Annotated in this window: 107 protein-coding genes and 2 pseudogenes (2 of these 109 cut by a window edge); 31 read left to right on the top strand and 78 right to left on the bottom strand. The window is 66.3% G+C overall.

Features of this window, described 5'->3' with window-relative positions; all coding sequences use genetic code 11:
* The 12 genes from ACSQ89_RS38340 to ACSQ89_RS38395 all read right to left on the bottom strand — a co-directional run.
* Positions 1 to 1400, bottom strand: partial view of a gamma-glutamyltransferase family protein gene (locus ACSQ89_RS38340; protein WP_436297844.1) — the 5' portion only. Its footprint begins 157 nt before the window's first position; the window shows 1400 of its 1557 coding nt (coding positions 1-1400); it begins with the start codon at positions 1398 to 1400; its stop codon lies beyond the left edge, outside the window.
* 84 nt (positions 1401 to 1484) lie between these two features.
* Positions 1485 to 2234: a 2-amino-5-chloromuconate deaminase CnbZ gene (gene cnbZ, locus ACSQ89_RS38345; RefSeq protein ID WP_436297380.1), complete on the bottom strand. Its 750-nt coding sequence runs from the start codon at positions 2232 to 2234 to the stop codon at positions 1485 to 1487.
* 197 nt (positions 2235 to 2431) lie between these two features.
* Entirely contained in the window at positions 2432 to 3427 is a 996-nt protein-coding gene (locus tag ACSQ89_RS38350) for a tripartite tricarboxylate transporter substrate-binding protein (protein WP_436297381.1), read from the bottom strand.
* 11 nt (positions 3428 to 3438) lie between these two features.
* Entirely contained in the window at positions 3439 to 4431 is a 993-nt protein-coding gene (locus ACSQ89_RS38355; protein WP_436297382.1) for a ketopantoate reductase family protein, read from the bottom strand.
* Positions 4432 to 4533: 102 nt separating this feature from the next.
* Positions 4534 to 5493, bottom strand: coding sequence for an alpha/beta hydrolase (locus tag ACSQ89_RS38360; RefSeq protein ID WP_436297383.1), 960 nt, complete (start codon positions 5491 to 5493; stop codon positions 4534 to 4536).
* Positions 5490 to 6104, bottom strand: coding sequence for an SRPBCC family protein (locus ACSQ89_RS38365; protein ID WP_436297384.1), 615 nt, complete (start codon positions 6102 to 6104; stop codon positions 5490 to 5492). The genes ACSQ89_RS38360 and ACSQ89_RS38365 overlap by 4 nt, the downstream gene beginning before the upstream one ends.
* Before the next feature lie 12 nt (positions 6105 to 6116).
* Positions 6117 to 7103, bottom strand: a complete 987-nt coding sequence (locus ACSQ89_RS38370; RefSeq protein WP_436297385.1) for a 2,5-dihydroxypyridine 5,6-dioxygenase — start codon at positions 7101 to 7103, stop codon at positions 6117 to 6119.
* A gap of 24 nt (positions 7104 to 7127) precedes the next feature.
* Positions 7128 to 8486: a cytosine deaminase gene (locus ACSQ89_RS38375; RefSeq protein WP_436297386.1), complete on the bottom strand. Its 1359-nt coding sequence runs from the start codon at positions 8484 to 8486 to the stop codon at positions 7128 to 7130.
* 6 nt (positions 8487 to 8492) lie between these two features.
* Positions 8493 to 10859, bottom strand: a complete 2367-nt coding sequence (locus ACSQ89_RS38380) for a xanthine dehydrogenase family protein molybdopterin-binding subunit (RefSeq protein ID WP_436297387.1) — start codon at positions 10857 to 10859, stop codon at positions 8493 to 8495.
* Positions 10856 to 11329, bottom strand: a complete 474-nt coding sequence (locus tag ACSQ89_RS38385) for a (2Fe-2S)-binding protein (protein WP_436297388.1) — start codon at positions 11327 to 11329, stop codon at positions 10856 to 10858. Before ACSQ89_RS38385 ends, ACSQ89_RS38380 begins: the two co-directional genes overlap by 4 nt.
* A complete protein-coding gene (locus ACSQ89_RS38390; protein WP_436297389.1) occupies positions 11329 to 12198 on the bottom strand; it encodes an FAD binding domain-containing protein in 870 nt (289 codons plus the stop codon). Before ACSQ89_RS38390 ends, ACSQ89_RS38385 begins: the two co-directional genes overlap by 1 nt.
* 40 nt (positions 12199 to 12238) lie before the next feature.
* Entirely contained in the window at positions 12239 to 13366 is a 1128-nt protein-coding gene (locus ACSQ89_RS38395; protein ID WP_436297390.1) for an FAD-dependent oxidoreductase, read from the bottom strand.
* Positions 13367 to 13904: 538 nt separating this feature from the next.
* On the opposite strand from ACSQ89_RS38395, the gene ACSQ89_RS38400 reads away from it, so the two are divergent.
* The 8 genes and pseudogenes from ACSQ89_RS38400 (at position 13905) to ACSQ89_RS38435 (ending at position 19561) form a co-directional block, all read left to right on the top strand.
* On the top strand, positions 13905 to 14954 hold the full coding sequence (locus tag ACSQ89_RS38400) for an ABC transporter substrate-binding protein (protein WP_436297391.1): 1050 nt from the start codon (positions 13905 to 13907) through the stop codon (positions 14952 to 14954).
* A gap of 4 nt (positions 14955 to 14958) precedes the next feature.
* Complete coding sequence (locus ACSQ89_RS38405; RefSeq protein WP_436297392.1) at positions 14959 to 15831, top strand: ABC transporter permease; 873 nt, start codon at positions 14959 to 14961, stop codon at positions 15829 to 15831.
* 14 nt (positions 15832 to 15845) lie between these two features.
* Entirely contained in the window at positions 15846 to 16652 is an 807-nt protein-coding gene (locus tag ACSQ89_RS38410) for an ABC transporter permease (RefSeq protein WP_436297393.1), read from the top strand.
* On the top strand, positions 16639 to 17718 hold the full coding sequence (locus tag ACSQ89_RS38415; RefSeq protein WP_436297394.1) for an ABC transporter ATP-binding protein: 1080 nt from the start codon (positions 16639 to 16641) through the stop codon (positions 17716 to 17718). The genes ACSQ89_RS38410 and ACSQ89_RS38415 overlap by 14 nt, the downstream gene beginning before the upstream one ends.
* Before the next feature lie 70 nt (positions 17719 to 17788).
* Positions 17789 to 17902, top strand: a pseudogene (locus ACSQ89_RS38420) (ketopantoate reductase family protein); the annotation flags it as partial.
* Between the two features lie 28 nt (positions 17903 to 17930).
* The gene (locus ACSQ89_RS38425) at positions 17931 to 18551 is read left to right on the top strand and encodes a ketopantoate reductase family protein (protein ID WP_436297395.1); all 621 of its coding nucleotides are present in this window, start codon (positions 17931 to 17933) and stop codon (positions 18549 to 18551) included.
* Entirely contained in the window at positions 18460 to 18705 is a 246-nt protein-coding gene (locus ACSQ89_RS38430; RefSeq protein ID WP_436297396.1) for a ketopantoate reductase family protein, read from the top strand. Before ACSQ89_RS38425 ends, ACSQ89_RS38430 begins: the two co-directional genes overlap by 92 nt.
* A gap of 181 nt (positions 18706 to 18886) precedes the next feature.
* Positions 18887 to 19561 (top strand): GntR family transcriptional regulator, encoded by a 675-nt coding sequence (locus ACSQ89_RS38435; RefSeq protein ID WP_436297397.1) that lies wholly within the window; start codon positions 18887 to 18889, stop codon positions 19559 to 19561.
* On the opposite strand, the pseudogene ACSQ89_RS38440 reads toward ACSQ89_RS38435, so the two are convergent.
* From ACSQ89_RS38440 to ACSQ89_RS38480, 9 genes and pseudogenes are all read right to left on the bottom strand, one after another.
* Positions 19545 to 21092: pseudogene (locus ACSQ89_RS38440) on the bottom strand (PHA/PHB synthase family protein); the annotation flags it as partial. The gene ACSQ89_RS38435 and the pseudogene ACSQ89_RS38440 sit on opposite strands and share 17 nt — an antisense overlap.
* Before the next feature lie 551 nt (positions 21093 to 21643).
* The gene (locus ACSQ89_RS38445) at positions 21644 to 24352 is read right to left on the bottom strand and encodes a diguanylate cyclase domain-containing protein (protein WP_436297398.1); all 2709 of its coding nucleotides are present in this window, start codon (positions 24350 to 24352) and stop codon (positions 21644 to 21646) included.
* A gap of 297 nt (positions 24353 to 24649) precedes the next feature.
* Entirely contained in the window at positions 24650 to 27769 is a 3120-nt protein-coding gene (locus tag ACSQ89_RS38450) for a bifunctional diguanylate cyclase/phosphodiesterase (RefSeq protein ID WP_436297399.1), read from the bottom strand.
* Positions 27682 to 28791: a TRAP transporter substrate-binding protein gene (locus ACSQ89_RS38455; RefSeq protein ID WP_436297400.1), complete on the bottom strand. Its 1110-nt coding sequence runs from the start codon at positions 28789 to 28791 to the stop codon at positions 27682 to 27684. The genes ACSQ89_RS38450 and ACSQ89_RS38455 overlap by 88 nt, the downstream gene beginning before the upstream one ends.
* 1106 nt (positions 28792 to 29897) lie before the next feature.
* Positions 29898 to 30557 carry a hypothetical protein gene (locus ACSQ89_RS38460; protein ID WP_436297401.1) on the bottom strand — a complete coding sequence of 220 codons (660 nt, stop codon included), beginning with the start codon at positions 30555 to 30557 and terminating at the stop codon, positions 29898 to 29900.
* 37 nt (positions 30558 to 30594) lie between these two features.
* Complete coding sequence (locus ACSQ89_RS38465) at positions 30595 to 31569, bottom strand: Bug family tripartite tricarboxylate transporter substrate binding protein (RefSeq protein ID WP_436297402.1); 975 nt, start codon at positions 31567 to 31569, stop codon at positions 30595 to 30597.
* 19 nt (positions 31570 to 31588) lie between these two features.
* The gene (locus ACSQ89_RS38470) at positions 31589 to 32545 is read right to left on the bottom strand and encodes a Bug family tripartite tricarboxylate transporter substrate binding protein (RefSeq protein WP_436297403.1); all 957 of its coding nucleotides are present in this window, start codon (positions 32543 to 32545) and stop codon (positions 31589 to 31591) included.
* Entirely contained in the window at positions 32538 to 33920 is a 1383-nt protein-coding gene (locus ACSQ89_RS38475) for an amidase (protein ID WP_436297404.1), read from the bottom strand. The genes ACSQ89_RS38470 and ACSQ89_RS38475 overlap by 8 nt, the downstream gene beginning before the upstream one ends.
* On the bottom strand, positions 33917 to 34585 hold the full coding sequence (locus tag ACSQ89_RS38480; protein WP_436297405.1) for an RraA family protein: 669 nt from the start codon (positions 34583 to 34585) through the stop codon (positions 33917 to 33919). The genes ACSQ89_RS38475 and ACSQ89_RS38480 overlap by 4 nt, the downstream gene beginning before the upstream one ends.
* Positions 34586 to 34659: 74 nt before the next feature.
* Between ACSQ89_RS38480 and ACSQ89_RS38485 the strand changes: the two genes are divergently transcribed.
* Positions 34660 to 35613: a LysR family transcriptional regulator gene (locus tag ACSQ89_RS38485; protein ID WP_436297406.1), complete on the top strand. Its 954-nt coding sequence runs from the start codon at positions 34660 to 34662 to the stop codon at positions 35611 to 35613.
* A 62-nt stretch (positions 35614 to 35675) separates the two neighbouring features.
* Here the strand turns inward: ACSQ89_RS38485 and ACSQ89_RS38490 are convergent, their stop codons facing one another.
* The 12 genes from ACSQ89_RS38490 to ACSQ89_RS38545 form a co-directional block, all read right to left on the bottom strand.
* On the bottom strand, positions 35676 to 37100 hold the full coding sequence (locus tag ACSQ89_RS38490) for an NAD(P)(+) transhydrogenase (Re/Si-specific) subunit beta (protein WP_436297407.1): 1425 nt from the start codon (positions 37098 to 37100) through the stop codon (positions 35676 to 35678).
* Positions 37097 to 37423 carry an NAD(P) transhydrogenase subunit alpha gene (locus ACSQ89_RS38495; RefSeq protein WP_286664638.1) on the bottom strand — a complete coding sequence of 109 codons (327 nt, stop codon included), beginning with the start codon at positions 37421 to 37423 and terminating at the stop codon, positions 37097 to 37099. Before ACSQ89_RS38495 ends, ACSQ89_RS38490 begins: the two co-directional genes overlap by 4 nt.
* Before the next feature lie 72 nt (positions 37424 to 37495).
* Positions 37496 to 38626: a Re/Si-specific NAD(P)(+) transhydrogenase subunit alpha gene (locus tag ACSQ89_RS38500; RefSeq protein WP_436297408.1), complete on the bottom strand. Its 1131-nt coding sequence runs from the start codon at positions 38624 to 38626 to the stop codon at positions 37496 to 37498.
* A gap of 108 nt (positions 38627 to 38734) precedes the next feature.
* A complete protein-coding gene (locus ACSQ89_RS38505) occupies positions 38735 to 39724 on the bottom strand; it encodes an isochorismatase family protein (protein WP_436297409.1) in 990 nt (329 codons plus the stop codon).
* Positions 39724 to 39918, bottom strand: coding sequence for a 2-hydroxymuconate tautomerase (locus ACSQ89_RS38510; protein ID WP_309974565.1), 195 nt, complete (start codon positions 39916 to 39918; stop codon positions 39724 to 39726). Before ACSQ89_RS38510 ends, ACSQ89_RS38505 begins: the two co-directional genes overlap by 1 nt.
* A 1-nt stretch (position 39919) precedes the next feature.
* A complete protein-coding gene (locus tag ACSQ89_RS38515) occupies positions 39920 to 40600 on the bottom strand; it encodes a hypothetical protein (RefSeq protein WP_436297410.1) in 681 nt (226 codons plus the stop codon).
* A gap of 15 nt (positions 40601 to 40615) precedes the next feature.
* The gene (locus ACSQ89_RS38520) at positions 40616 to 41965 is read right to left on the bottom strand and encodes a dihydroorotase (protein WP_436297411.1); all 1350 of its coding nucleotides are present in this window, start codon (positions 41963 to 41965) and stop codon (positions 40616 to 40618) included.
* Positions 41962 to 42852, bottom strand: coding sequence for a dipicolinate synthase subunit DpsA (locus ACSQ89_RS38525; RefSeq protein ID WP_436297412.1), 891 nt, complete (start codon positions 42850 to 42852; stop codon positions 41962 to 41964). The genes ACSQ89_RS38520 and ACSQ89_RS38525 overlap by 4 nt, the downstream gene beginning before the upstream one ends.
* A complete protein-coding gene (locus ACSQ89_RS38530) occupies positions 42849 to 43937 on the bottom strand; it encodes an NAD/NADP octopine/nopaline dehydrogenase family protein (RefSeq protein WP_436297413.1) in 1089 nt (362 codons plus the stop codon). Before ACSQ89_RS38530 ends, ACSQ89_RS38525 begins: the two co-directional genes overlap by 4 nt.
* A gap of 8 nt (positions 43938 to 43945) precedes the next feature.
* The gene (locus ACSQ89_RS38535) at positions 43946 to 44734 is read right to left on the bottom strand and encodes an ABC transporter ATP-binding protein (RefSeq protein WP_436297414.1); all 789 of its coding nucleotides are present in this window, start codon (positions 44732 to 44734) and stop codon (positions 43946 to 43948) included.
* Positions 44735 to 44794: 60 nt separating this feature from the next.
* Positions 44795 to 45619 (bottom strand): ABC transporter permease, encoded by an 825-nt coding sequence (locus ACSQ89_RS38540; protein ID WP_436297415.1) that lies wholly within the window; start codon positions 45617 to 45619, stop codon positions 44795 to 44797.
* 19 nt (positions 45620 to 45638) lie between these two features.
* Positions 45639 to 46586 (bottom strand): ABC transporter substrate-binding protein, encoded by a 948-nt coding sequence (locus tag ACSQ89_RS38545; RefSeq protein ID WP_436297416.1) that lies wholly within the window; start codon positions 46584 to 46586, stop codon positions 45639 to 45641.
* Between the two features lie 227 nt (positions 46587 to 46813).
* Between ACSQ89_RS38545 and ACSQ89_RS38550 the strand changes: the two genes are divergently transcribed.
* From ACSQ89_RS38550 to ACSQ89_RS38560, 3 genes are read left to right on the top strand one after another with little or no spacing between them, the layout of a single operon-like run.
* Positions 46814 to 47560, top strand: coding sequence for a GntR family transcriptional regulator (locus ACSQ89_RS38550; RefSeq protein ID WP_436297417.1), 747 nt, complete (start codon positions 46814 to 46816; stop codon positions 47558 to 47560).
* Between the two features lie 26 nt (positions 47561 to 47586).
* Complete coding sequence (locus tag ACSQ89_RS38555) at positions 47587 to 48057, top strand: RidA family protein (protein ID WP_436297419.1); 471 nt, start codon at positions 47587 to 47589, stop codon at positions 48055 to 48057.
* Positions 48058 to 48059: 2 nt separating this feature from the next.
* Positions 48060 to 49097: a CobW family GTP-binding protein gene (locus tag ACSQ89_RS38560; RefSeq protein WP_436297420.1), complete on the top strand. Its 1038-nt coding sequence runs from the start codon at positions 48060 to 48062 to the stop codon at positions 49095 to 49097.
* Here the strand turns inward: ACSQ89_RS38560 and ACSQ89_RS38565 are convergent.
* The 4 genes from ACSQ89_RS38565 to ACSQ89_RS38580 are packed head-to-tail and all read right to left on the bottom strand — an operon-like array spanning position 49062 to position 54068.
* Positions 49062 to 50258 (bottom strand): amidohydrolase family protein, encoded by a 1197-nt coding sequence (locus ACSQ89_RS38565; protein ID WP_436297421.1) that lies wholly within the window; start codon positions 50256 to 50258, stop codon positions 49062 to 49064. The two genes, ACSQ89_RS38560 and ACSQ89_RS38565, sit on opposite strands and share 36 nt — an antisense overlap.
* On the bottom strand, positions 50258 to 51697 hold the full coding sequence (locus ACSQ89_RS38570; protein WP_436297422.1) for an amidohydrolase family protein: 1440 nt from the start codon (positions 51695 to 51697) through the stop codon (positions 50258 to 50260). Before ACSQ89_RS38570 ends, ACSQ89_RS38565 begins: the two co-directional genes overlap by 1 nt.
* A gap of 35 nt (positions 51698 to 51732) precedes the next feature.
* Entirely contained in the window at positions 51733 to 52872 is a 1140-nt protein-coding gene (locus ACSQ89_RS38575) for a M24 family metallopeptidase (RefSeq protein ID WP_436297423.1), read from the bottom strand.
* A gap of 35 nt (positions 52873 to 52907) precedes the next feature.
* Positions 52908 to 54068: a mandelate racemase/muconate lactonizing enzyme family protein gene (locus ACSQ89_RS38580; protein ID WP_436297424.1), complete on the bottom strand. Its 1161-nt coding sequence runs from the start codon at positions 54066 to 54068 to the stop codon at positions 52908 to 52910.
* 162 nt (positions 54069 to 54230) lie between these two features.
* Here ACSQ89_RS38580 and ACSQ89_RS38585 point away from each other — a divergent pair, with 162 nt between their 5' ends.
* Positions 54231 to 54527: a hypothetical protein gene (locus tag ACSQ89_RS38585; protein WP_436297425.1), complete on the top strand. Its 297-nt coding sequence runs from the start codon at positions 54231 to 54233 to the stop codon at positions 54525 to 54527.
* A gap of 546 nt (positions 54528 to 55073) precedes the next feature.
* Here ACSQ89_RS38585 and ACSQ89_RS38590 read toward each other — a convergent pair.
* The 10 genes from ACSQ89_RS38590 to ACSQ89_RS38635 all read right to left on the bottom strand — a co-directional run bounded on the left by ACSQ89_RS38590 (position 55074) and on the right by ACSQ89_RS38635 (position 63861).
* Positions 55074 to 55325 carry a hypothetical protein gene (locus ACSQ89_RS38590; protein WP_436297426.1) on the bottom strand — a complete coding sequence of 84 codons (252 nt, stop codon included), beginning with the start codon at positions 55323 to 55325 and terminating at the stop codon, positions 55074 to 55076.
* Positions 55326 to 55435: 110 nt separating this feature from the next.
* Positions 55436 to 56044, bottom strand: coding sequence for an alkylhydroperoxidase domain protein (locus tag ACSQ89_RS38595; RefSeq protein ID WP_436297427.1), 609 nt, complete (start codon positions 56042 to 56044; stop codon positions 55436 to 55438).
* Positions 56041 to 56667 (bottom strand): CMD domain protein, encoded by a 627-nt coding sequence (locus tag ACSQ89_RS38600; RefSeq protein WP_436297428.1) that lies wholly within the window; start codon positions 56665 to 56667, stop codon positions 56041 to 56043. Before ACSQ89_RS38600 ends, ACSQ89_RS38595 begins: the two co-directional genes overlap by 4 nt.
* A complete protein-coding gene (locus tag ACSQ89_RS38605) occupies positions 56664 to 57704 on the bottom strand; it encodes a putative FMN-dependent luciferase-like monooxygenase (protein WP_436297429.1) in 1041 nt (346 codons plus the stop codon). The genes ACSQ89_RS38600 and ACSQ89_RS38605 overlap by 4 nt, the downstream gene beginning before the upstream one ends.
* Complete coding sequence (locus ACSQ89_RS38610) at positions 57704 to 58558, bottom strand: VOC family protein (RefSeq protein ID WP_436297430.1); 855 nt, start codon at positions 58556 to 58558, stop codon at positions 57704 to 57706. The genes ACSQ89_RS38605 and ACSQ89_RS38610 overlap by 1 nt, the downstream gene beginning before the upstream one ends.
* A gap of 20 nt (positions 58559 to 58578) precedes the next feature.
* Entirely contained in the window at positions 58579 to 59424 is an 846-nt protein-coding gene (locus ACSQ89_RS38615) for an ABC transporter ATP-binding protein (RefSeq protein ID WP_436297431.1), read from the bottom strand.
* Positions 59421 to 60263 carry an ABC transporter ATP-binding protein gene (locus ACSQ89_RS38620; protein ID WP_436297432.1) on the bottom strand — a complete coding sequence of 281 codons (843 nt, stop codon included), beginning with the start codon at positions 60261 to 60263 and terminating at the stop codon, positions 59421 to 59423. Before ACSQ89_RS38620 ends, ACSQ89_RS38615 begins: the two co-directional genes overlap by 4 nt.
* A complete protein-coding gene (locus tag ACSQ89_RS38625; RefSeq protein WP_436297433.1) occupies positions 60247 to 60813 on the bottom strand; it encodes an OsmC family protein in 567 nt (188 codons plus the stop codon). The genes ACSQ89_RS38620 and ACSQ89_RS38625 overlap by 17 nt, the downstream gene beginning before the upstream one ends.
* 23 nt (positions 60814 to 60836) lie before the next feature.
* Entirely contained in the window at positions 60837 to 62672 is a 1836-nt protein-coding gene (locus ACSQ89_RS38630) for an ABC transporter permease (RefSeq protein WP_436297434.1), read from the bottom strand.
* A 22-nt stretch (positions 62673 to 62694) separates the two neighbouring features.
* On the bottom strand, positions 62695 to 63861 hold the full coding sequence (locus tag ACSQ89_RS38635; RefSeq protein WP_436297435.1) for an ABC transporter substrate-binding protein: 1167 nt from the start codon (positions 63859 to 63861) through the stop codon (positions 62695 to 62697).
* A 227-nt stretch (positions 63862 to 64088) separates the two neighbouring features.
* Here ACSQ89_RS38635 and panE point away from each other — a divergent pair, with 227 nt between their 5' ends.
* Positions 64089 to 65048 (top strand): 2-dehydropantoate 2-reductase, encoded by a 960-nt coding sequence (gene panE / locus ACSQ89_RS38640; protein ID WP_436297436.1) that lies wholly within the window; start codon positions 64089 to 64091, stop codon positions 65046 to 65048.
* Positions 65049 to 65067: 19 nt separating this feature from the next.
* Here panE and ACSQ89_RS38645 read toward each other — a convergent pair whose 3' ends face one another.
* From ACSQ89_RS38645 to ACSQ89_RS38655, 3 genes are all read right to left on the bottom strand, one after another.
* Positions 65068 to 66363: an O-acetylhomoserine aminocarboxypropyltransferase/cysteine synthase family protein gene (locus ACSQ89_RS38645; RefSeq protein ID WP_436297437.1), complete on the bottom strand. Its 1296-nt coding sequence runs from the start codon at positions 66361 to 66363 to the stop codon at positions 65068 to 65070.
* Positions 66364 to 66386: 23 nt separating this feature from the next.
* Entirely contained in the window at positions 66387 to 66596 is a 210-nt protein-coding gene (locus tag ACSQ89_RS38650) for a hypothetical protein (protein WP_436297438.1), read from the bottom strand.
* A 114-nt stretch (positions 66597 to 66710) separates the two neighbouring features.
* Positions 66711 to 67145 (bottom strand): DoxX family protein, encoded by a 435-nt coding sequence (locus ACSQ89_RS38655; RefSeq protein WP_436297439.1) that lies wholly within the window; start codon positions 67143 to 67145, stop codon positions 66711 to 66713.
* A 228-nt stretch (positions 67146 to 67373) separates the two neighbouring features.
* On the opposite strand from ACSQ89_RS38655, the gene ACSQ89_RS38660 reads away from it, so the two are divergent.
* The 7 genes from ACSQ89_RS38660 (at position 67374) to ACSQ89_RS38690 (ending at position 75199) form a co-directional block, all read left to right on the top strand.
* Complete coding sequence (locus ACSQ89_RS38660; RefSeq protein WP_436297440.1) at positions 67374 to 68705, top strand: LLM class flavin-dependent oxidoreductase; 1332 nt, start codon at positions 67374 to 67376, stop codon at positions 68703 to 68705.
* Between the two features lie 167 nt (positions 68706 to 68872).
* Positions 68873 to 69889 carry a CysB family HTH-type transcriptional regulator gene (locus ACSQ89_RS38665; RefSeq protein WP_436297441.1) on the top strand — a complete coding sequence of 339 codons (1017 nt, stop codon included), beginning with the start codon at positions 68873 to 68875 and terminating at the stop codon, positions 69887 to 69889.
* Between the two features lie 67 nt (positions 69890 to 69956).
* Entirely contained in the window at positions 69957 to 70913 is a 957-nt protein-coding gene (locus ACSQ89_RS38670; protein WP_436297442.1) for a TauD/TfdA dioxygenase family protein, read from the top strand.
* 13 nt (positions 70914 to 70926) lie between these two features.
* Entirely contained in the window at positions 70927 to 72282 is a 1356-nt protein-coding gene (locus tag ACSQ89_RS38675) for an ABC transporter substrate-binding protein (RefSeq protein ID WP_436297443.1), read from the top strand.
* Positions 72283 to 72292: 10 nt separating this feature from the next.
* Positions 72293 to 73213 carry a carbohydrate ABC transporter permease gene (locus ACSQ89_RS38680; protein ID WP_436297444.1) on the top strand — a complete coding sequence of 307 codons (921 nt, stop codon included), beginning with the start codon at positions 72293 to 72295 and terminating at the stop codon, positions 73211 to 73213.
* Complete coding sequence (locus ACSQ89_RS38685) at positions 73200 to 74105, top strand: carbohydrate ABC transporter permease (protein ID WP_436297445.1); 906 nt, start codon at positions 73200 to 73202, stop codon at positions 74103 to 74105. Before ACSQ89_RS38680 ends, ACSQ89_RS38685 begins: the two co-directional genes overlap by 14 nt.
* A 26-nt stretch (positions 74106 to 74131) precedes the next feature.
* The gene (locus ACSQ89_RS38690) at positions 74132 to 75199 is read left to right on the top strand and encodes an ABC transporter ATP-binding protein (protein WP_436297446.1); all 1068 of its coding nucleotides are present in this window, start codon (positions 74132 to 74134) and stop codon (positions 75197 to 75199) included.
* Between the two features lie 42 nt (positions 75200 to 75241).
* Here ACSQ89_RS38690 and ACSQ89_RS38695 read toward each other — a convergent pair whose 3' ends face one another.
* The 11 genes from ACSQ89_RS38695 to ACSQ89_RS38745 form a co-directional block, all read right to left on the bottom strand.
* Positions 75242 to 76597 (bottom strand): LLM class flavin-dependent oxidoreductase, encoded by a 1356-nt coding sequence (locus ACSQ89_RS38695; protein ID WP_436297447.1) that lies wholly within the window; start codon positions 76595 to 76597, stop codon positions 75242 to 75244.
* A gap of 9 nt (positions 76598 to 76606) precedes the next feature.
* A complete protein-coding gene (locus ACSQ89_RS38700) occupies positions 76607 to 77470 on the bottom strand; it encodes a MetQ/NlpA family ABC transporter substrate-binding protein (RefSeq protein ID WP_436297448.1) in 864 nt (287 codons plus the stop codon).
* A gap of 31 nt (positions 77471 to 77501) precedes the next feature.
* Positions 77502 to 78737, bottom strand: a complete 1236-nt coding sequence (locus tag ACSQ89_RS38705; protein WP_436297449.1) for an SfnB family sulfur acquisition oxidoreductase — start codon at positions 78735 to 78737, stop codon at positions 77502 to 77504.
* A gap of 3 nt (positions 78738 to 78740) precedes the next feature.
* Entirely contained in the window at positions 78741 to 79985 is a 1245-nt protein-coding gene (locus tag ACSQ89_RS38710) for an SfnB family sulfur acquisition oxidoreductase (RefSeq protein WP_436297450.1), read from the bottom strand.
* A gap of 32 nt (positions 79986 to 80017) precedes the next feature.
* Complete coding sequence (locus ACSQ89_RS38715; RefSeq protein ID WP_436297451.1) at positions 80018 to 80860, bottom strand: ABC transporter permease; 843 nt, start codon at positions 80858 to 80860, stop codon at positions 80018 to 80020.
* Positions 80857 to 81846, bottom strand: a complete 990-nt coding sequence (locus ACSQ89_RS38720; protein WP_436297452.1) for an ABC transporter permease — start codon at positions 81844 to 81846, stop codon at positions 80857 to 80859. The genes ACSQ89_RS38715 and ACSQ89_RS38720 overlap by 4 nt, the downstream gene beginning before the upstream one ends.
* Before the next feature lie 7 nt (positions 81847 to 81853).
* Positions 81854 to 83527: an ABC transporter substrate-binding protein gene (locus ACSQ89_RS38725; protein ID WP_436297453.1), complete on the bottom strand. Its 1674-nt coding sequence runs from the start codon at positions 83525 to 83527 to the stop codon at positions 81854 to 81856.
* Between the two features lie 40 nt (positions 83528 to 83567).
* Complete coding sequence (locus tag ACSQ89_RS38730) at positions 83568 to 85307, bottom strand: ABC transporter ATP-binding protein (RefSeq protein WP_436297454.1); 1740 nt, start codon at positions 85305 to 85307, stop codon at positions 83568 to 83570.
* Between the two features lie 7 nt (positions 85308 to 85314).
* Complete coding sequence (gene msuE / locus ACSQ89_RS38735; RefSeq protein WP_436297455.1) at positions 85315 to 85893, bottom strand: FMN reductase; 579 nt, start codon at positions 85891 to 85893, stop codon at positions 85315 to 85317.
* A gap of 43 nt (positions 85894 to 85936) precedes the next feature.
* The gene (ssuD, locus tag ACSQ89_RS38740; protein WP_436297456.1) at positions 85937 to 87079 is read right to left on the bottom strand and encodes an FMNH2-dependent alkanesulfonate monooxygenase; all 1143 of its coding nucleotides are present in this window, start codon (positions 87077 to 87079) and stop codon (positions 85937 to 85939) included.
* 199 nt (positions 87080 to 87278) lie between these two features.
* Positions 87279 to 88082 (bottom strand): MetQ/NlpA family ABC transporter substrate-binding protein, encoded by an 804-nt coding sequence (locus ACSQ89_RS38745; RefSeq protein WP_436297457.1) that lies wholly within the window; start codon positions 88080 to 88082, stop codon positions 87279 to 87281.
* Between the two features lie 178 nt (positions 88083 to 88260).
* On the opposite strand from ACSQ89_RS38745, the gene ACSQ89_RS38750 reads away from it, so the two are divergent.
* From ACSQ89_RS38750 to ACSQ89_RS38780, 7 genes are all read left to right on the top strand, one after another.
* Positions 88261 to 89124 (top strand): methionine ABC transporter ATP-binding protein, encoded by an 864-nt coding sequence (locus tag ACSQ89_RS38750; protein WP_436297458.1) that lies wholly within the window; start codon positions 88261 to 88263, stop codon positions 89122 to 89124.
* Positions 89117 to 89779 carry a methionine ABC transporter permease gene (locus tag ACSQ89_RS38755; RefSeq protein WP_436297459.1) on the top strand — a complete coding sequence of 221 codons (663 nt, stop codon included), beginning with the start codon at positions 89117 to 89119 and terminating at the stop codon, positions 89777 to 89779. Before ACSQ89_RS38750 ends, ACSQ89_RS38755 begins: the two co-directional genes overlap by 8 nt.
* A gap of 32 nt (positions 89780 to 89811) precedes the next feature.
* A complete protein-coding gene (locus ACSQ89_RS38760) occupies positions 89812 to 90627 on the top strand; it encodes a MetQ/NlpA family ABC transporter substrate-binding protein (RefSeq protein ID WP_436291175.1) in 816 nt (271 codons plus the stop codon).
* Between the two features lie 168 nt (positions 90628 to 90795).
* Positions 90796 to 91683 (top strand): TauD/TfdA dioxygenase family protein, encoded by an 888-nt coding sequence (locus tag ACSQ89_RS38765; protein ID WP_436297460.1) that lies wholly within the window; start codon positions 90796 to 90798, stop codon positions 91681 to 91683.
* Positions 91684 to 91695: 12 nt separating this feature from the next.
* Complete coding sequence (locus tag ACSQ89_RS38770) at positions 91696 to 92706, top strand: ABC transporter substrate-binding protein (protein WP_436297461.1); 1011 nt, start codon at positions 91696 to 91698, stop codon at positions 92704 to 92706.
* 4 nt (positions 92707 to 92710) lie between these two features.
* Positions 92711 to 93583, top strand: coding sequence for an ABC transporter ATP-binding protein (locus tag ACSQ89_RS38775; protein WP_436297462.1), 873 nt, complete (start codon positions 92711 to 92713; stop codon positions 93581 to 93583).
* Positions 93580 to 94449, top strand: coding sequence for an ABC transporter permease (locus tag ACSQ89_RS38780; RefSeq protein WP_436297463.1), 870 nt, complete (start codon positions 93580 to 93582; stop codon positions 94447 to 94449). The genes ACSQ89_RS38775 and ACSQ89_RS38780 overlap by 4 nt, the downstream gene beginning before the upstream one ends.
* Positions 94450 to 94779: 330 nt before the next feature.
* On the opposite strand, the gene ACSQ89_RS38785 is transcribed toward ACSQ89_RS38780, so the two are convergent.
* Entirely contained in the window at positions 94780 to 95655 is an 876-nt protein-coding gene (locus tag ACSQ89_RS38785; protein WP_436297464.1) for an IS110 family transposase, read from the bottom strand.
* Positions 95656 to 95740: 85 nt separating this feature from the next.
* On the opposite strand from ACSQ89_RS38785, the gene ACSQ89_RS38790 reads away from it, so the two are divergent.
* Entirely contained in the window at positions 95741 to 96877 is a 1137-nt protein-coding gene (locus tag ACSQ89_RS38790) for an IS110 family transposase (RefSeq protein WP_436297465.1), read from the top strand.
* Between the two features lie 336 nt (positions 96878 to 97213).
* Here ACSQ89_RS38790 and ACSQ89_RS38795 read toward each other — a convergent pair whose 3' ends face one another.
* Complete coding sequence (locus tag ACSQ89_RS38795; protein ID WP_436297466.1) at positions 97214 to 97501, bottom strand: hypothetical protein; 288 nt, start codon at positions 97499 to 97501, stop codon at positions 97214 to 97216.
* A gap of 163 nt (positions 97502 to 97664) precedes the next feature.
* Positions 97665 to 97901 (bottom strand): hypothetical protein, encoded by a 237-nt coding sequence (locus ACSQ89_RS38800; protein WP_436297467.1) that lies wholly within the window; start codon positions 97899 to 97901, stop codon positions 97665 to 97667.
* A gap of 206 nt (positions 97902 to 98107) precedes the next feature.
* Between ACSQ89_RS38800 and ACSQ89_RS38805 the strand changes: the two genes are divergently transcribed.
* A complete protein-coding gene (locus tag ACSQ89_RS38805) occupies positions 98108 to 98974 on the top strand; it encodes a CmcJ/NvfI family oxidoreductase (protein ID WP_436291180.1) in 867 nt (288 codons plus the stop codon).
* 38 nt (positions 98975 to 99012) lie between these two features.
* On the opposite strand, the gene ACSQ89_RS38810 is transcribed toward ACSQ89_RS38805, so the two are convergent.
* Together ACSQ89_RS38810 and ACSQ89_RS38815 are read right to left on the bottom strand one after the other, a co-directional pair.
* Entirely contained in the window at positions 99013 to 100587 is a 1575-nt protein-coding gene (locus tag ACSQ89_RS38810; protein ID WP_436297468.1) for a rhodanese-like domain-containing protein, read from the bottom strand.
* Positions 100584 to 101561, bottom strand: a complete 978-nt coding sequence (locus ACSQ89_RS38815) for a Bug family tripartite tricarboxylate transporter substrate binding protein (RefSeq protein WP_436297469.1) — start codon at positions 101559 to 101561, stop codon at positions 100584 to 100586. Before ACSQ89_RS38815 ends, ACSQ89_RS38810 begins: the two co-directional genes overlap by 4 nt.
* A 142-nt stretch (positions 101562 to 101703) precedes the next feature.
* On the opposite strand from ACSQ89_RS38815, the gene ACSQ89_RS38820 reads away from it, so the two are divergent.
* Complete coding sequence (locus ACSQ89_RS38820) at positions 101704 to 102636, top strand: fatty acid desaturase (RefSeq protein ID WP_436291183.1); 933 nt, start codon at positions 101704 to 101706, stop codon at positions 102634 to 102636.
* A gap of 61 nt (positions 102637 to 102697) precedes the next feature.
* Here the strand turns inward: ACSQ89_RS38820 and ACSQ89_RS38825 are convergent, their stop codons facing one another.
* The 12 genes from ACSQ89_RS38825 to ACSQ89_RS38880 all read right to left on the bottom strand — a co-directional run.
* A complete protein-coding gene (locus ACSQ89_RS38825) occupies positions 102698 to 104584 on the bottom strand; it encodes a family 2A encapsulin nanocompartment cargo protein cysteine desulfurase (protein ID WP_436291555.1) in 1887 nt (628 codons plus the stop codon).
* A gap of 65 nt (positions 104585 to 104649) precedes the next feature.
* On the bottom strand, positions 104650 to 105582 hold the full coding sequence (locus ACSQ89_RS38830) for a family 2A encapsulin nanocompartment shell protein (RefSeq protein WP_436297470.1): 933 nt from the start codon (positions 105580 to 105582) through the stop codon (positions 104650 to 104652).
* 68 nt (positions 105583 to 105650) lie between these two features.
* Positions 105651 to 105920 (bottom strand): helix-turn-helix domain-containing protein, encoded by a 270-nt coding sequence (locus tag ACSQ89_RS38835; protein ID WP_436297471.1) that lies wholly within the window; start codon positions 105918 to 105920, stop codon positions 105651 to 105653.
* Positions 105917 to 106828: a serine O-acetyltransferase EpsC gene (gene epsC / locus ACSQ89_RS38840; protein ID WP_436297472.1), complete on the bottom strand. Its 912-nt coding sequence runs from the start codon at positions 106826 to 106828 to the stop codon at positions 105917 to 105919. Before epsC ends, ACSQ89_RS38835 begins: the two co-directional genes overlap by 4 nt.
* Positions 106829 to 106875: 47 nt before the next feature.
* Positions 106876 to 107355 carry a rhodanese-like domain-containing protein gene (locus ACSQ89_RS38845; protein ID WP_436297473.1) on the bottom strand — a complete coding sequence of 160 codons (480 nt, stop codon included), beginning with the start codon at positions 107353 to 107355 and terminating at the stop codon, positions 106876 to 106878.
* Between the two features lie 257 nt (positions 107356 to 107612).
* Positions 107613 to 107756 carry a hypothetical protein gene (locus ACSQ89_RS38850; RefSeq protein WP_436297474.1) on the bottom strand — a complete coding sequence of 48 codons (144 nt, stop codon included), beginning with the start codon at positions 107754 to 107756 and terminating at the stop codon, positions 107613 to 107615.
* Entirely contained in the window at positions 107750 to 107881 is a 132-nt protein-coding gene (locus ACSQ89_RS38855; protein WP_436297856.1) for a hypothetical protein, read from the bottom strand. Before ACSQ89_RS38855 ends, ACSQ89_RS38850 begins: the two co-directional genes overlap by 7 nt.
* 132 nt (positions 107882 to 108013) lie before the next feature.
* Positions 108014 to 109147, bottom strand: a complete 1134-nt coding sequence (locus tag ACSQ89_RS38860; RefSeq protein WP_436297475.1) for a sigma-54 interaction domain-containing protein — start codon at positions 109145 to 109147, stop codon at positions 108014 to 108016.
* Positions 109148 to 109250: 103 nt separating this feature from the next.
* The gene (locus tag ACSQ89_RS38865) at positions 109251 to 110291 is read right to left on the bottom strand and encodes a branched-chain amino acid ABC transporter permease (RefSeq protein WP_436297476.1); all 1041 of its coding nucleotides are present in this window, start codon (positions 110289 to 110291) and stop codon (positions 109251 to 109253) included.
* Positions 110292 to 110300: 9 nt separating this feature from the next.
* Positions 110301 to 111176: a branched-chain amino acid ABC transporter permease gene (locus ACSQ89_RS38870; RefSeq protein ID WP_436297477.1), complete on the bottom strand. Its 876-nt coding sequence runs from the start codon at positions 111174 to 111176 to the stop codon at positions 110301 to 110303.
* Entirely contained in the window at positions 111173 to 111883 is a 711-nt protein-coding gene (locus ACSQ89_RS38875) for an ABC transporter ATP-binding protein (protein ID WP_436297478.1), read from the bottom strand. Before ACSQ89_RS38875 ends, ACSQ89_RS38870 begins: the two co-directional genes overlap by 4 nt.
* Positions 111876 to 111963, bottom strand: partial view of an ABC transporter ATP-binding protein gene (locus ACSQ89_RS38880; RefSeq protein ID WP_436297479.1) — the final stretch only. Its footprint extends 641 nt past the window's final position; the window shows 88 of its 729 coding nt (coding positions 642-729); the start codon falls outside the window, past its right edge; the stop codon is at positions 111876 to 111878. Before ACSQ89_RS38880 ends, ACSQ89_RS38875 begins: the two co-directional genes overlap by 8 nt.

The following is a 111963-nucleotide window of genomic DNA, read 5'->3' on the forward strand; positions in this document are numbered from 1 at the left end:
ACCGGCTCGCCAGCATCACTCTCCAGCTTCAGCGAATCGCGGCTGTCGGAGAAGGTCTTGCCGAGCAGGAAGCGTGGTCGCGACAGCGCGGTCAGCGGATCCATGCGGTAGTCGATCAGCCGCGTCAGGATCGTGGCCAGCGTTTGCGGCTGGCCGTCGGCACCCTGCGTGCCGTAGAGGATGTGCGGCTGGTCGCCGTTCCTCAGGTACATGCCAGGGTTGAGCGTATGGAACGGCCGCTTGCCGGGCTGCAGCCGGTTCGGATGCCCCGCCTGCAGGGTGAACGCCGCGCCGCGGTTGTGCCACAGGATGCCGGTATCCCCGACGATCACGCCGCTGCCCCAGTCGAAGTACAACGTTTGCAGCATGGCCACCGAATTGCGTTCGGCATCCGTGGCGGCAATGAAGACCGTGTCCCCGGTCTTGAAGGTGTCCGGCCAGGCCAAGGCCTTTTGCATCTGGATCCGCCCGGCGAGCATGTCGAGGTTGGCCTTTGACAGCAGCCTCACAGTCGGCACGTCAGCGAATTCCGGATCGGCGACGTAGCGGTTGCGGTCGATGAACGCTTGCTTCACGGCTTCCGCCAGCAAATGGTAATGGTCGGCACTGCCCTCGGCGATCTTGCTGAGGTCGAAGCGGTCCAGCACGCCCATGATTTGCAGCGTGGTGATGCCCTGCGTCGGCGGCTGGTGCGAGAGCAAGACGCCGTCGCGATAGGCGACACGCAGCGGCGCCTCCTCGCGCGCGTGGGTCTTCGCAAGGTCGGCCGCGGTCAGCGGCGAGCCGGCGTCTTTCAGGCCTTTTGCGATGCGAGCCGCCAGGCCCCCTTCATAGAAGTCGCGATGGCCCTTCACCGCCAACGTCTCCATCGTGTCGGCCAGTTGCAGCTGCCGGAACGACTGCCCCACTTCCGGCGCTTTCCCCGCCACCATGAAATGGCCCGCAATGGCAGGCAGACTCGCCAACTCCTGTTGGCGAAAATCCATCCAGAAGCGTTCCGACGGCGTCACCGGAAAGCCCTCGCGGGCCAATGTGATGGCGGGCGTCAAGAGCTCGGACCAGCTCTTCTTGCCGCCCAATTCGCTGCGGCTGATTTCAAACGCCTTGCCCAGCGTATCGACGTTGCCGGCACTGGTGAGCATCGAGGGCGCACCGCGCACCGGGATCGCGCCGACGTACTGCGGCAGTTCCATCGGCGCCTGGCCGATGCCGGACAAGGTTCGCACCTTGCCGTTGCGGTCACGGATGATCATGAATGCATCGCCGCCAAAGCCGGAGAAATGCGGGTAGGTCACATTGATACTGGCGCCGATGGCAATGGCGGCTTCGACCGCGTTGCCGCCGGACTTCAAGACATCAAGGCCGGCTTGCGTGGCCAGTTCATGCGGGCTGGTGACCATGCCGCGCATTGATCGCGCGAGGACATTTTCTGACCTGATTGCCGCGTCGCTACTTTTGGAAAGATCAATCAACACGGAGTGCCGTTAGAGAACGAGTTCTCGGCTAACAGCGCGTACATCCACTTCGAACTCCATACCCAAGACGGGTGGATAGCTCGGAAACAGCGTGAGGCCTACATTTGTTAGTCCGCTGCCTGCAAACACGGATGAAATCACAGCTTCAAGCGGATGCACGGTATAGATTTGCGCACCGTTCACAGATGACCACTCCGCGCCCAGACTAGTAACCCGCTGGCGCAGTGCCTGCATGATGAAAGCGGCCTTTCCTATAAGGCCTTCGGCAGAAACATCGGTGCCACCAAAGACACCACCTGGCGGTTCTTCAATAATTTCCGGTTTGCCAGAAATGACGAAATCAACGGGCTTTGCAATACTTTCTTGTTGGATTGGTGTCGTGAACGAGAAAGCAAACAGCGCACACTCCGTTGGGGGATTAAAAAGCGGGGCAAGATTGCTGCGCCCAATTGGGTATGGGATCTGACCAGAAAAACCGAGTGAGGTTAGAAGATCTACATAGTAATTGTTAAATTTATTGAAATCTGCGCGCGTCAAAGCGGCAGGTGAGCGCAATTCGCAGGCCGCCAGCGCAGTTAACGGTCGACCCTGCTTCTGCAGGTAGTCTGCGATGACGCGAAAGCCAGCGCCCAGAGCTTGCGGTTGCCGAAATCGTACGCGGTGCAGTTCATATCCTGGGAGTGCAGCCACACCCAGAGAGAACAAGCCACCAGGGATGAATTGGAAGCTACCAGCTTCATGAATGGTGACGTTTGACATTGGAAACACTCCCAAAAAAATTAGTCTTGCTGTGTAGAGACCAATACGGCAATGGCAGCACAAGGGCTTATTTGACACGGACTACTCACTGCCCTTCAGCAGGTAGGTGATTTCGTCTCGGTATTGCAGCACCCGAGCCGTCATCCGCGATAGCTTCGATTCGATAGGCTCTTTCGCTCATGAAGTCGCCGCTCCAGTCAGGATTCGGCCGTGAAGCCGACGCGGCGCACAAACGGGCCCCACAGGTCGGCGTCTGCCTTGAGGGTACGGCCGAAGTCCTCTGGACTGGGCGAGCCGATGACGTCCATACCAAGCGGTATGCCAGAGTCGATCATGTCCTTCTGTGCCAGTGCGGCGCGCACGGCAGCATGAGCACGATTTACCACGGTCGGAGGCGTATGAGGCGGCATGAACACCCCACTCCACTCGCGCATGTTGAGCTCTGGGAAACCCTGTTCGGCATAGGTTGGCACGTCTGGTGCGAAGCGCGAGCGTGTTGAGCCGGTGAGGGCGAGCAGACGCAACCGGCCGCTAGCGAGGTAGGGCAAGTAGTCACCCAGCGGGGACGAGAAAGAAGCGATCTGACCGCTTAGCAGTTCCAGAATGCCAGGCCCGGAGCCGCGGTAGGGAATTTGCCTCATAGGGACGCCGGAAGCCTTTTCTAGCAGGGCGGCAACCAAGTGGGGCATGGACCCGGCGCCCGGCGAGCCATAGTTGGCCAGGTTTGGGTTGGCCTTGGCCCAGTCCAGGAATTCGCGCAGCGTCTTGACCGAAGTGGGCACCTGCGGGCCGACACCGAAGCCATGCGAGTTGTACAGCACGGCGCTGATGGGTGTGACATCGTCTATCTTGTAGGGCAGCCGAGGGTAAGTGTGCGGGTAGATGATCAGCATCCCCGCTGGCGTGAGCAGCATGACCGAGCCGTCTGCGACGCTGTCTCGCAGTGTCGTGACAGCGATTTGTCCGCCCGCACCAGACCTGTTGTCCACCTGCACGTTGGCGGCGTAGCTGCCGCGCAGTTTTTCGGCCAGGCGCCGCGCAAACGCGTCCGTGGTGCCTCCGGGCGGAAAGCCCACGACGATGCGCAATGTCTCCACGGCCGGGGCCTGAGCATGGGCGGCCAGGGGGAAGCCCAGGCCGGCTGCGATACCGGTGGCGCCAAATGACTTCAGGGCCTGCCTGCGGGTGCTCATGGTAGATTCCTTCAGAGGGTTGAGACGATGGGGGGAAAAAAGTCTTGCCCTGAACTTTCTGGCTTAGGCCGACCATCGACTTTTTGGGCAGCTGGCGGACCATCACAGAACGGCTTCAGCAAGGCGTAGGTTGTTGTGTGCAGTGGCGTCGCGATGCCATGCATCTGACCGAGTCGCATCACCTCTCCGCTCAGTCCCTCCAGCTCAAGCCGATGGCCAGCGTCCAGGTCTCTTCGCATCGATGCGACGGTCTCTGGCGGCAGGGATTGAAGATAGCCAAGAACGTCATGGGCCACGGAAGGCGCAAATTTGACGCCTTCCGCAGTGCCTACTGCTATCACTTCATGTATTGACTGCTTGACAAGCTCCACCAGCCTGGCCTCGTGATAAACAATGCCGGCGGGTAGCTTTGAGATGCAGTTCAGGGCGGCGCTGGTCGCTAAACCAATGAACTTTGTCCACAAGACATTGTTGATGTCGTCAGCCAAGCTGGCATCAATGCCAACGTCGCGCCACAGCCGTACCAGCTCAGCAACAGGCGCTTTGACCTCGTGATCTGGATTTCCGAGAATGGCACGCTCAATGCCGCCATACGCTACTGACGCCGGGCCAGTCATTTTTGTCAGGGCGTAGACGGGGCCGACAGCGATCTGCGTCGAAGGCACCAAGGCACTGAGCACTCGGTATGCACTGATGCCGTTTTGAACTGCAACGACGACACCTGTTCGGGAAAGAGCAGGCAGTGCCGAGACGGCCGCAGCCTGGAGATCGTAGAGTTTGGTGGCCAGTAGCAAGACATCGACTGGCGCCAGTTTGGCGACGCTTTCGACAACGTCGACACTGTCCAATCGAAACGGAACGCGACCCACAGCCGTCAGCGGCTGATTCCTGAGTGCAAGCAGCCTGCTGCCGCGGGCAATGAATGTGACCTCAGCGCCAGCCATCTGAAGCCAACCACCGTAAAGCAGCCCTACCGCCCCGGCTCCCATCACTGCAATGCGCATTTCTGCCTCGATTCTCTTGAATTTTATTGAGTTGGGTTACCAGCTTTGCCAGCCGGTGCGGCTGCTACTCGTCTGTTGTCCTGCTGGCGTCATCGGCAGCCTTCAGCGCATCGCACTCAGTCGCAGATGTTGATGAAGAAAGAGTGCCATCAAAGATTCGAGCGTCGTTCGCTCATCGCTTTCGGCATGGACATCCACTGTGCGCGGATAGAAATGGTTAGCTCCCGGGATACGCACCAGTTGATGAACAAGCCCGACCCGCTGGATGTGCTCAACCGGGGCCACCATGCTCTGCAGTTGGGAAGGCAGATCGTTCTCGCCGACGAAGAGCAAGAGCGGTGGCTCGCCCGGTGCACCGAGGATGCACGACTCGGCCATGCTCAGCATGATGCGGCCAGACAGCGCGACGACGGCCGCGACGCCAGCGCCTTGGGCATAGGCAGCATTCATCGCGGCGGTTGCGCCGGCTGAAAATCCGGCCAATGCAATGCGGCTCGCGTCGATGCGAAAACGAAGCGCGCTGGCTCGCACGAACGCAACCGCTTGGCTGATGTCGTCGGCCGCTGCTTCGTAGGTATTGTTCATCATTTGCGGCGTGCAGGGCATCAAGCCTTCCTGCGCGCGCACGAAGTTCACGCGGTCGCTGTTGATCAGCGTGCCCGGCGGCAATGTCGGCGTCCAGCCCGGGTCTGGCGCTTCCTGCATCAACCGATAGTCGATAGCGAAGCAGACATAGCCGCGCCGCGCAAATTCGCGGCAATATTCAGAAGCCGACGTATTTCGCACCTCGCCCGTGGGCACCACATCGCTCTTGCGGTCGCCGCGCGTAAAGGCCCCGCCGCACGCCATCACCAGCGCTGGGCGCAGAGCGCGGCCATCGTCCACCGGTTCGTAAACGTCGAGTTGCAGTGCCCGGTAGCTCGCGGCCCCGCCTTCAGCCGTGTATTGAATACCCGCCATGGCGTATGTCAGGTCTTCGATGACGCGAACCTCATGGCACTTTGCGACAAATGCGTCGCCAGCAGATTGCGTGCTTGCAGGTTGATTCACGTTCACCTTCATTTGCTCTCCTGGTGCGGTTCGCGATGTGACCGGCCTTGCCACACCCGGGACCACACGCGGCTGCAAAAAGCCAGCAGCGATGGGAACCATCCCCGCTGGACAGCCTCGGTCTCGTTCGGATGCGACGCGGCGTCTGGCTTTGCGTCCAGCACGCCGGCCAGCGCAGCTTGCTCGCCACCAAGCCGCGTATTGAAGGCCACGAAAAACTCGTCTGCGATCTTGCGTGCTGACGCATCAATCAATCGGGAACCAATCTGCGCGAGCTTTCCGCCGACCTGTGCGTTGGCGCGATACGCAAGGCGCGTCGCCGCGCCTTCGGGCGTGAGCTCGACGCTGGCAGTCCCCTTGGCGAACCCTGCGACACCGCCCTGACCTTCAAAAAATATCGTGTATGAGGTCGGCGGCTTCAGGTCTGACAGACGCAGGCGGCCTTTGAAGCGGGCGCTTACAGGGCCCACCTTCACCGTCATCGTCACGGCATATTCATTGGGCGCTGTTTCCTCGATGGCCTCGCAGCCGTTGATGCAGGCCTTGAGCGTGTGCGGATCGTTCAGCGCCTGCCAGGTGCGTTGTAGCGTAGCGGGTATGAGTTGTTGTCCGGTGAGTTCCATCGCGTCGTCACTTCAACTCGGGCGCTGTTCAGGCGAGACCACGTCACCATCGAGCACCATCGGTTTGCCGTCCAGATAGACCGAACAGCCCGCAAGAGGAATGTCCAGATGCATGGGCGCGCGCCGGGTACCGCCGCCAGAGAGATTGGGACCGGTCGAAAACAGGAAGTTGCCAAGATGACCACGGCCGTCCTGACCCTCGATCTCTGCCTTGTCAAAGTATTTCAAAGCGTCCCAGCGCGAATTGCGGCTGAGCCCCCAGCCGAGATGCGACACGGCGAACACCTCGGGATTGCGATAGGCATCCAGCGTGGCCTTCAGCAACTTCGCATCCATGCCGCCTTCGATGGCGGTGATGTAGCCGTTCTCCAGGTGCAGCGTGATGGGTGCATGCACGTACTCCTTCTGCGGGAAGATCATGTCGCCGGCGTCAATCACGACCGTGCCCTGCGCCGAGCCGTCGTTGCTGTAAGTGACGACAAAGGCGCCTGGGCATTGATCCCAATGACCGGGGTCGTCGGCAAAGCCGTATTGGCAATTGCCATTGAGTTCGCCTAAAGCGACTTCAAAGTCGGTACCCGCGGGCGAGGTTACGCGCATCGTTTTCGCCGCGCGTATGCAACTTTGCGCATGCTGGACGCGCGTCTTGTCAGACGCTTGGGGCAACATGCGCAACAGAATTTCAGGCGGCTCGACAGCCGTCAAAGTGCGCACGCCGTCTCGCCCGAGTTGGCGAAACACTGGATCGTGGCTGTGCGTCAGGTCAACAATGAGCCCGGCGGCGCGCAGCGCCGGCAGCGCCGATGCCGAGACACGGTGCGGATTGCCGACTTCGACATAGCTGACCGCAGCACCCATGTCATCGAGCACCCGCAGCGCTACATCCTTGTAGCGATTGCGGCCACTGAGCGAGCCCAGGACCACCACTTTCTCTTCGGGACTGACCTTGCTCAGCGACATCAGGTGATGCCATGCCGACTGAAGACTCTGACTGGACATTTTGATTGCTCCTCAATAGGGATTTCAGGGCGCCGTACGTTTCTCGATATCCGCCCGGAACAAGTGGTCCAGCGTTCTGTAGTCGGGCGGTGCCGCATCGATACGCTTGCCGTGGCGGATCACGACGCGGCCTGCGCCGCGCCGTGCAAACAGCTCGCTGTGGCTGCGCTCGCGGAACAGCACCAGATCGGCAGGCGACCCGACGCGCAGAACGCCACCTTGAACACCCATCGCCTCGAAGGGCCGGCGAGTGATCGCGCCGGGCCACCCAGCGAGATCGGTGTCGAGATGCCCAAGCCGAATGCCACCGCCCAGAACCTCCAGCAAATCGAGGTCCCCGAATGCGTGATAAGGATCGCGGCAGTTGTCGCTGGCCAATACCACCGGCACGCCGGCGGCCTGCAGCTCGCGCAGAAGCGGAATGCCGCGCCAGCGCGGTGTCGCCCCGGGCCGGCGGCCTTGCAGATACTGGTTCACCAGGGGCAGGCTGACGAGCGTGATGCCGGCGTCCTTGACGAGCCCTATGGTGCGCGCCGCCACGGCGTCTTCCTGCACCGAAAGACTGCAGCAATGACCGCACACCACTCGGCCCTGGAAATCGGCGCGCATCACCGCCTGTGCGATTTGCGCCAGCGTCGTCGAAGCTGCCGCACCGTTCTCGTCAACGTGCAGATCGACGTTCATGCGCCGCGCCCGGGCCAGGCCGAACAGCCGGTCCAGCCGACCGTCGAGCGGCTGGGTGTCGTCCCCGTCACTCAGGCGAAACGTGACGCCGCCGAGGAGGCCGCCCGACTCTTGAACCAGGCCGACGAGTGCGGCGTTGCGCCCGTCGTCGTAGAGGTCGGTGCTGACGAGGGCGACGGCCTGCAATTCCACCCGGCCCGCCCAGCGATCACGCAGACGCCGGAAGACGTCGAAGCTGATGCGTTCCTGGCTCGGCACGTAGCAGTCGAGGTGCGTGCGTATCGCCGATGTGCCGTGCGCGTAGGCCGACATGAGCGCGAATTCGAACCGCGCTTCGACGTCCTCGGTGCGCCAGTAATGGGTCGTGTCGGCACGCACGTGGGTGCGTGCGCTGTCGATGGTGCCGTCCGGGTTGTGTGCACGCGGCCAGATGTGGCCCTTGTCCAAGTGGGTATGCAAGTCAGCGAAGGTGGGCCAACATTGGCCGCCATCGGCATCGACCAGGGCGCCGTCGGTCGGAGATCCGGCCGGCAGAATTTGGGCAATCGTTCCTTGGTCCAAGACCAGATCGACCCGCGTCAGGCCGCTGCAGCCAGCCGGCTCAATTGAAGGATCGAGAAGGCCTCGCGGCACATTCACATTCGCCAGGTGGACGCGCCCGGCGTCTGGCCATTGCAGATTGTTCAAGGTGTTGTTCATTGAAGCTCAAAGCGCCTGGAGACGCCCCAGCGCCTTCAGTATCCGCACCGGGGTCATCGGCACGTCGGTCACGCTGGCGCCCAGCGGGCGCAGCGCGTCATTCACGGCATTCATCACCGCGCCCACCGAACCCGATGCACCCGCTTCGCCAGCGCCCTTGGCGCCCAGGCTGGTGTGCGGCCAAGGTGTTTCGATGTGCTCAACGACGATGTCGGGCAGGTCGCCGGCAACCGGCACGAGGTAGTCGGCCAAGGTGCCGTTCGTCAACTGCCCTGCCCCCGCATAAATCAATTCCTCATAGAGCGATTGACCTATGCCTTGGGCGATGCCGCCGCGCACTTGCTCAGACAGGAGCAAAGGGTTCACGACGACGCCGAAGTCATCGACCGCCCAGTGCTTCAACAGCCGCACGAAGCCGGTGTTGATGTCCACTTCAACGTGGCTGGCCTGGATGCCGTTGGTCGGAACAACCGACGGCCAGTCGTGCCCCAAATGCATCGACAAGGAGAAATTAATCTGCGGACCCGGCGGCAGCAACTGCGGCTTGAAGTAAATGACCTCCGCCAATTCAGCGAGCGTCAGGCGCAGGTCGGGCGAGTCAGCGACTGAAAACACACCGCCCTGAAGATCGAGTGCGTCCACTGAAGCCCTCAGGTAACCCGCCGCCGCGCTGAGCACCACTTGGCGAAGTTCGCGCGCAGCCTTCAGCGCCAATTCGCCACCGACCGCCGTGCCGCGCGAGGCACGCACCCCCGAACCGTAAGGCGTGGCCTGGCTGTCACCCGAAACCACGCGTATGGTTTCGGCAGGCACGCCCAGCCCTTGGGCGACGATCTGCGCGACGACTTCGTGCGTGCCTTGACCTTGGTCCGTGACCGTGATGGCGCATCGGACAGCACCAGACGGGTCGATATTCAGCGTGATGCCGTCCTGCGCAGTGGCCTTGCGTATGTGCGCCGATGTGGGCGCATTGGTCGCCGTGCGTTCAACGAAACATGCGAAGCCGATGCCGCGGTATATGCCGCGAACGCGAAGCGCCGCATGCTCGGCGCGCAGCGCCGGAAGATCGATCAACTCACACAGCCGGCTCAAACATTTTTGATGCGACAACGCTTCAAGCGGCACGCCCGTGCGTGTCACCAGCGGGTAGGCGTCGTCAGGCGCCAAGTTGCGACGGCGTAATTCCTCGGGCGCCAGCTTCAGCAGCGCTGCAGCCTTGTCGATCAGGTGTTCGGTAATGGCTGCACCCATCGGATGGCCGACGCCCCGGTACTGACCCACCATGGTCTTGTTCTGGAAGACGACGTCGAGGTCGCCGCTGACACGCGGAACCATGTACGGCGCCATGGCAATGCGCAGCGCCTCGTCGCCTTCCTGAACGCTGGAACCCGGGTGCGTCGAGTACGGCCCTATGGCCAGCAGGCAGCGCGCCTCCCAGGCGAGGAACTTGCCCTCGTGGTCCAAGGCCAAGCGCGCCCAGAGGTTCTGTTCGCGCGCGTGAATATCGCTGATGAAAGACTCCATGCGATCGGCCACGAATTTGACCGGCCGACCCAGCAAGCGCGAGATCGCGGCGGTCGCGATCTCGTCTGCATAGAGATGAATCTTGACGCCAAACGATCCGCCGATGTGAGGACAAACGACACGGATGCGCCCTTCCGGAATGCCAAGGTGCATCGCATAGAGCGAGCGCAATTGGTGCGGTGCCGTGTGGCTTTGATGGATGGTGATGCTGTCGTCGCCTGGCAAATAGCTTGCGACCACGCCCCGTGTCTCCATCGAGCATCCTGTGAGGCGGTGGAAACGGAAGTTGTCTTCGACGACCAGCGCGGCATGGCGAAAGGTCTGATCGTCTATGGAGTCGCCCAGGTGCGCCTGGTACGCAAGGTTGCTGTCCAGGTCACGGTGCGCGCGTACCGCGCCGTCAACGAGTGCCAATTCGAGTTCGCAGGCGGCGTCCTCGGGTTCCCATTCAACCTCGATCAACTCGACCGCGTCTTCCGCGATGGCGCGGCTTTCCGCGACAACCGCAACCACAGGCTGACCGACGAACACGACTCGGTCGGTGGCGAGGCAGGTCTGCTCGCGCGTGGTCAGACCGGGATAGGTCTGGGACGTGACCCAGGACTTGCAATGCGGTGCCACATCGGAAGCAACGACGACGCGCACGACGCCCGCCAATTGCGCTGCCTCGTCAACACGGATCGATCGGATCTCGGCCTTGGCGTACGGGGAACGCAGAAAGGCGACGTGAAGAACTCCCTGAACCGCAACGTCGTCGATATATTGACCGCGCCCTTCGACCAGCACTCGGGCGTCGGCACGCGGACGGGAAGCCCCGATGCCAGACTTCTTGGTTTGATGTGGATTCATGGCCTGCGCTGCAGATCAAGCTCGACGGCGTTCACGATTGCTTCGTAGCCTGTGCAGCGGCAGAGGTTGCCGGACAGGGCGTCACGGATCTGCTGGCGCGTCGGCGTTGGCGTCTTGGCAGTGAATTCGGCCGCCGTCAGCAGCATTCCGGGCGTACAGAAACCACATTGGAGCGCGTTGCACTCGACGAACGCGTTTTGTAGCCCTCGGACGCGTCCGCTTTGCGTTGCACCTTCTATGGTTTCCACAACGCAGCCTTCCAGTTGCACGGCGAACATCAGGCAGCTGCGCACGACCTCTCCGTCAACGACCACCGTGCAGGTGCCACAGACACCGTGTTCGCAGCCGATGTGGGTGCCCGTCAGGCCAAGATCATGGCGGATGAAGTCCGCCGCGCTCGTGCGCGCGGCGACCGAACAACGCCGGACCTGGCCGTTGACCGTCAAGGTGACGGCATGAAATTCGTCCATCAGGGGGCTCCGTGCGGTATGGGCTGGGACAGGGACTGCAGGCAACGACTGACCAACTCGGCTGCGAGGCGTTGCTTGAACTGGCCTTCTTCGCCATCGTCAACGTGGGGCGCGAAATCGGTGGCGATGGCTTGCGCAAGCGCGCGGCGATCGGGTGTGCCTCGGCGGCTCGCCCAGAGCGCTGGCAATGCGCTGAGCAATAGCGGCCGGTCAGCAATACCGAACGCCACCCATTCAAAAACGTCCTCTCCCGCGCGCGGACAAACGCTGACAGCCAGACCAGCGATTGCGAAATCGCCGTGGCGACGCGAGATTTCATCGATGGCGAAACGTGCGCCTGGCAACGCCTTCGGGATGCGCACGGCGAGCAAGATTTCGTCGGCCTCAACGGCCGTCGTGAAGGGCCCGTGAAAGAATTCTCGCGCCTTGACGAGTCGCGTGCCGCGTGCCGATCCGATCTCCATCGTGGCGTCCAGCAACACAGCGCAAGACGGAAACTCCGCGGCCGGGTCCGCTTGGCACAGGCTGCCGCCAAAGGTGCCTCGGTTGCGAATGGCCAGGTGCGCAACATGCTCGACCGCCAGTCGCAGCAAGGGTGCATGGCGCGCAACCAAGAGGCTCGTCTGCATCTGGTGATGGCGCGTGAGCGCACCGATGCGCAGTTCACCGTTGTCCTCGGAGATGAGCCGCAAGGCGTCAATCCGGTTGATGTCGATGAGTACAGCAGGCGAGCTCACCCGAAAATTCATCATGGGAACGAGGCTCTGGCCGCCGGCCAATACCTTCGCGCTATCCCCGTGCTTCGCAAGAAGCGCATAGGCCTCATCAAGCGTCGTCACCGATTCGTACTGAAAAGCTCTGGGTTTCACGCGGCCCACTCCAAGTAGGTGACGACGGCATGCGCAGGCATCACGAGGCACCAACCGGTGGACGAATGGCGGCGCAGCGGATCGTGCGCTGACGCACCCATTCGTTGCCCACGATGACGCCGATCGCCATGCGGCGAAGCTTCGGCGGCAGGCGCGCCAGTTCGCCATACCAGCTTGAAACGGACTGGACCCATTCGACGAATGGTCGTTCGCCGCGCTCCCATTCGGCGATACCTGCCGCCACATCGTCGTGCCGCGTCAGTGCGTGTGCGAGGGCCAGCCCCGAGGTCATGGCCACACCGCCGCCCTGGCCCAGGAAAGGCGGTTGCGCACTGGCTGCGTCCCCGATCAAGGCCACCCGACCGGATGACCACGCTTTCAAACGGATGACCTCGAACCAGTCGCTCTTGCCGTTCGACGGAATGCGCTCTATTAGCCAGGCGAGATGAGGGAAGGTTGCCAGCCATGCGCCACAGTCATACGGTGCATCGGAGAGCGGATCGCTCCGCAGCGTCGTCAGTTGCACATAGGCCTTTTCCCGCGTGCACGGCGCGTAGAGCAGCCGTCGCCCGCGATTCCAGTGTTCGCTGACGACGCTGCGCACCGGATCGTCGGCCTCCCAACGCTCGCGATCGATCATGATGCGATAGCCGAACTGACCGACTGAACGGCGCCAGCGCAAGAGGCCCAGACTGTCGCGAACGCGCGAATTGATGCCGTCGGCACCAATGATCAGATCGCCCCGCAGCGACGTGCCGTTGGCGAATTTCAATTCACCCTCGGGATCGGCACCGATGACTGGTATGCCGAATGAGATCTCGCCACCAGCCTCGATGAACCCATCGCGCAGGGCCGTCAGCAAGGAATGGCGAAGCGGGATGTAGCAGCGTCCGCTCTGCGAAATGCTCTCGAAGCCCATCAACTCGCCGCGGTCGCCGCGACGCTCACGCCGCTGAACCGGAATGGCGCCTTCGATGACTTTGGCATAGACACCCAGCGACTCCAGAACACGCAGGCCGTTCTCCCAGATGTAGATGCCCGCGCCCAGGATCCGGATCTCGTCACTCTGCTCGAACAGCTGCACCTTCCAACCGCGTTTCAGCAGGGCGAGCCCCGTGGCAAGCGCCCCTATCCCTGCTCCTGCAATCAATGCCTTGCGGTTCGACATCGCCGAGTCCTTTGTGCTGAATGGCACCTGGGCGACCGACGGGGTCGCTCTACCTATGGCGCCCAAGCATGTTATCGTGGATTTCTAGTTTTGTCGATAACTATGAAGTTTGTCGAGTAAGCTGGCCCGAATCCTGCGTGCGGCGAGCGCCATGACAATCCGACTTGGACCGACCCACCCGCTGCGATTTGCCAGCGTTCGGTCCGCCTGCAGAAGCGGTGCAAGACGCTCGCTGCGACGGCCGGCCGATGCGCGACATCGTGGGCAGGGTCCTGTCGCTCGATGCCGGCCCTCCTCGTGTTGGCGAAGAAGCGCCCCACGGGGCAATGCAAGCGGCGGGGATGCGCGCACCTTGAGCGCGCGCGATGACCCAAAACAGGGCGAACTCGAGAGCCACCGACCAGCGACTGCCGTCGAGATGTACCCGGGCCGACTTTGCCCCCTCATGAAGATCGTCCCGCCGCACCAAAGTGGCACTGTTGGGTGGCATTGATCGTCACTTCCTCCTCATTCCTTCAACAACCGCTCAGGAGTCCTTATGACAGGCAAAGAAATTGTTTCGAAGACGAGGCGCACAGCGCTGTTAGGAATGGGCGCCTTCGCATTGGGCGGGAGAGCCAGCCTGGCTGCCTCCGACGATCCAATTGTCTTGACCATGTATGGAGGAGCGTCGGAACGTGCCTTCCGTGCCGCCTTGCTTGAGCCGTTTGAAAAGGCCACGGGGATCAAGGTGATACCCAAGCTGGGCTCGCCGAGCGAGTGGCTGACCAGCGCCATCGTTAACAAGCGCAAGCCGGAGATCGACATTCTTTGGCTTGGATTTCCGGAATCCGTACGTGCTGTCGCCGAAGATGTCGTGCAGCCCCTGTCGGAGGAAAGAATCCCGAACATGAAGAGTGTTCGTCCCCGTCTGAAAGACCTCTACGACGGAAAAGGCGTGGGTCACGAGTTTGTCAGTTTCGGCATCGCTTACCGAACTGATCTCGTCAAGGCGCCGCCCAAGTCCTGGGCGGATCTGTTCTCACCAAGCTTCGCCAATCAAATTGCCCTGCCTGACATCGTCTCGCCCGGTGGATGGGAATTGTTGATGATGGGCGCCAAACTGAACGGCGGCAGCGAAAGCAACCTCGACCCCGGACTCGCCGCAGTGGAGAAGATTCGGGGCGGGGTGAAGCGCTTCTACAAGAATCAGACCGAAGCCGCCAATCTCCTGGACACGGGGGAGGCACCTATCGTCGGCGTGATTTCCGATTTTCGCGCGTATGCCATGCAGGACGCCGGCAAGCCGATAGGCTTCGTACGCCCTGCCGAGGGGGCGATCCCGTCCCTGGTCTCATTCCATATCGCAAAGAATACGGCCCACACAGAGAAGTGCGAGAAATTCATAGACTTCGCACTCTCTGTGCAAGGCCAGACCGCGTTTTGCAATGAGCTCGTTTGCGGCACGGCACGGCCGGACATCGCGCTCAAACCGACAGCTGCTCAGCGTGTCACGCCGTTTGAAAGTTTGATAATTTTTGACTGGCGCAAGGTTCTGCCGAACACGCGCAGGTACGTCGAGACGTGGAACCGTACCATCGCGCGCTGACAAAATGAACCGGCATTCCAGTGGCGCGCTTTACCTGCTCGCGCCCGCATTATTGATGGTGGTGGTCCTGCTCGGGCTGCCACTGCTGATGATTGCGGTCAACAGCTTCAATCACGCAACTTCGCCGGGCGAGCTCTCGCTGAATTTATCGATTGAGAACTACCTCGACATTTTTCGCGATGATTTCTATCCCCGCGTACTGGCGCGCACGCTGATGTCGTCTCTGGCGATCACGGCGCTGACGCTCGTGCTCGGATTTCTGCTGGCATTGAAATTGTGGAAATCCAGGCCACGCGCGCGCATGCTGCTCATGATGATCGTTGTCGCCCCGCTGCTTATCAGCGTGGTTGCGCGAACTTACGGCTGGTTGCTGGTCCTGGGTGAAAAGGGCGCGCTGAACGCGCTCCTTTTGAAGGTAGGCATGGTCGATCACCCTGTCAAATTCCTGTTCAACGAGGGTGCGGTGATATTCGGACTGACCCATCTGCTCGTCGCCTTCCCCGCCCTGTCCATACACGCTTCCCTGGACCGCGTGACCGACGAAATTCTGGAAGCTGCGCAGATGGCCGGAGCCAGCGCTTGGCGAATCTTTGCCGACATTCTGCTGCCGATGACGATTCCGGGCGTGGCCGTTGGCGCCACCTTCTCGTTCACGCTTGCGATGTCGGCCTTCGTTACGCCGGCATTGATGGGCGGCGAACGCAGCGCCCTGGCGCCGCTCATCTACCAGAAGTACATCGTTTCCTACGACTGGGGCTTCGGAGCCGGGCTGGCGATGATCTTCCTCATTGCAGCACTTGTCGGCACTGTCGCCATCACAGCTGCGCTCACGACCCCATACCGGAAGCGTCTGGCGGCCCTGCGCTTGAACACTTGAGATTCTCACTTGAGATGAATGCTTCCTTCCTTCGGATTTCCTTCAACGCCGTCGTCGTCATCTTGCTGGTGTGGATACTCTTGCCGCTGGTGGCGATCGTGGCGGTGTCCTTTGGATTTGACGCCGCGCTGAGTTCGACCCAAGCCCTGACTTTCAAATGGTACACAGCGGCTTGGGAGGTCGCTTCATTCCGCTCGGGCATCTTGACCAGTGCCTTAGTGGCGTGCTGTGCGACCCTTGTCGCAACTGTCGTCGGCGTATCTGCAGCCATCGGATTGAACCGCTGGACTTCAAGCTGGAAAAGCACGGTCGATATGGTCCTGCTTTTACCTGTCCTTGTGCCCGGTCTTGTGACCGGCATCGGCCTTCTGGAAGCGACCGCGCTTGCCGGTTTCGACCTTGGCCACGGCCGGCTGATTGCTGGGCATGCATTGGTCATCATGCCCTATGTCATCCGCACCACCTACTCATGCCTGATGACGCAAGGCAATACGCTTGAAGAAGCCGCGCGCACGCTGGGGGCGAAAGAGCTGCGCATCCTGCTGGAAGTGACGCTGCCCCTTGCGCGTCCCGGCATCATCGCGGGCATGGTATTCGCCTTCATTATTTCGCTCGACGAAGTTCCCGTTTCCTTATTCCTCGCGGACGCCCGGTCCAATACCTTGCCGCTGGCCGTTCTGTCATATCTCCAATACAACTTTGACCCGGCGATATCGGCGATATCGGCGGCACAAGTCATCTTGACCGTCGCTGCCGCGCTGCTTCTCGAGCGGATGTTCGGACTTAAAAACCTGTACGGAGCAGAGCATGGCCGCGCTTGAGTTGATGAAGGTCGGAAAAATCTACGATGGTTATCCGGTGGTTGACGGCATTTCCATCACGGTACCTTCCGGTGAGATCCTTTCCTTGCTGGGCCCCAGTGGCTGCGGAAAAAGCACGACGCTGCGCATGGTTGCCGGACTGGCGAGCGCGGATGAGGGAAAAATCTTGATCGGTGGCCATGACGTGACCAACAAGGCGGCGGCCGAGCGGGAGATCGGCATGGTGTTCCAATCGCTCGCCTTGTTTCCACACATGACCGTTGCAGAAAACGTCGGATTCGGCTTGAAATGCAAGAGTTTGAGTCCGCGCGATCGAACCCCAAAAGTCAACGCTGCACTCGAACGCGTGCGCTTGGGCGGCTTTGAAGAACGCATGCCCGGTCAGTTATCTGGCGGGCAGCGCCAACGCGTTGCTTTGGCCCGCGCCATTGTCACCGACCCGAAACTGTTGCTGCTGGATGAGCCCTTCAGTGCGCTGGACCGCAAGTTGCGCGATGAGATGCAACAGGAAGTGCGCGATGTCATTCGGTCTGTTGGCATCACCGCCCTGTTCGTCACGCACGATCAGGAGGAAGCCATTCGATTGAGTGATCGGATTGCGGTCATGCAAGGCGGAAAAATCATCCAGATCGGATCGCCACGCGACATCTACGAGCGGCCGAAAACACAGTTCGTGGCGGAATTCGTGGGGTCGCCCAACCTTCTGCCCGTCAAGCTGGGTACGAACTTGACGACCTTGGACGGTATCGCCCTCGAGCCTTGCGACGCCGAAGTCCATCAAACGCGCGCAGCAGGCCGATATCTGCTCAACGTGCGCCCGGAACGCGTGCGCCTGCATGACGAAGCACCCGCCAACGGGCAACCAGTCACCGCGACGATCAGCTCATGGGTTTATGAGGGCGGATTCACGACCTATCGCGTGGCACTCGCGGGCAGCCCAGGTGTCACGTGGACGGTGCGCGAGGCGACCAGTGAGGCGGCTGAGCCCAGGGTAAAGGGGCAGCCTGTGTTTCTTTCTTGGAACAAGCGGGATGCGCACATGATCGCGGATCAACAGGCGGCCTAACGCAGGCTGCATTACGCGGGCCGACAACGTTACATCAATTTCCCGGAGAGTGAACATGCGGGTTGTCGTGATGGGCGCAGGCGCCATCGGATTGCTATACGGCGGGTGGCTGCAGAAGGCCGGCGCCGATGTTTGCTTCATCGCGCGCGGAGCGCGTTTGGAGGCCCTGCGGCGCGGGGCCTATCGTCGCCACGGGCCGCCTTCGGTTTGGATTGGACAAGATCGAGGTCGTCGAGGATCCGGCACACGCCAAGCCTGCGGATGTCGTGCTGCTTGCGGTCAAACTCTACGACGTCGAAGCAAGCGCCAAGGTGGCGCTTGCGGCGTTGAAGCCCAACGGTGCCCTGGTCGCAATCCAGAATGGCATCAACGTCTATCGAACGCTCAAGCCCTTGTTGCCAGCCCGGCGCGTTGCGATCGGGTCTGTCTATTCCGTGACCAAGCTGCTGTCCGCCACCGAAGTGACTTACGGCGGAGCGGAGCGCGCCATCCTGGGCAACCCGGAATGCGCACTCCCGCCGGTCGTCGAAGAGATGGTCGAACATTGGAAGGCAGTTGGCGTCGAAGCAAGGATCGCAGCCGACATCAATGAAGTTCTCTGGACGAAATTTGTGGGTTTGGCGACGGGCGCCGCCATGAATTGTCTTTCCAGATTGCCTGCGGGCGTGATTTATCACGACCCCGATCTGGTAGAGATCGTGCAGCAGTCGATTGCAGAGGTGATCAGACGTGGGCAGCGCTGTGGGGATCAAACTTCCAGCAGGCACCGCAGAGAACACCCTCGCGTTCCTGAAGTCCTTCCCACCGGATGCCGTGGCATCGATGCGAATTGACCTCGACGCAGGCAAGAGACTGGAACTGGACGGCATAAGCGGCGAGTTGGTCCGTCTTGGCAAGGAACATGGCGTTCCGACGCCGATTCACAAACTTGCCTACGCGGTGCTCAAACCATTTCGGGATGGAAGGCCCACATTGAACAGGACCTGATCTCGGTCCGCGCCGACTCAGCATGTCTGCCCTATGCCCTGGGCGATCAGGCCATGCTGTCGTTACAATGCTGTTTTGTCGATAAAAATAAATTCCGCCTGAACTTTGCCCAGTGCCCGACGGACACCCGCGTTGCATTGACAGCCAGGCAAATTCCGCAGCCCTGATGGAGACCAGAGCGATGAACGACAGCTTAGTGGACGTCGCCGAGCAACGCTTGCGGCACGACATCGTCAACAGCGTGTTTGAGGCGGGAGCAAAGCTGCGCGTTGAAGAGTTGAGCCGGCGTTACACGATGGGCGCGACCCCGGTGCGCGAGGCGCTGTCGCGGCTAAAGACCGAAGGGTTGGTCGAGCTTTCCAACAACCGCGGCTTCCGTGTCCCGCCGCTCACGTTGGAAGACTTGATCGACATTGCAGTCAGTCGCGGAATCGTCGAGAGCGAAGCTGCCATGGATGCGATGCTGCACAAGGACGAAGAGTGGGAGATCAATCTCATTTCCGCGATGGAGCGCCTGCGTCGCAGGGCAACCGCCGACTTGGCAATACCGGAAAATCACGCTGCGCTCTTTGATGCCCATCATCAGTTCCACGCGGCGATGGTTGCAGGCAGCCAATTGAAGCGCCTGCTGGTCGTGCAGGCATGGCTGGAACAACAGCAGAGCCGATACTTCCGCCGCCTTCCGGCTGCAGCACCGGGCTGGAGCGCCCAATTCGTTGCGAGCCACGAAGACCTCCTGGCACTTGCGCTGGGCGAGCGTGATCGTGCGGATCTGTTTGCAAGCGCGTTGCGAAAGCATGCGCTGCTGTCGACCAAAACGCTTGGGAATGGCGATGTGTTTGGTGTTCGGGAGTAGACCACTTCGTTTCGGGGTCGGTGTGCTGCTGGCCACCGCTCCAGTAGCTGCGCTTGTACTTGCTCGCAGGATTGATGACGCCGGCGATGTGGCCGCTGGCGCCGAGCACGATTGCGACGCGCAGCCGGACCAACTGCGTCGTCGCGTAGGCCGAGCGCCACGGCACGATATGGTCTTCCTTGGTCGCCAGCACGAAGCTCGGCACGTCGATGCGCCCGAGGTCCACCGGCGTGCCGCACACCGTCAGCTTGTTCGGCACGCGCAGATTGTTCTCGAGGTACATGTTGCGCAGGTACCAGGAGTACATAGGACCAGGCAGGTTGGTGGCGTCGGCGTTCCAGTACAAAAGGTCGAAGGCCTCGGGCTGTTTGCCCTTCAAATAGTTGTCGATGACGTTGGGCCAGATCAGGTCGTTGGCGCGCAGTGTCTGGAAGACGAAGCCGAGCTCGGCGCCGGGGTAGATGCCACCCTTGCCGATGGCTTGCTCGCGCTGCCGAACCCCCTGCTCGTCGATGAACACGCCCAGGTCGCCGGGCTCACGGAAGTCGAGCAGTGTCGTCAGCAGGGTCAAGCTGGCCACGGACACGTCGCCGCGAGCGCGCAGTACGGCCAGCGCAGACGACAGGATCGTGCCGCCGACGCACCAGCCGACGGCGTTGACCTTGTCTGCACCGCTGACTTGATGCGTCACAGCGATCGCCTTCATGGCGCCGCGCTCGATGTAGTCGTCCCAGGTGAGGTGGCCCCAGCTGGCATCGGTGTTGCGCCAGGACACCAGGAAAACGGTCTGCCCCTGCTCGGCGGCATAGCGCACGAACGAGTTCTCGGGCTGCAGGTCGAGGATGTAGAACTTGTTGATACAAGGCGGCACGATCAGCAGCGGGCGTGCCGCCACCTGCTTGGTCAGCGGGGCGTACTGGATCAACTGGAACAAGTCGTTCTCGAAGACCACCGACCCTTCGGAGACGGCGACGTTGCGGCCGACTTCAAAGGAGTTCTCGTCGGTGATCGTCAGGCGTCCGTTGCGCAGATCGGCCAGCAGGTTGGCGAGTCCGGCGCGCAGGCTCTCGCCAAGGGTCTCGATGGCCAGCTTGAGCACGTCGGGGTTGGTGGCCGTGAAGTTCGCCGGACTCATGGCGTCGATGAGCTGGTTGGCGTAGAAGCGCAGCTTGCACTTGGCCGCATCATCGAGGCCGGAGGTCTCGACGACATCGTGGATCAGCCGAGAGTTGAGGAGGTAGCTCTGCTTGATCAGGCTGTACACCGGCTTCTCGCGCCAGTCGCTGCCGTGAAAGCGCCGGTCGCCACGATCGGGCGCAACGAGCGGCTCGGCAAGTGCGCCGGCGCCGCTCATCATCTGCGACCACAGCATGACCTGCTGCTGGAAGTGGTTCAGTTGCAGCCCGACCAGCCGTGCAAGGTTGCTCTCGCTGGGCGAGCCCCAGGCCTGCTGGGCTGATGGCAGCAGGCTTTGCCCGAGCTTCAGGAAGCCCTGCACGAACTCATCCGGCATGTTGAACGGCAAGGTCACGTTTCGCTCCTCTTGCGAATGTCTCGGCGCTCGCGCAGGTCTATGAGGGGTGATCTCGGTTTTCATGCACTTTGTGGCGCCCCGGTCCGCCCTGAATCGCTCCCTGATCTCCTTTGCTTCGTCGGGCAGCAGGCTGAAGAACCGGGCGACATCGAACTCGGACAGGGTCCGAGGAAGCCGGTCGGCGCCGACGAAACGCAGGTGGTAGCTGGACACGGGGGTCTCTTGCGGTTCTGGCTCCGGGCCAGGGTAGCCAGCGACGAAGCACCGGAATTCTGCGCTTCCCGGCAGGGCTGCGGAACCGGGGCGCCACAAAGTGCATGAAAACCGAGATCACCCCGGACAGGCTCCCGCCATGGCCAACGCTCGCCTGCCACTCTGGTAGCCCCGCTGCCAGGTACGTTCCCGGGATTCGCATCGCCCTCGCTGCTTCGACGCTCCTGGAGATCAAAGCCCAATTGCCGCACCGTCCGTGGAGGGAACCGAGCGATCATCAGCGTATGCTCCATGCGGCAAGAGCGAAAAGTCCCAGTATCTCGTGCCTTGCCGGTCTAAGCCGCATGCGCGGCACTGCGAGCCATTGCGAAGCGATCGCGCCCCGCCGCCTTGGCGTTGTAGAGCGCGGCGTCGGCTTGCGCCAGCAACTCTGCCGCCGTAAGCGGGCCCTCGCCAGGGCGGCTGAAGGCAACCCCGATGCTGCTTGTGACCTCCAGCAGCTGGCCGTCGACCTGGAACGCCGGCTCGCGAATCCCCTCGACGATCTTGCCTGCTATCAGCGCCGCAGCATCCTCCGAGTTGATGTCCTCGAGCACGATCACGAATTCGTCGCCCGCCAGGCGCGCCACCATGTCCGAGCTTCGCACGCTCTCATGCAGGCGTCTTGCAAATTCCCCTAGCACCTCGTCGCCGCTCGCGTGCCCGAGCGTGTCGTTGATGGACTTGAAGCGGTCCACGTCGAGGAACATCAGGGCGAGCGCGCTGCCGGTACGCTTGGCGCGCGCGATCGCGTTGGACAGGTATTCGTTGAAAGCAAGCCGGTTCGGAAGGCCGGTGAGCGTGTCCACGCGGGCAAGCTCGATCAGCTTGCGCTCCACCTGTTTGAGCGCCGTGATGTCGAGGCTGAGCGAGAAGATGCCGTGGGTTTTCCCGTCTGCGCCGATGTCCGGCACGTAGATGACGTGCGTGATGCGATCGAAATCCCCGCGCTTGGTCTCGGCCTCGAACTCGACCCGCTCGCCCGCCAAGGCCCGCTCGATCGTTGCCTTGCGGACGAGATAGAGATCGGGGCCGGCGATGTCTTGGATGTGCTTGCCCACCAGGGTGGAGGGTTCCACACCGAGCCATTCCCGGTAGGTGCCATTGGCGAAGGTGATCTTCTGGTCGCGGTCGATGTAGGTGATCAGCGCCGGCATGTTGTCCGTGATCGTGCGCAGGCGCGTCTCGCTTTCAATCACCCGCAGTTCCGCCTCCTTCAGTGCCGTGATGTTGAAGGTCATCAGGTAGAAGCCCAACACCCTTCCCTCCAGATCCTTGTCCGGGATCAGGTTCACCTGGAAGTAGCGGTCCTTGCCGTGCAGCGGGGCATGCACCGGGAAACGCACGGGCTTGCCAGCGAGAACGCTGGGGAGGTGTGGCTCGTGTTGCGCGTACACCGCATCGCCCACGGAAGAACGCAGGGTCACGCCGCCGGGCGTCCCGTCGCCAAGACCCGCCATCTGCCGCGCCCGGCTGTTGCCGTAGAGGCAATTCTCCCCGCGATCGAAGTACCCGACCAGCGCAGGGATGCTGTCGGTGATGTCTCGCAGCCGCTTCTCCTGCACACCTAGCGCCTTCTGGGCGTTGACTTCATCCGTGATGTCGAAGGTCATCGCGAAGATGCCCTGGACCGTCCCCCCCGTGTCCCGGTCGGGGATGAAGTGCGTTTTGTGGGTCCGATCGCCGAGGCCGCGTGCCGGGTCCCCGTTCTTTTCGAAGACGACCGTCTCCCCCGCGAGTGCGCGGCGGTAGTGAGGCTCGACGACGGCAAATTCCTCCGCGCCCCGCACCTCGGCCACCGATCTTCCGATCAGCCCTTCGTTGCCGTGCAGTGCCCTGATCTGCGCGTTGACGAAGGTGTAGTGCAGGGAAGCGTCCGCATGCGAGACCAGCGCCGGAATGTTGTCCGTGATGGTGCGCAGCCGTGCCTCGCCGGCGCGCTGCTGCTGCATCAGCTGGTCGAAGGTGCGGGCCAGATCGCCGATCTCGTCATGGGCATAGGTGGGCGGCGCACGCGAGGCCGACACGTGATCGTCTTGCGCCACGCGCATGTGCAGGTGCAGTTCGGCCAGGGGCCTGAGCTGCTGCCGCACGAACGCCAGTCCGAGTGCCCCTGCGAGCAGGGAGAGGGTGAGCGCGCCGGCCCATGCGACCCGCGCGACGGCTTCGATCGGCGCGAAGGCTTCGCTGCGCGGATACATGGCGCCGACGATCCAGGGGGTCTGCTGGATGCGCTTGAACGAATAGAGACCCCGCAGGCCTGCCCGGTTGGACCCTTCGGCCGTGCCCTCGAAGCCGGCGAGCGCCTGGTCGGTCTCGCTGTCCTCGCCGCCATCGGCGTTGAACTGCGTCAGGATGAGCGACTTGCGAGGATGGTCGATCACGATGCCGTCGGTGGTGATGATGAAAAGGTAGCCGGCGGCGCCGAACTTGATGTCTGCAAGCTCGCCCAGGAAGTTGCGCTCTCCCAGGTTGATTGCGCCGGATATCACGAACTGCAATTGCCCGGCGCGGTCGAGCACCGGCTGCGTGATTGCAACCTGGGCTTGGCCGTTGAGGCGGTTGCTGTACGGCTGCGAAATCCTGCCCGCCTTGGATGCGACGGTTTCCTTGAAGTACGTCCGATCCGCGATGCTCACCTGTCCCATATGAGGCGAGGCGTTGAGGCTTGCGACCAGCCGGCCGTCGGTATCGAAGAACGCGACATTGGCGAAGGCTTCCCGCAGCGCTGCGTGCTCTCCGAGAAAGGCCTGCAAGGCCTCGGGATCGGCGAAGGCATGCGACCGCGTGCTATCGGCGAGGGTCTTCAGCAGCGTTCGGCGGCTGACGAACTTCTGGTCCACCGCGTCGGCGATCGCAGTGACGCGGGCGAACTGCTCGTTCGCAATCGACGACTGCCTGCTGAACTTGACCAGGTGCAATGCGACCGTGGCAACCGCCAGCGTGGCTGCGAGTACCACCGCAGCGACGCCGAGGCTGAGGCGCGTGTTCAGGCTGATGCGCATGTTCTTACACAGGGAGGTTTCATGGTGATGCGCGCGTTGCGGCACGGCGGCCAGCACTCCATCGCGTCCCGCGCGAGACCTTCCTCGATCTGCGCGGCTTGCAGGGGCTCCTGCGACCACAAAGGCCATGACACCCAGGCATGAGTCCCGTCGAGTGCCCTACGATGGTTCCGGATCCATACGCAAAGTAGCATCAAGGTCCGAGCTCCTGCACTCCGGCGCTCCTGGTTGACCGGCTTCGGCCGCCCCAGCGGCCGAAGCTGCTCCTGTTGCAAATCGGCCCGCGGCGGTCTGAGCTCATCCCACCATCTCGAGGTCGAGCTGGGCTTCGAATTCCGGCAGCGGCACCGGCTTGCTGAACAGATAGCCCTGGAATAGCGTGCAGCGATGCTTCTCGAGAAAGCCGAGCTGCTGTCGCGTTTCAACGCCTTCTGCCACGACCTCCAGCTCTAGGTTGCGCGCCATGCCGATGATGGTCTGGATGATCGATTCGACCTTGGGATCGATGCCGATGTTCTGGACGAAGGACTTGTCGATCTTGATCTGGTTCAGCGGGAGCTGCGTCATGTAGGAAAGTGACGAATAGCCCGTGCCGAAATCGTCCAGCGAGAAGCGGATGCCCATCGCAGCGAGCGACTTCATCTTCTCGATGGTGTCCGTCACGTTGTCGTGTACGAGGCTTTCGGTCAGTTCGAGCTTGAGTCGTGTCGGGTCGGCGCCCGTTCGGCTGAGCACCTCCCGGACCTGCTGCACGAAATCGCTTTCCCGAAACTGCCGCGCACTGACGTTGACGGCCAGCCCCAAGTCTCGCCGACCGGGATGATGACTCCAGCGTTCCAGCTGCTCGCATGCTGCCTCCAGGACCCACAAACCCAAGGGCACGATCAACCCGGTCTCTTCGGCCAGGTCGATGAAATTGAAGGGCGGCACCATGCCTCGCGTCGGGTGCTGCCAGCGCAGCAGGACCTCCGCGCTCACGATCTGACCGCTCGAGGTCACCTGGGACTGGTAGTGCAGCAGGAACTGATCACCCGCGAGCGCGGAGCGCAACTCGCGTTCGAGCGTCGCGCGAGCCGTGATCGTGGCCTGCATCGGCGCCTCGAAGAAGCGCATGGCGTTTCCGCCGGCAGTCTTGGCGTAGTACATGGCAATGTCGGCCTGCTTCAGCAGTGCTTCGAGCGACTGCTGCTGGCCATCGAAGAGCGTGACCCCCATGCTGCAGGTGCCGTGGTACTGGTGGGCGCCAAGGAGATAGGGTTGGCTGAGTTCGGCGAGCATCGCCTCGCCGACGCCCGCGGTCTGCCGCAACGCCACGTCCGGGTCCTCGCCGAGGCTTTGCAGCATCATCACGAACTCGTCGCCGCCGAGCCGGGCAAGCGTGTCGCCATTGCGCGTATTGGCGTTGAGTCGCGTCGCCACATGCTTGAGCAGGACGTTGCCCGTCTCGTGGCCATGGGCGTCGTTGACCAGCTTGAAGTTGTCCAGATCCAGGAACAGCAGGGCGCCGTGCCGGCCATGTCGTGCATTGGCGTCGATGGCCCCCCCCAGCCGATTCAGCAAGAGCCGACGATTGGGCAGGCCCGTGAGAACGTCATAGAACGCCAGGTGCTCGATCTCCCGGGCTGCCAGCTTGGTATCGGTGATGTTGCGCAGGATGACGATGAAGCGCGGTTCCTCCTCCTCGTCAAGGTACTTGCGCGACACCGAAATCTCGAACCATGTCGCTCCCTGCGCGGCGGGACGCTCGAACTGGCGGCCTCGAGAAAAGCCCACCGTGTGGGCTTCGTGAAGCGCTGCCATCACCTCCGCCGCGCCCTGGGCGGGCAGGAACTCGCTCAGCAGCCTGCCGACGGGGTCCTGGGCGTCGACGACGGAGGGCGCGGCGCGCGGCGCATGGAACAGATGGCAACGCCCATCCAGCCCGGCTTCCAGCAGCAGGTCTGGCAACGCATCCAGCGTCGCCTGCAACTGCGCCTTGCTTTCCACGATGGCGGCGGTATGCCGCCTTTTCTCGGTGACGTCGCGATACACGCACACGAGCCCGCCGTCGGGTGTGCGGCTTCTGATGCAGACGATGATCTGGCCGCCGGGCAGGATGATCTCCTCTTCGCCCTGCGCCCCGCTGGCCAGAGCCGACTCCGCGCCGCCCTCTGCGTGGCGCTGGCTCTCGGGACCCCCACGGCCCAGGCGCGCGGCCGTCTGGTCGATGACGCACTGAAATGGCAGGCCCGAAGCGATCGTCGCCTCGGCCCAGGGAAAGATTTTCAGGAAGCGCCGGTTCCAGGTCACGATGTGATCCTGCGCATCGAGCAGCACGAAGCCATCCACCATGGACTCCAGCGCCTGGTCCAATGTTGATTTCGAGCGCACAAGCTGAGCGCTGGAGCGCCACAGGCGCCGCAGTTGGAGGTGGGCGAAGCAGCTGACCAGCAGGATCATCAGCGCAAAGCTCAGCGCCGTTCCAAGGATGAACGAGCGCTGCGCGCGCCAGTCTTCCAGCACAAAACTGAGGGGGATGCTCGCGACGATCAGCAGGTTTCGGTGCAGCGTGGGACGTGCAACAACAATGGCCTGCTCGCCGCTGAGGCGCGCGGCCATTCGCATGGCGCGTCCGTCGCTGGTCTGCTCGCTCAGTGCCGGCAAGATGGCGCGACCCGAGCGATCGTCGTGCGCAGGCACGCTGGCCAGCAACGGCCCGGCATTGCGCTCCAGCGTGACCTGCAGCCCCTTGATGTCAGCACCCTGCGTAAGGATCGTAGTCAGTAGGGAAGTCGGCACTTCGGCCACGGCCACGATCCTGCTCCCGTCGGACAGCCGCATGCTGCGGGCAAAGTAAAGCACCTGCTGCGAGCTGGACTGACTGATCGTCGGCGTGCTGATGTCCAGCGTCGAGACTGACTGTGCCGCAACGCGCTCCAGGAACTCAGGGGGCACTTGCATCGTCAGCTTGTCTCGCCGTCGATCGGATGACGACAGCACGGCGCCGTCCGGCCGCAGAAGAGCAATGTGCCGCACCAGCAGGTTCTGGCGCACGACCGCATCCAGCAGCTGCAAGGCGTCGGGTCTCAGCGCGTTCGTTGCCACTGTAGCTGCAGTGGACGACTGCAGAAACTGTCCCTGGGCGGCGAGGAGCATGTCGATGCTGAGCAGGCCGCGATTGAGCGCGGCTTCCGATCCGCTCACGAATCGCATCGCCAGGCGCTCGCTGTCGGAGATCGCCTTCTTGCGCATTTCCCATGTCATGATGGTGGCGCTCGAAAGGATCCCGAGGAGAAACAGCGTCGCCACACCGTAGATGAATGCGGTGGTGCGGCGAGGCAGGCGCCTGTTCACTGTGCCGGCGCCTTGATTCCCGTCGCCGGTCCGACGGTCTGGGTCCATACCTGCGCGCAGAGGGAGCCACAGCGCTGCAGCCACTTGGCCAATACCTTCGTCGCGAAGATCTCCCGCCCGCGCTGTTGATCTTCTGCGGAGGGGCGCGCCTCGACCATCGCGCCTCTCCTGTCGGGTGCGCATGCGGCGGCACCGGTGTTGCACGCCACGCCCTCACTGGTCTCGCGCGCTGACTCGGTCCAGACAGCGGCCTCGAGCTTCGGAAGCTCGCGTCGCAACAGCGTTTTCAGTTCCGTCGGCAGCGCATTCCAGGCATCCTTGTTCGCGCCGAAAATTGCAAGCCCCCAGTTGATGGGCATCGTGTAGATAGAGCTCGTGACGCGATGCAGCCCCAGGGTGTTGCCCGACATCGCGCCGGTGATCGCGCAGTCCGTGTTGCCCGAGTTCATGTTGGACATTAGCTCTGAGAACTCGGTGAAGACCGGCGTGCCGTTCAGCGCCCGGACGAAATCGGCCTGCGCGGCACCCGAGACGCGGATGCGCCGGCCCGCTAGGTCGGTCAAATGCTTCATCTGCTGCTTGCAGAAGATGACCTGCGCCGGATAGACGTAGATCGCGAGCAGCTCCACGTCGTGACGTTCGCGCAAGGTGCTCTCCAGATACGGTCGGAATGCACTGACGACACGCCGCAGCGATGGCATGTCCGCATTCAGGCCCGCCAGGTCCGGTGCCCCCAGCTCGGCATGGTCGTTGGAGATCTGGCTCAGCAGCGCCGTGCCGAACGGAACCACCCCCAGCTTCATGAGGTGGAGCATTTCCGGTCCGGGAACACCGGCCTGGTTGAACGGAACGATGCTTGCGCTGTACTTGCCGCCGCTCAGGCGGGCCAGCTCCTGGTTCCAGAAGGGCTCCTCGTGCAGCGTGTATTGACTCACGCTGGCGAGTCCGCCGACGACGCGAAGCCGCTGTGCAGGTGCAGCTTGCGCGGCAGCGCTCGCGGGCGCGAGGCTCAGCACCAGCGCGCCCAAGTAAACCAAAAGCGTGCATCGTCGGTGGAGCGTGTAGTTGCGTAAGGCCATGGCGAAATGATGGTGCAATTCGAGCACCTGCGACCAGCCTTTCTTGCAGGGCCCGCGTGCATTTTTTTGCAGAGGCCGTATTGCAACTGCCTGCGGCAAGCTCGCATTGGCTCTGTCTCGGCGTCGGGACTGACAACAGGTATAGCGTTTCGCCTACGATCTTCTTTTTGAGGCGCATGGGTCGTGTCCCGCCCACCGGGCGCGCTTGATGATCCATGATTCACGAGAAAGTTCTAACGCGCGTCGGACCTTCAAGTCGATGATTGCGCTGTCGGTCAGCTTCTTGATATCGGAGCGTCGGCTCACTATGTGCGCGCCTAATCGGCGGTATTGGCATGGTGATGACACAGGTCGTCGCCGTGGAGTCGCGCGGCCGCATCAGTCATCTGGTCTCGGCCTTTGGCATGATGGGCAGATTGAGGGCCTTGAAGCGCCTGAGCGCATTCGCACACTAATGCAACGCAAGGTTGGCGTTCAGTCGTTCGTGGCGACATTCAACATATGGGACTTCCCATGTCCGTTGTCGTGCCCACCCAGCCCGCACTGGCGATGGTGTTCGGCATTTGCCGGACGCCGACAAGACCTGCCAGTGCCGCGTCGTCATGGTGACGGTCCGCTGGCCATTCTCACGCGGCCGTTTTTGTCCTGAGTCGGCGGATTCAACGTAACAAGGCTTGCTGAGCTATTGCCTGTAGGCCCCAAATAGTAATGTCGCATTTGGCCCAATTAGAAATGTCGCATCGTTGCCCGGTCCAGCTCCTGGATCCGAGGCACAGCGATGGCAACTCCGGCGGCCACCATCACGATGAACATGCGCGTGCCAGCGTGATCGCGGAACTGGGGCTCGCGCAGCCGCACGCGCGGAGCGTCACTTCGCGCGTGCGGCTGCCAATCCTTCGAGATGCGTGAGCAGCAGCTTCGCCGCCGGCGACGGGACGGATCGTTCGTCGGATCGGCGACGACACTTTTCAGACTGCTGACGGAACTCTGTGGCTGAAGGCGATTTAGGCAATGCACTTTCGCCGGAGACGTCGACCTGGTCCTCTGCCCAGCGCAGAGGTCGAGCCTTCCGTCCGAGCCGTGACGATAGGCACGAACATGTAGGCAATATAGACGATCATGATGTGCGCGCCCTAACGCACCGCCAGCGCCGATGCCCTGATATCCATGCGGTACCGGAAAATGCGCGCGTCGATCAGTTCTCCGTACTTCTGCACTGGTATTTCCAGTTGGGCCACGATTGGCTCGGCAGCCGCCTCGCTGGTGCATTCCAGGAGCACGTAGGAGTCTTCTCCGCCGAGATAGCTCGAATCCGCCGTTACGGGCCTGGAGAGCTCGGCATCGGCTTCGACGAAGTGGATCGAAGCCGTGCCCGGATGATCGAGCACGTCCAGAACGCTCGCAAGCAGCGGCATCATGGCCGGATCGCCCGACGGGCGCAGTCGCATGAGTGCGACTGCGACGCCGCGCGCGACCCCTACGCTGTGTACCAAGCGTCCGACCACGCGCGTCGGCGCGATAAATCGGAAAATATGGTGGTTGGACCAGACGGTCTGATTCGCCAAGGCAACCCGATAAGGCGCGCCGTCCAGCACATCGAAATCGGTGGTGTTGTAGACCTGCAGATACCGGGTAGGGGCGCCAGTAGATACATACCTGCGCGCCTCGAGAAAACCAGGGATCGCCACTCGCTCGGCCAAGTGCTCGCGGTCGAACCATTCGTTGAAGTCGGCTTCCTCGTCCGGAGCCACTTCCATCGACGAGATCAGGATGCCCTTGCCAGAAAAAACCATGTCAGCTCTCTTTCGGTTGATGTCGATCGGCAGCGGATCAGTCGATCCGAATGTTCGATTCGGTGATCACCTTCTCCCACTTGAGCCGGTCCCGCTTGGCCGTCTCGGCCAGTTTCCGGGGCGAGCCGCCTTCGAGCTCCATGCCCATCTCGATCAGACGCTTCTTGACGTCTGCATCCTGCAAGATCTCGTTCACATTTCTGTTCAGCAGTGTGATGACGGGGTCGGGCGTCTTCGCGGGTGCAAGCAGGGCGAACCAGTGCAGCAGTTCGAAGTTGGCGAAGCCCTTGGTTTCGGAGACCGCGGGCAGCCCGGGATAGGCGCTCGAGCGCTTCGCCGTGGTGATGGCGAGTGCCTTCATCTTGCCCGCCTTGGCCATCGGCATCGACTCCGGACCGATGGCCATCATCACCGACACCTGACCTGACATCAGGTCCTGGAGCGCGGGCGCGCCACCCTTGTAGGGCACATGTGTCATGTCGAGAGTCGCCACCCGCTTGTACAGCTCCATGCCCAGGTGGCTGGGGTTGCCAGCGCCGCTGGACGCATAGTTGATCGGTGTCGGAGAAGACCGCGCGAACGCCGTGAGTTCCTCGAACGAATTGACCGGCAGCGAAGGGTGGACCATGACGACGCTGGGCAGGGTCACGACCATCGTGATCGGCGCGAAGTCCTTTTCGGGGTCGTAGGCGAGCCGTCCCTTGTAGAGGGTGGGATTGACCGACAGCCCGGCGGTGGAGGCCAGCAGGATCGTGTAACCGTCCGGGCTTGCCTTGGCAACGAAGCTGGCCGCGATCTGTTCGGTGGCGCCCGGCTTGTTCTCGATGACCACCGGCTGCTTGAGCCGCAGCGAAAGCTGCTGCCCGATAAGCCGCGACACCGTGTCGGATGCGCCGCCGGGCGGGTAGGGAACCACGATGCGGATGGGCTTGTCCGGGTAATCGGCCGCTGAAGCGAAGCCGGTCATCGCGAGCGAGAGGGCACACAGCGCATGTTTCAAGGCAGTCTTCATTTGCATCCAATCAAGTGGGTCACTGGGGCGTGATGTTTGCGGCCTTCACCAGGCGCGCGTAGGTGTCCGCGTCATTTCGGATGAATTCCCGGAAGGCTTCGGGCGAGTCGCCGACCGGAATGAGAGAGGTCTCCTCCAGCTGCCGGCGCAGCTCGCCGCGCAGCGCGACCTTGATCGCTGCGTTGATCGTGTCGATCACGGCACGGGGCGTGCCGGCCGGTGCGGCGATGCCGGTCCAGGTGACGACCTCGAAACCGGGCAAGCCCGCTTCCTTCATCGTGGGGACGTCCGGAAGCAGCGGCGAACGCTGGCCGCTGGTAATGGCCAGCGCACGCAGCTTGCCGCTCCTCGCGTAAGGCAGGGCAGTGGGCGAGGTATCGAACAGCATGTCGATCTGCTCGCCCATGAGATCCACGAGAGCTGGGGCGCCACCCTTGTATGGAACATGCAGGAGCGTGACGCCCGCCTGCTGCATGAAGATCTCCGTGGAGAAATGCTGGGCGGAGCCGATGCTGGCGCTACCGAAGGTCAGCTTCCCCGGACGCGCCTTCGCCATCGCGATCAGTTCCTTGACGCTGCGCGCCGGCGACTGCGTGCCCACGACCAGAATGTTGGGCTGGTCGACAATCCGCATGATGGGCGCGAAGGCCTGCAAGGGATCGAAGGGCGGATTGGCATACAGGAACTGGTTGGTGGCGAAGATGCCGGCGCTGCCGACCAGGAGCGTGTAGCCGTCGGGCGCGGCCTTGGCGACGAAGGCGGCACCGACGTTGCCGGAGGCGCCCGGCTTGTTGTCGACCACGAAGGGCTGCTTCAGGGCGTCCTGCAGGCTTTTGCCAACCAGGCGCGCGACCAGGTCGACGCTGCCGCCCGGTGGGAACGGGACGACCAGGCGCACTGGCTTCCGCGGATAGTCCTGCGCGCCCGCGCACGGCACGACGAACGCCAGCAGGACGGCGAGCAGCCTGCTACGCACGGCAAGGCTCCTGCGACAGAGCGCGATCAGGATCAGGATGTAGAGCGGCGGCAACTTCGGACGCAACGTTCAGTAGCGCGTGATCGTCGCCCGCCCGTGCGACCAGTTGCAGTCCAATGGGTCGTTGATCGCCGTCCTGTCCGGCCGGCAGCGCGATGCCGCACAGCGCTAGCAGGTTGATCGGGCGGGTGAAGTGGACCGGCGCGAGATTGTGATCGACGTCTTCGATGCGTGGCGCGGTCATGGCCGTGACGGGCATGGCGACGGCGGACAGACCCAGTCGGTCCATCTCAGCGGCGAAGGCCCGCTGCCAGCTCGCCGCGGTGGCCCTGGCCTCGAGGTACTGCACGGCCGTGGTCGCCCGGGCGGCGATAAGCCGCGGCCGTACGGACGGATCCATCGGCAAGCCCGGGTCATCCAGGAACCGATGGTTCACCCAGGCGCCCTCGGCGATCATGATGGCGTTGGTGACCTCCTTGAACGCCGCCAGCGGCGCTGGAAAACGCATCGGCACCAGGCTGAAGCCCGCCTGCTCGAGCCTTTTCAGGCTCTGCGCGTGGCAACGCGCGATGGGCGGTGCGAGTGGCGCGAGTTCGTCCGCTTCCAGGACACCGATCCGGCGGCGAGTTTCCGGGGTCGCTATGGGGGCGCCGACGAGCGCCTCGAAGCACAGCCGGGCATCCTGCACCGACGACGCAAGCAGGCCCAGGCTGTCCAGGCTCTCGCTGAGCGGGTAGACGCCCGTGCGCGGCAGCGCATCGATGGTCGGCTTGAAGCCTACGATGCCGCAGAAGGCCGCTGGCACGCGAACCGAACCGCCGGTGTCGGAGCCGATTGCCCACGGTACCAGGTGGGCCGCCACGGCCACCGCCGATCCGCTGCTGGAGCCGCCTGCCACCAGAGTGTCCGTGCCGCGACTGGCTGGGTTGCGTGGCGTGTCCATGTGCGCATTGGTGCCCCAGGCGCCCAGTGCGAACTGCACCAGATGGGTCTTGCCGACGATCACCCCGCCGGCGTCGACGATGCGTTGGACAATGCCTGCATCCTGCTGCGCGATGTTGGTCGACAGCAGCGGGGAGCCTGCAGTGGTCGGCTTGCCTTGCATGTTCACCAGGTCCTTCAGCGCTACCGGGATGCCGTGTAGTGAGCCCCGATCACGGCCGGCGCGAAGCTCCTGGTCGGCCTGTTCCGCGGCCGCCAGGGCCTCTTCCTCGTAAACGGCCAGGAAGCTCCTGAAGTCAACGTCATGCGCTGCAATGCGGCGAAGACACTCCTGCGTGAGGGCCACCGAACTCATCTGCCCTGTTTGCAAGGCACGTGACAGTTTCGCAATCGGCGCGAAGGCGGGCGGCTTATTCTGGTGGGAGCTCGTCACGCCGCCACCTCCTGAAGACCAAGTCGCGTGCCCAGCACTTGGGGATAGGACTCGCCGGCGCGCAGCCGTGCCAACGTTTGTTGCTCGGCCTGTTGAAGGCCAATGGCCTTGTCGGCCAAGACCCACGCCTCGTCGGGCGTCATCACCAGAACGCCGTTCTCGTCAGCCAGCACCGCGTCGCCGGGATGCACGCGCACGCCCCCGCATTCCACCGGGCGGCAGAAGTTGCCCGACTGCCCGACGGCACGCGTGGTGCGGGCGCTCAGGCCGCGGGCCCACACCGGCACGCCGAGCTCGCGCAGCTCTGCGATATCCGTGACGCAGCCATCCACGACCACGCCTGCGACACCGCGAAGACGCGCGGCCAGGACGCTGGCGCCCCCCATGCATGCAATCGTCTCGTCGCCCGCGCGGTCGACGAACAGGAAATCCCCGGGCCGCAGTTGTCCCAGCGCATGATGCAGGATCGATCCATCCGAGCCCTCGCAGCGCACGGTGATGGCGGTTCCGACGCTGCGTCTTACCGCCGTGATAGCTTTGACGCGGCCATGCAGGAAGCCGCGGTCGTGAAAGTGGCCGATGGTGGCCGGTTCGGCCTCCTTCAGAAGGGTCAGCAGCTGCGGCGCGCAAGGCGGCGGCAACTCCCCGAGTTCGATGCCAGTCATTTCGGATATCGTCGTTGTGAATGACGGCCATCGTAGGTAGACACACGCGGCGCAGATACTGATCAATTCTCACGATGGTTAATACAGGTTCTTTATCAACGCGGTTCACGCTGCACCAGCTGGAAGCTTTTGTGTGGACCGCGCGTCTCGGCACGGTGCATGCGGCGGCGCGCCACTTGCATCTCACCCAGCCCGCGATCTCGCACCGCATTCGCGACCTTGAGGAGGAACTGGGTATCCAGCTGTTCGAGCGCCAGAACCAGCGCCTGCTGGTGACGGAGTTGGGTCGCAATGTGCTCGTATATGCGGAGCGCGTGCTGGCGTCGGCGCAGGACATGGCGCGGCTCGATCTGCGGCGCACCATCACAGGCTTGATGCGCATGGGGGTGGATGAGTCCTGCGCAATCGTCGGGATGCCGCAGATCCTCAAGGACATCAAGGACAGCTATCCGGCGCTTCGCGTGGACCTGACAGTGGGCGCAGGCGCCCAACTTCTGCAAAAGATCAACAACCACGAACTGGACATTGCGCTGCACACGGGGCAAAGCAGCCAGCCCGACGTGACAAGCCAGTTCATCGGGCTGACCCAGCACCAGTGGGTGGCGGCCCACGACTTGATGATGTCGGAGGGTGACTTCCTGCCGGTCCACGCCCTGAATCACCGCATCGTCTGCAATGCGCCGCCGTCGACCTTGCATGAATCGGCATCGCGCTGGCTGGCCTCCGACGGCTATCCGTTCGAGGAGTACAGCAGTTGCAACTCGCTCTCGCTGATGGTGGCGCTAGTCGCCTCCGGCCATGCGATCGCCATGCTGCCCGCATCGATCACACGCCGACAGGTCGCCGAAAAATCCTTGCAGGTGTTGCGCGCCAAGCCGGCGGTGCCGAACGTGCCCTATTACTTCTCGTACTTGGCGCATCACCGCAGCGAGACAACGGCGCGTATTCTGGATATTGCTCTGCGCAACCTGCAAGAAGCAGGGTTCTTTCACGCCGACGAGTTGTCCCACGGCGGCGATCGCGCTTGACAGCCCACTGGGCGCTCCGACCAAGGGAAAGCCCAACGCGGGCATTGCGGCAGGACTTGACCCTATTCGATCGCCTTGCCCATGTCTTCGACCACCTTCTTGGCGTCGCCGAAGACCATCATGGTCTTATCCATGTAGAACAGCTCGTTGTCCAGACCGGCATAACCCGCAGCCATCGAACGCTTGTTCACGATCACCGTCTTGGCCTTGTAGGCCTCCAGGATCGGCATGCCGTAGATCGGCGTGCCCTTGGTGAGCGCCGCCGGGTTCACCACGTCGTTGGCGCCCAGGATGATCGCCACGTCGGCCTGCGCGAACTCGCCGTTGATGTCTTCCATCTCGAACACCTGGTCGTAGGGCACTTCGGCCTCGGCCAGCAGCACGTTCATGTGGCCCGGCATGCGTCCGGCCACCGGATGGATCGCGTACTTCACCGTCACGCCCTTGTGGGTGAGCTTCTCGGCCAGCTCGTTGACCGCATGCTGGGCCCGGGCCACCGCCAGGCCGTAGCCCGGCACGATGATCACGGTCTCGGCATTCGAGAGCATGTAGGCCGCGTCGTCGGCGCTGCCGCTCTTGACCGGGCGCTGCTCCTTGGCGCCGCCTGTCGCGGCTGCCGCCTCGCCGCCGAAGCCGCCCAGGATCACGTTGAAGAACGAGCGGTTCATCGCCTTGCACATGATGTAGCTCAGGATCGCACCCGAGGAACCCACCAGCGAGCCGGCGACGATCAGCATCGCGTTGTTGAGGCTGAAGCCGATGCCGGCCGCGGCCCAGCCCGAGTAGCTGTTGAGCATCGAGACCACCACCGGCATGTCGGCGCCGCCGATCGGGATGATGATCAGCACGCCCATCACGAAGGACAGCAGCACCATAAGGAAGAAGGCGGTCCAGCTCTCGGTGAAGACGAACACCAGGCCGAGCGCGATGGTCAAGAGGCCCAGTGCCAGGTTCAGCATGTGCTGGCCCTTGAACTGGACCGGTGCGCCCTGGAACAGGCGGAACTTGTACTTGCCCGAGAGCTTGCCGAAGGCGATGACCGAGCCGCTGAAGGTGATGGCGCCGATGGCCGCGCCGAGGAAGAGCTCGAGCCGGTTGCCCGCGGGAATGAGCTGGCCCTTCGGAACGATGCCGAAAGCCCAGGGCTCGACCACGGCCGCCACGGCGATGAAGACCGCGGCCATACCGATCATGCTGTGGAAGAAGGCGACCAGCTCGGGCATCTGCGTCATCTCGACGGTCTTGGCGCGGTAGGCGCCGTAGCCGCCGCCGGCCACCAGGCCCAAGAGCACCCAGGCCATGCCCATGGCCTTGCCGTCGGAGATCTGCACGATCAGCGCCGCGGTGGTCAGGATGGCGATGGCCATGCCGACCATGCCGAACAGGTTGCCGCGAATGGAGGTGGTGGGGTGGGACAGGCCCTTGAGCGATTGAATGAAGCAGACCGACGCGATCAGGTACAGCAGCGTGGCGACATTCATGCTCATGCTGCATTCCCCTTGTCGGCCGCGGGCGCCTTCTTGTCCTTCTTCTTGAACATCTCCAGCATTCGCCGCGTGACGAGGAAGCCGCCGAAGACGTTGACCGCGGCCAGCGCCACGGCCAGCACGCCCATGGTCTTGCCGAGGCCGCTCTCGGTAAGCGCCGCCGCCAGCATGGCGCCGACGATCACGATCGCCGAGATCGCATTGGTCACGGCCATCAGCGGCGTGTGCAGCGCCGGCGTGACGGTCCAGACCACGTGGTAGCCGACGTAGATGGCCAGCACGAAGATGATCAGGTTGATGACGGTGTGGGAAACGGGATCCATGGCTTCTCCAGATTGGCCGTTCGCCCCGAGCTTGTCGAAAGGCTTCGACAGGCTCAGCCCGAACGGGGATTGTTATTTCTTCGTGACTTGACCGTCTTTGCTCATCAGGCAGGCGGCCACGATGTCGTCTTCGAGGTCGATGTTGAGCGCGCCTTCCTTGCCGACGATGAGCTTCAGGAAGTCGAGCACGTTGCGCGCATAGAGCGAGGAGGCATCGGCGGCCACCAGCCCCGCGAGGTTGGTCTCGCCGACGATGGTCACGCCGTGCTTGATCACCGTCTTGTCGGCCTCGGACAGCGGGCAGTTGCCGCCCACGCCGTCAGGGCCCTTGCCGGCAGCGATGTCGACGATGACCGAGCCCGGCTTCATCGACTTGACCATGTCTTCGGTGATGAGCGTCGGCGCCGCGCGTCCCGGGATCAGCGCGGTGCTGATCACGATGTCGGCCGCGGCCACGCGCTTGGCCACCTCGATCTTCTGCCGATCGAGCCAGCTCTGGGGCATCGGCTTGGCGTAGCCGCCGACGCCGACGGCGGCCTCTTTTTCCTCGTCCGTGTCGTATGACACTTCGATGAACTTGGCACCCAGCGACTCGACCTGCTCCTTGACGCTTGGGCGCACGTCGCTCGCTTCGATGACGGCCCCGAGCCGCTTGGCGGTGGCGATGGCCTGCAGGCCGGCGACGCCGACGCCGAGGATCACGATGCGCGCCGCCTTCACGGTGCCGGCGGCCGTCATCAGCATCGGAAAGAAGCGCTGGTACTTGTCGGCCGCGATCATGACGGCCTTGTAGCCGGCGATGTTGGCCTGGCTGGAGAGCACGTCCATGCTCTGCGCCCGCGTGGTGCGCGGCGCGGCTTCGAGTGCGAAGCCGGTGAGGCCGGCCGTCGCAAGCCTTTGCAGCACAGCGCCATCGAAGGGGTTGAGCATGCCGATGACGACGGTGCCGGGTTTCATGAGCGCCGCCTCGGCATCGCTGGGCGCGCGCACCTTGAGCACGATGTCGGCGCCGAAGGCGCCGTTGCCGTCGGCGATCTCCGCACCGGCGGCCTGGTAGGCCGCATCGGTGATGCTGGCCACCACACCGGCGCCGGACTGGATGCGCACGGTGTGGCCCTGTGCAACGAGCTTCTTGGCCGTCTCCGCAGTGACGGCCACTCGGGTTTCGCCTGGCGCAGTTTCGGCCGGCACGCCTATCAGCATGGATGTCCCCCTCGGATTGTGTTCGGACACGGCGATGCACGGCACTTCACGGCCGTACGTCGCCTATCGAAAAGAGCCCGCGACTGCGGGCGTGCGCGTGGCGACCGCTCAGGCGGTTGCGCCGACCTGGTACAGCTCGACGCGCGTGCCGTCGGGATCGGTCACGTAGATCGTCAGGCCGTAGGGCCCGTCATGCAGGTCCTGCTGGAACTCGACATCGGACTTCTTCAGCTTGTCGCGCAGCGCGCGCACGTCGTTGACCTCGAACGCGATGTGATCGATCTGCCGATGCGAAGGTGCACGCCCTCCGACGATGGCCACTCCTTGATGGAAGGCGGTGAACGGCCTGCCGTCGGCGAGCGGCTTGGCCGGCCGGATCGAAAAGCCGAGCTGGTCGACATAGAAGCCCACCGAACGCGGCACGTCCTGCACCATCAGCAGCATGTGGCCGAAGCCGAGCGTGCGCGGGGCCGACTGCGCATCGATCCACGCGCGCATCTCCTTCGAATCGGAGATCTCGCAGAAGTACTGCTTCCAGACCTCCTTGGCCGTCGCTTCCCATTCGCCATTGACGCCGGAGATGCAATCATCGAGCGCCACCACGTCGTAGTCGCGCAGATAGGCCTCGCGGATGCTGGTCTCCACACAGGCATTCGTGGTCGTTCCGGCCACGAACAGGGTCCGGGTGCCCAGCATCTTCAGCATCATCTCCAGGCGCGTCTCGTAGAAGGCGCCGAAGCGGTGCTTGCGGATCACGTAGGCCGGGTTGACCGCGGCGAGCGGCTTGAGCTCCTCGACGATCTCCTCGTCCCAGCTGCCCGCGAGCGCGGAAACCTGTTTGCGCCGAGACGTGTGGCCGGCCAGCTTCTTGCGGGCCCGGCTCGCATCGACCGCGAAGTGTTCCTGCACGGTCCAGATCACCGGGATGCCCGCGGCCTGGCAGCGCGGGATCAACTCGGCGAGCGTCGGCACGATCGCCGAGAGGCGCTTCGTGTCGACGCCCGAGATGCCGAGGGTGCCCTTGTCATGGATGAATGCGTTCTGCAGGTCGATGACCAACAGGGCCGAGCTGCGCGGATCGAGAGTGTCGAGAGTCATCAGTTTTCCTTCATGTCGATGCCGAGCACGCCATCGCGTCCCCAGCTGTCCTTGGGCGTGTCGTGGATTACCACGTGCAGGTGGTCGGGCTTGCAGCCCGCATGGTCGACCATGGCCTGCGTGATGGCCTTGACCAGATTGCGCTTCTGCTCGACGGTGCGGCCCTGCCACATTTCGACGATCACGAATGGCATGTCATTTCTCCTTGGGTTGATTGCCGGCCCAGCGCGGCACCGGCGGCGAAAAGCCCGTGACGAAATCACTGCCGGCCCTATCCTCGCCACGCATGAGCCAGAGCGGACGGGTTGTGTAGTTGATGAGTGGCTGCTCCTCCATCGCCACCCAGTTGGCGAGCGCGCGGCCGTCGCGCACGAAGTGGCTCGTCGCCGGCATGTAGCGCAGCACATAGAGCGGCGACAGCGGATCCAGCGCCGGCAAGCCCTCGCGTGTCATCTGTGCAAGGTCCATGCAGGTCGGGGGCCGCGCGGCACTGGCCGCCGGCACCAGCACCACCGCGCCCTGCAGCGGCATCGCCGGCCAGTAGCGGCCCTCCCGCCCTTCCCTGACGAAGCGCTGGTAGGCCGCTGCCTCCAGGTACAGCTCCGTGTCCCACAGGACGATGTCGGGGCCGATGAGGGCTTCGACGCAGTCCAGGATTTCCGGGTCTTCGCAGAGGTCCAGCAGCAGCCAGGGATCGACCAGCGCGGACCCGTGGCCCCAGGGGTTGTGCATACCCGACAGAAGTTCCCGTCGCGGACGCCGCGGGCGCTGCGCGAGCTCGCGCGCCGCGGCGTGCAGCGCGTCGATGCGCTCGCCCAGGCTGCGCGCGGCCGGCGCCGCGCTGCCCCTCATCGGCGTATCAAGTCCGGTTTCCATGTCGTGCCCGCGCGATCAGGCGGGGACCGAGAGACAGCGTCCTCGCCCGAAGTGGCTCTCGTCGACCGCGCCGTTCTCGAAGAGGACTGCGCCTCGGGCCACGGTGAGCACGGGCCAGCCCTTGAGCTTCCAGCCCTCGTAGATGCAGGTGCCCTTGCCCGTGTGCCGGACCGTGCGCTCCTCGTCGAGGTCGACCAGCACCATGTCGGCATCGAAGCCGACCTCGATGTTGCCCTTGCGCGGCCAGAGGCCGAAGCGGCGCGCCGGGTTGGCGGAATTGAGCTGCACCAGCCGCGACAACGACAGACCGCGCTGATGGACCCCGAAGTGCAGCATCAGCGAAAGCTCCCAGGGGAAGGACACCACGCCGGGCAGTTCGCTCCAGAGGTCTTCCAGCTTCTTTGGCAGGAACGGGACGTGGTCCGTGCCCAGGCTGTAGACGGAGCCGTTCAGGACGCCACGCCAGAGGCCTTCCTGTTCCTCCTTGTCGCGCAGCGGTGGTGAGATCTTCGCGCGCATGTCGAGGTCGCTGTCGTAGGCCGTGCGCGTGAGGTAGTGCTGGCAGGTCTCGACGGTGACGTGCACGCCACGGGCCTGCGCCTCGGCGGCGAGCACCGGCCCCATGCCGACGGATGTGTGCACCAGGTGCAGCGAGCAACCCGTGCGCTCGGCCAGGAAGATCATGCGGCGGATCGTCTCGACCTCGCAGAAGGCGGGGCGTGATTCGGTGTAGGCGCCCAGGTCCTGCCGACCCGTCGCCTTGATCTCGTTCTTGAGCCACGAAGCAATCTGCGTGTTCTCGCAGTGGACGTTGATCACGCCGCCGGGAATCTTCGCCAGGATGCGCATCGCTGCGTACACCCAACCGTCGGTCGCCGGAACGATGCCGATCGGGTTGTCGGGCTCGTAGCCGAAGTAGCACTTGAACGAGCGCACCCCGGTCTTGGCGACGATTTCGGGGATCTCCGCGATGTGCTCTTCGCGCTGAATGCCGAAGTGGAACCCGAAGTCGATGATCGAGTTCTCTTCGCCGACCGCCTTGCGCTCCTCGTAGAACGGCAGATAGGAAGGCTTCAGGTTGCGGATATACAGCAGCGCCGTGGTCACGCCGCCCGAAGCCGCGGCGGCCATCTCCGTGCGCATGTCTTCGGCATAGGGGTACTTGACTCCGAGATGGCAGTGCGGGTCGATGAGGCCTGGCATCAGCACGCGACCACCGGCGTCGATCTCGCGATGGCCCCTGGGCAGGGCGCTGTCGGCGCCCGTCAGGATGATCTTTCCGTCCTTCACGGCCACACCGCCGTGAAATTCCCCGTCGTGCCGCACCACGCGTGCGTTGCGAATCACCAGGTCGGCTTGGCTCATTGGATTCCCTTCAGGATGTCGTCGATGCGGCGTCGCACGCCACTCCATTGGCTGCGGCCCACGGTGATGGGCGCTCGCGCGCCGAGACCGCGCGCCCAGACGAACTTGAGGCCCAGTTCCTGCGCTGCATCGCGGTCGATGCCCCCTGGAGGCGCGGCCAGATCGACCAGCAGGGCGTGCGGGGGCAGCTTCTCGAGCAGCTCGCGCCCGAGCACGCGCGCCGGCACGCTCGCAATCACGATGTCCGTGTCGGGCAGCACGTCCGCCAGCGCGGGCAGCTCGTGCGACTCAGCGCCGGCGGCATGCGCCGCGGCGCGCTGCACGGCATTGCGCGCCGCGACGTGGACGCGGGCGCCGAGCGCCAGCAAGGTGTGCGTGACCAATGAGCCGATGGTGCCCTGCCCCACCAGGCACACCTTGGCCTTGTGGATCGTGATGTCGGTGTTCTCGATCAGCACCTTGAGCATCCCTTCGACGATCGCCGGCCCGCGCAGCAGCATCAGATCCTCGTCCCACTCGTACTCATGCAGCGTGATGCCGATGGCCTCACAGTGCGCCTTGAGCTTGGCGTCGGCCCAGCCCAGAACGATGTGGCCCGGGCGGCGCATGCCGCCGAGCGTCGCGCTGTCGGGAATGATGCGTTCCGCGCACTGGGGCGCGAACAGCGCGCCGTCGGGCGCGATGCCGGGAATCGGGAAGAGCGCGATATCGGCACCTTCCAGCGCTTCGCGCGCATTGGCCGTATGCCGAACCCCTGCGATGCCCTGTTCGGGCCACGGGAAGCCGTAGGCACGCACCTGCGCCCCCGCGGCCACTGCGCAGCGCGCGATCTCCTGTTCTCGGCGATCGCCGCCGACGATCGCGATGACGACTTGATCCCAGTTCATGGCTGCCTCACATGTTGTAGAAGTTCGTTTCTGGACATTCCTTCGATCCCCATCGCCTCAGCGGTGCGCCCGCCCTTGGCGTAGTCGATGCCGACCAGCGCTTGCGCCAGCGTGAAGAGCGATCGCGCTACCGGCGTGGCGACGCCGGCGATGGCCGCGAGTTCCAGGAACGGCAGCAGGCCATGCCCGAAGTCCTCGCGGTAATACCGGTGCTGGAGCGAGTCGGGGCCCTTGATGCGCTTGTTCGCTTCGCCGCCCGCGATCGCGGCCATGAAGTCTTGCGTATCGCCGACCGAGGATTCGACCGTTCCGATCAGCTTCATTTCCTCGATCAGGTTGGGCAGCTGATGGCCAAAGGCGGCGGCGACCGCGAGCCGTTCGTCGTCGAGAGCGCGCATCGTGCGCGACACGCCGGGCGTCATGGCCTGGACGTAGAAGGTGAAATCGCCTTGCGTCGCCTCGACCCACGCGGCCGCGAGCACCGCGCCCGGCGGATGTAGAACGAGATTGGCGTTGGCGAGCGCGGAGGCGAGCACGTCACCGACGGGCGAGGCTCCCGGGAACAGCGCGCAGGCGGCGGCCAATGCCGCATCCCCGCCCGGCAATGCGGCCGCACGCACCTGGCGTGCACGTCCGGTGACGGTCACGCTGTCCGCCTGGTACTTGCGCGCCACGTAGGTCAGGGTGGAGAACTCGGCGATCGGCGGCAGGTCGGCCCGCACTTCGCGCCAGGCATGGGCGAACTCCAGCGCACCGCCGGTGTGGCCCGGGTTGAGCACGACCGGCCGGTTCGCCGGCCAGCCCGCGGCGGCCAAAGCGCGCGCGACCGGCGCGTGAGAAAAGGTCGGCAGCGTCACGACCGCAACATCGGCGCCTTGGATCGCGGCCTTCAGGTCGGCGGTGATCAGGCGCGGACGTGCGATTCCCGAGCCGAGCACGCCGTCGTGGCGAACGCCCTGCAGCGCCTGAAAGGGCGCGAGCGTTTCGGAAGATCGGTTCCACAGAACCACGTCATGGCCGGCCTGCGTGAGCTCGGCCACGGCCGCGGCGCCGCCGGCGCCGGCGCCCAGAATCGAAACTTTCATGCTGTACCTCAGTGAGCGACCAGAACGCCCTTGGATTCGAACATCTCCCGCACCTGGCGCACGTGGTGCTGGAAGGCGGGGTTCTCGTGGATGCCGCTCCAGCGGCGCGGGCGCGGGATATCGATGGCCAGGTCGAGATCCACGCGACCGGGCCGCGGGGACATGACGATGACGCGGTCCGCGAGGAACACCGCCTCGTCGATGCCGTGCGTGATGAACAGCACGGTGTTGCGCAGCCGCAGCCACATGGTCTGCAGATCCATGATCATCTGCTCGCGCGTCAATGCGTCGAGCGCGCCGAAGGGCTCGTCCATCAGCAGCAGCCCCGGCTCCTGGATCAGGGCGCGGCAGATGGCCACCCGTTGGCGCATGCCGCCAGAGAGTTCGAATGGGAACTTGTTGTCGAAGCCCTGCAGGCCCACCTGGGCAAGCAGCTCGCGGGCGCGGCTGGCGCTGGCCGCGCGATCCAGCCCCTTGATCTCAACGGGCAGGAGCACGTTGTCGATGATGCTTCGCCACGGCAGCAGCAGGTCCGACTGAAAAACCACGCCCGCCTTCGGATGCGGCTTGACGACCTCGTCGCCGTCGATGCGCAGGCGACCCGAGGACACGGGGGTCAAGCCGGCCAGCAGCGACAGCAGCGTGCTCTTGCCGCAACCGCTGGGCCCGACGATGGCCACGAAGCTGCCCGGGGCGATGTCGAGGTCGACCCTGTCAAGCGCCTTCACGTCTTCGCCGGCGCGCACTTCATAGGTCTTGGACACGCCCTCGATCCGCACGTTGGCTGCATTACTCATGGCGTCCCTCCGATTGCGCGAGGCGCACGGCCCGCGTGGATGTCACGGCGTCGCGTTTCGTCATTTGGCACTTTCGCGTTGATAGGAAACCTTGGACTCGATCAGCGCCAGAACGAAATAGAGCAGCACACCGAGCAGGGAGATGGTGACGACAGTGGCGAAGTTCAGCGTCGTGTCGAACTGTGAGTTGGCTTGCAGCTGCAGATAGCCCAGCCCGCGTTCCGCGGCGATGTACTCGCCGATGATGGCGCCGATCACGGCCAGGGAGATGGCCACCTTCAGGCCCCCGAAGATGCTCGGCAAGGCCGCGGGCAACCTGACCTTGAAGAAGGTCTGCCATTCGCTGGATCCCATCGAGCGCACCATGTTGACCAAGCCCTTGTCGAGGGACTGGAGGCCGACCACGGTCGAGATCACGATGGGAAAGAATGAGATCAGGAACGCCAGGCTGATCTTGGGCCACCAGCCATAGCCGAGGTACAGCACCAGGAGAGGTGCCAGCGCGATTTTCGGCACCGTCTGTAGCGCCACGAGCAGCGGATAGACCGCGCGTTCGAAGGCCTTCGAATAGAAAATTGCCAGCGCCAGGGGTATGCCGATGAGCACGCCGGCCAGGAAGCCCGCGAGCACTTCGAGCAGCGTGATGTACGAATGGGCGGCCAGGAGATCGAAATCCGTCACCATCCGCTTGCCGATCGCCAGCGGCGTCGGAAGCACGAATTCCGACAGGCCCAGCAAGGGGACCGCGAACTGCCAGGCGAGCAGGATGGCCGCGGCGAGCAGCACGGACGCGTAGCGCTCTGTGAAGCTGCCGCTGGCGGCTTTCTTCTTGGGCTCGCGCGCAGTGGGCATCGGAACGGCTTGGGAGTGTTTGAGTTGAGTCATGCATTGACCTTCGCTTGGTTCACTGGGCAGGCAGCAGGTCGTTGGTGAAGAAGGTCTCGACGGGCTTGGGTGTCCCGATCGCTTCGTCCGTCTTGAGAAGATCCAGCGCCTGCGAGATGGCCTTGGCATCGATCCATCCGACCGGCTTTCCGGGAACGGACGGGATCGCGTCCATCGTCGCGCGCACCTGCGCTTCCACGACCTCCTGCGGCGGGCTGCCCTGCCAGGCCTTCATCAATGCTGCCGCGGCGGCCTTAGGGTCCTTGCGCGTCACGGCGATGCCTTCGTTGACCGCTGCCAGGTAGCGCCGCAGAACGTCGGGCCGCTTGGCGATCGCCGCATTACTCGAGACCGCAGCGAGACCAGGGATTGCAAGGCCGTTCTGCGCCAGGTCCAGGATCGTGAACTTGGTGCCGACCTTGGCTTCGAGCACCGGCAAATCGCTGGTGCGATAGAGGCTCACCGCGTCGACCTGCTTCTGCAGGAACTGCGGCACACGCGACTGCGCATCCATCTGCACCTTCTTGACCTTCGTGCAATCGATGCCGTTGACCGAGCAGAAGACCGCCAAGTAGGAGGTTCCCGTTTCGCCCACTGAGTGTGCGACCGTCTTGCCTTCCAAATCCTTCGGTTGCGCGACCGGCTTGTCGGGCTGCGAGACCAGCACGACCGGCGTGCGGGGATGGTAGAGCGCGACGATCTTGACAGGCATGCCCTTCTGGATGGCAGAGACCGCGAAGATCGCGGGCATCACCACCACGTCTTCCTGTCCTTGCAGCAAGGCCCCCAGCGCCGCTGGCGCCCCCGCTCCCTCGCCCATGCGAACAGCCAGGTTCTTCGACGCGTAAACGCCTTGCTCCTGCGCCAGATAGAGGTGAGCGTACTCACCCTTGAGCTTCCAGCTGAAGCGAACGTTGACCGGGTCCGTTGCCCACGCGGTGGGAGCCGAGACCAGGAGGGCTGCCAAGGCAGCCGTTCTGAGGTGGGAGCTCAAGGAAATGCCGGATCGCAGGAGTCGCATGGAATACCGCCCGTGACGTTGAGGTTTGAAGAATCAGCCCTTGCCCTCGCAGCCCGGGGGGCTTAGGGTTCGACTGGCTTAGATGTAAACTCGTCTTGATCACAGAGTGTGATCACACCTATAATCACGCACAATCGGGTTAACCCGCATCACGGCAAGCAAGAGAGAGTCACATGGAACAGATCGCCGAACGCCTTGAACAGCGCGCCTTGGAGGCCCCAAGCAAACGCGCGCGCGGCAGCGTCCCCGAGGAGGTCTTCCAGCGCATTCGCCGCGGCCTCATGGTCGGTGCTTTCGTTCCCGGTCAGGTGATGAGCCTGCGCAAGCTCGCGAGCAGCTTCGGCACCAGTCCGATGCCGGTCCGAGACGCGTTGGCACGGCTGGTCGTGATCAATGCGCTGGAGGCTACCGCCAGCGGATCCGTTCGCGTACCGAGATTGACGCCCAAGAAACTGAAGGAGCTTTTCGCGGTGCGGGAGCTGATCGAAGGCATGGCAGCGGAGATGGCGTGCCGCAATTGCCCTCCGGCATTGCTGAGCACACTCAGCGCCATCAACGACGAGTTGCTCGAGGCGATCGCAAAGCGCAATCTGCTCGGCTGCCTGTCCTCGAACCAGCGCTTCCATTTCACGCTGTATGAGGCGTCAGGCACCGAAGTGGTTATGCCGCTGATCGAATCGTTGTGGCTCCAGTTCGGCCCGACCATGTACTTGTCGCTGTTGTCCCCGAGCACGCCTTGGGACGCTTCCGCGCACGTCGAGATCCTCGACGGCCTGCGCACCAAGAAGCCCGCCATGGTCAGGCAAGGCGTGCTGCGCGACATTCGCACCACGGGGAGCACGCTCGCGCCCGCCCTCAGCGAGCCGAACGCCGACGACCTGCTCTCCGCCCCGCTCGACGACCTCTATTTCGGCAGTTGAACCTTCACTCCCAAGGACACCAGAGAATGACAACGCACGGACACGAAGCACGCTTGGCCAAGCTCGGCATCGAACTGCCGAAGGCAGTCGCCCCCGCCGCCAACTATGTGCCGGCCCGCAAGAGCGGCTCGCTGGTATACATCGCAGGCCAGGTCCCGACTGCCGGTGGCAAGGACCAGTACGTGGGCAAGGTCGGCCAGGACGTCTCGATCGAGGATGCACAGAAGGCCGCGCGCCTGTGCGGAATCAACATCCTGGCCCAGCTGCGCACCGCCCTGGGCGGCAGTCTCGATGGCGTCGCAGGCTGCGTGCGCCTCGGCGGTTTCGTCAACGCCACGCCCGAGTTCGGCGACCATCCCAAGGTGATCAACGGCGCCTCCGACCTGATGGTCGAGGTGTTCGGCGATGCAGGCCGGCATGCGCGCGCCGCGGTCGGCTGCAATTCGCTGCCGCGCAATGTCGCGGTTGAGGTCGATGCCATCTTTGAACTGGCCTGACGATGGATCACGCCGCGACCATGGTTGACGGCCGTGTACCGATTCATGTGCTGACCGGCTTCCTCGGCAGCGGCAAGACCACGCTGCTGCGCCATCTGTTGGCCGACCCCTGCCTGGCGGACACGGCGGTGGTCATTAACGAATTCGGCGAGGTCGGACTCGACCACCTGCTGGTGCGCGAGGTCGCCGAGGACGTCGTGCTGCTGAGCTCGGGCTGCATGTGCTGCTCGGTCCGCGACGATCTGGTGTCGACGCTGGCCGAACTGCACGCGCTGATGCGCGCCGGCAAGATTCCTGCCTTTGCCCGTGTCGTCGTCGAGACCACGGGGCTGGCCGACCCGGCGCCGATCATGCAGGCTATTCTGAGCGAGGCGACCCTCGTGCCGTGGTTCCGTCTCGGTCAGGTGATCACGACAGTGGACGCCATCAACGGCGAGCAGACGCTGGGACGGCATCGCGAGGCCAGGCAGCAGCTGGCCACGGCAGACCGGCTGATCCTGACGAAGTCCGACCTGGTCGGAGAGTCCGAATCCGACGCGCTGGGCGACAAGCTGCGCGCCATGAATCCGTCGGCGTGCCTGCTCGTCTCGGGCAAGGCGCAACTGCCCGCCGCCGAGATCCTCAGGGAGGCCGACGCGCAATGGCGCGCTCCCGTCCCTGCCCAGCTCGGACCGATCCTTCATTCCGCCGCCGGGGCGCCGGCGATGTCCCATGCGCACGCCCACGACGACGCCATCAAGACCTTCACGGTGTCGTTGCAACAGCCGGTCGAATGGCCTTCCTTCGTCGAATGGCTCGAGCTGCTGCTCGCCAGCCGCGGCGATTCGATCCTGCGCGTGAAGGGACTGCTGGCGGTGACCGACGATGCGCGGCCCGTGGTCGTGCAGGGCGTGCAGCATGTGCTCTACCCGATCGAGCGCCTGCCGGCGTGGCCGGACGCGTCGGCACGGCCGGGCTGGATCGTCTTCATCGCAAGCGACCTGACGCAGCGCGCGATCGAGAACTCAATTCGCAGCGTCTACGAGACCAGCCTGGCCTGAGAGCGACGCGGTCGCGTCGACCGCGACGTCGACTTCCCTTCCCCGCCGCAGCAGCACGCGCCCGGTGGGGCGCCTTGCGAGCGCATCATCGAAGGACGAGGCCGGCACCAGCAACAGATCCGCTACGTCCCCGACCTCGATGCGCCGACGCCCGCCGCAGATCAGCGAGCTGAGCTCCTCCGGGGCATCGACGTGAGAGGCCATCGCGCCCACGAAGCCGGTCTCTAGCATGTCGCCATCGCCGAACGGAAAGAACCAGTCCCTGACATTGTCGGTGCCGAAGCGCACCGCGACACCCGCCTTCAGCGCCTCGGCGACGGGCGCCAGCCCACGAACGCCCGGTGCACCCTCGCTGCGTGCCTGCAGATAGAGATTCAGCTCAGGCAGCACCACCAGCACGATGCGCGCTGACGCCATTCGGTCCAGCAGCCGACGGACATCGTCGCGTGGCAACACTGAGAGCACGCAGGCATGGCTGACCGTGACGCGGCCCTGCAGGCCACGCACCACGGTTCCGTCCACCAGTTGGTGGATCAGCGCCTTCGGCGCGTCGAGGTGTTCATCAAGGTGAACGTCAAGCGGCACGCCCAGCGCGAGCGCCGCGTCGAGCAGCGCCTCCAGGGCCGCCGCCGGATTGGCGCAGAGCGCCGGCACGGCGCCGATCAGCGAAGCGCCACGTCCGACCGCCTCGACGAAAAGCGCCTGCGTCCCGGGGTGGCAGGGGTCGGCCGCCGCACTCGCGAAGGCTACGACCTCAACGTCGAGCAACGGGCGCAACTCCGCCGCGGCCGCCAGCACCCCCTCGATCGCGCGCATGCCGGTGATGGCGTCGATGTCGGTGTGCGTGCGCAGCGACGAGACGCCATGCGCGATCGATCGGCGCATCAGCCGCGTGGCGCGCGATTGGATGTCCTCGACAGTGGCGCTGGCGCGCTCGCGCTTCGCAGACAACACCGCATCGCCGAGCGACAGCGGACGCTGCGCCGGCGCCGCATACGCGCGGTTGGCATGCGCATGCAGGTTGACGAGCGACGGCATGGCCAACCAGCGCGGCGGTGCCGCGTCAGCGACGGCCGAGATGGCGCGCACGCGCTCGCCCTCCAGCGCCAGGTCGAAGCTGCCCGCTCGATCGATGAGCGCGACGGACCGGATGACCCGCATCAGTTGCCGTTGTCGTACAGCGTGGTCGTTGTTTCGACGTTCTCGTCGTGCAGGCCGGCGCGCTGCACCGCGGCGGCGGCCAGTTCTCGCGCCTTGCGGCGCAGCGCCGGCTCGTCGACCCCATGCACCTTGCCCTCGCTGTAAAGCGTCTTGCCATCGACCCAGGTTTGCGAGATAGACGCGGTCGATGCCGAGAAAACCAGTGCCTGCAGCGGGTCGTGGAACGGCGTCCATTCGATGTGGTCGAGGTCGAAAAGGATGAAGTCGGCCTTCTTCCCGATCTCGAGCGAACCGATCTCGTGGTCCCACATTGCTGCCTTCGCGCCGTCGATGGTGGCTGCCCTCAGGGCCTGCCGGGCCGTGAACACGTCGGGCTTCATGCGCGCATCCTTGAACATGCCGGCGACGATCAGCATCTGGCGCATCAGGTTCATGTTGCCGGCCGCCGACACGCCATCGGTGCCGAGCCCGACGGTGACACCGGCGGCGACCATCTCGGGATACTTGCCGATTGCCGTCGCGCCCTTGCCGAGCTTGAACGATGAGCACGGGCAGAACGCGACCTTGGCGCCGCGGCTCGCAAGGAGCTTCACTTCCTCGTCGCTGACGGCTGCTCCGTGCGCAATGACCAGGTTGGAGCCGATACCGCCCGCGCGGTCGATTCGCGTGATCGGCCAGCAACCATACTTTTCCTCGCAGACCTTCGCCTCCTCGATGGAGGTCGCCAGGTGGTAGGTGGTGCCGACACCGAGCCGCTCTGCAAGTTTCTGCGCGCCGACATGGAGCTCCAGCGTGCAAGGCTCCTTGCCTTCGATGTTGACCCAGCAGCGCACGCGGCCGTCGAGCGCGCCGTCGTACTTGCGCACGCAGGCTTCCAGCTCCTCGAGCGCCGCTTCCGCGCTCGGAAAGAAGTGGTGCCGCGCCATCTCCTCGGTCCAGCCGCGCGGCAGCTCGGGCGGCGGGTTGTCCGCTGCATGGCGGCCGGTGATGCCGCGGATGCCGGTCTTCTCCATTGCCCGCACCGTGATGCCGGGGTCGTACTGCGAGCCCATGTCGATGAAGCAGGTGGTGCCGTTGCGAAGCATCTCAGTGATGCCGAGCAAGGCTCCCCAGTACTCGTCTTCCTCGGTGATGTGCGCATAGAAGGGCTTGGCCCAGTGGAAGACCCAGGCCCGCGTGTTCAGGTTGTCAGGGAACACGGCGCGCGAAAGGGTCTCGGACAGATGGACGTGGCTGTCGACGAAGCCTGGGCAGATGCCGAGCATGCGGCCGTCCATCACGCGGTCGAAGTGCTCGCCGCGATGTCGCGCCGCGACTTCCGCGGCAGGGCCGATGTCGGCGATGCGATCGTTGTCGACCAGGATACTGGCGTCGCGCACCACCGTGTCGTTGGCGTCGACGAGGAATGCGAATTCAAGGTGCTCGATGAGCGTGCGCATGAAAGTCTTTCCAGGTTGAATTGTCGGGCCGCCGCTCAGCCCTCGACGACCAGCAGCTTGTCGGTGTTCGCGTAGTCGGACAGCAGCTCGCAACCATTGGCCGTGACCAGGAGCATGTCCTTGTTCTGCATGCCGAAGCCGTGACCCGTTTCATAGCACAGCGGCTCGAAGCCGAGCACCATGCCCTCTTCGATCACCGCGTCGCTTCCAGGTCGGCCCAGGACGGGCGTCTTGCCCAGGTAGGGATCTTCGTGCAGATGCAGGCCGATGCCGTGGCCGACGAACGAGATCGGCGGCAGGTCCATCTCGGACAGCTTGGCAATGAAGGCGTCGTAGATGGCACGGCAGCTGGCGCCTGGCTTGACCATCTGCATGATCTGGTACTTGCAGTCCACCAGATGCTGCCAGATGGCTTCGGCCTTCGGTGGCGCCTCGTGCACGACCGCGGTGCGACACACGCCCGCCTGATAGCCGTCGATCACGGAGAAGATCTCGACCCGGCAGACGTCGCGCGGCTTGAGCCTGCGCTCGCTGGGGCCGACGTTCGGCAGCACACTGCGCTCGCCGGTCGCGATGATCATCAGCTTGAAGTGCTCGGCCCCCAGCGCATAGACGTTGCGCGTCAGATGCCCGGCGATGTCCATCTCCGAGTCGCCGGCCTTGACCGACGCGAGCGCGTCGGTGATCGCCTGATCAGCGATGCGCGACAGGCGGCGCAGCAAGGCGATCTCCTCCGGCGTCTTGATCTGGCGCAGCCGCGCGAGGATCTGCTCGCAGTGCTCGAAGCGCGCGTCGGGCAGCGCCTTCTGCAGCCGTGCGAGGTCGCCTGCAGGCAAGTAGTCCATCTCGATGCCGATGCGGCCGCGCGCGAGTCCGAGCCTGCTCAGCTGGTCGGCCAGCACGACCATCGCATCATCGGTGAACTCGGCCCAGATGCGCGTCGGCACATCCGGTGCACGGCGCTTCACCGTGCTGGCTTCCATGTCGACCGAGAACAATTCCGTCCTGCCGTCGGCCGTGACGATCGCCATCGCATGACGATGCCTGATCAACGGCTGCGACGGGACGACGAAGCCGGTTGCATAGGCGTAGTTCTCGGGGGAGCACGACACCATGGCGTCGAGCTTGTGCTCGGCGATCGCCCTGACCTGCCGCTCGATGATTGCTTTGCGCATCTGAAACCTTCCGTGGATGTATGTTGACAGCGACCTCAGTCGCGGACGGTGTACTTCTCAATCTTGGCGAGGTCGACATCGATGCCCATGCCGGGCGCGGTCGGCACTTCGATGCCGCCATCGACCAGGTTCATCGGTGCGACGATGAGGTCGTCGCGGTAGTAGATGCCGCCGATCTGGCCCTTCTGCCATTCGGCCGGCGTCGACACAGGGACCACGCAAGACAGCGTCGCAGCCGGCGCAGCGGCGGCCAGGTGGATGTTGGCGAGGTTGCCGACCCCGGTCTCCACAGAGCCATTGACGTTGCAGATGATCCCGGCCGCACGGCACACGGCCGCTACTTCCATCGCTTTGTATAGCCCGCCTGGCTTGGTGCTGTAGATGGACACGATCTGTGCCGCGCGCTGTTCGCTGATCTGGATCACGTCGTGCGCGTTCCAGGCCGATTCGTCGGCCATCACCGGCTGGTCGATCGCACGCGCAACCTCGGCGATGCGCTCGATGCCCATCACCGGCTGCTCGACGTACTTGAGCCGGTATGGCTCCATCGCACGCACCGTGGCGATGGCCTCGCCCGGCGTGCGATAGCCTTCGTTGGCGTCCACGCACAGCTCGACGTCGTCACCCACCGCTGCGCGGACAGTGCGCACCATGTCGATGTCGCGCTTCGCGTCGACGCCGATCTTGATCTTGATCGTCTTGATGCCTTCAGACGCAACCTGCGCCACCTCCTTCTCGGCCTCGGCAATCGGGATCAGTCCGATTGAATGGGTCACCATGATGCGCGAGCGCGCCTTGCCGCCGAGCAGCATGTGCACGGGCAGGCCGAGCCAGCGGCCTGTGACGTCATAGGCGGCGAACTCGACCGCGGCCTTGGCATAGGGATATCCGCGGATCACCGCATCCATGCGCGCATGCATCTCCGCGAAGTTGCCGAGCTCGACGCCAATCAGGGCGGGCGCGAGGTACTTCTCGATCACCATCTTCGCGATCGACGTCGACTCGCCGAAGTAGCGGCCGAACTCGCCGCCCCAGTCCTTCAGCGCCGGCGCCTCGCCCCAGCCGATGCGGCCATCGCTATCGACCATGCGGGTCAGCAGGTAGCGACCGATGGACTCGGTCAGACCAGTCCACTTGTGCTCCCGCCGCGTCGGAAGCTGGACTAGCAGCGTCTCTATGGACTGGATCGTTGGCATCGATGGAACTCCTCACATACATCACTCAGGTCCGGCAGCCCATCTGCCAAATCTTTACTGTGATCACAGTGTGTGATCAAATAGTGTGATTGTCAATAGCCCCATCTACGCAAGTGCGCGGCACGGTAGAAGACGGCTTGCGCCCGGGCAAGGAGGCCCATCATGATCATCGAGATCACCAACTACTACGCGTTGCCCGGCCAAGCCGATGCAGTTCTGGCGCAGCGGCGGCGCGCCAGCGAAATCCGGGCGCGACTCGGGTTGCCGGCGGGCCGCATCTTTAAAAAGATCGAAGGCACGGGCCCCGACGTGCGTTGGGAATGCGTGTTCGATTCCCGCTCGGACTACGAGCGCGACCTCACTGCTCGCGGCGCCTCCGGTGAATTCACGCGCGCGCGCAAAGACATGCACACGCTGCTGGAACGATTCGAGCGCAACTTGCAGGAGGAGGCGGGATAGTAGTGAACGGGCAGCACCGTCCTATCATGGTGCGAGAGCTTCAGGTCGAGGGCAGCACCTGGAGGCAAGACACTGCCCTGCGCTGTTTCTCGATATTCCGCCAGCCGTGATAACGGACTGGACCCACCGCCTTGTTGTCATGCGCTCGAGTGCGAGCAGCGTCCCAAGCGCCATCGCCCAAACCCATGAGAGCAACGTCAGCTCAAGCATCGGGACGCGCCGATCGCGATCGCGTTCGGACAGTCGCCTCGCACACCGCGCTCGCGAGAAATCTGCGCAGCTCAGGTGCTGGGTGTGATTCCCTCGACGATGGACGCGCTCAGCGCGCGGCGACGCTTCGCAACCCCATCGTGGCACTTAGTTGCCGGCAGCCCCAACACGCAGCGGCTTAGTCGGGACGGGGAAGGCCCTTTCATTCATAACAAGGCTTGCTGCCCCACCCTCTGTGGGAGCGATTTTGTAATGTCGCAATTCTTCTTGAAGGGACTCGGCAAACGCGGTGATCGCCTTGCTTTTGAACTCGTACAGGCCTGCCAGTCGTCGCTATCAGCAACTCGGCCGTAAATGACCGTGCGCGACGTGAATGCCCTGCGACCCGAACTTGCGCGCCGGATTCTGGCTGAGTGAACGCGGTCCGGCCTTGGCGACAGCGAAGGTGGCGAATAACGGTTTGCGGCGCAAGGCTGCCGCGGCCGCCGGGCGCCTGAAGGTCGATCCAGCCGAGAGTTTTCGACCGACGTGATCGTCGTTGAGCCCACCGGCGCCGAAGCACAGGTCGCGCTGCTCCGGGCCGGCCATCCGGTCATGGCCGCGTTCCGCGCCGCATCGGCGTGCGTCCGGATGACCGGCTGGCGCTCTGGCCAGTGGCCGCCGAAGCCACCTCTTCGACGCAGCCGGCGGCCAGCGGCTCAACTGAGACGACCGCGCGACGGCTCGCCAAGCGACAGCATCAGGCGGTTGGCCCAGTTGAAGAAGGCCGCACTCTGGACGACGTCCACGATCGCAAGATCGTCCAGCCCCGCCGTGCGCAAGCGCTCGACGTGCTCGGGTCCGAACGCGATCGGTGTCGACGTCAGTGCCACCGATGCCGCCACGATGGCGTCCCATCGTTCGTCGATTCGTGCGCCGACGCCTTCGTCGAGCAGGCGCTGCACGTCGTCGGTCCGGTGCGAGAAGTGCGAGGCGAATCGCGCATGGACCGACGCGCAGTAGATGCAGCCGTTGTACCGCGAGGTCGCCGCGGCCGCGAGCTCGCGTTCCGGGCGCGGCAAGCCGCCGTCGGGGTTGTAGAAGATGTCCTTGTCGGTGCGCGTGCGCGCGCCGAGGATGTCCGGGTCGCGCGCGAGCAGCATGAAGTAAGGCGACTTCGCGCGCGAGGCGTCGACGAGGCCCGCGCGATGCCGGTCGGTCAGCTCGGCTTCGGGCAACGGCGGCAGCCATGGCAGCCATTCGAGCTCCTCCTGCGTGAAGGCGGCGGGCGGCACGTTGCCGGGATGGCTCAAGGTGGAATGGCTCATGACTGGACGGCCCTCGGCGACGACGCGAGTGCCTGCAGCCCGGCCGCGGCGCGGATCTGGTAGCCGAGGAAGGCGACGAGCTGCGACAGCGTGACGATGTCCGTCGGCGACCATCCGGCGTCCAGCAGCGCCGCCAGGTCCGGCGCGCTCGCATCGCGCGGATGGAAGAGCAGCAGGTGCGCATGCAACAGCGCGGCAGCGAGCCGGTCGCCGAGCACCGCGCGGGCGGCATCGCTGACGCGGTAGATCGGCCCCGGCGCGTCTTCCGCACTCAACGGCCCCGCCGGAAAGCGGCCGTAGGGGCCGGAAGCAGCGCCCAAGGCCGCCTCGCCCACAAGCGCATCGACCAGCGCCTGCGCGGCGCCGTGGCCCGCGAGACCGCCGGCATAGAAATCGACCGCCGGCCCCGGCCCGTGCAGCGCCGCCACGAAGGTGGCGACCGCGAAGCGCTCCGCCAGTGTGAAATCGCCGGCGGGCGGCGAGGCCGGTTCGAACAGCGTCCGGTAGCTTTCCTGGCTCTGGTCGCGCGCCTGAGCGCGCTGCGCGCGAACGCCCTGGAGCGGGTGTCCGGGCGCGAGGCCCGCGAGCTTGTCGATCACGTCCGGTGCGTGGGATGCGGTCATGCGATGGTCTCCGGTGTGGGGTCGCGAAGGGGGTCGGCGGCGGCGCGCCAGCCAAGCGCCGGCGCCACTTTTGTGGCGACCAGCTCGATGGAGCGCAGGATGAGCGGGTGCGGCGGATCGACCGAATGCACCTGGAACACCATGTCGGTCACCTGCGCGAGCGTGCTGTCGGCCTGCAGCGATGCGATGACGTCGCCCGGGGTGCCGACGTGCACGTCGTAGCCTTCGATGAGCTCGCGCAGCGTCGCGTCGGGTCCCGGCCGGCTCGGATCGCCCAGCCGCGCGACGCTGCGACGCAGGCCCTGCTCGGCGAGGCGCAATGCCTGCTGCCGGTCGTCGGCCACGAACACCGAGCGCGAGCCCATGATGCGCGGCGCGCGCCCCGCGGGCAGCTTCTCGAGGTACGCCTCGACGATCGGGCGCTGAAGTTCGGAGAGCGAGGCGTGCGGCGTATCGGCCGGCCGCGGCTGCGTGCGCGACAGCATCAGTCCATCGCCCGCCAGACCGGCGCGCGCGCCGCCCGCGACGGAGAAGGTCGCCTGCCAGATCCTGTCGAGCAGTTGTGGCGAGGCCGGGTAGAGCCGATCGCCGCCAGCGAGCGCACGGCCCGCCCACGCTTCCCGCACCTGCGCCAGGTGGCGCGCGAACACCTCGGCGCGATCCTCGCTGGCCAGGCCAAAGGCCGCGAAGGACGAGGGCGTGCCGCCGGTGCCCACGCCGAACTCCAGCCTGCCGCCCGAGAGCAGGTCCAACACGACGGCATCCTCGGCCACGCGCACTGCGTTCTCGAGCGGCAGCGTCACGACGCCGGTGCCGAGCCGGATGCGCCGCGTCCGTGCCGCCACGTGCGCGAGGAAGACGAAAGGCGACGGCAGGCCGCCTTCCGCTTCGTGGAAGTGGTGCTGCGCCACCCACGCCGAATCGAAGCCGTTGGCCTCGGCGTGCGCGATCTGCTCGGCCACCAGCCGATAGCGTTCGGCGGCGGGAGCGTCGTCGAGAAGGCGGCTGAAGAAGCCGAGGCGCCGGATCGCCGTCATCACGATGTGCGCGCGGGCTGGCGTGAGGGCGCGGGGAAGCCGTCGAACTCGATGCTGGCGCCGTGGGTGAGCGCGAGGTCGGGCGCCGCGCGATCTTCCGAGGCATCCGCACGCAGCACGAGCGCGTACGGCCCGTCGCCGCGCAGCGCGAGCCGCTGGGCAAGCGCGTCCCCCTCTTCGGCGCGGCGACCTGCGCGCGACGACGACAGCACCAGCGTGCTGCCGCCCAGCGTGACCAGTGCGAGCCGCGTGCGGCCCCCGGGCAGGCTCACCACGCCGCCCACCTGCGTCGCGCCCGCGCCTTCCGGTGCGCCGAGCAAGGCGCGGTAGCGTGCCAGCGTGGCGTCGAGGTCGCGCACCGCCAGCGCGAGACTGGCGACGCCGGTGGTGCCGTTGGGATGCACGCGCGCTTCGCCCTCGGGCACGCGCAGTGCGCGCGGCGTGAGATCGCCGCAGAGAAAGGGCAGGTCCGGCGACGGCGGCCGCGCGGTCTGCCAGCGCAGGTGCTCGCCGTCGGGGCGCACGCGCCCGCCGTCGAGCGGACCATCGAGCGCCAGGCCGCGCGCCGCGGCCTCGGTCACCGTGCGCGCGGTGCTCTCGGGCAGCAGCGCGAAGTCGACGATGCCTTCGCCGTGGCGCTGCAGCAGCTGCCACCAGCGCTCGTCCGGTGCGGGCGTCTTCCAGGCGATCAGTTCGAAGTAGCTGCCGTCCGCGAACACGACCAGCGCGTTGTGCGTGCTGCGCCCCGGATGGTCGCCGCCGCGCTGGACGTTGAAGCCGAGCGCTGTGTAGTCGGCGATGGTGGCCTCCAGGTCGTAGACGGCGATGACGATGTGGTCGAGCGAAAGCGGCATGGTGTTGGTTCGGTCTTTTTTCAGGATGCGGTGCGCGCGGCCTCGCCGCCGCCGAGGTAGGCGTCGCGGATGCGCGCGTCGGCCAGGAGCCGCGCGGCCGGGCCGCTCAGCACGATGCGGCCGGTCTGCAGCACGTAGCCGTGGTGCGCGATCTGCAGCGCGAGGCTGGCGTTCTGCTCGACCATGAAGACCGAGACGCCCTGCCGGTTGATCTGCGCGATGAGTTCGAGCACACGGTCGACGTAGAGCGGCGACAGGCCCATGGTCGGCTCATCCATGCACAGCAGCTTCGGCCGGCCCATCAGCGCGCGCGCCATCGCCACCATCTGCTGCTCGCCGCCCGAAAGCGTGCCGGCCTGGAACTCGATGCGTTCGGCCACGCGCGGGAACAGGTCGAGCATGCGTGCGAGGTCTTCGGCGACCGCCTTGCGGTCGTTGCGCGCGTACGCGCCCATCAGCAAGTTCTCGCGCACCGTCATCGCGGGAAAGAGCCGCCGCGCCTCGGGCACCGAGCCGATGCCGCGCCGGATAACCTGCGGCGTGCCGAGGCCGAGCAGGGATTCGCCGTCGAAGCGCACTTCGCCCGAGCGCGGCTTGAGCAGGCCCAGCACCACCTTCATCGTGGTCGACTTGCCGCTCGCGTTGCCGCCAAGCAGGCTCACGATCTGGCCGCGGCGCACTTCGAGGTCGAGGTCGAAGTGCGCCTGGACCGGGCCGTAGAAGCTGTTGATCTTCCGGAGTTCGAGCAAGGGTTGCTCGCCCGCCCGCTGAACAGGCGCGACGGAACGTTCGGGCCGCGCATCGTCCCCGCCCTCGTGCCAGAGCGGCGTGGGCGGAAGCCCCGTTCGTGCGACCGTGGTGATCATGCCGCCACCGCGGCCCGCTCGCCCACCTGGCGATGGCCCAGGTAGGCCTCGATCACGGCCGGGTCGTTGCGCACCGCGTCCGGCAGGCCCTCGGCGATCTTGCGGCCGTCGTCGAGCACCACCACGCGGTCGGAAAGCTGCATCACGAGGTCGAGCTTGTGCTCGATCAGCAGGATGGTTTGGCCGCGCGCCTTGAGCGTGCGGATGATTTCCAGCATCTCGGCCGTCTCGCTTTCGTTCATGCCGGCGGTCGGCTCGTCGAGCAGCAAGAGCCGCGGCTTCAGCGCGAGCGCCCGCGCAATCTCGACGCGACGCCGGTTCGCGTATGAGAGGCTGTGGGCCGGGTGGTCGATGCGAGGCAGAAGCCGCTCGCCGAAGAGCGCGACGATCGCGAGCGCCTCGGCGCGCAGGCGTTCTTCTTCGCACCGCACCGAGGGCGGCTGCACCAGCGCGAGCGCCAGCTCGGCCAGCGCCGGCAGGCCCGGCACGCCGCCCATGCGCGGCTTGACCGCGCGCAGCCGCGTGTGCGCGCCGACCAGCACGTTGTCGAGCACCGTGAGGTTGGCAAACACGCGGCCGTGCTGGAAGGTGCGCGCGAGGCCGCGCTGCGCGAGTTTCTGCGCGGGCCAGCCGGTGATGTCGTCGCCCTCGAAAAGCACCCGGCCCGCGTCCGGCTGGTCGAGCCCGGTGACGAGGTTGAAGAGCGTGGTCTTGCCCGCGCCGTTGGGGCCGATCACGCTGACCAGCTCGCCCTCCTCCACACGCAGGTCGACCGCATCGACCGCGGTGAGCCCGCCGAAGCGCCGCGTGAGGCCGCCGACTTCAAGCAGCGACGGCATCGGCTTCCTTCGCGGGCGAGGACTTCTTGCCGACCCGCTTCACCTCGGCGCGGATGTTTTGCGGATTGCGCAGCAGGTTGAGGATCGGGCAGTTGCGCTCGACCGCCTCGAAGAGCGCGTCGATGTCGGCCTGCGAGGCCGGCGAGTCGATGTGCACCGTGTAGCCGATCTCGTGCGGCCAGATCGGCGTCGCCTCGTGGCCGGGCCGGCCGCCGCGCGGATCGATGAGCCCGGTCACCTCGACTTCGAGGCTGTCCAGCGACACCTGCCGCTCGGCCGCCTGGATCAGGAAGATGTGCGTGACGCAGGTGCCCAGCACGCCGAGCTGCAGCTCGGGCGAGCTGGGGCCCAGGTTGTAGCCCGCGAAGTCCGGTGGGCTGTCGCTGATCACCTGGTGGTCGCGGATGCGCAGCCGCCGCACGCCGCTGCGGCCCTCGGCGCGCACGTGCGCCCTCAGCTGTAGCGGCTGCGCCGTCCCGGCGTCGATGGCGGCGTTGCGCGCCAGCACGGCCGCGCGCTTCTCTGCAAGGTAGTCGTTGAGGTGGCTCATGGTGTGTGTCCTTGTGAAGTCGTTCAAACGGTGCCCAGCAGCCCCTGCGGCCGGAACCGGATCAAGAGCAGCAGCGCGACGCCGTAGATCAGCATCCGATACTCCGCCGTCACGCGGAACAGCTCGGGCAGGCTCACCAGCGCCACCGCGCCGAGCAGCGCGCCGCTGATGTTCCCGAGGCCGCCGAGAATCACCATCGTCAGCGCGAGGATGGATATCTGCGAGGTGAAGGTCTCGTGATTGATGTACGAATAGAGATGCGCGGTGAAGGCGCCGCTCACGCCGGCCGCGAAGCCGCCGAAGCCGAAGGCCATTGCCTTGTAGCGGTCCGGGCTCACGCCGTAGGCCCGCGCGGCCACCTCGTCCTCGCGCACCGCGCGGAAGGTGCGTCCCAGGTGCGAGCGCAACAGGCGCCACTGCAGCAGGGCCAGCAGCACCATCGCGCCGAACGAGGCCCAGTAGAAGACATTGTTCGACGACGCGTCGCGCCCGAAGAGCGACAGCGGCGGAATGCCGGACACGCCGATCGGACCGCGCGTGAGGCTCTCCCAGTTGAGGATGGTGAGCGCCACGATCTCGCCGATGCCCAGCGTCGCAATCGACACGTAGTGCCCGCGAAGCCGGAAGGCCGGGAAGATCAGCGCGGCGCCGATCACCGAGGTCAGCAGGCCCGCGAGCACGATGCCGGTACCCACCGGCAGGTGCAGGTCGAGCACGAGCAGCGACGATGCGTAGGCACCGATCGCGAGCAGCCCGGCGTGGCCCAGCGAGATCTGGCCGATGGTGCCCGCCACCAGCGTGAGGCTCAGTGCCAGCGCGGCGTAGAGCCAGGAGTTGGTGAGCGTCTGCAGCACGTAGGGCGAGGGGTCGAAGAGTGGCAGCGCCGCCGCGGCCACGAAGAGCGCGGCCAGCACCCCGCGCGGGACGTGCCAGGGCTTGCTCGGCGCGATAAAGGTGCCGGTGAGCGGCTCGGGCGGCAGCGCGCGCTTGCGGCCGAAAAGGCCGTTGGGTTTCCACACCAGGATGACCAGCAGCAGCGCGAAGGCGAAGAGATTGCGGTAGGGCGTTCCCAGCAACGCGACGCCGTAGCTCTCGATCAGGCCGAGCAGCAGACTGCCGACGATCGCGCCCGGCACGTTGCCGACGCCGCCCACCACGGTCGCGACCACGCCCTTGAGCGTGGCCTGGAAGCTCATCGCCGGGCTGATGTTGTTGTAGTACATGCCCACCAGCAGGCCCGAGAGACCGCCGAGGGCCGACGCGATCGCGAACACCGCCTGGTTCACGCGGTTCACGTCGACGCCCATCTGCTGCGCGGCGTCGCGGTCCTGCGCCGTGGCGCGCACCGCCCAGCCGAGCTTGGTGAAGCGCAGGAAGCCGAAGAGCACCGCCGCGGTCGCGAGACCGATGCCGGCGATCAGCAGGTCGAGCGCGCCGATGGTGCCGCTGCCGATCGTGAGCCGCCAGTCGGGCAGCTGCGTCGGCAGTGCGCGCGGGTCGGGACTGAAGACGAGCTGCACCAGGATGTCGAGCACGAAGCTGATGCCGATGGTCGCCAGGAGCGGCGCGATGCGCGCCGCGCCCTGCAGCGGGCGCAGGCCCACGCGCTCGATCAGCATGCCCAGCGCCCCGGCGCCGAGCACCACGAGCAGGATGGTGATCGGCAGCGGCGTGCGCAGCCAGGTGATGGAGGCCCAGCCGATGTACGCCCCCACCGTGTAGACCGAGCCGTGCGCGAAATTGATGAGGTGCGAGACGCCGAAGATCAGCGCCAGCCCGACCGCCAGCAACGCATAGATGTTGCCGATGATCAGGCCGTTGACCGTGTAGTCGAAGAAGGAGGTGAACGAGAAGTTCATGCCGCAGCCGAGGGCCGTGCGCTCAGCGCGCCGAGACCACGGCGGGCTTCCCGTCGCCGAGCGCCCACTTGCCGTCCTTCACCACCAGGTCGACGCTCTTCACCCCGATCACGCGCCGCGTGTCGGCATCGAAGTTGGCCTTGCCGAAGACCACGCTCGGGATGTCCTTGATCTTGTAGAACGCATCGCGCACGGCCTTGCGGTCGCCGTTGGGTCCCGCGTGGCGCAGCGCGGCAGCGGCATAGACGACCGCGTCGTAGGCATAGGCGTTGAATGCGTCCGGCTCCTTGCCGTACTTGGCGCGGAAGCGCTTGACGAAGTCCTGCACTTCCGCCCGTGGCTCGTCGGGAAAGAAGGACGTGTTGGTGTGGATGCCGTTCACCGCGGCGCCCCCGAGCTCGATGAACTTCGGCGAGTAGACCGAGCCGCTCGCTGCGATCGGCTGCCTGAGGCCGACGTTGCGCACCTGGCCCGCGATCAGCGCGCCGTCGGGGTAGTAGGAGATCAGCACCACGCCGTCGGGATTCGCGTCGCGCACGCGCACCAGCGTCGAGCGGAAATCCTTCTCGTCCGGCTGGTAGCCCTCGGTGATCGCGACCTGCGCGCCGCGTGCCTCGGCCGCCTTCACGAACACGTCGCGGCTGGTACGGCCCCAATCGGTGTTGAGGTAGAGCACGGCAACGCGCTTGAAGCCGAGCGTCTTGACCGCGAGGTCGGCCAGCAGCGGCTGCGCATCGGCCTGGCTGATCGACGGGCTCCAGATGAAGTCGCCGCCCTTGGTGAAGTCGGGGTGCGAATTCGTGAAGCCGAGTTGCACCAGACCGGCGCGCTGGTAGATCGGAGACGCCGCCATCGAGGCCGGGCTGGAGAAGTCGCCGAGCTCGATCTTGATGCGCTTGTCGTTGACGAACTTCTGCGCCAGGCCGACAGATTGGCGCGGGTCGCTCTGGCTGTCCTCGAAGACATAGGCGAGCGGCCTGCCGTGGATGCCGCCGTTGGCGTTGATGTCGTCGAGCGCGAGGTCGAAGCCGGCCTTCCACTGCGCGCCGTACTGGGCATTCTGGCCGGTGAGCGGGCCGCTCACGCCGAACCAGACGGGCTCGCCCGCGGCCGGTGCGGCGATGGAAAGTGCAGGCGCCAGCAGCAGGGCTGCAGCGGCGAGGCGAAGAAAAGTTTGACGATGCAGCATGTGCGTGCGCTCCAGCGAGACGGGAAGCCCACGATTCTTGAGGCGTGCGCGCGGCTTGCAAACGAAGAAAAAGGCACACGCTTGCTCGCATTCCGAATATCGCCACGCCGGTGCGGCCGGCACGATTCGACCCACCCTCGCGCATATCGATGCACGTTTTCGTTCCTTCCAACGCCACCGCGCCTGCGGCAGCATCGACACGGAAAACCGAACCGAAAGGACTGGGCATGAGATTTCTCGTGGTGGGCGCCGGCGCCCTGGGCGGCTACTTCGGCGGCCGCTTGCTCGCGGCCGGCGAGGACGTGACCTTCCTGCTGCGGCCCGCGCGCGCGGCGCAGCTCGCCGCCACCGGGCTGTCGATCCGCAGCCCGGCGGGCGACCTGCACCTGCCCTCGCCGCCCAGCGTACTCGCCCACCGGATCAAGGCGCCCTTCGACGTTGTGATCGTCGGCTGCAAGGCCTATGACCTGGACGAGACCCTCGCCGCGTTCGCGCCGGCCGTCGGCCCCGACACCGTCGTGCTGCCGCTCCTGAACGGCCTGCGCCACATCGACCGCCTGAGCGAGCGCTTCGGCCGCCGGCGCGTGCTCGGCGGCCTCGGCATGATCTCCGCGACGCTGGCCGCCGATGGGGCCGTGCTGCACCTGGGGCAGGACCACACGCTGGTCTTCGGCGAGCTCGACGGCGGGCGCTCGGCGCGCGTCGATGCCATCGCGCAAGCCTTCGCACGCGCCAATTTCGACGGCCACCCGAGCGAATCCATCCTGCAGGCGATGTGGGAGAAATGGGCGCTCATCGCCGCGCTCGCCGGCATCACCACGCTCATGCGCGCGAGCGTCGGCGACATCGTGGAGGCCGGCGCGCAGCAGCTCGCACTCGACCTCTTCGCCGAATGCGCGCGCATCGCCGCGCACAACGGATTCGCCCCGAGTCCCGCGGCGATCCAGCGCGGCCGCGCGACGCTCACCACGGCAGGCTCACCGATCACCGCGTCGATGGCCAAGGACATCGAGCGCGGCGCGCCGACCGAGGCCGACCACATCCTCGGCGACCTGCTGCGCCGCGGGCGCTGGTCGACCGCCGACACGGTGCTGCTGCCGGTGGCGTACGCAAACCTGAGGAGCTACGAGGCGCGGCGCGCACGCGAATGCGGCGTGCCGCGCGCCGGCGAACTGCTGGCCGCCTGAGTGGCGGCAGCGCGCGTGCTCAGACCGCGCCCAGCGCCTGGTCCAGATCGGCGAGCAGGTCGTCGATGTGCTCGATCCCGACCGACAGGCGCACCGTGTCTTCCGAAACGCCGGCCCGCGCCAGTTCCTCGGGAGACAGCTGCCGGTGCGTGGTCGACGCGGGATGCGTGGCGAGCGAGCGCACGTCGCCGATGTTCACGAGCCGCGTGAAGAGCTTCAGCGCATCGAGGAAGCGCGCACCTGCGGCGCGCGCGTCGCCTCCCTTGCTGTCGAGGCCGAAGGTCAGCACGCCGCTGGCCTTGCCGCCCAGGTACTTCTTCGCCAGCGCATGGTCCGGGTGCTCCTCGAGGCCGGCGTAGTTGACCCACTTCACCGCCTTGCTCGTCTGCAGGTGCCGGGCGACAGCCAGCGCGTTGTCGCTGATGCGATCGACGCGCAGCGCCAGGGTCTCGATGCCCTGCAGGATCAGGAAGGCGTTGAAGGGCGAGATTGCCGCGCCCGTGTTGCGCAGCGGCACCACGCGCGCACGGCCGATGTAGGCCGCCGGGCCCAGCGCTTCGGTATAGACCACGCCGTGGTAGCTCACGTCGGGTTCGTTCAGGCGCCGGAAGCGCTGCTTGTTATCGGCCCAGGGGAACTTGCCCGAGTCGACGATCGCGCCGCCGATGCTGGTGCCGTGGCCGCCGAGGTACTTGGTGAGCGAGTGCACGACGATGTCGGCGCCGTGCTCGATCGGGCGGCTCAGGTACGGCGAAGGCACGGTGTTGTCGACGATCAGCGGCACGCCGTGGCGGTGCGCGATCTCGGCGATGGCCGCGATGTCGGTGACGTTGCCGGCCGGGTTGCCGAGCGACTCGACGAACACGGCCTTGGTCCGGTCGTCGATCAGCTTCTCGAAGCTCAGCGGATCGCGGTGATCGGCAAAGCGCGTCGTGATGCCGAACTGCGGCAGCGTGTGCGCGAACAGATTGTAGGTGCCGCCGTAGAGCGCCGTGCTCGAGACGATGTTGTCGCCGGCCTCGGCGATGGTCTGGATCGCATAGGTGACCGCCGCCTGCCCCGAGGCCACGGCGAGCGCGGCGATGCCGCCTTCGAGCGCTGCCACGCGCTGCTCCAGCACGTCCTGCGTCGGGTTGTTGATACGGCTGTAGATGTTGCCGGGCACCTTGAGGTCGAACAGGTCGGCGCCGTGCTGCGCGCTGTCGAAGGCGTAGGCCACGGTCTGGTAGATCGGCGGCGCGACGGCGCGGGTCGTGGGTTCGGGCGAGTAGCCGGCATGCACCGACAGGGTTTCAAATTTCCAGTTGTTCGACATGGTTGTTGTTGTCCGAGAAGGTGTCACCAGGAATGCGCGAGGGAGGCCACGGCGGCCGCGCGGTTGCGCCGCAGGACGCGGACCGGTACGTAGCCGTGCGGTGCGCGGCGCGCCACCTCGCGCGGCGAGGCCGGCGCGATGCGCCAGACGGACGCCGTCTGCGCGAGCACGCGGCGGGCGTTCTCCGCAGGCGTGGGTCCGGCCGTGCGGGGGGGCGCGAGCGCCAGGGTCATGCGATGCTGGCCGCGGCCGCGGCCGCGTCGATGGCAGCGGCTGCGGCGGTCTTGAGCAGTCGCCGGCGGGGAAGATCGGTGAGGGTCATGGAGGGTGCGAACTTCGGTGGTGCTTCATGCCGCAGCGGGCAGCGGTGTCGTCGTGGCGGCCTTCGCGCGGCGCGCATCGACGCTCCACGGACCGGCGCCGGCAGCGGCGATGTAGAGGAACACGAACGAGAAGAGCACCGCCGCCTCGCCCTGGTTCAGGGAAGGCGCGAGCACATAACCCTTGGTCGCGTGGCCGAGAAAGTAGGCGAAGGCCAGCAGGCCCGAGAGAACGAATGCCGTCGGGCGCGTGAAAAGACCGATCAACAGCAGCGCACCCCCGACCAGCTCCAGCACACCGGCGACGCCGAGCAAGGACACGATCTGGAGGTTGTCGAAATAGGCCACGTGAGGAAAGCCCAGCAGCTTGGCCGATCCGTGCTGGATCAGCAGGAAGGCGGAGACGATGCGCAGCACGGAGAGCGCGCGCGGCGCCAGGAGTTCGGGATTGCGGAATGCCATGAAGAGCCTATCGACGTAGTGGGGTGAAGGGAAAGGGCCGCGAAACTCGCAGCGGCGATCTGGCGGATTCTGCGGATGCGGCATGCGCTTCCCTACGAATGAATGCGAGTTTGCAGATGCGGTTTCCGTTGGGTCCGCAGCGACGCGCACCGCTCGGACGGCCGTGTCATAAGCATCGAAACAATCGGTCTTTGGCAAGGTGATCGGCGCTCGCGTACAAGGAGGTCCATGCCGACGACTCGCCAACTCAAGCTGGGCGCCTTCATGCGCCCCGTCAGCATCCACACGGGTGCCTGGCGCTACCCCGGCGCCTTCGCCGACGCCAACTTCAACTTCGCGCACCTCAAGCGCTTCGCGCAGACGCTGGAGCGCGCGCGCTTCGACGCCTTCTTCATGGCCGATCACCTGGCCGTGCTCAACATGCCGATCGAGGCGCTCCAGCGCAGCCACACCGTGACGTCCTTCGAGCCCTTCACGCTGCTTTCGGCGCTGAGCCAGGCGACCGAGCACATCGGCCTCGTGGCCACCGCATCGACGACCTTCGACGAGCCCTTCCACATCGCGCGCCGCTTCGCCTCGCTGGACCACCTGAGCCAGGGGCGCGCGGGCTGGAACGTCGTCACCACGTCCAACCCGGACGCCGCCCTCAACTTCGGGCGCGAGGACCACATGCCGCACGACGAGCGCTACGCCCGGGCACGCGAGTTCTACGACGTCGTGACCGGCCTGTGGGACAGCTGGGCCGACGATGCCTTCGTGCGCGACGCCGCGAGCGGCCTCTACTTCGATCCGGCGAAGCTGCACACGCTCGACCACAAGGGGACCTATCTGTCGGTGCGCGGCCCGCTGCACATCGCGCGGCCGGTGCAAGGCTGGCCCGTGATCGTGCAGGCCGGCGCGTCGGAGCCGGGGCGGCAGCTCGCGGCCGAGACGGCCGAAGTGATCTTCGCTGCGCACGGCACGCTGGCCGAAGGCCGCAGCTTCTATGCCGACGTGAAGGGCCGCCTCGCCGCGCTGGGCCGCGAGCGCGATCACCTCAAGATCCTGCCGGCCGCCTTCGTGGTGGTGGGCGATACGGTGGAGGAGGCGCGCGCGATCCGCGCCAGGCTCGACAGCCTCGTGCACTACGAAAGCGCCATTGCCTCGCTCTCCATCGCGCTCGGCGTCGATGCCTCGAAGTTCGACCCCGATGCGCCGCTGCCCGCGGTGCCCGAAACGAATGCCAGCAAGAGCAGCCAGCAGCGCGTGATCGCCCTGGCCGAGCGCGAAGGCTTCACGGTGCGCCAGCTCGCGCAGCGCCTGGGCGGCTACGGCGGACTGGCCTTCGTCGGCACCGCGCAGACCATCGCCGACCAGATGCAGGAGTGGCTCGAGTCCGAAGGCTCGGACGGCTTCAACATCATGTTTCCATGGCTGCCGGGCGGACTCGATGCCTTCGTCGACAAGGTCGTTCCGGAGCTGCAGCGGCGCGGCATCTTCCGGCGCGAGTACGAAGGCACGACGCTGCGCGACAACCTCGGCCTTCCGCGCCCGGCCAACCGGTTCTTCCCGGCGCGATGAACCCACGATTCGGTCGCATCGATATCTGAAAAGCGAATATGCGAGCCGCGCGAGACTCAGATCTTTCCCTTATTTGAAAGCAACGAATCGGTAGTTCGCGATCTGAAGACACGCCCGCAGAATCGGCCGCCGAGTGCCAATCGGCACTGCTTTCTCGTCTGGGCTCCATGAATTTCCAACAGTTGCGCTCCGTGCGCGAAGCCGTGCGATGCGGCTTCAATCTCACCGAGGCGGCCCATGCGCTGCATACCTCACAGCCGGGCGTCAGCCGCCAGATCCGTGAGCTGGAAGACGAACTCGGCATCGCGCTGTTCGCGCGCGCCGGCAAGCGGCTCACCGGTCTGACGGCGCCGGGCGATCACCTGCTGCCGATCATCGAACGCGTGTTGCTCGAGAGCCAGAACCTGCGGCAGGCCGGACAGGAATTCCTCGCGCAGGAGCAAGGCCTGCTCTCCATCGCCGCGACGCACTCGCAGGCACGCTACGCATTGCCGATGGCGGTGCAGGAGTTTCGCGGCCGCTTCCCCAACGTCCAGCTGCATCTGCGCCAGGGCTCGCCCAAGCAGATCGCGCAGATGCTGCTCGACGGCGAGGCCGATGTCGGCATCGCGACGGAGGCGCTCGGCGACTACCCCCAGCTCGTGGCGCTGCCCTGCTTCCGCTGGACCCACTCGCTGATCGCGCTGCCAGGCCACCCGCTGCTCGACGGCCCGCTGACGATCGAGCGCCTGGCCGCCTACGCGCTCGTGACCTACGACAGCGCCTTCACCGGCCGCACGCGCATCGACCAGGCGTTCGCCGAAGCCGGCCTCAAGCCCGACTTCGCGATCACCGCGATGGACGCCGACGTGATCAAGACCTATGTCGAACTCGGCATGGGCGTGGGCATCGTCGCGGGCGTGGCGTTCGAGGCCGAGCGCGACACCCGGTTGCGCGCGGTCGATGCGGGTCATCTCTTCGGCATCAACCTGACGAAGCTCGCGGTCCGGCGCGGCGTCTACCTGCGCGCCTTCGTCTACGCCTTCATCGAGGCCTTCGCGCCGACCCTCGCGCGTCCCGTGGTCGAGGAAGCCCTCGGCAGCGGCGCGGCCGAGGAGGAGAGCGAACCCCTGAGCCAGGCGGCGCTGGCCCAACTGCTCGCGCATGCGCCGGGCGCCGGCGGCGCGCCGTCGGCCCAGCATTGAGTCGACCGCCCCGACGGCGGTTCGACGCATGCGATTCACGACTTTCCCATCCCAAGGAGATCCCCCGATGAGCGACGACACCCCTTCATCCATCGACACCAGCATCGGCGACCTACGCATCCGGCGCGTTGCCGGCCACATCGGCGGCGAGGTGCAGGACATCCGGCTCGGCGGCGATCTGCCGGCCGAGGTGATCGAGCAACTCAACGCGGCACTGGTCAAGCACAAGGTGCTGTTCTTCCGCGGTCAGAAGCATCTGGACGACCGCGAGCACCAGGCCTTCGGTGCGCGCTTCGGCCGCACGGTGGCCCATCCGACGGTTCCCTCGCCGCAGGGCACGAAGCTGTTCGAGCTCGATGCGTCCAAGGGCGGTGGCCGGGCCGATTCGTGGCATACGGACGTGACCTTTGTCGATGCGTTCCCGAAGATCTCGATCCTGCGCGGCGTGACCATTCCGGCCTACGGCGGCGACACCGTGTGGGCCAACACGGCCATGGCCTACGAGCGCCTGCCGACCCAGCTGAAGCAGCTGGCCGACACGCTCTGGGCCGTGCACAGCAACGACTACGACTACGGCGCCGACCGCGTGCAGGTCGAGGAAGAACGCCTGCGCCATCACCGCAACGTCTTCGTCTCCGCCGTCTACGAGGCCGAGCATCCGGTGGTGCACGTTCATCCGATCTCGGGCGAGCGAGCGCTGCTGCTGGGCCATTTCGTCAAGAAGCTCGTCGGCCTGTCGAGCACCGAGTCGGCGCGCATTTTCGAGCTGCTGCAGAACCACGTGACGCGGCTGGAGAACACCGTGCGCTGGAGCTGGCAGCAGGACGACGTGGCGATCTGGGACAACCGCGCGACGCAGCATTTCGCGATCAACGACTACGGCAAGCAATCGCGCCTGGTGCGACGCGTGACCGTGCACGGCGAACCTGCGGTGGCGCTGGACGGCCAGCGCAGTCGCACCCGCAGCCGGCCCGAGGCGACCAACGACGCGCGCATCGACGAAGTCATTTCCGCCACCGCTTGAACCGAGCCCTCCCATGACACACGAACTCTCTGCCCACGACCGCCAACGCCGCGGCCTGCTGCAGGCCGGTGCCGCACTCGGCGCGACCGCCCTGCTCCCCGGCCTCGCGGCGGCGCAAGCCGGTGCGAAGAAATTCGCCGGCCTGACGCTCAACGTCTCGACCTTCAGCGCCGCCTATCCGAAGCTGCTGCATCAGTGGCTGCCCGAGTTCGAGGCGCTCACCGGCGCCAAGGTGAACTTCGATGCGCCCTCCTTTCCGGTCTACAACCAGCGCGCCGACCTCGAGCTCTCGACCAAGGGCTCGGCCTACGACGTGGTCAACGTCACCTTCATCTATTCGAGCCGCTGGATCAATTCGGGCTGGCTGACGCCGCTCGACGACTACATCAAGAACCCCAACCTGACGCCCGCCGATTGGGACGTCAACGACTTCCTGCCAGGTGCCCGCGCGCCGGAGACCGGCCGCGACGGCAAGCTCTACGGCATCCCCTGGACGGCGGAGGCGCTGCTGACCGCGTCCTCGCGCTTCGACCTGGTCGAGAAGGCCGGGCTCGCTTTTCCCGACACCACCGACGACCTCGTCAAGGTGCTGCGCGCGGTCAACAAGAAGGAGCGCGTGGCCGGCTTCGTCGCCGACAACCACTACGGCTGGACCTTCGTGCCCTACCTGCACGCCTTCGGCGGCGATGTGTTCCGCAAGGCGCCCGACGATCTGTTCCCGACGCTCGATACGCCCGAAGCCATCGCCGCGGGCGAGTACTACGCCAACCTGCTGAAGGAGTTCGGGCCCGACGGCGCGATCACCTACCAGCCCGATCAGGTGACCCAGGCGCTCAAGCTCGGCCGGGTCAATTTCACGGACGCGGGCCAGCTTCACCTGGCGCAGCTCGGCGACCCCGCGACCAGCAAGACGATCAAGACCGTCAAGTTCGGCCTGGTGCCCAAGGGACCGGCCGGGCGCTTCCCGGGCACCGCCGTCCATGGGCTCGGCATTCCGGTCGGCTCCAGGCAGAAGGAAGCCGCCTGGGCCTTCATCCAGTGGGCGCTCAGCAAGCAGATCACCGGCAAGGCCGTGGCGGCCGGCTACGGTTCGCCGGCGCGCCGCTCGGACATCGACTCCGCGGCGTTCCGCAGCAAGCAGGTGATCAACGGCAGCGACCTGGCGAAGCTCTCGCTCGACTCGATCGAACTCGCCGCCAAGAGCGGGCACATGAAGTACCGCACGGTGTCGGTCTACCCACAGATCGACCAGCAGCTGAACAAGGCGATCGAGCTGATCGCGAGCGGCCAGTTGTCGGCGAAGCAGGCCTTCCAGCAGGCGCAGGCCAACTCGATCGCGGAGCTCAAGCGCGCAGGCGCCAAGCTCTGAGGACGAGGGCGTGGCACATGCAATTTCCGAAAGCGGCTGGCGAACCGGCTGGCAGAACGAGCGGCGCCGCGCATTCCTGCTGGGCCTGACGCCCTCGCTGGCCGTTCTGCTGCTGATCACGCTGGTGCCGGCCGCCGCGCTGCTGGTGGCGAGCTTCACGCCGCTGCAGCTCACGGACCCGTCCGGCACCTTTCGCTTCGACGATCCGCTGATCAACTACCAGCAGCTGCTGCACGACGACCGCTTCCTGGCGTCGATCGCGGTGCAGCTCAAGCTCTCGGCCTCCAGCGTCGCGCTGCAGCTCGGTGTCGGCCTCGGCCTCGCGCTGCTGCTGAACGGCAAGTCGCGCGTGCTCGAAGGCGCGCGCACGGTGTTCCTGATTCCGATGGTGCTGCCGCCGATCGTGGTCGCGCTGATCTGGAAGATCATGTACACGCCCGACGTGAGTCCGATCCACCGCACGCTCGAGGCGATCGGCCTGCCGGTGCGCTCGCTGATCGCCAACCCCGACACCGCGCTGTGGGCGATCTCGCTGGCCGACACCTGGCAGTGGTTCCCCTTCACGATGCTGATGGTGCTCGCGACGCTGCAGATGATCCCCGACGATCCGCTCGAAGCCGCGACGCTGGAAGGCGCGAGCCGCTGGCAGCTGTTCCGCTACATCGTGTTCCCCTACATCCGGCCTGTGCTCGTCGTGTGCGCGCTGTTCCGGCTCATCGACAGCTTCAAGGCCTTTCCGCTGATCTACGTGCTGACCAACGGCGGACCGGGCAGCGTGACCGAGGTCACCAACTACTATGGCTTCATCCAGGCCTTCAATTTCTCCTACTGGGGTTACGCGAGCGCGATCGCGACCGTGATGCTGGTGGGCGTGTTCGTGCTGAGCTGGCTGGTCGGCAGACTGGGATGGAGCGACCATGACAAGCGCTAGCCCTGCATGGGGGATGGAGTCGCCGGAAGTCGGGCACGACGAAGGCGTCGTCCAGGACGTCGCGCGCGCCGCGCCCACGCGTCGCTCGTGGCTCTCCCGCCATGGCCGAGCGCTCACGGTGGCGGTGCTGCTGCTGGTCGTGCTCTCGCCCTTCCTGTGGCTTGTGCAGCTGGCCTTCCGCCCGGTGGCCGACATCTTCGAGGACAGCCTGCTGTTCACGCCGACCTTCGACGGATTCATCAGCCTGCTGCAAGGCAACTTCCTCAAGTCCTTCGGCAACAGCCTGCTCGTGAGCACGCTGTCGACCGGCTTCTCGCTGCTGATCGGCGTGCCCGCGGCCTATGCGCTCACGCGCTGGCAGTTCAAGGGCCGCGACCGCATCGCGCTGTGGATCCTGGTGACGCGCATGGCGCCGCCCATCGCATTCACGATCCCGTTCTTCCTGGCCTACCAGTACCTCGGCCTGCAGGACACGGTGATCGGCCTGGCCATCGTCTACCTGACCTTCAACCTGGCCATCGTCATCTGGCTCATGCAGACCTTCTTCGAGGCGGTGCCCGCATCGCTCGAAGAAGCGGCCTGGATGGACGGTTGCGGCATCTGGCAGGCCTTCTGGCGCGTGTCGCTCCCGCTCACCGCGCCCGGCCTCGCGGCCACCGCGGTGCTGTGCTTCATCTTCTCGTGGAACGACTTCTTCTACGCGCTCATCCTGACCCGCACCAACGCCATCACCGCGCCGGTGGCGATCGTCAACTTCCTGCAGTACGAAGGCTGGGAGTGGACCAAGATCGCCGCCAGCGGAACCCTCGTGATGTTTCCGGTGGTCGTGTTCACCGTGCTCGTTCGAAAGTACCTCGTGCGCGGCCTCACGGCCGGCAGCGTCAAGGACTGACCGCCTTCCCCTCTTCCAGGACCTTCATGGCTTCCATCACCATCCGCAGCCTCGCCAAGGATTTCGGCGCCACGCACGTCATCCGCGGCATCGACATCGACATCCGCGACGGCGAGTTCGTCGCGCTGGTGGGCCCGTCGGGCTGCGGCAAGTCCACGCTGCTGCGCATGATCGCCGGGCTGGAAACCGTCGACGCCGGCGAGCTCCTGCTCGGCGATCGGCGCATCAACGACGTGGCGCCGCGCGACCGCGACGTCGCGATGGTGTTCCAGAACTACGCGCTCTATCCGCACATGACGGTCGAGGAGAACCTCGGCTTCGGCCTGAAGATCCAGGGACTGCGCGCCCCCGACATCGCGCGCCGCGTCGAGCAGGCGGCCGAGACGCTGGGCCTGGACCAGCTGCTGCGGCGCCGCCCGCGACAGCTCTCGGGCGGCCAGCGCCAGCGCGTCGCGATGGGGCGCGCCATCGTGCGGCAGCCGCAGGCCTTCCTGTTCGACGAACCCTTGTCGAACCTCGACGCCAAACTGCGTGTGCAGATGCGCACCGAGATCAAGGCCCTGCACCAGCGCCTGGGCACCACCACGGTCTACGTCACGCACGACCAGGTCGAGGCGATGACCATGGCCGACCGCATCGTCGTGCTGAAGGACGGACGCGTCGAACAGGTCGGCGCGCCGCTCGAGCTCTACGACCGGCCGCGCAACGCCTTCGTGGCGGGCTTCATCGGCTCGCCCGCGATGAACTTCATCCCCGGGCGCCTGCAGCTCGACGGCGCACCCTACGTGCTGACCGACGACGGCCTGCGCCTGCCGCTGGCCTCGGCGGCACGCGGCTCGCACGGCGACCGCGTGCTCTATGGCGCGCGCCCGGAACATTTCACGATCGATCCGGGCCGAGGGCTTTCGGCCGACGTGATCGTGGTCGAGCCCACGGGCGCCGAAACGCAGGTCGCGCTGCGCCTGGGCGGCCAATCGGTCATGGCAGCGTTTCGCGACCGCATCGGTGCGCGGCCCGGCGACCGGCTGGCGCTGTGGCCGGTGGCGGCCGAGGCGCACCTGTTCGATGCAGCAGGCGGCGAGCGCCTCAACTGAGGCGAGGAAGCTTTTCTCCGACGAGAGATCCGCAGCGCGCGGCTAGCGCCTGAACTGCGCGCCGGCGTGGCGCTCGGGCAGGTGGTCGGACGCGCCGAAGAGCTTCCTGCGCAGACTGCCCTGCGCGTACGAGGTCTTGTAGACGCCGCGTTGCTGAAGCTCCGGCACGATCAGGTCGACGAAGTCCTCGTAGCTCTCCGGCACGACCGTGCGGCTCAGGTTGAAGCCGTCCACCCCGGTTTCGTCGATCCACGATTGCAGTTCGTCGGCCACGTGCGCGGCATCGCCCACGATCGCCGGGTAGCGCCCGCCGAGCTCGAAGAGTTCCAGCAACTGTCGGCGGGTCCAGCCGTGCTGCTCGGCGGTGCGCGCCGCCGACTCGATCGCGTTCGTCTGGCCGTAGGCGATCGGCTCGTCGAGGTCGTAGCGCGCGTAGTCCACGCCGGTGCTGGCCGCGAAATGTGCGAGGCCTGCTTCGCGGCTGGCGTAGCGCTTGTAGTCTTCGTACTTCTCGCGTGCTTCCTTCTCGGTGCGGCCCGTCACCACCGCGGTGCCGACGAACACCTTCACGTCGTCCGCCCGCCGGCCGGAACGCACCAGTTGTTCGCGCAGCGAATCCACGCTCTTGCGCGCGGACGCCTTGTTCGGCGGCGAGATGAAGACGCACTCGGCATGCCGCCCGGCGAAGCGCTGGCCGCGGCCCGAGCTGCCGGCCTGGAACAGCACCGGCGTGCGCTGCGGCGACGGTTCGGCCAGGTGGTAGCCCTCCATCCGGAAATAGCGGCCGTCGTGGCGCACTTTGTGCACCTTCGAAGGCTCGGCGAACACGCGGGCCTGCCGGTCGCGCCGCACCGCGCCCTCCTCCCAGCTGCCTTCCCACAGCTTGTAGAGCAGCTCCAGGTACTCGTCGGCACGGTCGTAGCGCTCGTCGTGCGCGATCTGCTCCGAAAGGCCCATCGCGCGCGCGGCGCTGTCGAGATAGCCGGTGACGATGTTCCAGCCGATGCGCCCGCGTGTCAGATGGTCCAGCGTCGAGAAGCGCCGCGCCAAGAGGTAGGGCTGCTCGTAGCTCAGGTTGACCGTCACGCCGAAGCCCAGGTGCTGCGTCGCCGCCGCCATGGCGGAGACCAGCAGCAGCGGATCGTTCACCGGCAGCTGGATCGATTCGCGCAGCGTCACGTCCACGTTGCGCTGATAGACGTCGTAGACGCCCACGATGTCGGCGATGAACAAGCCGTCGAACAGGCCGCGCTCCAGCGTGCGCGCGATGCCGGTCCAGTGCTCGAGCGTGTTGTACTCTGTGGAGCGGTCGCGCGGATGGGTCCACAGGCCATGGTTGATGTGGCCCACGCAGTTCATGTTGAACGCGTTGAGCAGAATCTCTTTCTTTCGGGTCATGGGCTGCGATCAGAAGGCCGGCACCACGCCGCCCGCGAAAGTCTTGACGATGAAATCGCGCACCTCCTCGGTCTGATAGGCCTTGACCAGCTGCCGCACCCAGGGCTGGTCCTTGTCCTGTTCGCGCACCGCGATCAGGCAGGCATAGGGGCCGTCCTTGTCCTCGACCAGGATGCCGTCGCGCACGGGGTTGAGGCCGGCCTTGTTGGCATAGTCGGCGTTGACGGCCGAGGCATCCGTGTCGTCGAGCGTGCGCGGCAACTGGGCGGCCTCGATCTCGACGAAGCGGAACTTCCGGGGGTTCTCGATGATGTCGCGCGGCGTGGCGTTGACGCCCGCGATCGGGTCGATGCCGCTCTTGAGCTTGATGGCGCCGGCCTTCTGCAGCAGCAACAGCACCCGGCTCTCGTTGGACGGATCGTTGGGGATCGCAATGCTCGCGCCTTCGGGCAGGTCCTTGAAACTCTTGTACTTCCGGGAGTAGATTGCAATCGGCCCGATCCAGGTGCGGCCGAAGCCGACGACCTTGTAGCCGCGCGAGCGCACCTGCGCCGCAAGAAAGGGCCGGTGCTGGAAGCTGTTGGCGTCCAGGTCGCCGGCATCGAGCGCGGCATTGGGCCGGCTGTAGTCGGTGAAGGGCACGATCTGGATCTTGAGGCCATAGTCGCGCTCGGCCACGCGCTTGGCGACCTCGAAGGTCTGCTCGTGCGGGCCGGTGGTGACGCCGACCTTGAGCACTTTCGTCGTGCCGGGCTGCTCCTTGAGCGCGGCATGCAACGGCAGGCCCGCGGCGGCGAGCGCGCCGGCCGAACCGATCTGCAGCATGCGGCGGCGCGAAACGGATGCCGATCGCGCCAGGTTGGAAATGGTCATCAGGACTCCTTGAAGATGAAATGACTGCAACTCACAACGCCCCGTGCCGCGGCGGTAGGCGGTCGTTGAGGTAGTAGTTGCCAACGGCGTGGTATTTCCAGCGCACCGGATCGTGCAGCGTGTGCGTGCGCGCGTTGCGCCAGAAGCGATCCAGGCCCAGGTCGTCGAGCGTGGCGGCCGTGCCCGCGAGCTCGAAGAGGCGCGTGGCGGCGTCGAGCGAAGCGGTGGTGGTGCGCACGCGTGCCTCGGCCACCGCGATGGAGGCCTCGGCCACGCTGCGCTCGTCGGGCGCGCGCTGTGCCGCGTCGACGATGCGCCCGGCGCGCCGCACCAGCGCCTCGGCCGCGCGCAGGCGCACCGCCACTTCGCCGACCTGCTGGATGGCGAGCGGGTCCTCGCTGGCACGCTCGACCTTGGCGTCGATCCACGGCCGCGAACGCTCGCGCACGAAAGGCAGGGTGGCCTCGAAGGCGCCGCGGCCGATGCCCAGGTCGATCGCTGCGTGGAGGATCTGTGCAAACGGGCCGATAGTCGTGGGCCGCTCGAAGGAGGCGAGAAAAGGAACCACCCATTGCGCTTCGACGCGCACGCCGTCGAACGAGACCGACCCGCTGCCGGTGACGCGCTGGCCGAAACCGTCCCAGTCGTCCGTGATGGCGACGCCTTCGGCATCGCGCGGCACGAAGGCCAGGTAGCTCACGTCGCGGCCGCCCTCCTCGGTCATCACCAGCGTGGGAATCCAGTGCGCATAGAGCGCGCCGGTGCAATAGAACTTGCGGCCGTCGACGCGCCAGGCCTCGCCGTCGCGCGCGAGCCGCGTGCGGCGCTGGAAGTCCTTGTGCCCGATCTCGGCGAGCGCGTTGCCGAAGCGCTCGCCGGCCAGCACGCGGCCGTAGAAGAAGCGCTGCTGCGCCGCGCTGCCGCCCACGCGCAGCACCTCGAGCGCGTAGTAGTGGTTCTGCGGGATCTGGCCGAGCGATCCGTCGGCCGCCGAGATGGTCGCCACCACCTCGGCCAGCGTTTCGTTCGACACGCCCGCGCCGCCGTGTTCGCGCGGCACGGTGATGCCCCACAGGCCGCTGGCCGTGAAGGCCTCGAGCTCGTCCCAGGGCAGGCGGCGCTCGCGGTCGCGCAGGGCGGCCCCGCGGGCGAAGTCGGCCGCCAGGCGGCACGCGACGGCGATGGCTTGGGCGTCGTCGTGGATCAGCTCGGGTGTGCGTGTTGGGATCGCGGCCTCCAACGGCGCAGGAGAAAGGATCAGGGCCATGCTTCAGTTCCAGGAATGCCGCGGGGGCAGGATGCCGTTGAGGTGGTAGTTGCCGATCAGGTGCGCCTTCCAGCGCACCGGGTCGTGCAGCGTGTGGGTGCGCGCATTGCGCCAGTGTCGGCCGAGGTTGTGCTGCGCACGCGTGGCAGACGAGCCGGCCAGCTCGAACAGCTTCTCGCTCGCCTCCAGCGCGATCTGCGTAGTCAGCACCTTGGCCTCGGCCACGGCCACCGAGGCGCGGGCGCTGGACTCGGCGGTCACCGGCTGTGTGGCGATCTCGTCGAACGCGCGCCCGGTTTCCAACAGCACCTCGTGCGCGGCGTGCAGGTCGATCTGCAGGCGGCCGACGTCCTGGATGATGTAAGGATCGTCGGCGGCATGTTCGAGCCCCGAGTCGACCCAGGGCCGCGCACGCTCGCGCACGAAGGCGACCGCGTCGGCGACGGCGGCCTGGGCGATGCCCTGGTCGATCGCGGCCTGGATGATCTGCGAACCGGGGCCGAACAGGCCGGGCCGATCGGCCAATTGCCAGATCGGCAGGATGTCATCTTCGTCGATGGGCACCGCGTCGAATACCACGCTGCCGCTCGCCGTGATGCGCTGGCCGAAGGACGACCAGTCGTCGATCACGGCGACGCCCGGCGCATCGCGCGGCACCCACACTTGCACGGCGCGGCCCTCGTCGTCCAGTGCGCGCGCTGGAATGCGGTGCGCAAACAGTGCGCCGGTCGAATAGAAGCGCCGGCCGGTGAGGCGCAGACCTTCGGGCGTGCGCGTGAGCCGGGTGGCACCGTGCAGGATGGTTTTGGAGCCACGCTCCGGCCCGGCGTTGCCCAGCCGGCGGCCGGTCAGCACCTCGCCGTAGAAGCGGCGCTTCTGTTCCTCGCTGCCGACTTCGCGCAGCACGCCCAGCACGCCGAAGTGGTTCTGCGGAATCTGCCCCAGCGCGGGATCGGCCGCGCAGAGGATCACGAACACTTCGGCCAGCGTGGCGTAGGACACGTCGGCGCCTCCGTACGCGCGCGGCACGGTGATGCCGCCCAGGCCGCTTTCGGACCAGCGATCGAGCTCGTCCCAGGGCAGGCGGCGCTCGCGGTCGCGCTGCGAAGCGCCTGGCGCGAACTCGGCCGCGAGGCAGTGCGCGGCAGCCAGCGCTTCGGCATCGCTTTCGATGCGCTGCACGCGCGCGGGGTCGAGGGTGCGCGGCAAGCGCGCGGCGGATGAGTCTGGAAAAGGCGAATGGGACATGGAGGTGCCGTATCGGGGAAGGAAGAAGGCCACTAGACCAGCGGCGTGGCCTGGCGCGCACGGCGCAGGCGCGGGTTGAGCGCGGCATGCAGCGCGTCGCTCAGCAGGTTCAGGCCCAGCACCGTGAGCACGATGGCCAGGCCCGGGATCGCGGTCATGTACCAGGCGGTGCGCAATGCGTCGCGCCCGAGGCCGATCATCGAACCCCAGCTCACCGCGTTGGGGTCGCCCAGGCTCAGGAAAGACAGGGCCGCCTCCGATAGGATGGCGTTGGCCACCAGCAGCGCGGTGGAGACGATCACCGGCGTCCAGGCGTTGGGCAGGATCTCGCGGAAGATCAGGTGCGCATCGCTCGCACCGAGCGCAACGCTGGCGCGCACGAACTCGCGCTCACGCAGCGACAGGAACTCGGCGCGCACCAGCCGCGCGATGCTGGTCCACGAGGTCACGCCCAGCGCGAACACCATGGTGCCCAGCGTGGGCTTGAGCACTGCCACGAGGATGATGGCGAGCAGGAAGGCCGGGATGGTCTGGAAGAACTCGGTGATGCGCGTCAACACCGCATCGACGCGCCCGCGGTAGAAGCCCGCGGCCGCCCCCACCGCGATGCCGATCGCCAGCGCAATGACGGCGGACGACACGCCCACCAGCAGCGAGACGCGTGCGCCGTGCAGCAATCCTGCCGCCAGGTCGCGGCCCATCAGGTCGGTGCCCAGCGGCGTCTCGGCATCGGTGCCGGGCCAGACGAAGGGCGCGCCCACCATGTCGAGCGGATCGCCGGGATACAGCGTGCCCGCCAGCAGCGCGGCAGCGAACACCGCGAGCAGGATCGAGCCGCCGATCAGGATCGAGGGCTGCAGGTACCAGCGCTTCATGCGGCGCTCCCCGCCGACGCATGCAAGCGCACGCGCGGGTCCAGCCGGGCCTGCACCACGTCTACCAGCAGGTTGGCCAGCACCACCAGGATGCCGCTGAACAGCAGCACGGCCAAGAGCACCGGGATATCGCGACTCTTGATGGCCTCGTACGACAGTTGCCCGAGGCCGGGCCAGCCGAACACCGTTTCCACCACGATCGAGCCGCCCAGCAGCGCGCTGCTTTGCAGGCCCAGCATGGTGAGCACCGGCACCACGGCGTTGCGCAGCGCATGGCCGAAGATCACGCGGCCTTCCGGCGCGCCCTTGGCGCGGGCGGTACGGATGTAGTCCTCGGCCAGCGTCTCGATCATCGAGGCGCGTGCAAGCCGCGCATACACGGCCACGTAGTAGATCGACAGCGTGAGTGCCGGCAGCACCAGGTGGTGCAGATAGTCGAGCCACAGGCGCGGGCCGCGGTGACCCGCGCTCACGTCGCTCAAGCCGCCGATGGGCAGCCATTCGAGATGAACGCCGAACAGCACGATGAGCATCAGTGCGGTCCAGAACATGGGCGCCGAATAGCCCAGCGTGGCCAGCGCGGACAGCACGGTGTCCGTCACGCCATGCGGGCGACGCGCCGAGGCGACGCCCAGCAGAACGCCGGCGATCACGGACGCCATCAACGCCACCCCTACCAGCGCCAGCGTGGGCCCGAGCCGGTGCAGCACCAGGCCCAGCACCGGCTCGCCGAAGCGGAATGAAAAGCCCAGGTCGCCCTGCGCAATGCGGCCCAGGTAGCTCAACAACTGATCGAACGCATGGCGATCCAGGCCGTACATCTGGCGCAGCTGCGCCACGTACTCGGCCGAGACGCTGCCGCTCTCGCTCGCGATCACGTCCACCAGGTCGCCGGGCATCGCCTTGAGCAGGGCGAAGTTCAGCACCGCGGTGCCGAGCACGACGCCCAGCAGTTGCAGCAGCCGCCGCAGGATCCGCTTCGTCATCCGCGTCCTATGCCTTCGACTCGAACCAGACGCGCGCGAAGTTGTTCTGGCTGTGATCGAAGGTGTCGGTGACGTTGCGCAGCCGCTTGTCCCAGACGCCGAACCAGCGGAACTCGAACAGGTTCAGGAGCGCCAGGTCCTTCTGCGCGAGCTTCTGGAATGACTGGTAAAGCTGCACGCGCTTGGCCGCATCGCGTTCGACCTGCGCGGCTTCCAGCAGCCGGTCGGCCTCGGCGCTCGCATAGCCCGAGGCGTTCTGCCACGGCGTACCCTTCGATTCGGCCTTCGACCAGTAGTGCTGCTCGACGCCGATCTGCGGGTCCTGCCAGTTGATGCCCCAGGAACTCACGAGCTGGAAGTTGTAGTCGGCAAAGACGTTCTTGGTCCAGCTCGCGAGATCCTGCGCGCGCAGATTGACGTCGATGCCAACGGCCCGCAGCGCCTGGCGCACGAATTCGCCGGTGCGGCGGTAGTCGTCGCCGAAGGGAATGAAGTCGTGGTCGAGCTTGAAGCGGAAGCCGTCGGCCTTCTTCGGATAGCCGGCTTCGTCGAGCAGGGCCTCGGCCTTCTTGCGGTCGAAGGGGTACTGCTGCGTGTCCTGGGTGTAGAAGGTCTTGAGCAGCGAGGACACCGGCCCGGTCGCCGGCGACGCGTAGCCGCCCCACACGGTCTTGACCAGCGCGTCGCGGTTGATCGCGTGCAGGATGGCCTGGCGCACCTTGATGTTGCCGATGACCGGATCGCGCAGGTTCGGGATCAGCCAGAGCCAGCCGGCGAAGCCGTTGTAGCCCTCGGTGCTCACGACCAGGTTCGGCGACTTGGCCAGGCGGTCGGCATCGGCGAAGGTGACCGGGTTGCGCTCGCCGTACTGGATGGCGCCGGTTTCCAGCGCGGTGGCACGGCCGGCCACGTCGGGAATGATCTTGAAGGTGAGCTTGTCCAGGTAGGGCAGGCCCGGAGCCCAGTAGCGGTCGTTGCGCTCCAGCGCGATGTGGCTGCCGCGCGCCCACTCCTTGAAGACGAAGGGGCCGGTGCCCACCGGCTTGTTGTTATAGGGGTTGTTGGGAATGTCGGTGCCCTCGTACAGGTGCTTCGGCAGCACCGGCGCGGCCACCACGTCGAGCGCATTGAGGATCACCGGCGTCGGCTTGGCGAGCGTGAGCACGACCGTGTGGCTGTCCGGCGCCTCGACCTTGCTCAGGTGCTGGAACACACGGCGTGCCGTCGGCGCGTGCTTGCGCCAGACCTCCTCGGCCGAGAACTTCACGTCGGCCGCGGTGAAGGGCTTACCGTCGTGCCACAGCACGTTCTTGCGCAGCTTGAGCCGCACCGTGAGGCCGTCGGCCGAAACGTCCACGCTCTCGGCCAGCTGCGGCCTGGGCTTGAGGTCCGGCCCGTAGTCGAGTAGGCCGTCGAAGATCTTGCTGACCACGGTGCGCCCGGGCGTGGAGGTATTGATGAAGAAGGCCAGCGTCGGCGGCTCGGGATGCACGGTGGCCTCCAGCGTGCCGCCGCGCTGGGCGCCCTGCTCGGTGTTGGGCAGGGCCTGCGTGATCGCTGCCGCATCCCCCGCATAGAGGCTGCCCAGCAGGCCGCTGGACATCAGCGCGCCGGTCAGGCTGAAGAGCTGGCGGCGGCGCAGCTCGTGGCGCACGGCATCGTCGTTGAAAGGTGTCGTCATGAGAGAGTCCTTCGGGCAACAGAAAAAGAACAAGAGGCGCTCACGCGGCCTGCAGCACCGGCTCGTCGATCCGGGCCGACGCTTCTTCGCGGCGCCGACCCGGCACGGCCGCGAGCAGGCTGCGCGTGTAAGGGTGTCGAGGGCGTTTCCAGATGCTTTCGTGATCGCCCGATTCGACGATGCGCCCGCCGTTCATCACCAGCACGCGATCGGCGATGTAGCGCACCACCGACAGGTCGTGCGAGATGAACAGGTAGGCCAGGCCGTATTCGGCCTTGAGGTCGACCAGCAGATTGAGAATCTGCGCCTGGATCGAGACGTCGAGCGCGGACACCGGCTCGTCGCAGATCACGAGCTCGGGCCGCAGCACCAGCGCACGGGCGATGCCGATGCGCTGGCGCTGTCCGCCAGAGAACTCGTGCGGATAGCGGCGCCGCGCGCCGCCGCCGAGCCCCACGTCGTCCAGCACGGCGACGATGCGGCGCTCGCGTTCGCCGCGATCGCGCAGCCCATGGATGGCGAGCGCGTGATGCAGGATGTCGTCGACGCGGTGGCGCGGGTTGAGCGAACCGTACGGGTCCTGGAAGATCATTTGCACCCGGCGGCGCTCAGGCAGCAGTTCGCGCGGCGGCAGCGCGAGCAGGTCGCGCCCGTTGAGCACTACACGCCCGGCCTGCGCCGGCACCAGCCGGACGATGGCGCGCGAGAGGCTGGACTTGCCACAGCCCGATTCGCCCACCAGGCCGACGGTCTCGCGATGGCCGATCGACAGCGAGACATCCCGCACCGCCTGCACCGTGCCGTGGGCGCCTGGGTAGCCGACATGCAGTCCCTCCACGGCGAGCAACGGCTTTGCGGCTGCCGCATCGGCGACAGCGCTGCCTTGCGCGCGCACCGGCGAACGCTTGAGCGCGAAGCCGCCCTGCCCGTCCGCGCGAACTTCAGCGAGCCGCGCGCCGCGGTAGTGCAGCGAAGGATCGAGGTGCAGCGAGGCGCCCAGCAGGCCGCGCGTGTAGGCGTGGCGCGGCGCCGAGAAGACCGCCGAGGTCGGCCCCTCCTCGAGCTTGCGCCCGCCGTGCATCACGGCCACGCGATCGGCCCACTGCGCGACCACGCCGAGGTCGTGCGTGATGAGCAGCACCGCCATGTCGAGCTCGCGGCGCAGCTCGTCGATGAGGCCGAGGATCTGCGCCTGGATGGTGACGTCGAGCGCCGTGGTCGGCTCGTCGGCGATCAGGAGGCGCGGATGGCATGCGACCGCCATCGCGATCATGACGCGCTGGCGCTGCCCGCCGGAGAGCTGGTGCGGATGGTCGTCGAAGCGGCGCCGCGGCTCCGGCAGCCGGACGCGCTCGAGCAGCTCGATCGCACGCGCGCGCGCGGCGGCCCTCGAGAGCGGCTGGTGCAGCGTCAGCGCCTCCGCCACCTGCTGCCCGATCGTGTGCAGCGGATTGAGCGAGCTCATCGGCTCCTGGAAGATCATCGAGATCTCGCGCCCGCGCAGAGCGACGAGCTCCCGCTCCTTCAGCGCCAGCAGGTCGCGGCCGGCATAGCGCACGGCACCCGAGAGCTGCGCCTGCCGCGGCAGCAGACGCAGCACGGCCAGCGCGGTGGTCGACTTGCCGCAGCCCGACTCGCCCACCAGCGCCAGCGTCTCGCCGGCGGCGATGCGCAGGTCGAGCGCGTCCACCGCCGCTCGGCCACCGGGAAAGGCCACGGACAGGCCGCCCAGTTCCAGCAGCGGCGGATCAGGCAGGCCCGTAATCCCGTGCTCGGCCACGGAACGATCAGGCCAGAGCGAGGGAAGGCACCGCGACCGGCGTGTGGGCACGTTGCCGCAGCACCGGCAACGCACGTTCGACCGCCAGCGCGATGCGCGCACGCAGCGCCTCGCTGCTGATGCGGTAGTTCTCGAACTCCTTGTCGGTCGCATAGACGCCGATCGGCAGGGTATGCGCCTGGAAGAAGCTGAACAGCGGGCGCAGCTGGTGGTCGATCGCCAGCGCGTGGCGGTCGCTGCCCCCGGTGGCTGCGAGCAGCACCGGGACGTCGATCAGCGATTCGTGGTGGGCGAAGTCGAAGAAGTGCTTGAAGAGCCCGGTGTACGACCCGCGGTAGATCGGGCTCGCCACCAGCAGCAGGTCGGCAGACTCCACATCCTTGAGCGCCTGCTCGACCTCGGCCGGCAGTTGGCCGCGCTGCAGCACGTTGCCGAACTTCGGCACCAACTGGCTGAGCTCGATCAGCCGGGTCTCGGCGGGCCAGGCGTCGGTCAGGCCGTCCAGCAGTTCTTCGACGAGCGCGAGCGTGCGCGACGGACGTTGCAGGCCGCCGGAGACGGCGACGATCTTGAGTTTGTGAGCCATGGCGAGATGAGAAGAAGAGAAGAAGAACTGGAGAAGCGATGCCTCAGGCGGCGGCGCGCGCGGACGGGACGATGTCATTGGCGATCACCTCTCCGAACGGACCGGTCAGGTTGGCCTGCCCTGGCGGGTGCATGCGCGCCAGCGGCAGCAACGGGAACACGAGCTCGGCGAAACGGTAGGCCTCTTCAAGGTGCGGATAGCCGGAGAAGATGAAGGTGTCGATGCCGAGCGCCGCGTATTCCTCGATGCGCGCCGCGACCTTCTCCGGGCTGCCCACGAGTGCCGTGCCGGCACCGCCTCGCACCAGGCCGACGCCGGCCCACAGGTTGGGCGACACCTCGAGCCGATCACGCCGCCCCTGGTGCAGCGCGGCCATGCGCTGCTGGCCGACCGAATCGAAGCGTGCGAAGGCCTTCTGCGCGGCCGCGATGGTGTCATCGCTCAGGTGCGAGATCAGCCTGTCGGCCGCGCGCCAGGCGGCCTCCGAGCTCTCGCGCACGATCACGTGCAGCCGGATGCCGAAGCGCAGCGTGCGGCCATGCCAGGCCGCGGCGGCGCGCGCCTTGGCGATCTTCTCGGCGACGGCCTGCGGCGGCTCGCCCCACGTGAGGTAAACATCGACCTGCTCGCCCGCGAGTTCGATCGCGGCATCGGAGGAGCCGCCGAACCACAGCGGCGGATAGGGCTTCTGCACCGACGGGTACAGCGTCTTCGCGTTCTCCACGCGCAGGTGCTTGCCGGCGAAGTTCACGGTCTCGCCTGCAGCGACGCCGCGCCAGATGCGCAGGAACTCGGTCGTGACCTCGTAGCGTTCGGCGTGCGAGAGAAAGCTGCCGTCGCCGCGCTGCTCGTCGGGGTCGCCGCCGGTCACCACGTTGATCAGGACGCGCCCGTTGGAGAAGCGGTCGAGCGTGGCGGCCTGGCGCGCCGAGACGGTCGGCGAGATGACGCCCGGCCGGATGGCCACCAGGAACTTGAGCTGCTCGGTGAATGGAACGAGCGAGGAGGCAACTACCCAGGAGTCCTCGCAGGAGCGGCCCGTCGGGATCAGCACGCCCTCGTAGCCCAGCTGATCGGCTGCCTGCGCCACCTGCTTCAGATATTTGTGGTCCACGCTGCGCGCGCCATGCGCGGTGCCGAGGTAGCGGCTGTCGCCGTGGGTCGGCAAGAACCAGAAGAGCTTCACGAAATCGCCTCGCGTTTGGAAAAAAATGCCAGACCACGAATGTGTCGCCTGGGCGGGCCTTTACACCCGCGGCTGCTAGAAGCATTTCAGCTATCGATATGCAGATTCCAGGCTTGGCGCTCTCGCCGCCAGGTCCATGCACTGGCCAGTTCGCTCGGGTCCGCGGCGGCGGCACTGCCCTGGATTGCTCGTGTGGCGTCTAGAACGCTGGTACGAGCGAGCCCTTGAACTGGGTCTCGATGAAGGCCTTGACCTCGGGCGACTGGTAGGCGGCCACCAGGCGCTTGGCCCAGGGCTTGTCCTTGTCGGCGCGCCGCACCGCGATCAGGTTGGCGTAGGGGCCCTGCGGCGATTCCTTGATGACGGCGTCCTTGGCGAGCGAGAGGCCTGCCTTTTCCGCGTAGTCGTTGTTGATGGCGGCGATCGCGAGGTCGTCGAGCGAACGCGGCAGCTGCGCGGCATCGAGCGGCACGAGCTTGAGCTTCTTCGGGTTCGAGACCACGTCGAGCGGCGTCGCGTTGTTGTTCTTCACCGCCTCGGGCTTCAGCGTGATGAGCTTGGCCGATTGCAGGAGCAGCAACGCGCGGTTGCCGTTCGACGGATCGTTCTGGATGCCCACCGAGGCGCCGTCGGGCAGCGCGTCGATGGACTTGAGTTTGCGTGAATAGAAGCCCAGCGGCGCCGTGATCGTGAGGCCCACCGGCACGATGTCGAAGCCGCGTGCCTTGTTCTGGTTGTCGAGGAAGGGCTGGTGCTGGAAGGCATTGGCATCGAGGTCACCGGCCGCCAGCGCCGCATTGGGCAGTTGGTAGTCGTTGAACACCACCACCTCGATCTTGAGTCCGTCGCGCGCGGCGACCTTCTTGACCACTTCGAAGACCTGTTCGGCATTGCCGACCGAGACGCCGACCTTGAGGGTGTTCTTGTCCTGCGCGTGGACGGGAAGGACGGCGAGCGTTGCAATGGCAGCGAGGGCGGTGCGGCGGCGGAGCGAAGAAAGCATGTCGATGTGTGCGAAATACAAGGGAGCGCGAATGTGCCATTGCATGGCGCGCGACGGAACGAAGAAAGCCGCATGTCGATATCCGTTCTTCGACGGACCGGTGTGCATAAGCAACCCACTATTTGTTCGTTCCCTTCGAGCTCGCCTCTTCGCATACTCGGCAGCTTTTTGAAGCGCAATGACCAGCCCTCCCTCCGACGCGGCGAACAAGAAGCCGCCCGTGATCCGTCTTGAATCCGTCCAGAAATCCTTTGCGCTGCCCAACGGCCAGGTCTTCGATGCCGTGCATTCGCTCTCGCTCGAGATTCCCGAAGGCGAGGTGTTCGGCCTGATCGGTAAGAGTGGCGCCGGCAAGTCCACGCTGCTGCGCCTCATCAACCTGCTGGAGCGGCCCGATGCGGGCAAGGTGTTCGTCGGCGGCCGCGACCTCACCACGCTCTCGCGCCGCGAGCTGCGCGACACGCGGCAGAACATCGGCATGATCTTCCAGCAGTTCAACCTGCTGCAGAACGCCACCGTTTTCGACAACGTGGCCTTCCCGCTCAGGATCCACGGTCGCCACGCGCGTGCCGAAATCGATGCGCGCGTGCGCGAATGCTTGGAACTGGTGGGCCTGGCCGAGAAGATCGACAGCTATCCGGCGCAGCTCTCGGGCGGGCAAAAGCAGCGCGTCGCGATCGCGCGTGCGCTGGCGCCGCGGCCGCAGGTGCTGTTGTGCGACGAGCCGACCTCCGCGCTCGACAGCGAGACCACGCGCGCGCTGCTGGAAACGCTGCGTGACATCAACCGGAAGATCGGCGTCACGATCGTGATCGTCACGCACGAGCTCCCGGTGGTCGAGGTGCTCTGCCGCCAGGTCGCGATCCTCGAGAACGGCCGGCTGATCGAGCAGTTCGCCGTCGATGCCCCGAGCGTCGAGCGCCGGACCGCGCTGGGGCGCGAGATCGATGCGCTGGTGCGCCGGCGCGAGCGCGAGACGCTCGCAGCGCAGCCGCAACACGCGCAGCGGCAGCCTGCGACAGGAGGCCTGGCTTATGCCTGAGAACATCTCCGCCATCCTGCCCGAGCTGTGGACCGCCACCGGTCAGACCTTCCTGATGCTGGGCATCGGCCTGTCGGCCGCAGTGCTCCTCGGCGGCCCGCTGGGCGTGCTGCTCTTTCTGCTCGGGCCCGGCCAGTCGCTGGACAACAAGCCGGCCTTCCTGGTGCTGAACTGGCTCGTCAACACCGTGCGCTCCTTCCCCTTCATCATCCTGCTGGTGGCGCTGGTGCCCTTCACGCGCCTCATCGCAGGCACCTCGATCGGGCCGCTCGCGGCCGCGGTACCGCTCTCCTTTGCCGCCATTCCGTACTTCGCGCGCCTGGTCGACCAGTGCCTGCGCGAGGTGCCGCGCGGCGTGATCGAGGCCGCGCATGCGATGGGCGCGAGCGAGCTGCAGATCGTCTGGCGCGTGCTGGTGGTGGAGGCGCGATCCGGCCTGGTGCTCGCGCTCACCGTGCTGGCGGTGAGCTTTCTCTCCTACTCGGCGATTGCCGGCGTGGTGGGCGGCGGCGGCATCGGCGACCTGGCCATCCGCTACGGCTACTACCGCTTCCAGACCGACGTGATGGTGCTCACCGTGGCACTGCTCGTGGTGCTGGTGCAGCTCCTCCAGTTCGTCGGCAACACGGCTGCGCGCCGTCTCGACAAGCGCTGATTCCCTTTTTCTCTTTCCTCTCTCGCACTCTCATGAAAAAAGCATTCCTGCTGCGCCGCACCGTTATCGCCCTGTCCCTGACCGCACTCGCGCTCGGCGCGCAGGCGCAGGCGGACGCCAAGAAAAACCTCGTGATCGGCGGCACCGCCGGCTCCAACATCGACCAGCTCAAGCTTGGCATCGTGCCGATCCTCGAGAAGAAGGGCTACAAGGTGAAGCTGGTCGAGTTCAACGACTACGTGCAGCCCAACCTCGCGCTGGCACAGGGTTCGCTCGACGCCAACTTCTTCCAGCACACGGTCTACCTGAAGAAGTTCTCGGCCGACCAGAAGCTGGACATCGTCGAACTCGTGCAGGGGCCGATCGCGCCGTTAGGCGTCTACTCGACCAGGCGCAAGTCGCTGGCCGAGGTGAAGGACGGCGACCGCGTGACCCTGCCCAACGACCCGAGCAACCTGGCGCGCGCGCTGGTGCTGCTCGAACAGAACAGGCTCATCACGCTGAAGAGCGGCATCGATCCGATCCGCGCCTCCGAAAAGGACATCGACCAGAACCCGAAGAAGCTCAAGTTCATCCCGCTCGAGGCCGCGCAGCTGCCGCGTTCGCTCGGCGACACCGAGTACGCGATCGTCAACGGCAACTTCGCGATCTCCTCGGGCCTCAAGCTGACCGAAGCCGTGGCGCTGGAGAAGACCCCCGACCACTACCTGAACGTGGTGGCCGTCAAGCGTGCAGACAAGGATGCGCCCTGGGCCAAGGACCTGAGCGAGGCCTATCACTCGAAGGAATACAAGGCAGTGGTCGACGCAAGGTTCCAGGGCTATGCCAAGCCCAGCTTCCTGCAGTAGGACGCTTCGACTGGCGCTTCCAGGATCTCCGCGCCAAGTCGACGGCACTCCTTCGCCGCGCAGTCGCCTCAGACAGATTGCTCATAAGCAAGCGAAGAATCGTTCGTTGTCGATAGCGGACCGGGCACCTAGAGTCGCCAGTTCGCCTTCGCTCTAGATGTCTTCTTCATGCCGGCCGTCCTGTCGCGTTCCACAACTGTCCAGCGTTTCGATATTCGTCCTTTCGAAGCGCCCGTGGGTGCCGAGATCGTTGGCCTCGACATCGGAAAGCCGATCAACGAGGCTGATTTCGCGCGCATCCATCGCGCGCACCTGGACCACCACGTGCTCGTGTTCCGCGACCAGCAGATCACGCCGGACCAGCACATCGCCTTCAGCCGCCGCTTCGGCCCGCTCGAAATCCATGTGCTGCACCAGTTTCATCTCGAGGGCCATCCCGAGATCCTGATCGTCTCCAACATCAAGAAGGAAAACGGCGAGCCGCTCGGCCTCGGCGACGCCGGCGCCTACTGGCATTCCGACATCTCCTACAAGCCCCGTCCCAGCCTCGGCTCGCTGCTGCATGCGCAGGAACTGCCGAGCGAGGGCGGCGACACGCTCTTTGCCGACCAGCACCTGGCCTGGGAAGGGTTGAGCCCCGAGCTCCAGCAGCGCATCCTGCCGTTGAAGGCCGAGCACAGCTACCTCGCCAAGTACGAGGAGCTGCGCGCCAAGAATCCGTGGCGCCCCAAGCTCTCGCAGGCGCAGATCGACAAGGTTGCGCCCGCGATTCAGCCCGTGGTGCGCACCCATCCCGAAACCGGGCGCAAGGCGCTCTTCGTCAGCGAGCACTTCACCACCCGCATTGTCGGCCTGCCGCAGGACGAAAGCGATGCGCTGCTGGCCGAGCTGTTCGCGCACAGCGTGAAGCCCGAGTACGTCTACCGCCACCGCTGGGCGCCGCACGACCTGGTGTTCTGGGACAACCGCTCGCTGATGCACCTCGCCGCGGGCACGCCCGACGAACTCCGACGCAAGCTCTACCGCACCACCATCCAGGGCGACACGCCTTTCTGACCTTCAAGAAGAATGAACCGTTTCACACGCACCACCGCCGCGCTGATCGCGGGCCTCGGCCTGGCCCTGGGCAGCCTCGCCGCCCACGCCGAGGGCCGCATCCGCATCGCCGAGCAGTTCGGCATCGTCTACCTGCTGCTCAACGTGGCGCAGGAGCAGAAGCTTATCGAGAAGCACGCCAAGGCCGCCGGCGTCGACGCCAAGGTCGAATGGATCAAGCTCTCGGGCGGCTCGGCGGTCAACGACGCGCTGCTGTCGGGCAACATCGAGATCGCGGGCGCCGGCGTCGGCCCGCTGCTCACGCTGTGGGACCGCACGCTGGGCAAGCAGAACGTGCGCGGCGTCGCCTCGCTGGGCAACTTTCCCTACTACCTGGTCACGAACAACCCGAACGTGAAGTCGATCGCCGACTTCACCGACAAGGACCGCATCGCGCTGCCCGCGGTGGGCGTCTCGGTGCAGTCGCGCGTGCTGCAGCTGGCCTCGGCCAAGCTCTGGGGCGACAAGGAGTTCAACCGGCTCGACAGGATCAGCGTGGCCGTGCCGCATCCGGATGCGGCCGCGGCCATCATCAAGGGCGGTACCGAGATCACCGGCCACTTCGGCAACCCGCCCTTCCAGGAGCAGGAGCTCGCAGGCAACCCGAACGCGCGCATCGTGCTGAACTCCTACCAGGTGCTCGGCGGACCGGCCTCGGCCACCGTGCTCTACGCCACCGAGAAGTTCCGCAGCGAGAACCCGAAGACCTACCGCGCCTTCATCGATGCGCTCAACGAAGCCGCGCAATTCGTCAGCGCCAATCCCGAGAAGGCGGCCGACATCTACCTCAAGGTCGGCAACGCGAAGATCGATCGCGAGCTGCTGCTGAAGATCATCAAGAACCCTGAGGTCCAGTTCAAGACCACGCCGCAGAACACCTACGTGCTGGCCGAGTTCATGCATCGCGTGGGCGCCATCAAGAACAAGCCGGCTTCCGTGAAGGACTACTTCTTCGACGACGCCCAGAACGCGGCAGGGAACTGAAACGATGTCTTCGACGGCAGGTCTCGTCCTGCGCCATGGCTTGTCGCAGGCGCCCTTGCGCGGACCGGCACCGGCCGCCTCGTCCGGCGCCGCGGAGCGAGCCGGGCTCGATCCGCTGCTGCAGGTCGACGGCGTGAGCCTCGAATACCGCACACCGGAGCGCGTGGTCCGTGCCACGCATCGCGTGAGCTTCGACGTACATGAGGCCGACCGCTTCGTGCTGCTCGGTCCCTCGGGCTGCGGCAAGTCGACCTTGCTGAAGGCCGTGGGCGGTTTCGTCCATCCGGTCGAGGGCGAGATCCGGCTGGACGGCCGGCGCGTTGCGCAGCCGGGGCCGGACCGCATCGTGGTGTTCCAGGAGTTCGACCAGCTGCCGCCGTGGAAGACGGTCAAGCAGAACGTGACGTTCCCGCTGCGCGCCTCCGGCACGCTGGGCCGCAAGGAAGCCGAAGAACGCGCGCTGCACTACCTGGCCAAGGTCGGCCTCGCGCGCTTCGCTGACGTGCATCCGCATCAGCTCTCGGGCGGGATGAAGCAGCGCGTGGCGATCGCGCGTGCGCTCGCCATGCAGCCGCGCGTGCTGCTGATGGACGAGCCCTTCGCCGCGCTCGACGCCCTCACGCGCCGCAAGATGCAGGAAGAGTTGCTCGCGCTCTGGGAGGAGGTGCGCTTCACGCTGCTCTTCGTCACCCATTCGATCGAAGAGGCACTGGTGGTCGGCAACCGCGTCGCACTGCTGTCACCGCATCCGGGCCGCATGCGCGCCGAGATCAACAGCCACGGCTTCACGCAGGCGAGCCTGGGCGGCAGCGAATTCCAGGCCGCTGCGCAGCGCATTCACCACCTGCTGTTCGAAGAAGAAGCTACTGCAGCATGACGACAGCTCATCCACCCATCCGGCCCGAGTACGAACGCCCGCTCGAGGCCTTCACCGCCCTGCCCGTCGAGCGTCCGCTGCCCGCGGCCACCCGGCTCTGGGCCCAGGGCTGGCTGCGCAAGGGCCTGATCCTCTGCGCGCTTGCCCTCCTGTGGGAGCTGGCGGCACGCTGGCAGGACAACGACCTGCTGTTGCCGACCTTCGGCGCCACGGTGCAGGCGCTCGGGCAGGGCCTGGCCAGCGGCGAACTGCTGGCCAAGGTCCGCATCTCGCTGGCCGTGCTGCTGCAGGGCTACCTGGCCGGCGTGCTGCTGGCCTTCGTGCTGACCACGCTCGCGGTGTCGACGCGGCTCGGGCGCGATTTGCTGGACACGCTGACATCGATGTTCAACCCGCTGCCGGCGATCGCGCTGCTGCCGCTGGCTCTCTTGTGGTTCGGCCTCGGCCGCGGCAGCCTGGTCTTCGTGCTGATCCATTCGGTGTTGTGGCCGCTGGCGCTCAACACCTATGCCGGCTTCCAGGGCGTGCCGGAGACGCTGCGCATGGCCGGGCGCAACTACGGCCTGAAGGGCTTGCGCTATGTGCTGCAGATCCTGGTGCCGGCCGCGCTGCCCTCGATTCTTTCAGGGCTCAAGATCGGCTGGGCCTTCGCGTGGCGTACGCTGATCGCGGCCGAGCTGGTGTTTGGCGCCTCGTCGGGTCAGGGCGGCCTGGGCTGGTACATCTTCCAGAATCGCAACGAGCTCTACACCGATCGCGTGTTTGCGGGCCTCGCGATGGTGGTGCTGATCGGCCTCGCGGTCGAGAACCTGGGCTTCGCGACGCTGGAGCGGCTGACGGTGCGGCGCTGGGGGCAGCAGCGCTGATATGGCTTGATCCTGTCAAGAGGGCGAACCGAACCCTCCGGGTGCCGGATTGCAGAATCTTTCGTGAATGCCGGATGGGGAACGCGACGGAGCCCGAGTGCGTAAGCGACGGTTGATCATGCTGATATGCGTGGATTGGCTACCGACAGTTCATGTGTTCGTCGCGGGGCTGCCTGCTTTCTAGGGTCTGCGGTCGGTCACTGGCGTGGCTGTGCAATAGCGCTCCCGAGGATTCCCCTGTGGCCGTGGCTGCGCCGCGTTCCCGATCCAGCCTCAAGATGGTTGTTCGATAGGGCGCCTCCTTGGTGATGTGTGCATGTCATCGTGGCTTCACGTCGAGGCCGCCGGTGGCGGCGTCACCTCGCGCGCAATGGCCCATACGAACCCGGAGAGTTCGCGCGCGATGGCCACGACGACCTTGTTGTGCGGCATGTGCCGCGCCCTCATCCTCTTGAAGCGCGTGCACAGTCGCAATTGCGCAGTCCAGGCGATGTCGGTCACGGCCTTGGGCAGGTCCGCCTGGCGCTTGGCGATGTCTGCGCTGACTCTTGCCGGATAGCGGTACAGATGCGCCACCTCCACCAGCATGCGCCGCGCCGCCGAGTTGCCGGCCTTGGTGATGGCGCCCTGGCGGCGGCGCTGGCCGCTGGAGGCTTCGCTGGGTACCAGGCCCAGGTAGGCCATCAACTGGCGAGGGTTGGCGAAGCGGTGGAAGTCCTGGATCTCGGCCACCAGCGTGACCGCGGCAATGAGCTGCACACCGCGCAGTGCTTGAAGCGCGGCCACCACCGGTGCCAGCGACCAACCCGCCAACGCATCGCGCAGCGACTGCTCCAGCCTTGCGATGCGTGCTCCCGATTCGCTCACCGCGTGCAGGTACTCCTGGAAGGCGATCTGCTGCGCGGCGTGCGGCAGCGCCAGGCTGGCCAGCCAGCGCAGATGCGCCGCCGTCCAGGCGCTCTTGCCCGAGTACACCACGCCGCTGCGCAGCAGCAGCGCCTTCAGCCGGTGGCGCGCGTTGCGCTGCTCGCGCACGGCATCCTCTCGCGCTCGCACCAGGTCGCGTAGCGCCTCGTCCACGGCGTCGGGCACGCGCACCGCACTGAGTTCACCCGCGCGCGCCAGGCGCGCCAGCATCAATGCATCACGGCGGTCGGTCTTCACCCGGTCGCCCGAGCGCTTGGGGATGGACGAGGGCGCTACCACCTCGCAGATGCTATGTGGGACTCCCCGAGTTAGATCCGTTGAGCTAGAACGGAACTTCCCAACCTCTTTGTGCGAAGGAGATGGTATGTCGACAACCCAGACAGTCCCACAAGGCAAGGATACGGCGATCGCGGGCGACCTGCACATGAGCTTCGAGCTCGGCGACAAGTCCTGGAAGGTGACGGTGAGCGATGGCCGACACGGCCCGAGCCGATACAACGTTGACGCCGGCGACACGGCCGCAGTTGCGCACTGCATCGACAAGGTCCGGGAGCGCTGCAAGCTCGAGCCGCAGGCCAAGGTGCACTCGTGCTATGAAGCAGGACGCGACGGCTGGTGGCTGCACCGCTGGCTGATCGAGCAGGGTGTTGACAACATCGTGGTCGACTCCTCCAGCATCGAGGTGAACCGACACGCCCGGCGGGCCAAGACCGACCGGATCGATGGCGACAAGCTGTTGGCGATGCTGCTGCGCCACCATCGCGGCGAGCGCGTGTGGTCGGTGGTGCATGAGCCCACGCCCGAGGACGAAGACGCGCGCCGCATGCATCGCGAGCTCGCCCGGTTGACGCAGGAGCGCACCTCTCACATGAACCGCATCGGCTCGCTGCTGGTGCTGCACAACCTGCGCCCGCACGTCATCATCGGCGGACGCGACTGGGCGCGCTGGTGGGCGCGCCATGGCGAGCAGGTGCCACCTGTCTTGCGCGCCGAGATCGAGCGCGAGAGCGCGCGGCTGGCGTTGGTCAAGCAGCAGGTCAAGGTGCTGGAGACCGAGCGGCGCCAGGAATTGACCGATGGCAAGCAGCCCCTGGTGGCGCAACTGGCTCAGCTGCGCGCCATCGGGCCCAGGGGCGCCTGGGTGTTGGTCAAGGAGGTGTTTGGCTGGCGGCGCTTCGCCAACCGTCGCGAGTTGGCCGGCTGCTTGGGGTTGGCACCGACACCGTATGACAGCGGCGGCAGCCAGATCGAGCAAGGCATCAGCAAGGCCGGCAACAAGCGAGCGCGCACCTTGCTGGTGGAGCTGGCGTGGAGCTGGTTGCGCTATCAGCCTGACAGCGCCCTGAGTCAGTGGTTCAACCGGCGTTTCGGCGCAGGCGGCAAGCGCATGCGACGCATCGGCATCGTGGCCCTCGCGAGAAAACTGGCGATCGCCTTGTGGCGCTATCTGCAGTACGGCGAGATCCCGGCCGGGGCCTCGCTCAAGCCGGCTGCTGCTTGAAGTCCCGAGCAGCCTCGTTATTAACGCAAGGCGGTCAAGGAACGCATCATCATGATCAAAGGTCGGCGCGCCCGCGGCTACCACGGGTCACTGCATAGAAGTGACCGTCTCAGCAGATGGGGCGCGCCGGTAACCGGGGTTTGCCAGTACGCTTCGCGCGCATGCAGCATGAGGTGCAAGGTGTCCACGCCCTGCACGGATAGAAGTTCGTCCGAGCAACTGGCTCGAACGTTCGCCATGCCCCGACCTCGGATCAGGGATGCATCACCCGGTGCCCACGCCTCGCTCAGCAACACAACAGGTGTCGCCATGAAATACAGCTCATCGATCCGTTGATCAAAAAGGCTTGACAGACGAGCCCTCATAGAAGTGGTAGCCCAGCGCGGCGAGGTGGCGCTGCAGCACGAAGCCGCAGGGGCCCGCTTCGTAGACGACATGTAGGCAATGGCCCCGGCTGACCAGGCGGCGCAGGGCCTTGGTGACGGCAACGACGCCGCCGGCAACCGCGCCCAGATGGCGCACTTCGCCGTCACGGCCGGCCTCGGCCAGGGCGATGTCGATGCTGTCCTTGTGGACGTCCAGGCCAACGTAAATGGTGGCCGCAGTGGTGGTAGATTGACTCATGGCCCGTCTCCTTGCACGTTGCACGCTGTCCGCCCCTCGGGGTCCAGCGTTGTGGCTCGGCGCACCCACGGTGCGCAACCCACGATAGTCCCGGAGACGGGCCTCCTAACGGCTCAAGCCATTCTGTCTAGGCAGAGGGCGCCCGGCGATCGCCTGCAGCGGCTCAGACCGCCCAGCGCCAGCTCTGCGCAAGCGCGTCCTCCAGGCGGTCGCGGTCCGGCGGTGCGGCGTCATCCAGTAGCGGACTCTTTCCCGGCGCTGCGCTTCGCTTGTTGTGCAGCGGCGTGACGCGGACGGCCGCATCGCGCACAGGGGGCCCGCTCACCTGCCACAACACCGCCGTGACGGCAAGAACGCAACGGACCTGTTCGGCCGGCGAGACATGGACGATCTGCTTCACCCGTCGCATTCTGCAAAGAGGCGAGACGCTTGCCAAAGAAGGATTGCGAGTTATCTGATGCACTTTGCATCCGCACAGGGCAGCCATCCCGCGACCGGATCGCCCCGCGCACACGAAGCGGATAACCATATCGCTTTTCCTTCGTTGGTCGGCGACGGCAGCCGGGATAGCCTCCGTTCCTTCGAGCCAACGTCGAGGTGAATGTCATGAGTGCCGTATTGAATGACTGGCCGTCGTCCGAAACGCTGCCGTCCGTGAAGGCCGAACTCAACTACCTGAAGGCCGGCGAAGGCCGCCCCGTCAGCTACACCTTCGAGCCGCCGGACGGCCTGCCGTGGACGACCGGCGCGCTGGAGCCGCAGCGCGTGACCATCCGCGACGGCCGCCCGCTTGCCGCGCTGGGCGAGCTGTCGCTCGATCGCAGCGGCTTCCAGCACCTCGCGCACCGCAGCGCCCTCGCCGACTTCTCGGACGGAGCAGCGATCCGCTCGATCTACTATCCCGAATCGGAACAGCTGCTGCGCACGGCCACCGGCGCCGAGAAGGTGGTGGTCTTCGATCACACCCTGCGCGACAGTGCGCGCGGCTCGCGCGGTACCGCGTCGCTGCGCGAGCCGGTTCGCCGCGTGCACAACGACCAGACCTTCGTCTCCGGCCCGCGCCGCGTGCGCGACCATCTGTCGCCCGAAGAGGCCGCCGAGCGGCTCAAGCACCGCTTCGCCATCGTCAATCTCTGGCGGCCGCTCGCCACCGTGGAGCGCCTGCCGCTGGCGCTGTGCGATGCGCGCTCGATCGCGTTGGAGGACCTGGTGCCGAGCGACCTGGTCTATCGCGACAAGGTTGGCGAAACCTATTCCTTCACCTACAACCCCGCGCATCGCTGGTACTGGTTCCCGAAGCTGCGTCCCGACGAAGTGCTGCTGCTGAAGATCTACGACTCGCTGGCCGATAGCACCGCGCGCCTGACCGCGCACACTGCGTTCGAGAACCCGGCGGACGCACCCGACGCGCCGCCGCGCCGCAGCATCGAGCTGCGCGCGCTGCTGTTCTGGCCTGCAGCGCAGGCCGGGTGAGTGCGGTCGAGGTGACTGTACGGTCCCTTCGCTGAGGTTCACACGAAGAAGCGGAAGCGCACCGCGGGATCCTCGGTCACACGGCGGCTCAGGCCGCGCTCCCATTCGAGGTAGTCAGTCCAGACCTCGTCGCGCCGCGGGCCGGAAATGCGCATCACCGAGCCCCAGTCGTCGTCGAAGGGCGTCAGCAGTTGCTGCGGCGCATAGGACGCCTCGACGGGCCGTCCGTCGGCAGCCCAGGCGTCTGTTCCGGCGGCCAGCCAGGCGAAGGCCGATGCCGGCCAGCGCTGTCTCGCGTCGCGCGCGGCGAGACGGGCGGCGGCGCCGTCGGGCGAGCTGAAGACCACGGTACGGCCCGGCGCGAGCACAGGCTCGAGCGGCGCGAGCGAAGCGGGCAACAGGAAGCGTGCGCCCGGCAGGTGCCGCTTCTCGTAGTCGAGGCTGGGGCCGACGTCCACCAGCTCGGCCTCGCCGCGCGCGATCAGCCGTGCGAGCGCATCGGGCGCGAGGCCATCGTTCGCCGGCTCCGCTTGTTCCGGTGTCGGAGGCAGCACCGGCAGCTCGCCCGCGAGCACGTGGACCTCGGCCTGGTTCAGCTGCGCCAGCCAGAACGCGGTCACGGCCGCGCGCAGCCGATGCGGCTCGTCGATCAGCACGATGCGCGCGTTGCGCGTGCCGACGAGATTCTCGAAGTGCATGAGCAGCTGGCCGCCGGGAACATGGCGCACGCCGTTCGCTGGGGAAGAGGAAGGCCGGAGGTCGAACAGATAAAGGGTCCGGTCCCGGTCGGCCTGCAGCCGCGCCAGGCCTTCGGCATCGATGACGGACAGGCCGTGGCGCGCGATCAGCCGGTCGGCCAGCGCGCGCAGCAGCTCCGGCGGCTCGGCCGGGATGTCGTCGACGGGCTGCGCGTTCTCGACCACCGGGCCGCCGCGCAGTCCCCAGGCCATCACGCCGTCCTCCAGGAAGACCACCTGGTCGCCGCCGGCCAGCAGCCGCAGCGTGGTGGCGCCGACGATGCCGCGCGTGCGGCTGAAGCAGTTGACCACCCACACGTGACCGGGCTCGTTCGCGTGCAAGGCCCGCAGCGCCAGCTCGGTGCCCGCATAGTTGCGTGCGCCTTCGATCGAGAGGAAGTCGTACTCCTCGCGCGGCCGCGCGTCGATGAGCGTGATGGGCTGCCCCGTGCGCCGGCGTTCTTCGAACTCGGCCAGCGACAACGTGGGCGTGCCGTAGTGCAGGCGAGCGAGATCGCCGAAGGCCTTGACCAGGGTGGCATAGCCGTCGATGACCGGCAGGCCTGCCGCGCGCCATGCGTTCAAGCCGCCTGCAAGACGCCGCACGCGCGAGTAGCCGAGCCGCTCGAGCAGCGCGGCCGCGCGCGCGGCCGGGCCCTCCTGCGCATCGGCCTCGTCGCACACCACGAGCTCGGTCGTGCGGCGCGGGACCAGCGCGCCGATCTGCAGCTCCAGCGTGGAGAGCGGCGCCAGCCGCGCGAGGTTGAGATGCGCGTCGCAGAACCAGCGCGCCTCGCGCACGTCGAGCAGCGCAAGCTCCGCGCTTCCGAGCAGCAGCGCCTGCAGTTCGCCGGGGGAAAGGGCCTCGTTGCTCAATGCGGCTCGATCCCGGCCTGCTTGACCACCGCCGTCCACCGCACGGTTTCGCTCTGGATGAAGCGGCCGAATTCCTCCGGCGTGCTGCCGACGGTGAACGCGCCGATCTCGTCGTAGCGCTTCCTGAATTCGGGCGCCTGCACGATCGCATGGAGCTCGCGTGCGAGCCGGTCCACCACCGCCTTCGGCGTGCCGCTGCGCGCGACGATGCCGTACCAGGAGGTCACCTCGAAATCCGCGAAGCCGGCCTCGGCCGTGGTCGGCACCTGGGGCAGCCAGGGTGCACGCGTGCGGTAGGCCACGGCGAGCGGCTTGAGCTTGCCGGCCTGGATATGCGGGATCGCCGTGACCACCTCGTTGAAGATGAACTGCGTCTGGCCCGCGAGCAGGTCGTTGAGCGCAGGTGCGCTGCCCTGGTAGGGAATGGCGGTGAAGTCGGCGCCGGTGCGGCTGCGCAGCAGCTCGCCGGCGAGATGGGAATAGGCGCCGACGCTGACGCCATAGTTGAGCTTGCCCGGGTTCTTCTTCGAATAGGCGACCAGCTCCTGCACGCTGCCGACCGGCAGCGCGGGATGCACGAGCAGCACCTGCGGCGTCTGCACCAGCAGCGACACGGGCGTGAAGTCGCGTGCCAGGTCGTAGCTCAGCTGCTTGAACAGGGCCGGCTGCACCGTGAGGTTCGACGCCGGCGCCAGCAGCAGCGTGTAGCCGTCGGCCGGCTGCCGCGCGACATGGTCGAAACCGATGTTGCCGGCCGCGCCGCTGCGGCTCTCGACCACCACGGGCTGTTTCAGGCGCTGCTGCAGCTGCTCGGAGACCTCGCGCGCGATCTTGTCGGCGACGCCGCCGGCAGGGTACGGCACGACGACGCGCACGGTCCTGGCGGGATAGTCGTCGGCGGCTGCGGCCAGGCCGGCTGCGAGCCAGAGGGCCGGAAGCGAAAGCAGCAGGCGCCGGCGATGGAAGTGAGTCATGGAACAGCGAGCGCCGAAGTCTGGAAGTCCGCCAATCTAGGGCGCCTTCTCGTCAGCGCCAACGAAGCTTTGCGCATGTGCACATGCGCAATGGGCGCATGCGAAGAACGCGGCCCTTCCTAAGATCGGTGCGGTCCCTGCCATGACCACCACCGCCTGCCCCTCCCTTCCACGCCCGCCGCGCGCCACCTGGTGGCGGCACTATGAAATCCCCACGCTGCTGCTCGCCGCGGTGCTCTACGCCGCCTGGGCCGCGCTGCTGTGGTGGCACCGCACGCTGCCGGCGTGGCTGCTGTTCCTGCTCGGTGGCTACCTGGGGCAGCTCCATTTCTCGCTGCAACACGAGAGCATCCATGCCATGCGCCACCTGCCGCGCTGGCTGCGCCACGCGGTGGTCTGGCCGCCCATCAACCTGTGGCTGCCCTACCCGCTCTACAACCGCAGCCACAGCGCGCACCACGTCAACTTCCATCTGACGCATCCGCAGAAGGACACCGAGAGCGTCTACCATGCCGCGCACGCCTGGCAGGGCTACGGGTTACTTCGGCGATGGGTCTACGGCGCCAACCAGACGCTCGCCTTCCGGGTGGTGGTCGGCCCCTGGCTGCGCCTGCTCAAGATGGTTCGCGGCGAGGCGGCGCGGTTGCGGGCGCACGACCTGTCGCACGTCCGGATCTGGCTCGTGCATGCGCTCAGCGTGGCACCGGTACTCTTCTACGTGATCCAGGTCTGCGGCATGGACCTGGTCACCTACGTGCTGTGCTTCGTCTACCCCAGCATGATGCTCGGAGCCCTGCGCTCGTTCGCCGAGCACCGATGGAGCGACACGCCGCACGCGCGCGTCGCAATCGTCGAATCGAACCTGGTGTTCGGGCTGCTCTACCTCTACAACAACCTGCACCACGTGCACCATCGCGCGCCCACGATGCCGTGGTACGAGATCCCGATCCACTTCCGGCGTCACAAGGCCGCGGTGCTGGCGGCTAATGGTCACTTCTACTACCGGGGCTATGGCGAGATCACGCGCCGTTTCCTGTTCCGGCCGGTGTTCGAGCCGGTGCATCCGCGGTGGTAAAAAAAGCGGGCCTCGAGGGCCCGCCGAAGTCGCTTCGCGCGTGAATGGAGGTTCGGATCGGCTAGCCCGGATGGCGTCGTTGGCCAGCCAGGCCACGCACCACCGCCACCAGGCGATCGATCTCGTCGAAGGTGTTGTAGAAGGCCAGCGAGGGCCGCACCGTGGTCTCGACACCGAAGCGCCGCAGGATGGGCTGCGCGCAATGGTGGCCGGTGCGCACCGCGATGCCCTCCTCGTTGAGCGCTCTGCCCACCTCCTCAGTGCTGTGGCCCGCCAGCACGAAAGACATCACGCTGGCCTTGTCGGACGCGGTGCCGATGAGGCGCACGCCGGGGATCGCGCTCAGCGCCTGCATGCCGTGGCACAGCAGCGCGTGCTCGTAGCGCGCGATGTTCTCGATGCCGATCCTGTTCACGTAGTCGATCGCCGCGCCCAGGCCCACAGCATCGGCGATGTTGCCGGTGCCGGCCTCGAACTTGTTCGGGATCGGCTGGAACACGGTCTTCTCGAAGGTGACGTCGGCGATCATGTTGCCGCCGCCCTGCCACGGCGGCATGTCCTCGAGCACCTCCCGCCTGCCCCAGACCACGCCGATGCCGGTCGGGCCGAACACCTTGTGGCCGGAGAAGACGAAGAAGTCGGCGCCGATGTCCTGCACGTCCACGCGCATGTGCGAGACCGACTGCGCGCCGTCGACCAGCGCTCGGGCACCCGCGCGGTGCGCGAGCTCCACGATCTGCTTGACCGGCACCACGGTGCCGAGCGCGTTCGAGACCTGGGTAACGGCCACGATCTTCGTGCGGTCGCTGAGCAGCTTCTGGTACTCGTCGAGCAGCACCTGACCCGAATCGTCCACCGGGATCACGCGCAGCTTGGCGCCCTTGGCGGAAGCGAGCTGCTGCCACGGCACGATGTTGGCGTGGTGCTCCAGATGGCTGACGACGATCTCGTCGCCCTCGCCCACGTGCTGCGCACCCCAGCTTTTGGCCACCAGGTTGATGGCCTCGGTGGTGCCGCGCACGAAGATCACCTCCTCCACCTCGGGGGCATTGATGAAGGCCCGCACCCGCTCGCGCGCGCCTTCGTAGGCATCGGTCGCGCGTGCCGCCAGTTCGTGCGCGGCGCGGTGGATGTTGGAGTTCTCGTGCTCGTAGAAGTACGAGATGCGATCGATCACCGCGCGCGGCTTGTGCGTGGTTGCGGCGTTGTCGAACCACACCAGTTGGCGACCGTTGACGCGTTCCTGAAGCACCGGGAAATCGCGCCGCACCGCATGCACGTCGAAGGCCGGATGCCGCCCCTGCTCCGCCGGCGGCACGGCGCCGCCGCGGGGCGCCGGCTTGGCCGGCGTGACGTAGCCGCTGGGCAGCACAACCGCGTCGACGAAATAGAACTTCGGCTCGACCGAGGGCACGGTCGGCGGCACGCCCGGGCCGGCCGGCGCCGCCGCACGCGGCAGTTCGGCCTGCGCAAAGGGATGGGCGGCTAGCGCGTCGAGCGGATCGGCCACAGCCTCGCTGCCGCGCCCGCCCGCCGGGGGATGGCCATGGCGGTCGCCGACGAAATAGAAGGGCGAGGCCGGGACGGCTGGATGCTGCGCGACCTGCGAAGCAGCTGCCGAATTCGCCTCCGGCACGCCCAGCAGCCCGCCGCCGAAGCGCGGCTCGTAGGCCGGCGCGGTGCTGACGACGCTGTCCGGCAGGCCGTTGGCCGCGGCCGCGTGCGGCTGCAGCGCCGGGGCGCGATGCGCCAGCGAAGCCAGCGGCGTGGGCGATGCGGGCAGCAGGTTGGCACCCGGCACCAGGCCTTGCGGAATGGGCGTGCCCGGTACGCCGGGGCCGAAGCCGGCCGGACTCGCGAGCGGCGAACCCGGCGGCGCGATGTTGACCGGCGCCTGTACGCCCGGTGCAGCGCCGCCGGGCAGCGCCGCGAACATGGCCGAGGCCATCTGCGCGAGCACGGCGGGATCGAAGGGCGCCTCGAAGCCGGCGTCCGATGAAGGAAGCGATGTGCTCACTTGTAGGTGTCGGCGTAGTCGTGGTACTTGCCGACTTCGACGTCGTCCAGGACGGCCAGCGCGTCGGTGGTCAGGACCGCGAGCGAGCAGTACAGCGAGATCAGGTAGGACGCGATCGCATGGTTGTTGATGCCCATGAAGCGCACCGACAGGCCCGGGCTCTGTTCGCCCGCCAGGCCGGGCTGGAACAGGCCCACCACCCCTTGGCGCTTGTCGCCCACGCGCAAGAGCAGGATCTTGCTCTTGCCGTCGGCCACCGGCACCTTGTTCGAGGGGATCAGCGGAATGCCGCGCCAGGTGATGAACTGCGAGCCGAAGAGGCTCACGGTCGGCGGCGGGGTGCCGCGGCGCGTGGCCTCGCGGCCGAAGGCGGCGATGGCCAGCGGATGCGTGAGGAAGAAGGCCGGCTCCTTCCAGACCTTGGTCAAGAGCTCGTCGAGGTCGTCCGGTGTTGGCGCGCCGGTCAGCGGGAAGATGCGCTGCTCCTCGCTCACCTGCGACAAGAGGCCGTAGTCGGGGTTGTTGATGAGCTCGCTCTCCTGGTTCTCCTTGATCGTCTCGATCGTGAGGCGCAACTGCTCCTTGATCTGGTCGTGCGGGCTGCTGTAGAGGTCGGAGATGCGGGTGTGCACGTCGAGCACGGTGCTCACGGCATTGAGGAAATATTCGCGCGGCTGCTCTTCGTAGTCGACGAAGGTGCGTGGCAGCTGGTTTTCTTCTTCGCGCGCGGTGCAGGTGACCTTGATCGATTCCGGGTTCTTGACCTTGTTGAGCCGATAGATGCCGGCTTCGACCGGCACCCATTGCAAGAGGTGCGTGAGCCAGCGCGGGCTGATGGTTTCGAGCTGAGGGACGGTCTTGGTGGCATTCGCCAACTGGCGGGCGGCGTTGTCGCCGAGAGCGGTGGTACCACCGACTGTTGCACTCATGAGGGCTCCGTGAACATTGAAGAAAGAAACGAGGACACGGCGAGTGTCGGCCGCACGGGGCCGGTCGTTCAACAGGCTATAGCCGCCAAATTGATGCGTTGCGCCAGCCGCCGGCGCTCCAGCTCCTCGCAATGCGCGAACAGGGCCGCGCTGTGAATGCCAAGCGAATGGGCGAGCTTCTGCGCAGTCACGATCGAGGCGATCACGCTGCCCCGCTCGATCTCGCCCACGTACGAGCGATTCAGACTCGAGCGCTCGGCCAACCGCTCCTGCGACCAGCCCTGCGCCTCCCGAAGCTGCCGTACGACCACGCCGAAGTCCTGCACGAAGACCTTCATCCTGCCGCCCCCGGCGCCTTCTGCAGGCTGGCCTGGGTCACGCTGGCGCCCGGGGACACGTCGTCGGTCACCCACACGTTGCCGCCGATGGTCGCGCCCTTGCCGAGCCTGACGCGCCCGAGGATGGTCGCGCCGGCATAGATCACTACCTCGTCCTCCACGATCGGATGGCGCGGCAGGCCCTTGTGCGGATGGCCCTCGGCGTTCGTCGGAAAGCGCTTGGCGCCGAGCGTGACGGCCTGGTACACGCGCACGCTTTGCCCGATCACCGCGGTCTCGCCGATCACGACGCCTGTTCCGTGGTCGATGAAGAAACCGGCGCCGATCTGCGCGCCTGGATGGATGTCGATGCCGGTCTGCGCATGCGCGAGCTCGGCCACGATGCGCGCCAGGAGCGGCAGGCCCAACCCATAGAGCTTGTGTGCGAGCCGGTGATGGATCATCGCCAGCACGCCCGGATAGCACAGCAGCACCTCGTCGACGCTGCGCGCGGCCGGGTCGCCCTGGTATGCGGCGAGCACGTCTGTGTCGAGCAGCCGGCGCAGGCCCGGCAGCGCATCGGCGAACTCGCACACCGCCCGTGTGGCATCCTCATCGATCTGCTGCCCGCTCGTGCCGCGGTGGCGCGCGCTGAAGTCCAGCTCCAGGCGTGCCTGCTCCAACAGTCCGTGCAAAGCGGCATCGAGGGTACGGCCCACGTAGAAGTCCTCGTTCTCGTGTCGCAGATCCGGCGGGCCCAGCCGCATCGGGAACAGCGCGCCCTTGAGCGACTTGACGATCGCGGACAGCGCGTCACGCGACGGGAACTCGCGCGGCCCCAGCTCGCGCGAGCGCTTCTGCTGGTCGCGCCACTCGTCCCGTGCGCCGCGCAGCGCGCGCACCACCTCGCCCACCTCGACATGAGCCATCGACATCCTCCTTGAAACGATCTTTGTTGTCGCGCGCGGGAGAGACTTCAGTCCTGCACCCAGGGCAGGCCGTGGAAGCGCCACCCGTCCGCGCCGCCGCGATGCTGTTGCGCATCGAGCTCGCCCTCGAAGCCCTCGAGCACATTGAAGACATGCGTGAAGCCGGCCTTGGCGGCGGCCTCGGCCGCCAGCTTCGAGCGCTTGCCGCTGCGGCACAGCAGCAGCGCCACGGCCTGCTTGCCGCCCGCCTTCGCGAGCCGGGCCTCCAGCTCGCGCTCGAAACGCGGGTTGCGCGTGAGCGCGGTGCCGGTGGCCCATGGCACGTGCAGGCTTTGCGGCACATGGCCGACGAACTTGCGTTCCTCGCCCGAACGCACGTCGACCAGCACCGCCTGCCCCGCCTCGACCAGCGCCCAGGCGATCTGCGGGTACACCCCGCCTGCATGCGACCCGCCCTGCGCTTCGGCCTCTGCACGGGCACGCAGCAGCACCTCCGGCAACGCGACTTCCTCGACTTCCAACGACATCGTGCACAACCCCTTCTGATGCGGTTCGCCACCCTGGTGGGCGGCGATAGCCATCAATGTAGAAGGGGCGCAATGAATCTCAAACGAACGAAAAGTTGAATCTTCAGAACCAACTCAACTATGGTGCCGGCCCGCTGCTCGCCCCGAGCATGAGTCTCCGGGCAGTTGTCGAAGCTCGGTCTCTTCGAGTCGATTCACAGGTTCACCAAGGAAGCCGAGGGCGTCTTCGAGCGTCAGCGCACTTGGGCGCTGCAGGCTCAGGATCGAACGATCGTGCACGACTCGTCCTTGGCCCAGTCCGAGAAGCTCAGGTAGTAGGCCGACACATCTTGCTGGCCTGCGTTCAGGGCGGCCCATGCGGCCAGGGCCGCTCGCCCGCCACCGTCGCAATGCGTCACCACGGGCGCATCGGCCTCGATGCCCGCATATAGATCGGCGGCGCCACCGCGCGCGTGCCCGGATCCGGCGAATATGTATGGATGGAGAGGGTTTCGAATTTCCAGTTCTGCGACATCGTGAATTCCAAGGCCGGGAGGGCTTCAGGCGGCCCCCGTACGCCGCGGCCATTCTGGAGAGCGCCGTCGGGAAGCGGAAGTGTGGAATGCGCGGCTTCCTATGACGCAAGCGCACGACCGGCGCATGCGCGCCGCATTGCGCTTCAGCAGGCGAGCAGGAGCCGGCGATCCGCGCTGCCGCGCACGTCGGGCACGACGGTGGGCTCGGCGCGCGGCACCGCATCCAGCAGGCCGTGCCGGCGCAGCAGCGTGCGCAGCGTGTTGCGCGAGATGCCCAGGAGCCGTGCGGTCTGCACTTGGTTGCGCGTGCAGTGCGCGTAGGCCCCGCTCACCAGCGCCTGCTCCACCGCGAGAAAGAGCCGCGGTCCACGCGCCTCGAACAGCGCCTGCAGCGCGACAGCAAGCTGGTCCTCCTCCGCCTGCGTCGTGGCGGCAGGTTCCGGCGCCGGTGCAGGTGCCGTGGCCCCATGGGCCGAGATGTCGGGCAACTGCAGGTCCTGCGCCCGGATCAGGTCGCCGCGGCAGACGATCAGCGCGAAGTGGATCGCGTTCTCCAGTTCGCGGATGTTTCCGGGCCAGGGGTAGGCCAGCAGAACGGCCTGCGCGCCCTCGCTGAGCTGCGCCGCCCCGAGGTGCAGCTTGGCCCCGTAGAACGAGATGAAGTGCGCCGCCAGCGGAAGGATGTCGCCGGGGCGCTCGCGCAGCGGCGGCAGCGTGATCGGCGCGACATTGAGCCGGTAGTAGAGGTCGGCCCGAAAGCGCCGCGCCTCCACCGCCCGGCGCAGTTCGATGTTGGTTGCCGCCACCAGGCGCACGTCGAGCGCGATCGGGCGGCGCGACCCCAGCCGCACCACCTGGCGCTCCTGCAGCACGCGCAACAGCTTCACCTGCAGCGCCAGCGGCAGGTCACCGATCTCATCCAGGAACAGCGTGCCGCCGTCGGCCGCCTCGAACCAGCCGGCGCGCGCCTGGCTGGCGCCGGTGAAGGCCCCGGCCTCGTGGCCGAAGAGCTCCGCGTCGATCAGGTTCTCGCTGAACGCGCCGCAGTTCACGGCGATGAAAGGTCCCTTGCGACCGCTTTGCTGGTGCACATGGCGGGCGATCAGCTCCTTGCCGGTGCCGGTCTCGCCGATGACCAGCACGGTGGCATCGGTGCGCGCGACGCGCTCGACCTGCGCATGGACCTGCACCGAACCCGGGTCGCGAAACAACAGCGCCTTGGCGCGGATCGAGAGCGCCGAGGATGCGGAGTCGGGCAGTGTCAGGACGGTGGTCAAAGTCTGCGACGACGGCGCGCGCTGGCCGCGCGGCCGCCCAGTGGAACATGGCGGCACGATAGGGCCGTGACGGCTGCATAGAAACGAAGAAAACCGAACTTGCTTATGCGGGCCGTCGATCGGCAGCAGGCGTCCGCCGCCGCGACGCCGGTCCGGCGCGAGCCCACAACCGGCGCAGCCGCGCCGGCGCGCTGGCCAGGCCGTCAGGAAAGCCCAGCACCACGACGACGATCAGGCCGCCGTAGATCAGCATGCGGTACTCGCCCAGGCCGCGCAGGCCTTCCAGCCCGCAAGTGAGCACGAAGGCGGCGATCACCGGGCCGGCGAAGCTGCCCAGCCCGCCGACCAGCACGATCGAGACGATCAGCATCATCAGCTCGACGCCCGCTGCCGAACCGGGCGTCAGCACCAGCACGTAGTGCGCGTAGAAGGCGCCGGCCAGGCCGACCAGCAAGGCCGACAGCGCGAAGGCCGCCATCTTGTGCGCCGTCAGGCCGATACCGAGGCTTTCCGCCGCTGTCTCCGAGTCGCGGATCGCCATCAGCGCCAGCCCGGTGCGCGAGCGGATTACCGTGCCCAGGCACAGCAGCGACAGCAGCAGCAGCGCGAGCGCGGTGTAGTAGTAGCCGGTCTTGGCCGCCACGTCATAGTGCACGACGCGCAGGCCGAAGACCACGATGTCCGGCAATGCAGGAATGCCCGAGAGCCCCATTTCGCCGCGGGTCAGTTCCTTGGCGTTGGACAGCACCAGGCGCACGATCTCGGCGAAGGCCAGCGTCACGATGGCTACATGCGGCACCGACTTCAGCCGCAGCACCGGCAGCGCGATGAGGCAGCCCGCGGCCGCCGCCGCCAGCGCCGCGATCCAGACGCTGAACCACGGACTCAGGCCGGCCTGCATCGACAGCAGCGCGGAGCCGTAGGCGCCGATGCCGAAGAAGGCCTGGTGGCCGAAGGACTTGAGACCCGTGATGCCGGTGGCGAGGTTCCAGCTGGCGGCGAAGACGGCATGGATCATGGCCAGGATCGCGACATGCAGCACATAGGCGTTGCCGCTGAACCCGGGCAGCAGCGCGGCGCTGGCGAGGAGCCACGGGAGCGCGCCCCACTGGCCGATGGACGAGCGCGTTCGTTGGAGCTGCATGCGCATGCGCTATCGGGTCGAGGTCGCGAACAGGCCCGCGGGACGCAGCCACAGAATCGCGATCAGGACGGAGAAGGAGATCACGTCGCGCCATTCCGACGAGGTGAGCGACAGGCCGATGCTCTCGACGACGCCGAGCACGAAGCCGCCGGCGATGGCGCCCCCGAAGCTGCCGAGCCCACCCAGCACCACGACCACGAAGGCCTTCAGCATGAAGGGATTGCCCATCCACGGATTGACCGCGGCCAGCGGCGACAGCAGGGCCGCGGCCAGCGCGCCGAGGCCGCCCGCGAGCACGAAGGTCCAGGCATGGATCCGAGCGGTGTCGATGCCCATGGCCTGCGCCGCCTCCGCGTCCTGCGCGGTGGCGCGCAGCGCGCGGCCGAAACGCGTGTACTTGAGCACGGCCGCCGCCAGCGTGATCACCGCGACGCTGGCCGCGAGGATCAGCAGGCGCTGCCAGGGCATGCGCAGTTCGCCCAGGCGCAGCGAACCCTCGACGAAGTACTCGACGGTCTTGAAGCGCTCGCCCCACAGGTGGAAGGCGATGTTCTGCAGCACGATGGAGACGCCCAACGTCAGCGCGATGGTGTTGAACTCCCAGCCCTCGCGCTGGTGCAGCGGCGCGACCGCGAGCCTGTGCACCAGGCCCGCCGCGGCCGCGCCCAGCAGCACCGCGCCCGCGATGCCCGCCAGCGGGGGCAGGCCCATCTCGGCCACCAGCACGTAGGTGGCGTAGCCGCCCAGCATGAAGAACTCGCCCTGGCTCAGGTTCAGGATGCGCATGGTGCCGTAGATCAGCGCCAGGCCCGCGCCGACCAGCGCATAGACGGCGCCCTGGACCAGGCCGTTGAGGATCTGTTCGACGAAGAGCGCGAAGCTCACGGCACGGCCTCCCCCAGGAACTCCCGCATCGCCGGCTCCTGCAGCGCGGCCGGCCCGTGGCCTTCGAACACCACGCGCCCGGCCTTCAGCAGGTAGCCCCGCTGCGCCAGCGAGAAGCACAGCGCCGCGTCCTGCTCGTTGAAGAGCAGGGTCAGGCCCTCGCGGTGGAGGTGGCCCAGCAGCGCGGCGACCTCCTCGACCGCGCGCGGCGACAGACCCAGGAACGGCTCGTCCAGCAGCAGCAGCGAAGGCCGGCACATCAGGCCGCGCGCGATCGCCACCAACTGCTGCTCGCCCCCGCTCAGGCGCCCGGCCGGCTCGCGCCGCTTCGCCGCGACCAGCGGCAGCAGCGCCTCCACCCGCTCCAGCGTCTCCCGCACGGCCTGCGCACTCGCCACGCGGTACGCGCCCATCAGCAGGTTCTCGCGCACCGTCATCGCCGGAAACAGCCGGCGCCGCTCCAGCACGAAGCCGATGCCGAGCCCGGCCCGCTCATGCGCCGGCAGCGCGCGCAGCTCGCGGCCCTGGTGCCGGATATGGCCGGTGACGCCGGGCAGCAGGCCGGCCACCGCCTTGAGCACGCTGCTCTTGCCGGAGCCGTTGCTGCCGATCAGCGCCACGATCTCGCCGCGCCGCACCTCCAGCGACACGTCCCACAGCACCTGCGCCGCGCCGTAGAAGGCGCTGACGGCCCTGAGCTCAAGCACGAGCGCGCCCCAGGTAGAGATCGCGCACCGCGGCATGCGCGTGGATCTGCGCCATCGTGCCCTCGGCCAGCAGCTGCCCG

The organism is Variovorax sp. LjRoot175 (assembly GCF_964253805.1).
GTDB lineage: Bacteria > Pseudomonadota > Gammaproteobacteria > Burkholderiales > Burkholderiaceae_C > Variovorax.

What these genes read in the sequence shown, in the direction of transcription:
- cnbZ (WP_436297380.1), bottom strand. Translation starts at nt 2,234, where the DNA reads ATGTCAAACGTCACCATTCATGAAGCTGGTAGCTTCCAATTCATCCCT.
- ACSQ89_RS38350 (WP_436297381.1), bottom strand. Translation starts at nt 3,427, where the DNA reads ATGAGCACCCGCAGGCAGGCCCTGAAGTCATTTGGCGCCACCGGTATC.
- ACSQ89_RS38355 (WP_436297382.1), bottom strand. Translation starts at nt 4,431, where the DNA reads ATGCGCATTGCAGTGATGGGAGCCGGGGCGGTAGGGCTGCTTTACGGT.
- ACSQ89_RS38360 (WP_436297383.1), bottom strand. Translation starts at nt 5,493, where the DNA reads ATGAAGGTGAACGTGAATCAACCTGCAAGCACGCAATCTGCTGGCGAC.
- ACSQ89_RS38365 (WP_436297384.1), bottom strand. Translation starts at nt 6,104, where the DNA reads ATGGAACTCACCGGACAACAACTCATACCCGCTACGCTACAACGCACC.
- ACSQ89_RS38370 (WP_436297385.1), bottom strand. Translation starts at nt 7,103, where the DNA reads ATGTCCAGTCAGAGTCTTCAGTCGGCATGGCATCACCTGATGTCGCTG.
- ACSQ89_RS38375 (WP_436297386.1), bottom strand. Translation starts at nt 8,486, where the DNA reads ATGAACAACACCTTGAACAATCTGCAATGGCCAGACGCCGGGCGCGTC.
- ACSQ89_RS38380 (WP_436297387.1), bottom strand. Translation starts at nt 10,859, where the DNA reads ATGAATCCACATCAAACCAAGAAGTCTGGCATCGGGGCTTCCCGTCCG.
- ACSQ89_RS38385 (WP_436297388.1), bottom strand. Translation starts at nt 11,329, where the DNA reads ATGGACGAATTTCATGCCGTCACCTTGACGGTCAACGGCCAGGTCCGG.
- ACSQ89_RS38395 (WP_436297390.1), bottom strand. Translation starts at nt 13,366, where the DNA reads ATGTCGAACCGCAAGGCATTGATTGCAGGAGCAGGGATAGGGGCGCTT.
- ACSQ89_RS38400 (WP_436297391.1), top strand. Translation starts at nt 13,905, where the DNA reads ATGACAGGCAAAGAAATTGTTTCGAAGACGAGGCGCACAGCGCTGTTA.
- ACSQ89_RS38405 (WP_436297392.1), top strand. Translation starts at nt 14,959, where the DNA reads ATGAACCGGCATTCCAGTGGCGCGCTTTACCTGCTCGCGCCCGCATTA.
- ACSQ89_RS38410 (WP_436297393.1), top strand. Translation starts at nt 15,846, where the DNA reads ATGAATGCTTCCTTCCTTCGGATTTCCTTCAACGCCGTCGTCGTCATC.
- ACSQ89_RS38415 (WP_436297394.1), top strand. Translation starts at nt 16,639, where the DNA reads ATGGCCGCGCTTGAGTTGATGAAGGTCGGAAAAATCTACGATGGTTAT.
- ACSQ89_RS38435 (WP_436297397.1), top strand. Translation starts at nt 18,887, where the DNA reads ATGAACGACAGCTTAGTGGACGTCGCCGAGCAACGCTTGCGGCACGAC.
- ACSQ89_RS38445 (WP_436297398.1), bottom strand. Translation starts at nt 24,352, where the DNA reads ATGCGCATCAGCCTGAACACGCGCCTCAGCCTCGGCGTCGCTGCGGTG.
- ACSQ89_RS38460 (WP_436297401.1), bottom strand. Translation starts at nt 30,557, where the DNA reads ATGGTTTTTTCTGGCAAGGGCATCCTGATCTCGTCGATGGAAGTGGCT.
- ACSQ89_RS38465 (WP_436297402.1), bottom strand. Translation starts at nt 31,569, where the DNA reads ATGAAGACTGCCTTGAAACATGCGCTGTGTGCCCTCTCGCTCGCGATG.
- ACSQ89_RS38480 (WP_436297405.1), bottom strand. Translation starts at nt 34,585, where the DNA reads ATGACTGGCATCGAACTCGGGGAGTTGCCGCCGCCTTGCGCGCCGCAG.
- ACSQ89_RS38485 (WP_436297406.1), top strand. Translation starts at nt 34,660, where the DNA reads ATGGTTAATACAGGTTCTTTATCAACGCGGTTCACGCTGCACCAGCTG.
- ACSQ89_RS38490 (WP_436297407.1), bottom strand. Translation starts at nt 37,100, where the DNA reads ATGAGCATGAATGTCGCCACGCTGCTGTACCTGATCGCGTCGGTCTGC.
- ACSQ89_RS38495 (WP_286664638.1), bottom strand. Translation starts at nt 37,423, where the DNA reads ATGGATCCCGTTTCCCACACCGTCATCAACCTGATCATCTTCGTGCTG.
- ACSQ89_RS38500 (WP_436297408.1), bottom strand. Translation starts at nt 38,626, where the DNA reads ATGCTGATAGGCGTGCCGGCCGAAACTGCGCCAGGCGAAACCCGAGTG.
- ACSQ89_RS38505 (WP_436297409.1), bottom strand. Translation starts at nt 39,724, where the DNA reads ATGACTCTCGACACTCTCGATCCGCGCAGCTCGGCCCTGTTGGTCATC.
- ACSQ89_RS38510 (WP_309974565.1), bottom strand. Translation starts at nt 39,918, where the DNA reads ATGCCATTCGTGATCGTCGAAATGTGGCAGGGCCGCACCGTCGAGCAG.
- ACSQ89_RS38515 (WP_436297410.1), bottom strand. Translation starts at nt 40,600, where the DNA reads ATGGAAACCGGACTTGATACGCCGATGAGGGGCAGCGCGGCGCCGGCC.
- ACSQ89_RS38520 (WP_436297411.1), bottom strand. Translation starts at nt 41,965, where the DNA reads ATGAGCCAAGCCGACCTGGTGATTCGCAACGCACGCGTGGTGCGGCAC.
- ACSQ89_RS38525 (WP_436297412.1), bottom strand. Translation starts at nt 42,852, where the DNA reads ATGAACTGGGATCAAGTCGTCATCGCGATCGTCGGCGGCGATCGCCGA.
- ACSQ89_RS38530 (WP_436297413.1), bottom strand. Translation starts at nt 43,937, where the DNA reads ATGAAAGTTTCGATTCTGGGCGCCGGCGCCGGCGGCGCCGCGGCCGTG.
- ACSQ89_RS38535 (WP_436297414.1), bottom strand. Translation starts at nt 44,734, where the DNA reads ATGAGTAATGCAGCCAACGTGCGGATCGAGGGCGTGTCCAAGACCTAT.
- ACSQ89_RS38540 (WP_436297415.1), bottom strand. Translation starts at nt 45,619, where the DNA reads ATGACTCAACTCAAACACTCCCAAGCCGTTCCGATGCCCACTGCGCGC.
- ACSQ89_RS38550 (WP_436297417.1), top strand. Translation starts at nt 46,814, where the DNA reads ATGGAACAGATCGCCGAACGCCTTGAACAGCGCGCCTTGGAGGCCCCA.
- ACSQ89_RS38555 (WP_436297419.1), top strand. Translation starts at nt 47,587, where the DNA reads ATGACAACGCACGGACACGAAGCACGCTTGGCCAAGCTCGGCATCGAA.
- ACSQ89_RS38560 (WP_436297420.1), top strand. Translation starts at nt 48,060, where the DNA reads ATGGATCACGCCGCGACCATGGTTGACGGCCGTGTACCGATTCATGTG.
- ACSQ89_RS38565 (WP_436297421.1), bottom strand. Translation starts at nt 50,258, where the DNA reads ATGCGGGTCATCCGGTCCGTCGCGCTCATCGATCGAGCGGGCAGCTTC.
- ACSQ89_RS38570 (WP_436297422.1), bottom strand. Translation starts at nt 51,697, where the DNA reads ATGCGCACGCTCATCGAGCACCTTGAATTCGCATTCCTCGTCGACGCC.
- ACSQ89_RS38575 (WP_436297423.1), bottom strand. Translation starts at nt 52,872, where the DNA reads ATGCGCAAAGCAATCATCGAGCGGCAGGTCAGGGCGATCGCCGAGCAC.
- ACSQ89_RS38580 (WP_436297424.1), bottom strand. Translation starts at nt 54,068, where the DNA reads ATGCCAACGATCCAGTCCATAGAGACGCTGCTAGTCCAGCTTCCGACG.
- ACSQ89_RS38585 (WP_436297425.1), top strand. Translation starts at nt 54,231, where the DNA reads ATGATCATCGAGATCACCAACTACTACGCGTTGCCCGGCCAAGCCGAT.
- ACSQ89_RS38590 (WP_436297426.1), bottom strand. Translation starts at nt 55,325, where the DNA reads ATGGCCGGCCCGGAGCAGCGCGACCTGTGCTTCGGCGCCGGTGGGCTC.
- ACSQ89_RS38595 (WP_436297427.1), bottom strand. Translation starts at nt 56,044, where the DNA reads ATGAGCCATTCCACCTTGAGCCATCCCGGCAACGTGCCGCCCGCCGCC.
- ACSQ89_RS38600 (WP_436297428.1), bottom strand. Translation starts at nt 56,667, where the DNA reads ATGACCGCATCCCACGCACCGGACGTGATCGACAAGCTCGCGGGCCTC.
- ACSQ89_RS38605 (WP_436297429.1), bottom strand. Translation starts at nt 57,704, where the DNA reads ATGACGGCGATCCGGCGCCTCGGCTTCTTCAGCCGCCTTCTCGACGAC.
- ACSQ89_RS38610 (WP_436297430.1), bottom strand. Translation starts at nt 58,558, where the DNA reads ATGCCGCTTTCGCTCGACCACATCGTCATCGCCGTCTACGACCTGGAG.
- ACSQ89_RS38615 (WP_436297431.1), bottom strand. Translation starts at nt 59,424, where the DNA reads ATGATCACCACGGTCGCACGAACGGGGCTTCCGCCCACGCCGCTCTGG.
- ACSQ89_RS38620 (WP_436297432.1), bottom strand. Translation starts at nt 60,263, where the DNA reads ATGCCGTCGCTGCTTGAAGTCGGCGGCCTCACGCGGCGCTTCGGCGGG.
- ACSQ89_RS38625 (WP_436297433.1), bottom strand. Translation starts at nt 60,813, where the DNA reads ATGAGCCACCTCAACGACTACCTTGCAGAGAAGCGCGCGGCCGTGCTG.
- ACSQ89_RS38630 (WP_436297434.1), bottom strand. Translation starts at nt 62,672, where the DNA reads ATGAACTTCTCGTTCACCTCCTTCTTCGACTACACGGTCAACGGCCTG.
- ACSQ89_RS38635 (WP_436297435.1), bottom strand. Translation starts at nt 63,861, where the DNA reads ATGCTGCATCGTCAAACTTTTCTTCGCCTCGCCGCTGCAGCCCTGCTG.
- panE (WP_436297436.1), top strand. Translation starts at nt 64,089, where the DNA reads ATGAGATTTCTCGTGGTGGGCGCCGGCGCCCTGGGCGGCTACTTCGGC.
- ACSQ89_RS38645 (WP_436297437.1), bottom strand. Translation starts at nt 66,363, where the DNA reads ATGTCGAACAACTGGAAATTTGAAACCCTGTCGGTGCATGCCGGCTAC.
- ACSQ89_RS38650 (WP_436297438.1), bottom strand. Translation starts at nt 66,596, where the DNA reads ATGACCCTGGCGCTCGCGCCCCCCCGCACGGCCGGACCCACGCCTGCG.
- ACSQ89_RS38655 (WP_436297439.1), bottom strand. Translation starts at nt 67,145, where the DNA reads ATGGCATTCCGCAATCCCGAACTCCTGGCGCCGCGCGCGCTCTCCGTG.
- ACSQ89_RS38660 (WP_436297440.1), top strand. Translation starts at nt 67,374, where the DNA reads ATGCCGACGACTCGCCAACTCAAGCTGGGCGCCTTCATGCGCCCCGTC.
- ACSQ89_RS38665 (WP_436297441.1), top strand. Translation starts at nt 68,873, where the DNA reads ATGAATTTCCAACAGTTGCGCTCCGTGCGCGAAGCCGTGCGATGCGGC.
- ACSQ89_RS38670 (WP_436297442.1), top strand. Translation starts at nt 69,957, where the DNA reads ATGAGCGACGACACCCCTTCATCCATCGACACCAGCATCGGCGACCTA.
- ACSQ89_RS38675 (WP_436297443.1), top strand. Translation starts at nt 70,927, where the DNA reads ATGACACACGAACTCTCTGCCCACGACCGCCAACGCCGCGGCCTGCTG.
- ACSQ89_RS38685 (WP_436297445.1), top strand. Translation starts at nt 73,200, where the DNA reads ATGACAAGCGCTAGCCCTGCATGGGGGATGGAGTCGCCGGAAGTCGGG.
- ACSQ89_RS38690 (WP_436297446.1), top strand. Translation starts at nt 74,132, where the DNA reads ATGGCTTCCATCACCATCCGCAGCCTCGCCAAGGATTTCGGCGCCACG.
- ACSQ89_RS38695 (WP_436297447.1), bottom strand. Translation starts at nt 76,597, where the DNA reads ATGACCCGAAAGAAAGAGATTCTGCTCAACGCGTTCAACATGAACTGC.
- ACSQ89_RS38700 (WP_436297448.1), bottom strand. Translation starts at nt 77,470, where the DNA reads ATGACCATTTCCAACCTGGCGCGATCGGCATCCGTTTCGCGCCGCCGC.
- ACSQ89_RS38705 (WP_436297449.1), bottom strand. Translation starts at nt 78,737, where the DNA reads ATGGCCCTGATCCTTTCTCCTGCGCCGTTGGAGGCCGCGATCCCAACA.
- ACSQ89_RS38710 (WP_436297450.1), bottom strand. Translation starts at nt 79,985, where the DNA reads ATGTCCCATTCGCCTTTTCCAGACTCATCCGCCGCGCGCTTGCCGCGC.
- ACSQ89_RS38715 (WP_436297451.1), bottom strand. Translation starts at nt 80,860, where the DNA reads ATGAAGCGCTGGTACCTGCAGCCCTCGATCCTGATCGGCGGCTCGATC.
- ACSQ89_RS38720 (WP_436297452.1), bottom strand. Translation starts at nt 81,846, where the DNA reads ATGACGAAGCGGATCCTGCGGCGGCTGCTGCAACTGCTGGGCGTCGTG.
- ACSQ89_RS38725 (WP_436297453.1), bottom strand. Translation starts at nt 83,527, where the DNA reads ATGACGACACCTTTCAACGACGATGCCGTGCGCCACGAGCTGCGCCGC.
- msuE (WP_436297455.1), bottom strand. Translation starts at nt 85,893, where the DNA reads ATGGCTCACAAACTCAAGATCGTCGCCGTCTCCGGCGGCCTGCAACGT.
- ACSQ89_RS38745 (WP_436297457.1), bottom strand. Translation starts at nt 88,082, where the DNA reads ATGCTTTCTTCGCTCCGCCGCCGCACCGCCCTCGCTGCCATTGCAACG.
- ACSQ89_RS38750 (WP_436297458.1), top strand. Translation starts at nt 88,261, where the DNA reads ATGACCAGCCCTCCCTCCGACGCGGCGAACAAGAAGCCGCCCGTGATC.
- ACSQ89_RS38755 (WP_436297459.1), top strand. Translation starts at nt 89,117, where the DNA reads ATGCCTGAGAACATCTCCGCCATCCTGCCCGAGCTGTGGACCGCCACC.
- ACSQ89_RS38760 (WP_436291175.1), top strand. Translation starts at nt 89,812, where the DNA reads ATGAAAAAAGCATTCCTGCTGCGCCGCACCGTTATCGCCCTGTCCCTG.
- ACSQ89_RS38765 (WP_436297460.1), top strand. Translation starts at nt 90,796, where the DNA reads ATGCCGGCCGTCCTGTCGCGTTCCACAACTGTCCAGCGTTTCGATATT.
- ACSQ89_RS38770 (WP_436297461.1), top strand. Translation starts at nt 91,696, where the DNA reads ATGAACCGTTTCACACGCACCACCGCCGCGCTGATCGCGGGCCTCGGC.
- ACSQ89_RS38775 (WP_436297462.1), top strand. Translation starts at nt 92,711, where the DNA reads ATGTCTTCGACGGCAGGTCTCGTCCTGCGCCATGGCTTGTCGCAGGCG.
- ACSQ89_RS38780 (WP_436297463.1), top strand. Translation starts at nt 93,580, where the DNA reads ATGACGACAGCTCATCCACCCATCCGGCCCGAGTACGAACGCCCGCTC.
- ACSQ89_RS38790 (WP_436297465.1), top strand. Translation starts at nt 95,741, where the DNA reads ATGTCGACAACCCAGACAGTCCCACAAGGCAAGGATACGGCGATCGCG.
- ACSQ89_RS38795 (WP_436297466.1), bottom strand. Translation starts at nt 97,501, where the DNA reads ATGAGTCAATCTACCACCACTGCGGCCACCATTTACGTTGGCCTGGAC.
- ACSQ89_RS38805 (WP_436291180.1), top strand. Translation starts at nt 98,108, where the DNA reads ATGAGTGCCGTATTGAATGACTGGCCGTCGTCCGAAACGCTGCCGTCC.
- ACSQ89_RS38815 (WP_436297469.1), bottom strand. Translation starts at nt 101,561, where the DNA reads ATGACTCACTTCCATCGCCGGCGCCTGCTGCTTTCGCTTCCGGCCCTC.
- ACSQ89_RS38820 (WP_436291183.1), top strand. Translation starts at nt 101,704, where the DNA reads ATGACCACCACCGCCTGCCCCTCCCTTCCACGCCCGCCGCGCGCCACC.
- ACSQ89_RS38825 (WP_436291555.1), bottom strand. Translation starts at nt 104,584, where the DNA reads ATGGCCTCGGCCATGTTCGCGGCGCTGCCCGGCGGCGCTGCACCGGGC.
- ACSQ89_RS38830 (WP_436297470.1), bottom strand. Translation starts at nt 105,582, where the DNA reads ATGAGTGCAACAGTCGGTGGTACCACCGCTCTCGGCGACAACGCCGCC.
- ACSQ89_RS38835 (WP_436297471.1), bottom strand. Translation starts at nt 105,920, where the DNA reads ATGAAGGTCTTCGTGCAGGACTTCGGCGTGGTCGTACGGCAGCTTCGG.
- epsC (WP_436297472.1), bottom strand. Translation starts at nt 106,828, where the DNA reads ATGGCTCATGTCGAGGTGGGCGAGGTGGTGCGCGCGCTGCGCGGCGCA.
- ACSQ89_RS38845 (WP_436297473.1), bottom strand. Translation starts at nt 107,355, where the DNA reads ATGTCGTTGGAAGTCGAGGAAGTCGCGTTGCCGGAGGTGCTGCTGCGT.
- ACSQ89_RS38865 (WP_436297476.1), bottom strand. Translation starts at nt 110,291, where the DNA reads ATGCAGCTCCAACGAACGCGCTCGTCCATCGGCCAGTGGGGCGCGCTC.